This is a genomic window from Collinsella phocaeensis (assembly GCF_900119895.1).
Taxonomy (GTDB): domain Bacteria; phylum Actinomycetota; class Coriobacteriia; order Coriobacteriales; family Coriobacteriaceae; genus Collinsella; species Collinsella phocaeensis.
Window position 1 is genome coordinate 574,728 of record NZ_FQLR01000004.1, and the last position, 114,175, is coordinate 688,902.

A 114,175-nucleotide genomic window follows, 5' to 3' on the forward strand; every position below is an offset into this window, starting at 1 on the left:
GGAGCGCGCGAACCAGGCCGCGCCCGCCGCCGTGAGCGCGGCGAACGCGAGCGCGCAGACCGCAAGGCCCGCCAGTGTGAGCATGCCGTCCGCCGTGAGCGCCCCGCCGAGCGCCATGTCCGCCGCGAGTGGCTCGCCGCTCGGCAGCACGGGGATGAAGCTCGTGGGGATGACCATGCTCGCCGACGGCGGAAAGAGCTGCGGCAGCGGCACCAGCGACCAGGCGAACCCACCCACGAGTTGCGCGGCGAGCGGGCAGAAGATGCCCGCGAGCATGCCGAGCCGCGCCGTGAGGAAGAGCCCTGCGGGGATCATCCACGCCGCGGTCACCGTGTTGGCGAGTGCGCAGAGGAGCATTGTGAGCGTGCCCGCGGCCGTGAGGCCCTGCGAGGAGAACGCCGAGCCCGCGAGGTAGATGCCGAAGACCACGAGGTTCGAGAGCGTGCAGAGCGCGAGGCACCAGAGCGCCTTGGCCCACCAGGCGCGCCCGAGCGGGAGGCCCAGGCCTAGAAGCCCCCGCATCCGCGTGCGCGCGTCCGCTCGCGCGACGCAAGCCACCACGAGCGAGAGAGCCACGGGCAGGAAGAGCGCGTACCAGTAGTTCCACGCGCTGAAGATCTGCGCGCCCCGGTAGGGCATCGCGCCGAGCAGCGGCATCGGCAGCGCCATGAGCACGGCCAGGCGAACCGGTGCCGCGTGGCGCGACTTCAGGGCCTCAGCGCGCAGACCCGCGAGCAGGCCGCCTTTCTCGCCCGTCATGCCGTCACCTCCCCGCGCGCTCGTCGCCCCTCCCGGCAGACGCTCATGAAGAGTTCTTCGAGGTCCTGCCCGGGTCGAAGCGCATCCTCGTAGGCGAGGCGCCCCCTGTAGATGATGCCGATGGTGTCCGCCATCTGCTGCACCTCGGAGAGGATGTGGCTCGAGACGATCACCGTCGTGCCCGCCGCCGCGAAGCCGCGGATCTGGTCGCGCAGCTCCTCGATGCCGATGGGGTCGAGTCCGTTGGTGGGCTCGTCGAGCACGAGCAGGCGTGGCCGGGCGATCAGCGCCAGCGCGAGCCCCAGGCGCTGCCGTATGCCCATCGAGAAGCGCCCGGCGCGCTTATTCCCGGTGTCCGCGAGGCCCACGGCGGCGAGCACATCATCTACGCGGCTCTCGGGAAGGCCCAGCAGCGTGGTGCGCACGCGCAGGTTCTCGCGCGCGGTGAGGTTGGGGTAGAGCGGCGCCTCCTCGATGAGGCTGCCGATTGCGTAGAGGTCCTCGCGGCGCCAGGCGTGCCCGGCAAAGAGGATCTCCCCGGCCGTCGGTCGCAGCATCCCGCAGATCATCTTGAGCGTTGTCGACTTGCCGGCGCCGTTGGGGCCGAGCAGCCCGTACACCTCGCCCTCGCGGATATGAAGGCTTACGTCGGCCACGGCATCCTGCGCCTGGTCGCCGCGGCCGAAGCGCTTGGTGAGCCCGCGCGTCTCGAGCATGTAACCCATGGGTTTATCCTTTCTCTTCCGGGCGCGCGGGCCGAGTCGCCGTGCCCGCGCGCCTTACCTTTCGGGTTCACCATCCATGGTGGGGCGCGTTTCTAACGAAGCCGTAACGGCCGTTGGGCTCTTTTGGCGCCAGCCCTTCTCGACCCGTACGCCACTCATGGTATGTTTATCGCGATAATAAGGACGGAGGTGCCCGTGGCACGCAATAAGTACCCGGAGGAGACGGTCGAGAAGATTCTCGACGTTGCCGAGCGGCTCCTCGTGGAGCGCGGCTACGAGCACACCACGATGATCTGAGACAAGCCCGTCTGGCAGCTGTCCGATAGGCTTGGTCGCAACAAGCTGAACAAGTTCGTCAGCGACTGGAACTTTGCCTGGGTTGAGCTGCAGAACACCAGCGACAGGGACGCCTGCCAAGATTGGAAAGGCCATTACGAGGGGTAAGCTATATGAGCGAAAACGAGCCAGACGCGATATCTTTTAGACAGGACTTCCCGGCGCTCGACATTCCCAGCGAAGAGCTGATTGGCTACAAAAGGACAATGTCGGAGTTCAATAAAACCGCCAAAACCGAAGCAAAACCTGATTCGTGTTACATATGCGGAAAGCCCATGACGAGTTTCTGCAATTCTCACACCATCCCCCAGTATTGCCTTAAGGAAATCGATGTTGATGGCAAACTATTGACCACAGCCGCATTGATAGGCGGAAACCTCATCGACTCCGAAGTCGGAATTGCTGGAGCAGCAACTTTTAAACGAGTTTGCAGACAATGTGACTCGGAATACTTCAAGCTCTACGAGACACCGGAAACACTTCTTTCCGAGCCTACATCTCAGGTTTTGGGTCAAATTGCAGCAAAGAATCTTCTTCGCGAAATTTCAAAAGGCAGGCTTGAGCTAGGCTTGCATACCGCCTTGGGTGAGCGATCGAACCCTGAGTTCGACACAATGATGGCAGTTAGAGCTGTTGATATGAAAGAAGACGAGAAGGCTTTTAAAACGGCCGTTAGGGTCGGCGGAAGCGAGAAGCCATCCAAGGCATATCATTTGGTCTACTACAAGCTTCTTCCATACGTTGTCCCATTTGCCTTCCAACAAATGATTAGTCCAATGGCAGACTTCAATGGCGGGCTTATCAACAACTCATACAATCCCAGCACCAACTACAAGATGGAGCCTATCCATATATGCATCTTGCCATCCAAGGGTGCCACTGCAGTACTAATGTTCCGCAGCGAAAATGCCAACAGATACAGAAAATTTGAACAGCAATTCAGGAGCTTGAGCGAGCAGGCCAAGCTGCTGTCGATCGTCAAACTCGTGTTTGCCTATTCTGAAGACGTCTTGTTGTCGAAGAAGCTCCCGCAGTCTGTGCTTAAAAATGAAGAATTGACTTATCTTGCAAGGATGAACCATAACTACTTTGGTTTTGCTAATAGCCCAAATGATTACAAGAAGCACATCTATGAAACAGCCTTGGAAGACCATGCAATTAACAACCTGCCCGACCCTCCAAATCTTCTTCTCGAGGAGTACGCTCTGGGAAATCTATAGCTGGTTCCCAAATGGTTTCTAAATCCTGAAACCTCGGTGTTAGCAGGGACTGCAATTTGTCACAAGATGGCACCAGAAACCAACGGATATAGGGATTGACGATTGAGCGGGAGTAGGCTGACATGGATTTGACCTGCACTCTTGAGCGCCGCACTGTATCGCTGAGTTTCGTTTCGTACGTGAGTCACGGCAAAGCCACCAGCGACGGCGGTGAGTAAATACGATAATCTGGCCTCCGTTCCCGCGTTGGGACGGAGGCTTTTTCTTTGTCGTTTCACTCCTTTTACCTGCGATTATTTTCATTTGGGAGCTTGCGTGCTATCCAGGAGTGAAAAGACCCGACAGCGGTCTGATATTGAAAGCCCCACGCCCCCAGCGTGGGCCGAGCGTAGCTTTTGCAAACCCTCCCGATATTAAGTTGACAGCTGAATATAGCTGTTTACCTCGGGGTTATAATCGCCTCAACCATTAATTTCCTCTAGATAGGTTACCCATGATGTTCAATACCGCCGAATCGCTTCTTATTGTCGAGGCCGGAAACACCGGCAAGTTCTCCAAGCTTCTCTACAACATGATCGGAAAGAACGATGATACAGAGGCTGGTCCGACCGGCCCCGTCGACGGCAGCGTCGATGCCTCCATCTTCAACGAGGACCAGTTCGCTCAGACCGCCATCTCGTCGAGCCAAAAGGTCGTCTTCATCGGCTGGCCGGAAGGCGCCGGAGACTACATCGACGCGATTCGGCTTGACAACCCCGAAGCCATCGACGAGGAAGGCGTCTACATCGGCGTGAGCGGGAACCACGCCTGCATCACGGTGAATACCGAGCCGCCTTCCAAGGGGGACTATTGGAAGTTCCTCGAAAGAGCGAGGGAGCACGGCATGGAGTTCGATGACCTTCTCGCAGCCCTGCGTCCCGAAGAGGAGGCGGCGGAACCCGAAGAAAGCAATGATTCCAATCCCTTGCTTGGTTTTGCCAAGATGCTAGGCAAGACCATCGGGAGGGCTGCCGCCGATGGCGCGAACGGCATCAACCAGGCCGTCGTCCTCCATCAGAAGGCGGGCGAGATCCGCGACCAGCGCTACCAGTACGCTGTGAAACGCTTCTACTACGAGAAGCTCAAGGGCTTCGTCGAGGCGTAGGGATGAACGATTTCGACAAGGGGTTCGAGTTCTCCGCGCGCCATGTCGCTGCCGTGCCCGCTGGGATGGATGCCACGAGCTGGGTGAACAGCGTGGAGGCCGCCATCGAGGAGCTGTACTCCGCGATGAACTCCTACGACCACTACAAAAACAGTAAGGCGGCGCAGGACTCCCTCAAGGGATTCCTAGCGGAGGAATGGGCCTTTGGGACGGCGAACGTCGACGCTGCCGTTAAGAGGGTCGACGCCAAGGGTATCAGGCTCGACTCGCACGACCTCGGGTCTGCGGATGTGGCCTGGGGCGCTGATCAGTACCAGCTCAAGTTCCTGATCGACCCAAAGAACATCGCGCGCAAGCTCGCGACGACGCTTCGCGATTCGTACAACGGCAGGTCGAAAAAATATGCGGATCTCTCTTTTGACGAGTGGGCCGTTGAGAAGGGCTTCGCGGGCAAGACCCCAGACGACTTGCTCTACGGCGACATGGGAGGCCTGATTCCGTCGGACAAGCTTGAAGCAGCCAAGCAGTACACGCTGATGCGCATCGAGCGCGCGAAAGGCCGCGGCTTGGACGAAGAGGTGCGGCGCTGGACGAAGGTGCGCGACAATCTGACGGACCGAATCAAGACCCCTGAGGGCGTTGAGGGCAGGCTCGCCACGAACGAGGAGATGCGCCGAAAGGCGGCCGACGTTTCGAACAAGAAGAAGCTCGACCCTGCGGACGACGGCATGACCACGTCCCAACTAATTGCTGCAAGCGACATGGTGAAGCAATCGCTCAAGGCCGGTGGCACAGCCGCCGCCCTGAGCGCCGCCCTGAGTGTTGCCCCCGAGATCTACCGCGCCATCGATTACCTGATCGCAGAAGGAGAAATCGACGACGAGCACTTGAAGTCCATCGGGACGGCGGCATGCGCCGGCGCCGCCAACGGGTTCGTGTCCGGATCAGCGACCGCGGCAATCACGGCCGCCGCAGCAAAGGGCACCTTCGGCGAGACGGTAAAGGCCGCCGCAATGGGATCGAGGGGCGCAAACGTCATCGCGTCACTCGTCGTGCTAACCATGGAGACGTGCCGAAACTCCTATCTCGTGGCGTCGGGGCAGATCGAGGCCGTCGAGATGGCGAAGAACATGGGCCAATCCGTGTTCTCAACCGTCATGATGCTTGGCGGGGCAGCTGTCGCGACCGCCTTGACAGGCGGGGCAGCTCTCCCTGTGCTCATCGGGTCCTTCGTCGGCGGAGCGGCGGGAAGCATGGCGTTCAAGCCCGTCTCGTCTTGCGTCATGAAGGTGTGCGTCGATTCTGGTGTCACGTTCTTTGGCCTCGTCGAGCAAGACTACGAGGTTCCCAAGCGCCTGCTTTCGATGCTCGGCATCAAAGGGGCGAGCATTAAAACGGCAAAGATAAAGACAGCCGCCGTTTCGGCGGCGCCCCGGCTCTCTGTGCCATCCGTGAAAACGGTGTGCCTGCACACCGCAGACGTCGTCTTCTTTGAGCGAGGACTCGTCGGAGTCAACAAGGTCGCCTATTCGTAAGACGAACCGGATGTGCAGCCTTTTATAACCCAGCGATCTCTGAAGAAGCGCTTCCATTGAGCAACTGGGGCTGTCGTACGGGCATTCGGAATGGGGCTAATAGCGTATTGCCGCTCATGCTCCAAAGGCAATCTGCTGCTGCGCGTGAAACGGACCTACTGCTTTGCAAATCAATTGAGTCGTTCCAAAATCGTGAACCGAGGGGTTGATTCGTCTAAGTCGCGTACGAATCAACCCTTCGGCGTGGTGCGACACGCAACGGCAGCGCTCGTATTCAATTAGTCAAAGAGCGGGAACGTCGCGTTGGATTCGATTACGGGCTAAAGCCTGATATGGATGATGCCGATGCTGCTGGCGATCAGAACAAGAGCTATCAAGGCCACAACGGCTGCCAAAACTACGTGCAACGGCTTCATTTATGTCTCCTGCCGAATATGATAGAAACGATTAAAACAGCTGCTGATAAAATACCACCAGCAGCTAAACTACCCAACAGCATGAACGAGGCTTGTTTTGGAACAGGACAAACACGAAGAGGGCGTTCGACACGGATTCGCCTCCGAGCACGACGAGCGCCAAGGGCGATCTCTAGAAGAGGCGGCCCAGAAGAAAAAAGGGCGAGGCAAGAGTGTCTTCGGCTTTTTAATATGAGTTGAACATTGTCAAGTGGCAAAAAGGCCCTGCCCTCCGCGGAGCTACCGCGGAGGGCAGGGTCCATCTATCTTCACCCGGTGGCCGCGCCGCTTGAGGGCGTGTCTGCTCGACGCACGTTCGGCACTCTAATATCCGCGGGTCGGAACCGCATCTCGTTGCTACGGCTGGGGGCCTCCGCTCGGTCGCAGTCTCGTGGCGGGCGTGGCGGTCTCCCGCCGCCCAGAAAAAGGACTGGAACGGCCTCCCAACGGCCTCGAGCGCGGCGAGCCCCCGGGGTCGGACTCCTATGGGGCCGCGGGCGCTACCGGGCCATGAGCGCTATCGCCCAGACCCAGCAGGCCATCTCGCGGGCCGTCGCGCAGTTCGCCACGCACGGCCTCTTCCCCGCCTGGGACATGGCGTCCCGCCTGTCCTGCAGGCGGCGGTTGCACTTCGCGGCGTGCCTCGACACGGCCGGCGCGACCCCGTGGCCCGGCCTCGGCTTCTTGGGGTGCCTCGTCGACATCGGGACGTGCCAGGACGCCTCGACCAGCGCGCGCCGGACGTGGCCGTTACCGGCGCGGGTGATCCCGCCGCGCGACTCCGTCTCGCCGCTCGAGCGCTCCGAGGGGGCCAGGCCGCACCACGAGGCGAACGACGGCGCGGTCGGGAACCTCGAGAAGTCGCCGGCCTCGGCGGCGAGCAGGAAGGCACTCGCGACGTCGATGCCCTTCACCAGGCAGAGCGCGTCGACGACAGGCGCCCACTCGGGGCGCGCGGCGGCCTCCTCCACCTTGCGCTCGAGCTCCCTCTTGGCCTCGGCGCAGCGCTCCACGGCGTCCATGTAGTGCTCGTAGGCGGCCGCGTCGTCGGCCTCGCCGAACTCGATCGACCTCGCCCACCTCCAGTACGCCTCGGTCCAGTTCGACCTGCGGCGCCCGGCCGGCGTCGTCTCGTCGAACACCAGGCCGTGCCTGAGCAGGAACTTGGACATGCGCTGCCTGGCGCGCTGCAGGTCGTCGCGGGCGTCCTCGAGCGCGCGGGAGAGGTCCCGGGCGGCCTCGGTGCGGTCATCGGGCACCCACACCTCGACGACGTTGCGGCAGGCGAGGAGCCTGGCCAGCCACTCGGCGTCGCGCCGGTCGTTCTTGCGGCCCCGGTCGGCCGCGGGCCGGTGCATCTTGGAGACGGCGCCCACGGCGCAGTCGACGCCGAGGGCGCGCAGGGCGCGGCACAGGTGGAAGCCGGTCGGGCCGCTCTCGTACACCGCCTTGGGCGACTCGAACCCCAGGACCCACTCGGCGACCGACGCCGGGTCGTAGCCGAACCTGGCCCGGACCACCTCGCCGGTCATGGGGTCGAAGGCGCATGCGGAGATGCTCCTCGCGTGGACGTCGAGACCGATGGCTGTGACATAATTGGACATGGCGGGCCCCTCTCCGTCGCATGTGGCGCGCGGCCACGGTTGGCGTTACGACCATTGTCGCCCGACCCACGATAGAGCTACAAGGGGAGGGGCTCCCAATGTTCAACTCATATCGTCTCGGAAAGCTCTCACTCAAAGCCAAGCTCGCCGTGTTTGTCGTAGCCGCAGTGATCGCTTTCGGCTTCTTCGGCTTCGCCCTTCCTTGGATGGCAGACAACCACGAGACGCAGTATCTCGCGACATCGGACCTCAAATCGGCTGTCGACATCGACAGCCTCTCCACGATCGACTACACCTACCACGGCATCGCCGAGAAGCACGGTAAGTTTCTCTGGCAGGATCGCGTGGACTATCGCGTTAAATACGAGGCTCACATCCGCGCATCCTACACGCTGAGCGACATTCAGTTTGAGATCGACGAGGATGATAAAGTCGTCACTGCCTATCTCCCCAAGGCGCAGATTGGCGACCCCCAACTCGACAACAGCAAGTTCGGCTACCTTCCCGAGGGCGCAACAGCGGACATGAAGGACGTCATCGCGCTTTGCCGCGAAGACGCCACAAACGATGTCGACAAGAAAGAGATAAAGGAGCAGGCGGAAGCGAGCCTGGAGGACACCGTCAAAGCGCTGACCCTGCCGCTTATCGGCGATGAATACCAGCTCGAATTCAAGCCAATCGCCGAGTACAACGAGGAGGCCGATTCCAATGCGTAAACCATGGCTTGCCTGCCTCGCCCTTGCAGCAGCGCTGTCGCTCTCCGCGCTTTCCAGGGACGCGTCCCGAAAATTGGTGTAGCCGGCATCCCGGCCGGCGCCCGAAAGGGCGCGGCCGTTCCCTAGAATCGTAGTCACCACAACAGACGGTTCTGGAGAAAGGAACGACCGCTATGGACACTGTACACGAGGAGGCGCTCGCCGCCGCCGGCGTCCGCGCCGACGGCACGATCGACATCAACGCCGCGCTGAGGTCCCTGCTGGAGGGGCTGCTGAACGCGGTCATGGACGAGCAGGCGTCCGAGCTCGGGGTGCCGCGCAACGGCTACCGCGAGCGCTCGCTCGACACCTGCGTCGGGCGGGTGACGCTCAGGATCCCCAAGCTCAGGGAGGGGACGTACTTCCCCGAGGACGTGGTCGCGCGCTGGTCGCGGACGGACACGGCCCTCGCCTCGGCCGTGTGCGACATGTGGGCGGCGGGCATCTCGACCAGGAAGGTCGAGGCCGTCGCCTCCGACCTGGGCCTCGAGTCGATGGGCCGGTCCCGCGTGTCGCGGCTGTGCGAGGGGCTCGACGGCGAGGTGGCGGAGCTGCGGGGCGCGGACCTCTCCTCCGAGGAGTGGCCGTACCTGTGGCTCGACGCCACCTACGTGCCGTGCCGCGAGGCCGGCGCGCCGAGGTCGGTGGCGCTCGTCACCGCGGTGGCCTGCTCGGGCTCGGCGCGCAGGCGCGTCGTGGGCATAGAGTGCATCGACACCGAGTCCTACCTCTCCTGGCGCGGCTTCCTGCTGTCGCTCAGCTCCCGCGGGCTCTCGGGCGTGCGCCTCGTCGTCTCGGACGCCCACGAGGGCCTCGTCCGGGCCGTCCGCGAGGCCCTGCCCGGCGCCGCCTGGCAGCGCTGCATCGCGCCCCTCGAGCGCAACGTGCTGGAGCGCTGCCGCAGGAAGGGCGACGGCTCGGCCGCCGTCGCGGCCCTCAAGGCCGCCTTCGCCGAGGCGGACCCGGCGCTCGTGAGGGCGGGCTACCGCCGCGCCGTCGACCTGCTCGCCGCCGTGGACGAGCGCGGCGCCGAGCTCCTCGAGGAGGCCGCGCCCGCGGCCCTCGCCTACCTCGCGTTCCCCCGGGAGCACCGGCACTGGGTGAGGACGAACAACGTCCAGGAGCGCATGAACTGCGAGATCAAGCGGCGCACGAGGGTGGTCCAGGTGTTCCCGTCGGCGGAGTCCCTCGTGCGCCTGGTCGGGGCGGTGTGCTGCGACCAGAACGACGCCTGGGCGTGCGAGCGCAACTTCATCGACAGGAGGAGCCTGGAGCCCGGCTACGAGCGCGAACCCCTGCCCGAGGAACCCGGCGGCGAGGAGAGGGTGCTCAGGCTGGTGGAGGAGGCGTTCGACAGGAAGAGGAGGGCGGCGTAGCATACGGGGCGGGGCTGCGACCCCGGGGGAACGGCCCTACACCACTTTTCGTGACGCGATACTTTCCAGTTGCGCCAAAAGCAGCGAAACGCCCGATTTCTCGGGTTATACCGAGATTGCGGAGCTTGCCACTGTCGAGTGCACGTTCCACAACGTCGCCGAAGTCTACAACGACGGTACGAACATGCTGTTCGGGATAAACGTGGGATACAAGAAGGCTTGGTTCGAGTGCGACGGAACGGTCCAGCTGGGCGTCGATGTCTCCAAAGTTCGAATCGACGGGCCGGATACGAACAACGTCGTCACCATTACGGTTCCCAACGCGCAGGTTATCGGCCAGCCCCAGGCTGACGAGAGCACCTTCTCCGATATCCACAGCGACACCGGGCTGCTGACCCCCATTACGACGGTTGACCAGTCCATCGCGCTTGAAGAAGCGCAAAAAGAGATGAAGGAAAGCGCTGAGGCCAATTCGACGCTGATGAACGGCGCCCGCGAAAGGGCGAAAACACTTCTAAGCCAATACGTCACAAAGATCGGCGACCTGCAAGGAGTAAAGTACGAGGTCCAGTTCAGGGATGCCGAATAGGTTGGCTTTATAACTGAGTCGATCTTGAGAGGGGCTGCGAAAGCGGCCCCTCCTTTTTCAGTTGCCAACTGATTTGCGGGGAGCTTGAGATAAAACGGCGAGCAAGACTCTCTAGCCCGGTTCTTTCGCTCGGTTTCTAAAGCGCTTTGGGGCCGTGCATGAGGTCGAAATAGAAGCCACCTGTAACGATTCTTTCAGTCATCGTATCGCGTCACGAAAAGTGGTGTAGGGCCGTTCCCCCGGGGTCGCAGCCCCGCCCCGTATGCTACGCCGCCCTCCTCTTCCTGTCGAACGCCTCCTCCACCAGCCTGAGCACCCTCTCCTCGCCGCCGGGTTCCTCGGGCAGGGGTTCGCGCTCGTAGCCGGGCTCCAGGCTCCTCCTGTCGATGAAGTTGCGCTCGCACGCCCAGGCGTCGTTCTGGTCGCAGCACACCGCCCCGACCAGGCGCACGAGGGACTCCGCCGACGGGAACACCTGGACCACCCTCGTGCGCCGCTTGATCTCGCAGTTCATGCGCTCCTGGACGTTGTTCGTCCTCACCCAGTGCCGGTGCTCCCGGGGGAACGCGAGGTAGGCGAGGGCCGCGGGCGCGGCCTCCTCGAGGAGCTCGGCGCCGCGCTCGTCCACGGCGGCGAGCAGGTCGACGGCGCGGCGGTAGCCCGCCCTCACGAGCGCCGGGTCCGCCTCGGCGAAGGCGGCCTTGAGGGCCGCGACGGCGGCCGAGCCGTCGCCCTTCCTGCGGCAGCGCTCCAGCACGTTGCGCTCGAGGTGCGCGATGCAGCGCTGCCAGGCGGCGCCGGGCAGGGACTCGCGGACGGCCCGGACGAGGCCCTCGTGGGCGTCCGAGACGACGAGGCGCACGCCCGAGAGCCCGCGGGACCTGAGCGACAGCAGGAAGCCGCGCCAGGAGAGGTAGGACTCGGTGTCGATGCACTCTATGCCCACGACGCGCCTGCGCGCCGAGCCCGAGCAGGCCACCGCGGTGACGAGCGCCACCGACCTCGGCGCGCCGGCCTCGCGGCACGGCACGTAGGTGGCGTCGAGCCACAGGTACGGCCACTCCTCGGAGGAGAGGTCCGCGCCCCGCAGCTCCGCCACCTCGCCGTCGAGCCCCTCGCACAGCCGCGACACGCGGGACCGGCCCATCGACTCGAGGCCCAGGTCGGAGGCGACGGCCTCGACCTTCCTGGTCGAGATGCCCGCCGCCCACATGTCGCACACGGCCGAGGCGAGGGCCGTGTCCGTCCGCGACCAGCGCGCGACCACGTCCTCGGGGAAGTACGTCCCCTCCCTGAGCTTGGGGATCCTGAGCGTCACCCGCCCGACGCAGGTGTCGAGCGAGCGCTCGCGGTAGCCGTTGCGCGGCACCCCGAGCTCGGACGCCTGCTCGTCCATGACCGCGTTCAGCAGCCCCTCCAGCAGGGACCTCAGCGCGGCGTTGATGTCGATCGTGCCGTCGGCGCGGACGCCGGCGGCGGCGAGCGCCTCCTCGTGTACAGTGTCCATAGCGGTCGTTCCTTTCTCCAGAACCGTCTGTTGTGGTGACTACGATTCTAGGGAACGGCCGCGCCCTTTCGGGCGCCGGCCGGGATGCCGGCTACACCAATTTTCGGGACGCGTCCAGTCATCGCTCTCGTGTATCCCATCTGACCTGCGGAAATGCAAGACGATAAAGCCGCTGGCTACGATTCACTTTGCTAAACAGGTAGCCAAGAAGAGAATCGGCCGTTTTTGCATCCATTTCGGTCGGTTTTGAGCCACAAAACAAGCCCGTTTTTGTCCCCAGGACAAAAACGAAACTGCGGGCTCCCGTTTCAAAATAGTTCGCGGTTTTGTCCCAGGGTTTGTCCCAAACGCCTACGCGAGGACACGCGGAGGGATTCGGCGGCAAGGTGGATAAAACCGACAACCAAACTAGACCTGACTGGATTGTCGCCACGGCAAACGAGCGTGAAAGAGTGGGAATAGGAAATTCTTTAGTTATGGGGGTATAAATTTGATTCCCTTTAGGATAAACTCCCCCCATGACTATATGAATTGACCTGCTGACTCCAATGTAGATTGGAGGGTAACGGCCAGGGGTGACGGCCCAGCGAGTGTTATTTTGCGAGCTATGCGCATTGAAAGCGACCTTTCGTGGTATAAACTACTTGCCGGAAGCCGCGGCTTTCAGAGTACGGCTTACGTGTACGTTTAACCTCCGTGGGCGACGGGGTGCCGCAAGGCGTAGAATATCGCCCACCTGTAGGGGCCTGCAGCGATGCGGGCCCCGCTTCGTATGAAGGGGGCGTAACCGATGAAGATCGTATCCATCTCCCAGGACTTCTTCGACCTCGTCGATGGCGACCGCGAGCTCATGCTTAAGCACAATCGCCCCTGCATCGTGGTGGTGAGGCTGCGTTTCCGCGGAAAGCGCAGGGACTTCGCCGTGCCGCTGCGTTCCAACATTGCCCCCAACGTGCCCAAAGACCAATACTTTGCACTGCCACCCCGCCCCACGACGCGCCCCGGCTGCCGCCACGGCATCCACTACATCAAGATGTTCCCCATAACCAAGGCCTACCAGCGCCGCTTCAGGACCGAGGGCTCGGCCTACTACGAGACGCTCCAGCGCATCATTGACGGCAACACCAAGCGCATTGTCTCCGAGTGCCAGGCATACCTCGACCGCTACGAACGCGAGGGAAGGCCTCGCTTTGCCGTCGACATCGACCGCATCGTGGGGCTGCTGGAGGGCGAGAAGTAGGGCACCTCGGCTCAGTCTCGAGCCATGCGGAGTCGCTCCGCATTTTTGAACGCCGCGTGTGCGTCCCAAATACTTGAGAAACAAGCTGTGAAGTGCGGTGGCGCGCCCGTGCCCGTGCATAGCCGTCACCATCAGCGTCTACGCGGCGTCGGCTTCAAGTGGAACTGGCGCCGCTGCTGTATATGGTTTGCCTTGCGCAAATAGCGATCAATGCCCGCGGGTTTGGGACTGCGGTGGTGATCCTGGACCAAATCCATCCTACGCTGCTAGCAGACCCAAGTCCCTGCGGTACTGCATGGGGCTCCTGTAATCCAGGTCGCCCTTTATCCTGACATCCCTGTACCATCTGAGGTAGGCGTCGAGCATCCCCATGAACTCCTCGAGTGTAACCCCGGTCCAGTCGCAGCCGTGGAAGAACTCTATCTTCAGCCTCCCGAAGAAGCCCTCGCACCTCGCGTCGTCGGGGCTGCATCCCTTCCTCGACATCGACCTGACCAGGCCGTTCTCATCGCATATCCTTATCCATCCCGGCCAGCGGCAATGGCAGCCGCGGTCCGAGTGGATCTTGGGGTGATCGCCCTCATTGAGCCACTTGCACGCGCCGAGCAGCGACGAGTTCGCCATCTCGGCGTCGGGCGAGGTCGATACCGGCCAGCTCAGCGGCATGCCGTCGAAGCAGTCCACGATGGGCGAGAGGTACGCCTTGCCGGCGGGGATGCGGAACTCGGTCACGTCGGTTATCCAGAGCTCGTTCGGCTTGTTCGAGCGGAAGTGATGCTTGCCCCGGTCATCGCGCAAGAGGTTGGTCGGCGCCTCCGAGATCTCGCCCTCGTAGGGGCTGTACCGGCGCTTCTTCCTGGCGGCCCTCGCGACCAGGTTCTCCTCCTCCATGATGCCGCGGACCGTCCACTCGCCGATCGCCGCGCCGTCCCCCGCATCGGCGTTGACCTGGGCGCACGCGCGCCTGTAGCCGTAGGTGCCGCCGCTGGCCTCGAACGCCTCGATCACGGCCTTGCGGGCGGCCGCGTGCCCCTCGGTCTCGCCCTTGGCCTGGGCGCTCCTCGCGTACTCGTAGCTGCTCTTGGCCATGCCCACCACGGGCAGGACCTCGCAGAGCTTGTATTCAGCCCTCAGCGCCTCCACCATCGCCGCCTTCTCCGCGTTGGTCAGCAGCCCCGGTTCGGCGCCCTGGTCTTTTTTTACTATCTCGAGGGTCGCCTGGCGCACGTCGAGCTCGAGCTGCACCTTCCTGAGCTGCATCTTCGCCTCTCGCAGCATGTCCTGCAGCACCTCGATGTCGTCGGGCAGGTCATCGTATTCCCTGCTCACGGGAACGCCTTTCTCTTCGGTGTCCCCGACATCATCGCCCATCATCTCCCTTCGCCAGACGTAGGGCGCCGTCCTCGACACGCCGTGCTTCTCCGCGACCTCCGCAGCGGTTCCGCTGCGGGACCCGGGCTCGGCCACCGCCTGCATCTTCTCCGCGAGCGGGACAGGACCCGCTTTCGGGCTCGGCCCCCTGTATTTCCTCTGCCCGGGGGCGAGCTCGTCGATCCAGCCGCGCAGCGTGTCGCTGCCCTTCGGGTAGCCGAGCGCGCGCATCGTCCTGCTCAGGCTCTTGCCGTGGCCGAGGTAATGCTCGACCGCCTCTCGCTTCTGGTCATCAGAGAACCTGGGCTCTCGGATCATCTTGCCCACGGGGACTTCTCCGGTCTCCCTGTATTCCCTCCGCCAGTTGTTCAGCGTGTGCCTGTTGGGGTAGTCCAGCTCGGCTATCGTGTCGGCGTAGCTGTGGTCGAATCTGATGAAGGTCTCGATTGCAATCCTTCGTTGTTCGGTGCTGAACATGCGGCTTCCTTCCTGTCCCGTTTTGGTCCAAGATTCCCGCCGCAGTCCCATTCCACCAACGCAATCGCGCCGATCGCGCCAACGCATCCCCGCCGTTTCCGCCGACGTCAGGCGCCGTTTCCGGCGTCCCGGTCCGGCGCGAGGCCCTTCTTGCGGTAGGACCTCCCGGTGATCTTCAGCACCGTGCAGTGGTGGCACAGGCGGTCGGCGATGGCACTCGCCACCACCGGGTCCCCGAACACCTTCGCCCACGCGCCTATCCCGACGTTCGCGGTCGCTATGGTCGACCTCCTCCCGTAGCGCCTCGACACCAGCTGGAACAGCAGGTCCGCCCCCTCTTTGTCGACGCCCGGGTACCCGACCTCGTCCACGATCATCATACGGCAAGTGAACAGCGGTCCTCTGTCCGGCTCTCCGCTCGATTCGTGCTTGCGGCCAACGAGCCAATCCAGCATGTCAGCCCAAGTGCGCTATGCTGCGGGCATCGATTCCGGCATGGTCGCAACCAGCTGGTAGGGTGCAGCCTCCATCAAAGTAACGCCGACGAGGTTTGACCGTTCATTCTGCTCCTTGATAGAATCGGGCAAAAACCCAGGCAGGAGGAAGAAATGATTGGGCAGGTTTATCACGTCGGGTTGACTGTCAGCGACTTGGATCGTTCGGTAGCTTTTTACCGCGACATCTTGGGGCTTCGCTACGAGGGCGAGCTGTTGATGGAAGGCGGAGAGACCGAGGCGATGTTCCAACGGGGAAATTGCAGGGCTCGTGTCGCGTACCTGAACGGGTCGGACCAGCTGAATATGCCGCCCGTGGAGCTGATCCAGTTCGTCGGCGACGAGGTTGCCCACAAAGCAGCCGACCTCTTCACCACTTCCATCTCGGAGCTTTGCTTTTACGCCGACGACGTCGACGCGGTGTATCAAAAGCTGATGGAGCAGGGCGTGGAGTGCCTCTCTTCGCCACAGGAGTTCGATTTTCGCCACGATGGCTTTGGCCGCAGCCGTGCTTTCTATTTCCGCGATCCTGATGGGATCATCCTAGAGATCATGCAGCCACTGGACGATTAATAGGCGAACTGCCTCCCATTTCTTGGTGCCTGGGAAATGGGAGGTTTTCTCATGCTCATCGATCTCAGGGTGAAGCACGATGTCGGGGCGTGGGGACATCCCGTCGTTCTATTCGATTTCGGCATGGGCTGCTGGGTTGTCTCGTGCGCCAACAGCCTCCGAATTCTCATCGCTCGCACGAGGCATGAGCCCTATACCCGGGAGGGCGTTCTCGTGCTGGACCTCGCGAGGTGGCTGCTCGGCGAGCAGGTGTTCTGAGCGTCATGCGGGGATATCGCGCGATAGGGCACGCGGGTCCGTTCACGCCCGCATGGGAAACGCCGTCGCCGTATGGGCGGCCAGTCGCATCCGATAGGCCTTTTGTTAAACAGGCCTATCGGATGCGCACGAAGCGATCGCGCCAACAACGAAGCTCCAACCTGCTCGTCAACTCATGGGCAAGCAACCTGAGACTACTCATTTCTCCTACTGGCAATGAAGGCCCGCGACCTGCAGTTTTGCAAACTGCTTGAAAGCCACCCGCGCTGATTCACTTACGGTTGCAGCTGGCGGCTAGCAGGCAAAAGGGTGCTTGAGTTTCAAAACGGGTGTTCTCGGCGCTATCGAGTCTCCAAAGGCGGCCCGCCGCACCCTTTGAGACAAAAACAAAAACTCAAAGCCTTGAGTTTGAAAAAAGTTTTTGAAGTTGTCCCGATTTTCGACCCCGAAGCCGACGAAACACGACACGGCGTTACCTGACGGCACTCGATTCGAGACGGCACCGAAAACTGGATGCAACTGAAATGACGGGACGTCAGAACCGATGCCATCGAGTGGGAGTGAGGGTTAAGAAGCCAACTTTTGCAAAATCGAAAAAATAAGTGTCTTAACTGACGATTATGGGGGCATAAGCTAGCGGATTGGGAAGATATGCCCTCATACCGGGACATATCCACGTCACGAGCAAACCGTCCTGCGCAGGTCGTTGACACCGGGCTCGGCGCTTGCAAAAATTGAATCTGATAACGCCCGCACGGTATGTATTTCACCTTCCGCGGGCGTCTTGCCCTTCTGCCTCCATTTGCCCGCATGCCTGCGGCTTGGCGTTGGGTGCCATCGAAATGCACCCAGTTAGGAGCTCATATGTCCTCGCAAGCACCGGGTGTCGAGTTTAGCCGCGTGATCAGCTTTCTCAAGCGCCGTTACCCCGGCTTCGCGGAGACGGCGTATCAGGAGTTCATCGCTCACGTCGAGCCTGATTTTGATGAGCTGTCATATGAGCATGCCGAGCGTCTCCATGAGCTGGCGTTGGAGTGGGCCATTTTCGACAAGCCCTTGGAGGGCGGGCTCTCGGGCATCGAGCTGTACTGCGAGGAGAATCCCGATCGGCGCGGAAACGGCTACTTGAGCCAGCTTCGCGAGGCTGTGAATAATCAATTCAGCAGTATGTTTCCCGTCGAGCATGTCGATATTGCCGCGCATCGTCTCGAGTTGCTGGATGTTTACACGGGCGAGATGTTTTGGGTGCGTGACTACTCGCTTTCTGAAGGGCTTTTCCGCGAGGGCGAGCAGGGGCCATGCGGGGTCATCGTGGCACGCCTTACAAAGTCGGGCGGCGCATGGTTCTTTCCGGGTAACGTGGTCGCCTTCTATCCGGTTGTTATGGCGGACCATATGAAAGAGGTTCTTAGGGAAGAAGGCGGCGAGCGCCCCTCGTTCTTGGAGCTGGTGCGCCAGACGTACGGGCCCCGTGGGGGCGTGGTGAGTGGATCGCTCGAGGCGCAGTTCCCCGACGTGGACTTCGAAGATCCAGAGCAGCTTGCCGATTTCCGCGTCCAGCTGGCGGATCGGTACCGCGAGCTCGCGGACCGTTTCGCCCTCAAGGCGACATGGGAGAGCGTCGTGTTCGACATTGCCCATGAGGATGGGAAGATCATGCCCACCGAGCTGATGAAGCGCTCCCTCGGGGATTTGGAAGAGACGCGCGTGAGTACGGTGGAAGACCTCGACGAGATCCTGGGCGTCTGGATGGCCGCATGGAACGTCATGCCGCATGACGCGCTGGGCGGTCGCGCACCGGCGGAGTCATGACGCCCCTGCGACCATGCGGAGTTCGGTGGGTGCCTTGCGCTTGTCGGGAGTGCGGGTGGGGCCATAATGCAGCGCACCTTTGGCAAGCCCTCCATCTGAGATGCCTGGCCACCAGGTTTTCGTGCGGATGGGGCAGTACGAGTGGACGAGCAAGAGTGCATCCTCAGCTTGAGGCAGATGGCGTAGGCGAAGCCGTCGTGCCAAAGAATCTGAGAGAGCAGCTCGCAAGGGGAACCGTCGCTGCTCATGATGCGTTCGAAGACTAGGTCTTGCCCGCAGGAGAGATGGCAGGTCTTGCCGTCAATCCTGTCTGACATGGAAAGGGAGAACCCCGTGAAGGCCGCCCCTTTGCATCAAGGACCGTCCATCGGCAATCGCCTTTAGCGATACAGCTCCTCGATGCTGAATAGCCTCAGCTGCTTGCTCGGATCGACATCTCCGTCAAAGCCGGAACGCGAAAAGAACCCGTAGGCGTAGCAGTCGAGCCCCGTTGAACGGACCTGCTCGATCTCCTCGTCGATCATCTCCTGCGTGACGGGCGTACCTCGGAACTTCGCCTCATAGAACACGTAGCCATGCGGGTCGTGCGTCACCACGTCGAATTCGCCATTCGTCTTGTTGGCGGGGTCGTCGTACCAATAGCGGCCAATATCGTCGAACAGTTCGGGCAGTTCTCCCGATCGATTCTTTCGGATGAGGAACTGCCTGCACACCTCCGCGAAGGCATGGGGAACGTAGTTCGTCTCAAAATCCTGCGAGATGTACCGGTCGTAAAAGACCTGTGGGTCGAGGAAGGTGCGCTGCGAGGCGTATCGAAAGACATAGCGGTAGTAGAACAGCGACAGCCCGTCGATGATCTGGTAGCTCGATTTCTTCTTGTTGAGCGGATCGTTGATGGGGGCTTGTTTTTGCACGAGTTCCATGCGGATGAGCCGGTCGAGGACATCGACCATGGTGGGCCCGCTGGATACGTGCGACTGGGAGAGGATATCCCGATACTTAGAGTATCCGTCGGCAAGCGCCCCGAAGACCTCGTTGGCGTTCACGATCTTCGAGATCTCCGAGTTGAGATACATCGAGACCTCGTTTTCCAGACGTGCGCCCGGCTCCGATATGAGCTCGATGATGTTCTCCCGTACGGAGAGGTCCGGATCGATGAGGCGCGTGTAGTACGGAATGCCACCGAACACGCTGTATAGACGCACTTTGTCTTCGGCGGAAAAATCGGGGTAGAAACGCGCCGCGTCGTAATAGTTCATCGGCTTGAGGTCGATGGTGAGATCGATGCGCCCGTACAGGGGATTCTCGCGCTCAAGTAGCGATTTCATGACCTCGACGAACGATCCGCAGAGAATGAGCGTGAGGTGGGATGAATCGCGATGGCGATCCAACAACGACCGCAGGATGCTGTCGAGCCCTTTGACCGTTTTGCGCAGGTACGGGTATTCATCGAGGACAAGCGTAAGGGGTTCCTGGACGGACAGAGTAAAGAGGTGGTTGAGAAGCGCCTCGAGATTGCCGAAGCCCAAGGGTGGGAGGTCGAAGACCTCGGATACGAGGGCGGAGAGGCTCTCGAGGTTGTTCTGCTCGGAGGTCTCCTTGCATTCGTAATAAATGCTGCGGCAGTTGGTTGTCGACAGCGACTGCTTGATGAGCTCGCTTTTGCCCACGCGTCGGCGCCCGTACACGAGTATGGCGCTCTGGCCGTCCGATTTGATTTCACGCTCAATGCGGGCGAGCTCACGCTCGCGACCAAAGAAATCCATACTCGGTCCTTTCCGACTCGGTTTCAACCGAGTAAAAGTTTAATGATATAGGGCGGCTATTTCAATAATCGGCCAGTCTGGGGGCTCCGCCCTCTCGTTTTCGCTGCCCCATGCCCTGCTGTGTCGCCGCTCCTGCGCGATGATGCGGTTCGCTCGCTCGCCCTCGTCGTCCTATCAGGGGTTATGGGGCCTCGTGTAAGTGAGTTGGGTTTCGCGTAGCAGCAGATTGCGTAGCTGCGCAAGTTCGCCTCGAGTGGGCTCGATGCGTCTGTTGGGAGGTTTGTCGGTCGTGATTCCCCAATCGCCTCTGCCGAGAAGCTCGGCGCCTAATCGAGCGCACCTGTCTCAAAGACCGTCTCCTCATATGTGACGGCATTCGAGGAGGCATTCCTGTTCTACCGCGCCGCACGCTACGACCTGCATGGCAAGGCGCTTCTCAAGACGAACCCCAAAGAGTACATCGTCGACACCGGTTTCAGGACTTGGATGGCAGGATACAGAGTCACGGATATTGGTCGCCTGTTCGAGAATGCCGTATATTTCCAGCTACTCTACGAAGGATGGAGTGTGCATGTGGGCAAGCTCTACGGCAAGGAGGTCGACTTCGTCGCAACGAAAGATGGGCGCGCGCTCTACGTGCAGGCGACAGACGAGATGTTCGCCAGTGAGATCAGGGAACGCGAGATTGCTCCTCTGAAGGCGATACGGGACAATCATGAGAAGATCGTGGTCGTGAGGCAGGGTTCCTATGATACTGACATTGACGGCATTCGCATTGTGAGTGCGAGGGACTTTTTCCTTTAGAGGGAGGAAAGCGGCTAAAACGGTATGGCCGCAGCTCCCGCGGAGGGATGCGCGGGAGCTGCGGCTGGAGGTGCCGCTCCTAGTCAAACAAACTCGGCATGTCGTCTTCCTTCATGAGCGCGCCGGCGCAGGGCAGGCTCTGCGCGGTGAACTTCTCCGTCGAGACGCCCGCGCCCAGCACCTCCTCGGTTGTGCTCACGGATGTGACGATGCGGCCCTTCTTGGCGGTGAACGCCTGGACGCCCTGCGTGCTGGTGGTCGTCTTGGTCTTGAGCAGCGACGTGTTGAAGTTCATCAGGCGGTAGTCGTTGGAGACCAGCGCGATGTCGCGCTCCTCCTTGAGTACCTGCGCGTAGAGCAGCTTGGAGCCGCCGTAGATCGCGTTCTTGAGGCGCTTGCGGTTGGTCTTGGTGACGTATCCCGCCAGCGCGACGCGCACGGCGCGGCCATTCTCGAAGATGAACAGCGCGTCGGCCTTGTAGTCCTCCGGGTCGAGGACCCAGATCACGCTCTCGTCGGGCTCCATCTCCAGATCGGTGGGCAGGTAGGAGCCCAGCTGCGCGGATTTGGTGTCCTCGAACGCGGCGACCTTGCACTTGTACACCTGGCTCTTGTTGGTGAACACCAAAAGCTCGTGCGTGTTGGCGGACGGGAACTCGATGAACGGCTCGTCGCCGTCCTTGTATTTGAGCGCGGCTCCCTTGCGCAGCACACGGTCCGTCATCTTCTTGAGGTAGCCCTCGCGGGAGAGCATGATGGTGACCGGGTACTCCTCGACCTCGGGCTCCAGGCTCACCTCGATCACGTCGGACGGCTCGATGCGGCCCGTGCGGCGCGGCATGACGTACTTCTTGTTGACCGCCGCCAGCTCGTCGCGGATGACCTTCTTGATGTTCTCCTCGCTCGAGAGGATCTCCTCGAGCTCGGAGATCTCGCCCTCGAGTTTGGCGATGTCCTTGGTGCGGTTGAGGATGTACTCCTCGTTGATGTTGCGCAGCTTGAGCTCGGCGACGAACTCGGCCTGGGTCTCATCGATGTCGAACCCGCGCATCAGGTTGGGAACCACCTCGGCCTCGAGCTTGGTGCCGCGGATGATGGCGATGGCCTTGTCGATATCGAGCAGGATCGCCTCGAGGCCGTGCAGCAGGTGCAGGCGCTCGGACTTTTTGCCCAAATCGAAGTTCACGCGGCGGCGCGTCGACTGGACGCGCCATGCGACCCACTCGTGAAGGATCTGGCGCACGCCCATCACGCGGGGGTACCCGTCGACCAGCACGTTGAAGTTGCACGAGAACGAGTCCTGCAGCGTGGTGGTGCGATAGAGCTTTGCCATGAGCTTCTCGGGGTCCACGCCGCGCTTGAGGTCGATGGCGATGCGCAGGCCGGAGAGGTCGGTCTCGTCGCGGATGTCGGCGATCTCGCGCACCTTGCCCTCCTTGGAGAGCTTGACGATGCGGTCGATGATCACGTCGGTCTTGGTGGTGTAGGGGATCTCGTAGACCTCGATGATGCGCTCTTCGGGGACCCACCGCCAGCGCGAGCGGATCTGGAAGCTGCCCAGGCCCGTCTCGATGATGCGCTCCATCTCCTCGCGGCGGTAGATGATCTCGCCGCCGGTGGAGAAATCGGGCATGGGCATGTATTCGAGCAGGTCGCAGTCGGGGTCCTCGAGATAGTGCATGGTGGCGGTGCAGACCTCGTTGAGGTTGAAGCCGCAGATGTCGGAGGCCATAGCGACGCCGATGCCCTTGTTGGCCGACACCAGGATGTTGGGGAAGGTAGTGGGCAGCAGGCGCGGCTCCTTCATGGCGCCGTCGTAGCTGTCGACGAAGTCGACCGGATCCTTGTCGATGTCCTTGAAGATCTCGGCGCAGATGGGGGAGAGCTTGGCCTCGGTGTAACGCGAGGCGGCGTAGGTCAGGTCGCCCGAGTAGTACTTGCCGAAGTTGCCCTTGGACTCGACGAAGGGCGCGAGCAGCGCCTCGTTGCCCGTGGCGAGGCGGACCATCGTCTCGTAGATGGCGGCGTCGCCGTGCGGGTTGAGCTTCATGGTCTGGCCCACGATGTTGGCGCTCTTCTGGCGCTCGCCCTTGAGCAGGCCCATCTTGTACATGGTGTAGAGCAGCTTGCGGTGCGAGGGCTTGAAGCCGTCGATCTCGGGGAACGCGCGCGAGACGTTGGTGCTCATGGCATACGGCATGTAGTTGGTTTCGAGCGTCTCCGTGATGGGCTGCGCCGTGACCTCCGAATGCAGGCCGATGACGTTATCGGCGTTGACCTGCTTCTTCTTGTTTGGGGTGCTGGTTTTCTTCTTAGCCACGTTGTTCCTCTTGGTGCTTCTCTTGGGGCCGTCGTGCCGTGATGCGGGCGTGTCCGCCCGATGGTGGTTGGTGGACCTTACTGCAGGTCAAGCTGGTCGAGATACTCCTTGCCGTGTTCGGCGATATGGCGCTTGCGGCCGGCCTCGTCGTTGCCCAGCAGCAGGTTGAACATGGTCTCCATCTTGGCCACGTCCTCGGGCTCCACCTTGATCAGGCGGCGCGTCTCGGGGTTCATGGTGGTGAGCCACATCATGTCGGGGTCGTTCTCACCAAGACCCTTGGAGCGGTTGATGGAGCACTTCTGGTCGCCGATCTCGGCTAGGATGTCGTTCTTTTCGAGCTCGGTGTAGGCGAAGTAGGTCTTCTCCTTGCAGTTGATCTCGTAGAGCGGCGACTCGGCGATGTAGACGTAGCCCTCGTCGATGAGCGTGGGCACCAGGCGGTAGAGCATCGTCAAGATGAGCGTACGGATGTGGTAGCCGTCGACATCGGCGTCCGTACAGATGATGACCTTGCTCCAGTTGAGGTTGTCCAGGTCGAAGGCGCCCAGGTTCTTGATGCGCTTGTCCTTGATCTCCACGCCGCAGCCCAGCACGCGCATGAGGTCCATGATGACGTCGGACTTGAAGATGCGCGGGTAGTCCTCCTTCAGGCAGTTGAGGATCTTGCCGCGGACGGGCATGACGCCCTGGAACTCGGCATCGCGCGAGGTGCGGATGGCGCCCGCCGCCGAGTCGCCCTCTACGATGTAGACCTCGCGGCGAGTCTTGTCCTTGGAGCGGCAGTCGATGAACTTCTGCACGCGGTTGGCCATGTCGGTCTTCTGCTGCAGGTTGGTCTTGATGCTCTGGCGCGTCTTCTCGGCGTTCTCGCGCGAGCGCTTGTTGATGAGCACCTGCTCCATGATCTTGTTGGCGGCGTCCTTGTTCTCGATCAGGTAGGTCGAGAGGCGCTCCTTGAAGAACGCCGTCATGGCCTGCTGGATGAAGCGGTTGTTGATGGCCTTCTTGGTCTGGTTCTCGTAGGACGTCTGGGTGGAGAAGCAGTTGGTCACCAGTACCAGGCAGTCCTGGACGTCCTGCCACTTGATGGAGCTCTCGTTTTTGTTGTACTTGCCCTGTTGCTTGATGTAGGCGTCGATCGCGCTGGTCAGCGCGCTGCGGGCGGCCTTCTCGGGCGAGCCGCCGTTCTCTAGCCACGAGGAGTTGTGGTAGTACTCCTGCATCTGGAAGGTGCGCGAGAAGCACAGGCAGGCCGTGATCTTGACGTTGTAGTCGGGCAGGTCCTCGCGGTCGCGGCCGCGGCGGTCCGCCTCGATGAAGAAGGGCTCGGTGAGGTAGTCGGCGCCCACCTTCTCGAGCACGTAGTCCTCGATGCCCTTGGGGTAGCAGAAGTCCTCTTCGGTGAACTCGCCGTCGTCGCCCTCGATGCGCAGGCGGAAGGTCACGTTGGCGTTGACCACGGCCTGGCGGCGCATGGTCTCGCGGTACCACTCGTGCGGGATGCTGATCGAGGTGAAGACCTCGAGGTCCGGGCGCCACTTGATGGTGGTGCCGGTGCGGTGCTCATCGGTGGGCTCGATCTCGAGCGCCTTCTTCTTGGCGCCCACGACCTTGCCCTTCTTGAAGTGGAGGGAGTATTTGTTGCCGTCGCGCCAGACCGTGACGTCCATGTACTCGGACGCGTACTGGGTCGCGCACGAGCCCAGGCCGTTGGTGCCCAGCGAGAAGTCGTAGTCGCCGCCCTCGTTGTTGTTGTACTTGCCGCCGGCGTAGAGCTCGCAGAAGACGAGTTCCCAGTTGAAGCGCTTCTCGGAGGGGTTCCAATCGAGCGGGCAGCCGCGGCCGTTGTCCTCGACCTGGATGGAGCCGTCGCGGAAGGCGGTGAGGGTGATCAGGTTGCCGTAGCCCTGGCGCGCCTCGTCGACGGCGTTGGACAGGATCTCGAAGGCGGCGTGCGCGCAGCCGTCGAGCCCGTCCGAGCCGAAGATGACGGCGGGGCGCAGGCGTACGCGCTCCTCGTCCTTGAGCTGACGGATGCTGTCGTTGCCATAGTTTGCGGTGTTCTTTGCCATGCTCGCTCTCTCGGTGTGTCCTCTTGGGCGTCTAGGAAGCCATGTGAATGAATACCGTAGCATAGCCCGGGCCGCGTGCGGTGCTGTCCAAGCGAAATACATCGAACAAATGTTCGTCTCATATGTGCACCCGTTTGAGTTGTCTTTGCCATGAACCTCTTTCATGTGCATGTTGCGCGCATGGTCCCGGCGCTATTCCTTTAGGTGCGAAGCCTGCTGTATTTTGTTTTATACAGGTATACAATGTCATACAAAGTACGACAAAAGAGCAAAGGGGAAGTCATGGCCGTCTCTGTTGCATCTGAATCAATCTCTGCCAAGCTTCGCAAAGACGAGAAGAGCCGCTTTACTGCCATCTGCGACGAAATTGGCACGTCGCCGAGCAATGCAATCCGCATGTTCGTATCTGCCTTTAATCGTCGGGGCGGCTTCCCGTTCGACCCTTCGAATCCCTATGGGTTCAACTCCGAGACCCTTGCCGCAATGGATGACGCTGCAACGGGCCGCAACCTCTCTGGTCCCTATCGGACGGTCAAGGAGGCGATGGCTGCGCTCGACGAGGAGTAGGCCATGCTGGAGTTGAGGTTTACGTCGAAGTTCAAGAAGGACTATAAGCGCCTCAAGAGGCAGGGCAAAGATCTTGCAAAGCTTGAGATCGCTCTCGAGATGCTCGTGCGCGGAGAAGCCTTATCGGAGTCGATGCGCGATCATTCTCTAGGCGGGACGTATCGAGGTCATCGAGAGTGTCATATTGAGCCGGACTGGCTCCTTATCTATCGCATCGATGAGGGAGGCTTGGTCCTCGTTGCTACGCGCTCGGGGAGCCATAGCGATCTGTTGGGGCTGTAGGCCTACGTATTTCGCCGAGGACGAGAGGGCCATTCGTCGACGGCGGCCACGAGGACCCTGCTGCGATATGGTCCCCTCCCATCGACGTATGGCGCGTTGACGAGGATCGAGAGCCGATAGGAAGTGGTATCCATGACCGATGCGCGACATGTGAGAGCGAGCAAGATGCTCGCGTGCGCACTGCGGCATAAGCCGGGGGAGTTTGGCATAGAGCTCGATGCACACGGTTGGGCGCAGGTCGGCCCCCTCGTGCGCGGTATGAAGGGCAAGGTGGAGTTTTCCCGCGATATCTTGGAGCATATCGTGGCGACCGATCCGAAGGGTCGCTACGAATTCGATGCCCGCCGCACGCGCGTTCGGGCGCGGCAGGGGCACTCCGTCCCGGTGGATGTGGAGCTTGAACGGCGAGAGCCGCCCGCTGTCCTGTATCACGGCACGGCCATGAAGTATCTCGACAAGATCATGCGGGAAGGGCTCGGGCCCATGAGGCGGCTGTACGTCCACCTGTCGCCGGACCGGCAGACCGCGCTCAAGGTTGGCTCGCGGCACGGCGAGCCTGTCGTGCTTAAGGTGGACGCTGCGGCGATGGCGGCCGAGGGCAGGGAGTTCTATCTGTCGCGCAACGGCGTGTGGCTCGCGGGCCCGGTGGAGCCGCGGTTCCTCGAGGTGGCGACTTGGGCGGAGGATGATGCGAGATGATCTACGTTACGGGCGACCTGCATGGATTCGTCGGCCTATCGCGGCTCAAGGATTGGAATGAGGGGCGCGCCGGCGACTACCTCATCGTGGCGGGCGACTTCGGCTATCCGTGGGACTTTTCGGAGGAGGAGAGCGCCGAGATCGCCTGGTTGGAGTCCAGGCCGTATAGGGTGCTCTTCGTGGACGGGAACCACGAGCGCTTCGACCATTGGACCGCGCGCCCAGCAGAGCCCTGGGGCGGCGGCATGGTCCAGCGGCTGTCCGACGGCTCGCCCATCATGCGCCTCATGCGCTCCGAGGTCTACGAGATCGATGGCGCGCACATCTTCACGCTGGGCGGCGCCGCGAGCATCGACCGGGCGTACCGCACGCCGTATGTCGACTGGTGGCCGCACGAGGTCCCGATCGAGCAGGACCTCGACCAAGCCCGCGCCAACTTGGATACCGTGGGCTGGAAGGTCGACTACGTGATCACGCATACGTGTCCCAAGCGCCTGATGGCGCGCACCCTCCATCCCGCGCTGCCCATACCGGGCCTTCCGGATGAGCAGCTGACGAGGTTTTTGGACGAGGTGGACGCGCGCCTGGACTTCAAGCACTGGTATTACGGGCACTTCCACGGGGACAGGGACATCGACGAGCGGCATACGCTGCTGTTCGAGCGCATCGTCCCGATCGGCGCGGGCGTGGACGGCTGAAGCGCGCCCACCTCAATTCAGGGACTGTCCCCAAATTGAGGTGGGAAATACTCTTCGAGGATCGCATCGAGCCGTGCACGAATCGCCTCGAACGTTTGGTCTAGGTCGAGCGCCCGCACGCCGATGCGGTTGCCGCTCATGAGATGGATGCCGCTTGGCTGTACCTCCTCGTCGGTTCCCGCAAAGTTGCTAGGGACAGGGCTCTGCCGGGTTGACGTCGCCTTGTCTTGAAGACCTCAATACCGCCGGTATGCGGTCGCTACATGCGCCGTCTATAGGCCGTCGCCCTTGCCGCGCCGATCTTCTCGATCACGCCTTCCTGCTGCAGCTTCGAGAGGATGCGCTCGAGCGTGCGCTGGCTCATCCCCGGGTTGGCGTCCAGGATCTCCCGTTTCGTGACCGATCCGATCAGTCGGTCGAAGAACGCGCGGACAGCGTCTTCGTTGCTCGCGGGGACGCCTGCAAGCGAGAACCTGTTGGCGAGTTCCCGGTAGCAGGCGTCAATGATGCCGAGCATGTAGGTGACGAAGGGGGCGTAGTCGCCCTTTCCCTCCCGCCAGCCTTGGGAGCTCGCGGCAAGGGCTTCGTAGTAGGTCTCTTTTGTGCGCTCGATCTCCTTCTCGATCGAGACGTACTTTCCCACGTCGTAGCCGGCTCGATGCATGAGCAGCAGCGTGAGCAACCTGCTCATGCGTCCGTTGCCGTCGTTGAATGGGTGGATACTCACAAAGTCGAATGCGAACACAAGGGACACCAGCAGGGGATCGTACGTCCCGGCATCCATCTGATTGCGGTATTCCTCGCAGATGGTTTCGACGGCGTCGGGCGTCATGGCGGTTGGCGTGGGAGCAAAGCGCGCGACGAGCTCGCCTTGCGCGGTGTGCTCCGCGATCACGTTGTCTGAATCCTTCCACGTGTCCGCGTGGGAATCGCTCGAATAGCGGTACAGGTCGCGATGGAGTTGCAGGATCACGCCGGGTGTGATCGGGATGTCATCATGGCTCTCGTGGATGAGGTTCAGAACAAAGCGATAGCCGGCGATCTCGCACTCGTCACGGTTTCTTGGTTCGGCCTTTTCGAGCATGAGTTCGTGCAGGCGCTTGTCGGAGGTCGAGATGTTCTCGATCCTGTTCGATGCGCTCGTGCTCTGGATCTTGGCCACTTCCACCAAAGCGGCGAAGTGGTTGGGGTGGGCGCTGGCGAGCAGGGATGTTTTGCCCTTGTGTTCGCGGATGTTCCCAAGAGCGGAGACGACTTCTGGGGTCATGAGGCTGCTGAGCACTCGGTTGTAGTCGAATTGGGTCAAAGTATCCTCGCCATCTACGTAGTATCTTCGACAAGTATAGTATGAATGGCGAAGATATTCGAGTGTTGGCGAGGATACTTGAGCGTTGGCGATGCTGCTTAGAGGGACCGCGCACCCAAGGCTCATCCCATGGGAAGACTCTCTACGCCGGCCACCAGATGCGGGTGAGCGGGAGAATGCTTCGGGCCTCGTCGTCGGCCTTGTCGTAGACCTCCACGTAGTGGCGGACAAAGGAGTCGAGGTCGAGCAGGCGCACGGGGACATTGGCGCGGTCGGCCTCGTAGCGGCCCTCCTTGGTGAAGCCTCCGGCGGACCCGCAGAGCCCGCGATCGCCTGCGCGAAGCCCGCCGATGAACGAGCGCACTGCAGGCGCGCCCATGGCTCCCTCGCGGTGCTTGACCTCCGCCACGATGCGCGGAGACTCGAGCCCCAGCGCGTCGGGGGAGGCGATCACGTCGCGTCCACCATCGGGGCCCCTGGGTGTCACGCGTGCGCAATAGCCCATCGCCTTGAGCATGCCCGCCACCAGGCGCTTCATGTCTTCCCAGCTGAGTTGACTCACACGGTCCTTGATGAGCTCGATGCCGTTGTCGTATGTGGCGGTGAGTGCCTCGTCGTCACTGGAGGAGTCGTCCCTGGAATCTTGGCCCGGCTCGTTCGGGTTGCAAGCGAGCCCGGCGCTCGCCGCCGGGCGCTTGTGGGCGGCTGCCGATTCCAGGTCGGCCATGACCTCGATAGAGATGGCGAAAACGGTCTGAATGCCGCCGAGCGAGCTCTTGGAAGACTGCGAGAGGGTGATTAGTTCCAGAATGTCACCTCCAAGTCGAACGCCAGGGTCGTCTCGGTTACGACTGTATGTCGCTTGTATTCTGATTTGGGACATCGAGCGTGTGGCTGGGATCGGGTTTATGGCGTTTGGGGATAAAGCAGCGGATCGTCTGCTTCAGGACCGGACCCTTGCGCCCGAGAAGCTAGAACGGGATATACCAATCGTTCCGCTCAAGGATGGTTCTTATCCGGCTCGACAAGCGTTTCCTGAGAGATTCGCGGCCAGCTTCGTTGTTTTCATATGCGAGCACGCGGTGATGCCTGACGTCAAATGGGACATCATCAATGGACTGGGAAACCGGGATGACTTCCTTTCCCAGGGCATGTGCTACGCCGGTCTCGTACATTACGTTGGGGTTCTTGTCCGAGAAATCGACGATTACAATGCACGCTGCTCGAATCAGATTCATAATGTCGTTGATGAGGATAGATTCCTCCCAGACGTCATCTGCGGCCTTCAGCGTTAGGTGATTTTCTCGGCAAGCCTGAGCCATGGTGTTTCTGACGTCAACGAATTGTGGGGTGAAGGGGATCATCACCGCAGCCATTGAGATGTCGATATTTGAAGTGGCAGATGCTGCGTTTAGGGGCTCTTTGTTCGCGGTGTTCGTGGTTGCGGGGTGGGATTCGATTTCTGCGCTCTTGTCGGCAAGCATCTTCTCAACCAGTGCCAGTGCGGCAGGGTCTTTGTTGTAGAGCTGCCCAATGACGGAAGCGACGCATGACGGATAGTCTTCGTCTCCAAAATAAAGGCTCCTCAGGAGCCTGTCGTGGCCAGTGATAATCGTGCCGCAATCACCTAGCTACATGGCAAGGAGCTGCCAATCACCGTTGTCGAAGGTGGCTGTGACCTTTCTTACGACTCGATCGATAAGTTCAACGTGCTTCATGTCAATCATTAGTACTTCCCCCAAGATCGTTTCATCGGGTCCATTCAATTTACCGACAGTCCGCGAATAATCAGTCTTCCCTCAAGCAGCAGCTTGTGCATAAGGTTCTTGCCATGATCCGAGTTGTCCATGGTTGCTCCATAGGCAACCAGCAGATTGTTGATAGAGTTTGTGAGCATCGAGCGGCGCTCGTTATTGATTATCTCCGGGTTATCGGAGCTGTCCAACGGGAAATAGAAGACTAACACTGTCTCGCTTTCGTAAAGATCCACGCCGTCGAATATTGATTGGAAGTAGGAATAGTCTGCCTTGCCGAGTGAGTGACCATAGAACTTAATCACATCGGTTGCATCTTGAAGGTTTGAACTGTTTGCGGTGTTTATCAGGCCGCCGGTCCTTGATCCGCCGCGCAGCATGAGGCGGTATGTCTTGGTGAACGGGACTGCGACGGGGTTGTCCATACAGTCCTTGCCATCTATGCCGAATATGATGTTTTCCCCAAGCTTTCCGTGGATGTTGACGAATACGCCGTTCTTGCCCATGTCGAAATGGTCGTCGGCAACGCTTGTGTAGTTGAAGCTCAGAACTGAAGTCGACACGCAGAAGCCCTCGTCACTTTGCTTGCCGTCCTCGTCAATCGTCCGACAGAGGTTCTTGCATTTCTCTACATACCCGTCGTTGCCGTCAACCTCCTTGGATAGATAAGTACCGAAAGCCTGCTCGAGTTTCCCTAAGTCTCGTTTAAGCAGATCGACGAACATTTCTGGAGCGTGCCCCTCGCCGGTTGGTTCGGGGCTGATCGTCAGGATGTAGCGAGCGATGTTGCAAAAAAGATGAGTTTTGTCGTCTTCCTCGCCTGCAAGGCGATTTCCGCCTTTGCACCACACAACGTAAGGCATCCCGTCCGTAAACAAATCCGTCCGTTTTGTTGTTTCAAGCGCGCCCCAAAACAACGACGTTTTAGGGTTTTGGTCAGAGAACGAGAGAACCCAACTCTCTATTTCACCTTCGACGTCGCACCATGCATCGTCTATATTCGCCTCAAGAATAAAGTCCCAAAGAGTCAGATCAGAATTATCCAAGGTATTTTTCCAGGCTGCCCTGCTATAGCTTCCGATGTTGGCAATCATCTCGAATCGGGGCTTGAAGAAGTCGCCGAATCTCGAGTGAAGCCCGCACTGAAGGTCGAAGCCGTTTCCCAGGATGACGAGCTGCTGCCAGCTGGACTTGAAGTAGGAAGGGTTATCGAGGCTCCTGAGAGTATGATCGGGTATCGTGTAATTTGGAGTCACATTCTGAAGTGCTTCAGCCAGATTGTAATCTGGCAGCCTCAGCGCGGAGGCGTCAAAAGACTTTGCCACCTCGCTTGCTAGCGAAGACGAGAGTGAGTTGGACAAGGGCTTGAAGTTTATGCCCGCAAGAGCATCTCGGAAGGGGGTCGCTGCTGAGATGTCTATGTCTGCCAGTTTTGCCGCCTGACCGATTGCTGAACTGCCTATTTGGGGAATTCGGGAGATAGTCGCCTCCATTGCGTCTGATGACTGCCTTAGCTCTTCGTCTGCCTGATTCAAACTGCCTCCTAGCACCCAAGTACCCCGCTGCTGAATTCCGCCAGCGTGAGCGAGTTCGCCATGTCGAGCTTCTGGTTCTCGAACACCATCACGTAGCGGTACTCGCGCCCGGCCATGTCCGCCCAGCGGGTGCCGAGCCTGAGCTTAGCCTCGGAGTCCTCGCCGATGAGGTGGCCGCCCTTGGTCTCGATGGCCAGCACCACGCCGTCGGTCGTCTGCGCGAGGAAGTCCGGGTAGTGGTTTATGAACCCGTTGATGCAGAACTCTCCCTCGCGGCGCTCAGCCACGCGGTGCCACCACCTGATGCGGCCGCTGTTGGAGAGCAGGTCGGCCATCTTGAGCTCAATGCCGTCCAGGCCGCCCTCCTCGGCCTCGTAAAGCGTCTGGGCGTAGCTCGTGTTTGGCCTCGCCAGCCTGAACGAGTCGGGCAGCTCGTAGGAGGGCTCGCAGACGATCGACCCGTTCGTGAGCATCATCTCGAACCGCGACTCGCAGTGCTCCGACGCGAGCTCCCTCACGGCGTCCTGGACGCACGTGGCGACGGATGCCACGCTGTCGAAGCACACCTCCACGGTGGCCTGGTCCATGTCGTCGACGATGCGGCGGATGTACGCCCGCATCTGCTCCTCGCCGAAGGTGCGGCGGAACTGGGAGGTCGTGGCGGAGAGCACGAGCGCCACAAGGCTGTCGCGCTTCCCCTCGTCCGAGAGCGTCGAGAACAGCATGCGCATGTTGTTGCGCACGTCCTCGTCGAGGCGGCGGATCTTGTAGGCGTCGGAGTCCTCCACGAGGTCCACGGCACGGGCGTCGGAGAACGCGGTGACGTCGATGTGCACCCGGTCGATGCCGAGCTTGGAGAGCTTGAAGTCGCCGAGCAGGTTCTCGCGTTCGAGCGGGACGTACTCCTCGTCGAGTGTGAACAACCCGCCGTCCACGCGCGCGAGGAACCTCGGGATCCTCAGCGCGCGGGCGGCGCCCGCGACGGACTCGCGCATCCCGTGGACCCCGGCGTCGCCGCCGAGGCTGCAGTAGACGCCGCCGACTGTGCCGATATTGCAGTCGAGGCCCTCGTAGCTCTCCTCGAGCTCGCCGCCGCGCGCCATGATCTCGTCCACCCCGCCCGCCGGGACCTCGTCTTCGCTTCCAACGGGTGCGTCAGCACCGGACAGGTCCAGCGCCCCGATGGCCTCGCCGCCATCCTCGTCGGGCTGGGCGTCCCCGCCGGGCTCGAACGCCGGCTCCTCGGGGGAGGGGCCGGTGCCGGCGGAGCCCCGCTCCTCGACAACGTCGCGCCGAGAGAAGCCCGAGCCGTTGAGGCCGTCGACGACCTGCTGCACGGTGCCGTCGAAGTCGGCGGAGGACGTGAGGACGTAGGCGATGTTCAGGCTGCGTGAGCTCGCGCGACAGGCGCGGGGCTGGCGCAGCACGCGGCCCACGATCTGTTCCACGCTCACCTTGGAGCTCTTGTTCGCCACCGTCGCGAGCACGTAGGCGAAGGGGCAGTCCCACCCCTCCGCAAGCGCCTCCACCGTGATGATGAAGCGTATGGGGCAGTCGCGGGACATGAGGTCGGCGCCGCCGATCTCGTCGACGTCGCCGGTGCGCACGGCCACCTGCTCGGGCGGTATGCCCGCCTCGACGAGGCGGTCGCGCAGCAGCTCGTAGGTCTCCGCGCCGGCGGAGTCGCGCCGTTCAGCCTGGAAGAGGGCGATCGGGCGGATGTAGCGGCCGGTCCTGCGCTCGTCGGACTCGGCGATCGCCTCCAGCCTGCGCTGGAGCATGACGGCGTCCTGGATCACGGTGCGCTTGTCGGGGCGGCGGTACACCACTACGGGAAGCTTCACCATCTCCTCGCGCTTGAGCTGTCGCGCGGTCGCCTGGGCGATCACGTTGGTGCGGCGCGCGTCGGGCGTCGCGGTGAGCTCGAGGACGAAGCGAGGGTTGAGGTTGCGTAGCATCTCCACCGACAGACCGCTGCCCGCGTGGTGGCTCTCGTCCACCACCACGATCGGGTTGGAGCCCGCGAGCGCCGTGATGAGCGCGGTGTCGTCGGCGCCGTCGACGTCGAAGGCGGTGCCTCCCGCGCGCTGGAGCTCGGTGAGGCCTGCGAGCGCGGAGTTCTCCGCGTAGGCGCGCCTGCCCTCCTTGTTCTTGAACGAGTCGTAGGACAGCACGAACACCGTGAGGCCGTCGCCGACCGTGTTAGCGTTGAAGCCGCGCCCTGCGAGGCCGTCCTCCTTCGAGAGCACCTCGACGCGCCCAGCGAAGTCGCGGTCGAGCGTCTGGCGCAGGAAGTGGTCGGGGTCCCGCAGGTTCCTGATCGTCTGGTTGAGGATCTCCCTGCGCGGCACGAGCCACACCACGACCTCGTCGTGGGCGGGCAGGGCGTCCGCGATGATGTCGATCGCCGAGGCGCCGATGAGCGTCTTGCCGCCGCCGGTGGGGACCTTGGCGCACACGCGCGGCACGCCCGAGAGGTCGTCGTGGTAGGCCGGCATGCCGTCCTTGCCGGGTGTGAGGCCGGCGGCGCCGAGGAACACGCCGTAGGCGGTCGCCGCGTCGCCGAGCATCGCGTAGGTGCGCGCGTAGCGGCCGATTTCCTTCAATACGTCGCGCTGGTAAGCCTTGAGCTCCATGGCTACATCCTCGCAATCTGGGATGGGATCTGCTTGAACGCGACGCCCGCCGCCTCGAGCTGGTTGGGCGAGAGCGCGCACCGGTTCGCGTAGACCACGGTGGGCGACCCCTTGACGGGGAATCCCCTGAGCAGGTCGTAGTCGAGCACCGTCTCCTCGCCGGGGACGTACACGAGGTAGTAGGCTGCCTGAGCGTGCTCGCCGAGCAGCCACGGGCACTCCCCGGTGCGGTCGACGTACTCGGCGCGCGTCTCGGTGTGCCAGACGTAGCGGCGCACGGCATCGGCGGGCGCGTCCGCGTTGAGGGAGATCATCGGGGAGGCGGACCTGCTTGCGATCGGAGGCTCCTCCACGTCGAACAGAGCGGGGCCGAGCTCGTAGTAGGAGAAGCCCGAATCGATGCCGGCCACGGCGTTCTTGCCCTCGCCGTAGCCGGAGATGACGCGGCGCACGCGCTCGGCGGTGACCGTGTCGGCGTAGTCGCTGAGCTCGATGAGGACGTACCGGCGGTTTCCGCCGTCTCCCTGGTTCAAGCGCATCGCGGCGTGGGCCGTCGTGCCCGATCCGGCGAAGGAGTCGAGGACGAGGGCGTCATCGCCCGCCGCGACCTGCAGGACGCGTTCAATAAAGCGCGTTGGTTTAGGCGTGTCGAACGGGGCCTTTCCGCCGAAAATCGCCTTGAGCTCCTTCTTCGCTTCGTCAGTGTGTCCGACCTCGGCGTGCGGCCAGAAGTTGGTGGGTAGGCGACCCCCGACGCTATCGAGGTAAGTCTTGCGTCGAATGCCACCTTTTCCATTACGGGTGAAGTAGAGTCTCGGCCACGGTCCAGTGTCCTGAACGTGTTGGGCGATGCGCCTGGATTCGTCAATCGGCTGGGCAAGCATGATCGCCTTCACGTCCGCGCGCACCTCGCCGCCCTGCAGCCCGCAGACCTCTGCCCTGCGCCCGGCGTCATCGATGTCGACGAGCTCGTAGGGACACCAGCCGTTCATGTATTCGAGCATCTGGTCCTGCTGATAGCGCCAACAGGAGCCGTTGTAAGGGTAGAGCAGCTCACCGGTGAATGGGTGCTGTATCGCGTAGACCATGCCCTGGTGCGTTGCGGCGCCGGGTGCGAATGCATCGCTGCTCGTCCAAGGCGTGATGTCGTTATCCGGGTTCTTGTACTTCGAATCCATCTCCGCGGTGCGAGGCAGCTTCCTTGGCTGCCATCCGGCCTGTTTCCCGTATGCGAGGAGATGCTCGACCTCAGCCGGGATTCCCTTGGAGTCGTTTCTCGTCGAGTAGGTCCGCTGCCAGGATATGTCAGCGGCAAAGCAGGGGGCTCCGAAGATCTCGTCGCACATTATTTTGAGATTGGCATACTCGTTATCGTCGATGCTGATGAAGATCGCGCCGGTCGGCGCGAGCAGCTTGCGCAGGAGCTGGAGGCGCGGGTACATCATGCACAGCCATTTGTCGTGGCGGGAGAAGTCCTCGCCCTCCTTGCCCACGACCTGGCCGAGCCATTTCCTGATGCGCGGGTCGTTCACGTTGTCGTTGTAGACCCAGCCCTCGTTGCCGGTGTTGTACGGCGGATCGATGTAGATGCAGTCGACTTTCCCCTCGTACTCCGGCATCAGGGCTTTCAACGCCTCGAGGTTGTCGCCGTGGATGATCATGTTTCCGCAGTCGGAGCCGCGGCTGTCCAGCACGCCCTTCTCGGGTACCCGTTCGAGCACGCGGAAGGGGACGTCCCGGTGGTGGTTGGCGACCTTTTCCTTGCCCATCCAGTTCAATGTCGGCATATGCAGCACGTCCGTTCAAATCCGATTAGAGCCAGGATCAAGCATACCTGCGCTATCGGCGCGAGGAGTGCATCTGGGCCTTGCGGCGTTGCAGCAATTCTATCAAACGGAGCATCAAACAAAGGATGCTGGGCTCTTGGAAGATTAATGAGGGACGTTAGCTCGCCGTCGTGTGTGCCCTGATTTCTCATTCGCTTTTGCCGTTATCCCGCAGTACGGCGCCGTCACGGGGCAATCACGGTTCCATTCGCCCGTGAGGACCGCTTCTGGTTTGGGCGCTACGAGACCATGGTGTCACCTGGACGAATTCGCCCTCTGTCCTTATACTTGTACGTAGTAATTCCGTACACAAGCTACTCCGCAAGAGGAGGACGACATGGCAACGCCTGCTTTGGAAAAGCCTTGCAGGATGGACCTGAGGCTCACGGGCTCCCAACGGGCCAGTTATGAGGAGGCGGCGGCTCTCAAGGGTCAGACGCTCACGCAGTGGTCGACCTCCAAGCTCGATGAGGCGGCGGCGGCAGATATAGAGGCCGCACGTCTTACGCGGCTCACGGGGCCAGCGTTCGAGGAGTTCTGCTCGATGCTCGACGCTCCGCTACCGGAGTCGACTCGCGAGCTTCTTGCCCGTGAGGAGATCTGGGTATGACGGCTAGCTTCTCCCGGCCCGTCCAGCTCGCGGCGGGGGAGGGTATAGAGGGCTTCCATTGCAGCGTCGAAATCGTTGACTCGTGGGCCACGCGCCATGCCGCAACCGCCCGCGCTCGGGGCACGGCCGTGGTTTACGTGTCGCGCTGCGCCGGGCGCGTGGTGGGCTTCTATACGCTGAGCACGCATTCTGTTATGCGGTCCGCCGTCGGTGGAGGATGGCTCGCCCGCAACGCCCCCTCCCAGGTCCCCGCCGTGCTTCTGGGGATGCTGGGCGTGGACGACGACTTCAAGGGCATGGGTCTTGGCGCCGCCCTTCTACGCGATGCAATCATCAACGCCTCCAAGGTGGCGGCGATTGCCAGCGCACGGGCGCTTGTGGTTGATCCCGCGGACGATTCGGCCGCGGCGTTCTATACCCGTTTCGGCTTCAGGCACATAGGCGAGTCGGGGCGCATGGCTATCAGGCTGTAGGTTGCACGCCGAATTGTGCAATAGCTATTGCACTCTAGACCGCGGTAGCCTTGCCCAAAGCTGGCAGACGGGTCTTTCGTCCTGAAAAATGTTGAACTCAACACTTTTACGTCGGCGAATCCTTAGAGCAAGTGCAACGACTGGCGGTGGTAGACCTCCCAGGGGCACTTCCACTTGAGACGCTTGCGTGGTCTCCGGTTGAGTGAATCGTATACCTCCCGCACCTCGCTGTCGCTGACATCGTCGAGGCTCTCGCCCTTCGGGAACCAGTCCCTGAGAAGGCCATTGGTGTTCTCGTTGGTGCCCCGCTCCCATGGATGGTGGGGATGGCAGAAGTAGACCGGCGCTCCCAGCGCCTCCTGGAGGCCCTCTGCATCCGAGAACTCCTTGCCCCTGTCGAGAGTGACGGTATGGACGGCCTCTCCCTCGAGCGCCCTCTCCGTGGCCTCGTTGACCTCGGCATGGGCCTTCCTGGCGGCCTTGCCGCCGACAAGGTATCCGCTCATCCTGTCGACCTGGGTGACGAGGCATGCACCGCCCTGCCTGCCGGCGACCGTATCGCCTTCCCAGTCGCCTGTCCGGCTCCTGGACGATGCCTCTTCCGGCCTCTCGGAGATGTCATGGGTTATGCGCACCTTGCCCCTGCGCTCCTGGCTTCCCTTCCTGTGCCTGCGCTTTCCATGGTGCCTGAGCAGCCTTGCGGCCTTCCTGTGCCCCGGAAGCCCGCAGTCCAGGGATCCCGACTCCACGGCACGGTAGATGGCGGAATCGCTCACGGCGAGGTCGGGCCGCTCCTCCGAGATGCGGCCCGATATCTCCTCCGGGGACCAGTGCTCGTCCCGCATGAGCCTCACGACCAGCGAGCGCCTCTCGGGCTCGTCCATGGGCCTGGGGCGCCTGCAGCGCAGCCTCCTCCTGCCCGCCTTCCTCTGTGCCGTAGACGCGCGGTAGCGGCGCCCTGCAGGGCCCTGCCAGCCGTTCCGCCTGATCTCGCGGGATATGGTCGACTTGTCCCTGTGGAGCTCCCTCGCTATCTGGCTGACCCCCTCATGGCCCTTCCAGCGGACCATGATGTCCTCGCGCTCCGCGATGCTAAGATGGCTGTAGCCGTCCATGGTGCCTCCAATGATGCATGTCTCCGCAAGCATCATCATGGGTCGTGCCTGGGCGGCTACCTCGTAATATCCTGTTGCACTCGGAGTGAGGATTCGCCTCTTAAAAATGTGAAGTCCAACATTTTAAAGGACGAAACCTGCAGGCGGACGTTGCCGGCGGCATGTCACGAGGCTCCCGAATCGCGTATCATTGCGGGCGAACAAGCGATAAGGAGAACCCCATGAAAGCCCTGGTACACGACGGCAACGGACATATCGCGCTCGAGGATCGCCCGGAGCCGCAGCTGCAATCTCCAACCGACGCCATCGTCCGCGTCACACGCTCGACCATCTGCACGAGCGACCTGCACATCATCCACGGTGCCGTGCCGCGCGCCACGCCCGACACGGTGCTCGGCCACGAGTTCGTGGGCGTCGTCGAGCAGGTGGGGGAGGGCGTGCGCGTCCTCCATCCCGGCGATCGCGTGGCCGTGAGCTGCGAGACCTTCTGCGGCGAGTGCTTCTACTGCGAGCGCGGCTGGGTGAACAACTGCATCGAGGGCGGTTGGGAGCTCGGCTGCTGCGCGGACGGCTGCCAGGCGGAGCTCGTCCGCGTTCCCCAGGCGGACCGCACCTGCGCGCCCATCCCCGCGGACGTGACCGACGAGGACGCCCTCTTTCTGGGTGACATAGTGGCCACGGGCCACTGGGGCGCCCAGATCGCCCAGATCGAGCCCGGCTCCACGGTCGCCGTGATCGGCGCCGGACCGGTCGGCCTCACCACCATGATGTGCGCCCGTCTGCACAACCCCGCCCGCATCATCGCGATCGACATCGACCCGCAACGCCTCTCCCTCGCCCGCGAGCGCGGCTTGGCAGACGCTGCGATCAACGCCCGCGATATGGACCTTGCCGCCGTCGAGGCCGCCGTGCGCGAGCTCTCTCACAATCGCGGTGCCGACAGCGTGATCGAGGCCGCCGGCGGCTCCAACACCTTCGAGATGGCCTGGCGCATCGCCCGGCCGCACGGCGTGGTGGTGCTCTCCGCCATGTACGAGGGCCCGCAGACGCTGCCACTGCACCAGATGTACGGCAAGAACCTCGTCTTCAAAACCGGCGGCGTGGACGCCTGCAACATGGGCGAGACCATGCGCCTGGTGCAGGAGGGGCGCATCGATACGAGCTGCCTCATCTCGGGCCGCTATCCGCTCAACGACATCGTGGAGGCCTACCGCGCGTTCGAGGCCCACGAGGACGGCTGCCTCAAGCTCGTCATCACGCCCTGGGAGGACCGCTAGTGGAAGTGGGTCTGCGGAAAGGCGCCCGCTGCGCGGACGGGCACGGATCGACAGCGGCGATGACGCCGCCCTCCCTCCGCGCTACGCGTTCGCGCACTCCAGGCCGAAGCGGTCGATGAGCGCCTGCGCAACTCCCTGGCGAGTGGTGCTGTAGCCCGCCGCGTAGTTGGCGAGCTCGATGGCGCGCACCAGGTTGTCGCCAGACATGAGGCGCGCCGCAAGCGCGCTGATGAAAGCGTCGCTCGCACCGGTCGTGTCGACGGCATCGAAGTCGGCGGCGGGGAAGTGGCGGCGGAGCTCTGGGCTGTGCAGGTAGCATCCGCCCGCACCGAGCGTGACGATCACGGTGCCACCGCATCGCTCGGCGAGCTGGGCCGCTCGCTCTTCGATCGTGCCTGGCCCGGGGACTATGGTGTTTAGCTCGGGCAGGTTGGGAACGAGGATGTCCACTCTCTGCAGGATCTCGTCAGGCAGCACGTCGCATGCCGCCGGCTTGAGGATCGTCTTCGCGCCGTGGTGCCGGGCAGTGCGGAGCGCTGCGAGCACGGCGTCGAGGGGGATTTCAGTTTGGACGAGGCAGTACTGGGCGCCTTCGAACAGCTGCTCGCGTGCGGCGAGGTCGTCTGCACTGAGAAAGGCGTTCGCGCCGGACAGGACGGTGATCATGGACTGGCCCTCGGGATCTACGAAGATGTATGCCTTGCCGGTCTCCACATCCGCCTTGCGGTACACGCCGGTGGTGTCGACCTCCCAGTGCTCGAGCGTTCGATACACGACATCGGAAGAGGCGTCCGCGCCGACATCTCCGACGAGGGCGACGCGGTGGCCGAGCTTTGCGAGCCCAGCTGCCTGGTTCGTGCCTTTGCCGCCGGGGTAGACGAGGGAGCGGTCGGTGGTGACCGTCTTGCCCTCGTCGGGGAGCGTCGGGACGGAGAGGCGCGTGTCGATGTTGATGCTCCCGACGACGACGGCGTGCTTCGACCGGCTGGTCGGCGGATTGCCGAGGGAGTTCGTGTTGTTCAGCTTCAGTCCATCGAAATGGTCACCGGCTGCGGGCTTCCCGGTCATCTTTCCGATGAGGCGCTCGCATGCGAGGCGCCCGAAATCGGAATTTTTGATCGTGTAGGTCGAGATGGCGTCGCCGGGGTCGTCGATCCAGGAGGTGCCAGAGTCGTTGCGCAGGGAGACGATGGAGACGTCATCGGGCGTATGGTAGTGCAGCGTCGCCAGGCGCTCGTGAAGCTTCTTGGCCATTTGGTAATGCGAGCAGACAATGCCCGTGAGCTCGCCGCTGCCGATCTTGCCAAGAAGGTCGGCGCTGACCTCTGTGTGGATGAGCGATTCGGTGAACGCCATGCCGTGTTCGAAGAGGCAGCGCTTGAACCCCTGGATGAAATCGGGCGTGCGTCGTCCTTCGGTTACAAGGCAGCCGATGCGGCAGTGATCGCGCCCGATGAGTTCGGCGGTGATCTCGTACGTCGCCTTTTCGTAGGGGATCAACAGGGAGAGGTCGCCCCCGTTTGCCCCGATGGTCACGACCTTCGCGCCCGATGCGTCGAGGATACCCCGGTATGAGAGGCTTTCCCCATTGACCGGTTCCCAGATCACGCCGGCGGCACCCGTGCTCTTGAGGGCTTCGAGGTTCTTGCGCTCTTGTTCGAGATCGAGGTTGCTGTTGAGGACGAGGGGGGCATAGCCGGCTCGCTGGGCGACGTTGAGGATGCCGTCGAGGGTGGAGTCTAGGGAGATGGGCGAGCGAAATACGACGCCGATGAGCCAGTCTTTGGTGGCGCGCGATCGTGAATAAGGCGAGTAGTGGTACTCGCGGACGATCTTGAGCACGCGCTCCCGTGTGGCGTCGCTGATGCTGCTGTCTTTATGGTTTATGACTTTCGAAACCGTGGAGGGGGATACCCCGGCGAGTTTGGCGATATCGCTGATATCCATCTGGTCTCCTCGTGCGGTGCTGGCGTGTTAGGTGCGTCCTATAGTACCCAACCATATCCGGAATCCGCTTACGGGCAAAGACTGACCGTTTGCCGACGGTTTGCGGCAACTGTTTAGCCAGTGTTAATATTCGCTTAGGAAAACGAATTAGGAAAATACTTTCCTAACGAAACGCATACGACTTGCATACGGTAGGGCAACCTTGAGAGGAGAACATCGTGTCGGAAAAGGCCTCCTTTGCGCAGAAGCTCAAAGATCAGTTTTCGACTAAGTCCCTCGTGCTCATTCCCATCGCGGTGGGCATCAACCTCATCGGTGGAACGCTGTGCTCCATGCTCAAGCTCCCCTTGTTTCTGGACACTATCGGCACCCTTGTCGTCGCCTGCCTGTCCGGCCCCTGGGTCGCTGCGCTCACCGGCCTCCTGACCAACGTCTTCTTGGCCATCGTCGCCAACCCGGTCAACTTCCCGTACGCCATCGTGAGCGTGCTCGTCGGCCTCACCGCCGGCTACATGGCTCGCGCGGGCTTCTTCAACAAGAAGTCCGGCATCGTTGCCGTCTGGCTCGCCGTCACGCTGGTCAACGCGGTTTCTGCCTCCCTTATCACTTCCTTCGTCTTTGGCGGCGCGACCGGTATCAACGGCACGTCAGTCGTCACCGCGGCGTTCGTTGTCGCCCTGCAGGACGTGCTGCTTTCGGTGTTCTCCTCTGCGATTCTCGAGAACCTGCTCGACAAGGGCATCTCGGTTCTCATCGCTTACACCATCTGGCGCAAGATCCCGCGCCGCCTCGTGAGCCAGTACGCGATGGCCGGCATCGCCGATGGCGAGGCCCCCGTGGGCCCTGGCCGCGATGAGCTCGACGACAAACTCGAGGACGATGATCTCGATTTCGACGACGAGGATGAGGATCTCGACCTCGGTTTCGACGACGAGGACCTTTAGCGCGTCCCGTGCCACCCCCTTTGGCGGAGGGGCGAGAGCCCCTCCGCTTGTATCAGGCAGACCGCATCGTAGATGCATCGACAAGAGGAGAAGGGAGAGCAGGATGTCACAGCGTCCCGTCGCCGATGATACCGCCCGCGACGCCTGGCTCGTCGCCCTCAATCCGACCGCCAAGGTAGCCAGCGTGCTCGTGCTCGGCCTGGCATCCATCGTGTTTCCTAGCCCGATCCTCGGCGCGCTCATCGTCGTCGCCCTGTTCGCCCTCGCTGCCGCCATGGGATACTTCAGGCCGTTCGCAAAGTTGATGATCGGCTTCGGCATCCCGGTGACCTTGATGCTCTTGCTTATCCAGGGCTGCTACAGCCCGCAGAACGTGACCGTGATCGCCGATCTTGGCTTTGCCCGACTCGGGCTCGAGGGCACATTGTACGCCCTCTCCACGGTCGTTACGCTCCTGACCTTCCTCGGCGGCTTCTACCTCATGAACCGCACGACCTACACCGGCGAGCTCGTCGCCGACCTTACCGAGCGCGGCCTGCCGCCCAAGGCCGGCTACCTCGTGCTCGCGAGTTTGAACGTGGTTCCCCAGATGAAGCGCCGCATGGCGACCATCCAGGAGGCCCAGGTCGCCCGCGGCCTGGACATGGGCGGCGACATCATCTCCCGCGTCCGCGCCACCGTGCCGCTGCTCGGCCCCGTGGTCATGTCCTCGCTCGCCGACGCCGAGGAGCGCTCGATGATGCTGGAGACCCATGGTTTCCATCTCAACGAGCGCGCCCACACCAGCTACGTCGTCGTCCGCCATGCGACGGCCGACAAGCCGCTGGTCATCGCGAGCGCCGTCGTCCTGGTACTTTCCGTCGCCGCCCGCATCGCGAGCGTTGCCGGCGTGCTGCCACTGTAAGGGGGTTTGCTCGTGGATTCCATCATCAAGGTCGATGACTTCTCCTTCCGCTACCGCGATGCCAAGCGCTGCGCGGTGCGCCATCTGGACTTCGAGGTGCCCGAGGGCGGCTTCCTGTGCGTCGTCGGCCCCAACGGCTCGGGCAAGTCGACGCTGTGCAACGCGTTGGTGGGCCTGGTCCCGCACCACTTCAACGGCAAGGGTCGCGGCAGCGTCCGCGTCCTCGGGCAGAAGGTGGCCGACCAGACGATCGCCCAGATCTCGTGCAACGTCGGCTTCGTGTTCCAAAACCCGTTCAACCAGCTCTCCTACACCGCCGGCACCGTGGCGGAGGAGCTTGCCTACGGCCTGGGCAACCACGGTGTCCCGCGTGACGAGATGGTCCGCCGCATCGAGCAGATCGCGGGCCCGCTCCACCTTGAGGGCCTGCTCGACCGCAACCCGCTGGAGCTCTCCGGCGGCCAGATCCAGCGCGTCGCGCTGGGCTCCACGCTGATCATGAACCCCCGCGTCCTGGTGCTGGACGAGTGCACCACGCAGCTCGACCCGCTGGGCAGCGAGGAGATCTTCGACATCGTCAAGAAGCTCAACGAGGACGGCATGACCGTCGTCATGGTCGATCACGACATGGAGCGCGTCGCCCGCTGCGCCGACCATGTGCTTGCGCTCAGCCGCGGCAACCAGGTCGCGTTCGGCACCCCCGAGGAGGTCTTCGGCGACCCCGCTCTGGAGGAGCACGGCGTCGATATCCCGGATTACGTGCGCATCTCGCGCACCCTAGAGGATGAAGGTCTTGCGAGCGGCCCGGTGACCCTCACCGAGGGCGCCTGCGCGGAGCGCGTTGGAAAGGCGTTGGGACGATGAAGATAGAGATCAAGGACCTGGTCCACGAGTACCTGCCGGGCATGCGCGCCCTGGACGGCGTGAACCTCACGCTGGACGGCACGGCCCCCGTCGCCATCATCGGCCAGAACGGCGCCGGCAAGACAACCCTCGTCAAGCACTTCGACGGCATCCTGCGCCCCACGTCCGGCCAGGTGCTGCTCGACGGCCACGACATCAACGAGCGCAGCTGCGCCCAGTGGTCCGCGCACGTGGGTTACGTGTTCCAGAACCCCGACAACCAGCTGTTCTTGGAGAGTGTGCGCCATGAGCTCGAGTTCGGTCCCCGTCAGCTCGGCGTGAGCGAGGCGGCGATCGCCAAGCGCGTCGAGCGCGTGGCGAAGCTCGTCGGCCTCTCCCGCAAGCTCGACGTGAACCCCGCTGACCTGACGCCCGCGGAGAAGAAGTTCTGCGCCATCGGCTCGGTCCTCACCATGAAGCCCGAGGTCGTCATCTTCGACGAGCCGACCTGCGGCCAGGACCTCGCCGGCAACGCCCGCCTCGAGCGCATCATCCGCGCGCTGCGCAAGTCCGGGCGCCTGTGCATCACCATCTCGCACGACGTCAAGTTCGTGTGCAAGTGCTTCGAGCGCGTCGTGGTCATGTGCCACGGCAGGGTGCTCGTCGAGGGCTCGGTCGAGGAGGTCTTCTCCCAGCCCGAGCTGCTCAAGCAGTCCTACGTCATTCCCGCCCCCGTGACGCGCGTCGCGTCCGCGGCCGGCATGAATAAAGTCGTGTTCGATGTTGACTCCCTCATCGAGGGCGTCAAAGCAGAAAGGAGCTCATAGATGAGCGACGTCATTGTTCAGATCTACGGTATCCGCACCGTCGAGGACGCCAGGATGGTCGTCGGCCACGGCGCCAAGCACATCGGTGTCTCCTATGGTCACATCAACCACACGCCTGGCCAGCTGAGCTGCGAGCAGGCAAAGGAGATCTTCGAGGGCGTGCAGCCCGAGGCCGTCCGCATCGGCCTGACCTGCTCGACCGACATCGATGAGATCTCCGAGGACCTCCGCGCCGCCATGCCCGACGTCCTTCATCTCTCCGGCGACATCGATGGCATCTCCCCCGAGCAGGTCGCCGAGCTCAAACGCCGCTTCCCCGGCCTCGAGATCATGCAGGCCATCCCCGTTCTCGCCGGCGTTCCCCTCGATGAGCAGCCCGTTATGGACTACGTTCGCGCCTACGAGCCCGTATCTGATTTCTTCCTGATCGACACCAAGGCCCCCACCGCCGGTGACATCGGTGCCACCGGGCTCACCCATGACCGCGCCATCGACGCCGCGATCGTCGCTGCGACCGACGTCCGCTGCATCATCGCCGGCGGTCTTGACGAGCACAACGTCACCGAGGCGATCCATGAGACCAAGCCCTACGGTGTCGACTCCTACACCCATACCAACTACGACGACGAGCGCGCCAACACCCTGCACTGCAAGGATGAGGCCAAGGTCATCGCGTTCTGCGAGGCGGCCAGGAATGCCTAGAGTCGTCGTCGCGGGTGACGCCAACGTTGACATTGTGGTCCAGTTCCCCCGCCTCGGCGCGGGCGAGAACGGCGCCACCATCTGGCCCAACCCCGAGGTCGTCGGCGGCGGAACGTCTTCCAACACCGCCGCGGCCGCGGCCCGGCTCGGACTCGACGTCCTCTTCGTCGGAACGGTCGGAGACGACCCCTACGGCGCCTTCGCCTCCCGCGACCTCGCCGAGCGCGGCGTCGACGTCTCCGGGCTCGTGTGCGACCGCGAGCTCAACACCGTCGGCGTGTTCGCCTTCGTCGACGAGGCGGGCGAGCGCTACCTGTGGGGCTGGCCCCGCGAGAAGCAGTCCTTCAAGGTGATCGACGAGGACCGCGTCGACTTCGAGGCCCTGCGCTCCGCCGACTGGTTCCACTCCTCGGGCATGTCGCTGGTGTACGACACCTCCGCCCGCTCCACGATCACGCGCATGTACCGCGAGGCGCGCGAGGCCGGGGTCCCGACCTCGCTCGACTTGAACCTCCGCGTCGACGACGGCGTGCTCGACCCCGAGTTCGCGCGCGCCCTCGAGGCCGTCATGCCCTACGTGGACTACCTGCTCGGTTCCGGTCCGGAGGAGTTCGCCTACCTCGGCGAGGGCACCTGGCGCGAGAACGCCCGCGCGCTCGCCGTCGACGGTCGCGTCGTGGTCGTGCGCGACGGTGCCAACGGCTCGGTCGCCATCAGCGGCACCGACGTCTTCGAGGCCCCGGCCTTCAAGGTTGAGGTCGAGGACACCATCGGCGCCGGCGACGTGTACAACGCCGGCTTCATCGCCACGCTGCTGGAGGGCGGGTCCCTCCAGGAAGCCCTCGAGAAGGGCAACGCCGTCTCTGGTTACACCGTCGCGCGCCAGGGCGCGCGCAACACTCCGACGCCCGATGAGCTCGCGGAGTTCATCGATTCGTTCAACTAAGCAAGAAAGGCTACATCATGGAGAAGAAGAAGGTCATTCTCGACTGCGACCCCGGACACGACGACGCGTTCGGTATCATGCTCGCCGTCCAGCACCTGGACGTCCTGGGCATCACCACCCTCGGCGGTAACTGCACGCTCGAGAACGTCACCCGCAACGCCATCAAGACCCTCGAGGTCCTCGGCAAGGCCGACGAGATCGGCGTCTATCCCGGACATAGCTGCCCGCTTGCCGTGCCGCTGGTGACCGCCCCGCAGTTCCATGGCGAGACCGGCCTCGACGGCCCGGTGCTTCCCGAGCCCACCCATGCTCCGCGCGACCAGCACGCTGTCGACTTCATCGTCGACACCGTGATGAGCAACGACGACGTGACCATCATCGCCACCGGCCCGCTGACCAACATCGCCGCCGCGCTCAACCGCGAGCCGCGCATCGCCGAGCGCGTGAGCGAGATCTGCATCATGGGCGGTTCCGTGACCTTCGGCAACTGGACGCCCGCCGCCGAGTTCAACATCTACGTCGACCCCGAGGCCGCCTACCGCGTCTTCAATTGCGGCGCGCACGTCAAGATGACCGGCATCAACTTGACCCGTCAGTGCTGTATCGGCATTCCCCACATGGAGAAGTTCCGCGAGATCGGCACCAAGGCCGCTAACTTCGCCGCCGACCTCACCGACTTCTTCATCCAGCAGGACATCGCCCTGGGCGAGCCCCCGATCGCGTGCATGCACGACGCCTGCGCCGTCGCTTGGATCATCGACCCGTCCCTGATCGTGGCCGCCCCCATGCACATCGACGTTGAGCTCAACGGCACGCTGACCCGCGGCATGACCGTCTGCGACTACCGTCACCTGCGCGGCGTCGATCCCAAGGTCGACATCGAGCGCGACCCGCAGATGACCCTGCGCGGCGAGGGCACCAACGCCGAGGGCGCGCTCGAGCTCGACTTCGACCGCTTCATGGACCTGCTGTACACCACACTCGGGAACTACGCCTAATGGTCCTCGCGCAGGGGCGTCCGGGAGGGGCGATGGTGCTGTGGGACTTCGACGGCACCCTCGCCAGCACCAGCGGAGACGTCTGGGGATCCCTTGCCTATGCCGCTGCCAAGCGGGATAGGAGGTTCCCCTTCGGATTCGAGGACGATGACGAGAACCTCGCCCTCCCCATGTCCGAGATCTTCGCGAGCCTCCTGCCCGCGCCCGACTCCGCGGACCTCGCGGGATTCGAACGCGACGTTCGCGTTCACTACCGGTCGATCAGCGCCCATCCGCGCACGGAGCTCTATCCGGGCATCAAATCGCTGCTCGTCGAGCTCCGCGCGCGCGGCGTCGCGAACCGCATCGTGACCAACAAGCCCCAGGGCGCCCTTGAGCGCCTGCTGTCGATCAAGGGCTGGGCGCCGCTCTTCGACGGATGGGTCTGCGCCGACTCCGGCCCGGACGGGACGGAGCTCACCAAGGAGCAGATGATTCGCATCGCCATCGAGCGCCAGGGCGCCGATCCGGCGCGCTGCGCGATGGTCGGCGACTCGTGGGGCGACGTCGCCGGGGCCCGCGCCGCGGGCATCGCGAGCATCGGCGTCACCTACGGGGACGGGAGCGTCGAGCGCCTGCTCGCCGAGAACCCGGACCGTGTCGCCGAGGAATCGACCGGACTGAGAGAACTACTGTTGGGAGATTGATTCATGCTCAACGATTTTGATATCCAGATCGCCACGCGATTCGTCTTCGGCCATGCCGCCGAGGAACGCTGCGGCAGCGAGGCCCGCGCCCTCGGCGCCTCCAAGGTGCTCCTCCATTACGACGGGGGCGACTACCTCGAGGCGAGCGGGCTGCTCGAGCGCCTGCGCGAGAGCCTGCGCTCCGCCGGCGTCGAGTTCGTCGAGCTCGGCGGCGTGCAGCCCAACCCCCGACTCGAGCTCGTCTACGAGGGCATCGCGCTGTGCCGCGAGTACGGCCTCGAGGCGGTCGTCGCCGTGGGCGGCGGCTCCGCCATCGATTCCGCCAAGGCAATCGGCCTCGGCGCCGCCTACGACGGCGACGTGTGGGACCTGTTCCTGGGCAAGGCCGAGCCCGTGGCGACCCTGCCGGTCGTCGCCGTCCTCACCTGCCCCGCCTCCGGTAGCGAGTCGAGCCAGGTCGTGGTCGTCAACAACGAGGCGGAGCACGCCAAGCTCCTGGTGAGCCATCCGGTGGTCCGTCCCGCCGTCGCCATCATGGATCCCGAGCTGTCCTGCACGCTTCCGGCGCGCCAGACCGCCTGCGGCCTTGTGGACATGTTCTGCCATGTGTGCGAGCGCTATTTCACCGACGACGCCGACTTCGGCATCCTCGATCGCATGAGCGAGGGCGTCTTGCGCACCATCGTCGAGGTCGGCCCGAAGCTCATGGAGAACCTGGGCAATTACGTCCTGCGCTCCGAGATCATGTGGGCGGCAACGGTCGCCCAGAACAACTCGCTGGGTATGGGCCGCAACCAAGACTGGTCGACGCATGCGCTGTCCAACGAGCTGAGCGCTCTGTACGACATCGCCCATGGCGAGACCATCTCTGCCGTCATGGCGTCCTGGATGCGCTATGTTCGCTCGAGCAACCCCGAGCGCTTCGCCCGATTCGCCCGCAAGGTGTTCGACGTCCGCGACGAGGCGCTGGATATCGATGCGACGGGCTCTGCCGGCATCGACGCGTGTGAGCGGTTCTTCGCCGGTCTCGGCATGCCTGTCAGCCTCGAGGAGGTCGGCGTCGGCGAGGAGGGCATCGAACCCATGCTCGACAAGATCGAGTTCTTCGGCGACGACCGCGCCATCGGTTCGGTCCGCCGCCTGACGCGCGAGGACTGCGCGGAGATCTTCCGCATGTCCCTCGTTCGCGACCAGGGGGTCGATGCGTAGATGATCGTCAACATCGGCTCGCTTAACATCGACTACGTCTACGATGTCGAGTCTTTCGTCCGCAAGGGCCAGACCATATCCTCCACGCGCCGCAGCGTCTTCGCGGGCGGCAAGGGCCTGAACCAATCCATCGCGCTCGGCCGAGCCGGCGCGGACGTCGCGCACGCCGGCCTGGTCGGCGACGAGGGCGCTTTCCTGCGCGACCTCATGCTCGAGTCCGGTGTCGACGTCAGCCGCGTGGGGACCGCCGAGGGCCATTCGAACGGACACGCGATCATCCAGCGCGATAGCGAGGGCGATAACTGCATCATCCTGCACGGCGGCTCCAACCGCCTCATCGGCGCGGGCCTCATCGATACGACGCTGCTCGCCTTCAAGCCGGAGGACTGGGTGCTGCTGCAGAACGAGACCAGCTGCGTCTCCAATGCCATCGAGGGCGCCCATGCCCGCGGCATGAAGGTCGTCCTCAACCCGTCCCCGGTCAACGACGCGCTGCTCGCATGCCCGCTCGAGCTCGTCGACTGCTTCATCCTGAACGAGGGCGAGGCCGCGGCGATCGCCGGCATTGACGGCGCCGCCGACGAGCTGCTCGCCGCGATGCTCGACCGCTTCCCGGATGCCGAGATCGTTCTCACGGTGGGTGCCGACGGCGCGTACTACGCCCGCAAGGGCGGCGAGCCGATCTTCCAGCCCGCCTTCGCGGTCGATGCGGTGGACACCACCGCCGCCGGCGATACGTTCACCGGCTACTACCTCGCCGAGCGCGCGGCGGGATCCGATCCGAGCCGCGCCCTGCTCGTCGCCTCGGCGGCGTCGTCGATCGCCGTCTCCCGTCCCGGCGCGGCGCCCTCGATCCCGCTTCGCCGCGAGGTCGAGGCGAAGCTCGCGGGGCTGGGCCTGGCCTAGCTTCGCGGTCGCGGTCGCGGGCGCGCCCCGAAGGATCGCTTACCTAGGTTTCATGTGCGGCCGAAAGCCGCCTGAATACATACTGCCCTGTCATCAAATATGAAAGGAGAGATTGCATGGCAGAAGAGAAGCAGAACGGCATTCCCGTTCCCGAGGAGGGGACTCCGGAATGGCTCGAGCTGAACAAGATGGCGAAGGTCGCCGTCCCCATTGTTCTGGCCATCTTCACGCTGGGCGTCCTGATGCAGCAGGCGTTCGGCATGATCTACGTCAACATCGGCGATGAGCTCGGCCAGGCCAACCTCGCGCCCCTCATCACCTCGATCCCGGGCATCGCACTCGGCATCGTCTGCGTCATCTACGGCTCGCTCGGTGACTTCCTGTTGCTTCGCAAGATGATCGTCATCGGCACCGCCGTCTTCGTCGCGGGCTCCGTGCTCGGCCTCTTCGGCCGCCTGAGCATCTGGATCGTCATCCTCGCCCGCCTCATCCAGTCCGTCGGCTGGCAGGTCTCCGGCTCCATCTTCCTGGTTCTGGTGTCCAAGTACATAGCCAAGAAGGACCGCGTGATCTGGTACGGCGTCTTCGTTGCGGTCTTCCGCTTCGCCGCCGCCCTCGGCGTCTTCCTCGCCGGCTACATGACCCTCATCGACTGGCGCATCCTGTTCGGCGTCGGCATCGTCGCCGCTCCGCTGATCCCCATCCTTGCCAAGAACCTGCCCGACAACCACGCCGCCGGTGCGACCATCGACGTCATGGGCTTCACTCTCATCGGCCTGTTCGCGGCTTCCGTGACCATGTACTTCACGGATATGACCACCTTCTGGTTCATCGCCTGCATCGTGACCCTGATTGCCTTCATCGTCTACATCAACAAGGCCGAGAACCCCTTCATCACGCCTAAGATGCTGACCAACCCGGCCTTCGCCATGACCATGATCGTCATCTTCGTCGGCTACTTCTTCAGCTACACCCTGAACGCCGGCATCAACAACATCGGCATGAACGTCTTCGGCCTCGACTCCTCCCAGGTTTCCAACCTGCTCGTCTGGTCGATCATCCTCGCCGGCGTCATGGGCTTCGTCGCCGGCCCGATCATCCGCAAGATCGGCCGCAAGGCTTCCGTCATCCTTGCGCTCGCCTGCATGGGCGGCGGCCTGATCGCGGTCGCCTTCGCCATCCCGCACGGTGAGGTTCTGGCGCTCGCCGCGGCCCCCTGCATCTACTACTTCGGCACCTCGTTCTTCTATCAGCCCATCGTCGACACCGCGACCCTGACGGTCACCGCCGAGGAGTCCGGTCGCGCGCTCGGCTTTAACGACCTGATCCAGGCCATCACCGGCTCCGTGGGCGTTGCCCTCTTCGGCCAGCTCATGGCCAACGGTGCCATGGGCGATGCCAGCATCGCCGGCACCGCTTCCGGTCTCGCCTCCAGCTACGCCAACGTCTTCCTCATCGGCGGCGTCATCATCCTGGGCGCCATGGTTATCTTCATGCTCTCCATGAAGATGATCTACAGCCGCTCCCGTGCTGCTGAGGATGAGGCGTAATAGCCAAAGCGGTCCTCATGGGGTTTGCCAATAAGACCTCTCTCTCCGCCCCGGTCGCGTTCTCGCGGCCGGGGTTTTTGATTGTTCAGTCGTGCGGGCCCCTCGATGGGGTAGAGTGCCGACTCGAAACATGTAGGTTGCGGTCGCGAGTCTGCCGCGACGATTAAGGAGCCGCTAGATGATCTACTCGCTCGCCCCCATGGAGGGCATCACGGGATACGTGTTCCGCCGTGTCCACGCCGAGTGCTTCGGCGCGCTCGACCGATACTACACGCCGTTCCTCCCGCCTCCCCGCGTGGGCTCGACCTTCGGCGGCAAGAACTTCAAGGAGATCGACCCGGCGAACAACGAGGGGCTGAACGTCGTCCCGCAGCTGCTCACCAAGAACGCCGACGAGTTCGTGTGGGCGGCGCAGCTGCTCGCCGAGATGGGCTACACGGAGGTCAACCTCAACCTGGGGTGCCCCTCGGGGACCGTCGTCGCCAAGGGCAGGGGCTCCGGCCTGCTGCGCGACCCGGACGCGCTCGAGGCGTTCCTGCGCGACATCTGCGAGCGCTCGCCGCTGCCCGTCTCGGTCAAAACGCGCCTCGGCCTTGAGGACGACGGCGAGTACGCGCGCATCCTCGCCGTCTACTGCCGTCTTCCCTTGGCCGAGCTCATCGTGCACCCGCGCGTGCAGAAGGACCGCTATCAGGGGTCGCCGCGCTGGGAGCCTTACGGCGCCACGCTGGCGGCGGCGCCGTTTCCCGTCGCGTACAACGGCGACGTCTTCGATACCGCCGACCGCGATGGGTTGCTGGCGGCCTTCCCTGCGACGCGCCATGTGATGCTGGGTCGCGGCCTGCTCGCCAACCCCGCCCTCGCGCGCATGATGGCCGGCGGGCCGCCGGCGACCCGTGAGGAGCTCGAGCGGTTCCACGACGCCCTGTTCCATGCGTACGAGGAGGTCGTCGGCGGCAACGCCGTGTTCCGCATGAAAGAGTGGTGGTTCTACGCCAAGTGCGCGTTCGCCGATCCCTTGGCGGTGCATCGCGCCGTTCGGAAGGTCCGCCGCGCCGGCGAGTACGAGGATGCCGTCCGCACGATCTTCTCGGGGATGGAGCTCGCGGAGGAGGCACGGTTCCACGGCTAGGCCGTCGGCCTCCGTCCGGCGCGCCGCCCGACGCGGACACCTCGACTCGGCGCTCGAATCGGTACCCGCCCCCAACCTGAGGTCCGGGCGGAGCTCGCGCAGGCGGTGCGGGCACTACAATGGGAAGCTGCCCGCACCGCCGCCCGAACGATCGGAGTCTCCATGCCCCAAGCCGTCATCGGTCTTGTCGCCCACGTCGACGCAGGGAAGACCACGCTCGCCGAGGCGCTGCTCTACCGTGCCGGCGCCATCCGCCGCCAGGGGCGCGTGGATAAGGGGGATGCGCATCTCGATACCGATGCGATGGAGCGCGAGCGCGGCATCACCATCTTCTCCAAGCAGACCTATCTGGACTGGGCGGGCGCCCACCTCATGCTGCTGGACACGCCTGGGCACGTCGACTTCTCCGCCGAGGCCGAGCGGACCCTGCAGGCGCTGGATTACGCGGTGCTCATCGTCGGGGCGAACGACGGCATCGAGGGTCACACCGAGACGCTCTGGGGCCTGCTCGACCGCTACCGCGTGCCGACCTTCCTCTTCGTGAACAAGCTCGACCTCGCCGGGGGCGAGCTCGCGCCCCTGATGGCGGAGCTGCGCGGACGGCTGTCGGCGGCAATCGTGGACGGCGGCGCGCTCGCCGACCTGGCGGGTCACACGGCGGCGTCGCCGGAGGGCGACGGCGCGACCGCGCATGGCGTTACCTGCTCGAGCGAGCTGCTGGAGGACGTCGCCGCCGCCGACGAGGCCGCGCTCGACGAGTACCTCGCGTGCGGCACGGTCGGTGCGGGCACGGTCCGCCGCCTCGTCGCCGAGCGCAAGCTGTTTCCCTGCTTCGCCGGGTCCGCCCTGCGCGGCGAGGGGATCGAGGGGCTGCTCGACGGCATCACCGCGCTCATCGAGGAGAAGGCGTGGCCGGAGGCGTTCGCGGCGCGCGTCTACCGCGTGAGCCGCGGCGCCCATGGCGAGCGCCTCGCATGGCTCAAGGTCACGGGCGGCACCCTGCGCGCCAAGGAGCAGCTGTCCGGCTTCGACGGGGGAGTCCCCTGGACCGAGAAGGTGGACCAGGTGCGCATCTACGACGCCGATTCGTTCCAGATCGTCCGCGAGGTCCCCGCCGGCCGCGTGTGCGCGGTGTCCGGCCTCACGCACGTGCGCCCGGGCAGCGCGCTCGGGGCGGAGGGGCGCGGTGCGGACCCCGCGCTCGTGCCGGTCCTCTCCTTTCGCGTGGAGGCCCCGGGCACCGACGCGACCGTTCTCGTCCGCGCCCTGCGCGAGCTCGCCGACGAGGACCCCCTGCTCGGCGTGGCGTGGCACGAGCAGCTGCAGGAGGTGCACGTGCAGCTCATGGGGGAGGTCCAGCGCGAGGTGGTGGCCCGCCGCCTGGCGGACCGCTTCGGCATCGCCGCCGAGTTCGGCGCGGGCGGCATCCTCTACCGCGAGACGGTGACCGCGCCCGCGCGGGGCGTCGGGCATTTCGAGCCGCTGCGGCACTACGCCGAGGTCCAGCTGCTGATCGAGCCGGCCGAGCGCGGGGCGGGCATCATGGCCGGCACGCGCGCCCTGGAGGACGATCTCGACCGCAACTGGCAGCGGCTCATCCTCACGCACGTGCTGGAGCGCGAGCACCCGGGCGTGCTCGCGGGCGCCCCGCTCACGGACGTGCGCATCACCCTGCTCGGCGGGCGCGCCCACCTCAAGCACACCGAGGGCGGGGATTTCCGCCAGGCGACCTACCGCGCCATCCGGCAAGCGCTCATGACGGCCCGCGCCGCCGGCTCCTGCGAGCTGCTCGAGCCGTGGTACCGCTTCCGCCTGGCCGTCCCTGCTGGCAAGGTCGGTCGTGCCCTGGCGGACCTGCAGCGCATGGGCGCGACGTTCGACCCGCCCGAGGTGCGCGGCGAGCGGGCGAGGATCGCCGGCGAGGCTCCGGCTTCCGAGATCGGGTCCTACGCGCTCGAGGTGAGTGCATATTCCGGCGGGCAGGGGAGCCTGGCTCTCGAGTACGCGGGGTACCGTCCGTGCCACGATGCCGAGCGGGTCATCTCCGAGGCGGCGTATGACCCGCTGGCGGACCTGTCCAACACGCCGGACTCCGTCTTCTGCAGCCACGGCGCCGGCTATGCCGTGCGGTGGGACGAGGTGCCCACGCAGGCGCATGTCCAGGTCGACCTGGACCGCTTGCGGCCGTGGCGCGCCGCGGACGAGGGCTTCTTCTCGGGATAGCGGCCTCGGGCCGTCCCGGGGCTTCGCTCCGTCGTCCGTCTCGCAGCCGGCCGATGGGGATCGGCGCCGCGGGCGGCTTCCGGGCGGTTAGACGAATTAATCCATGACCCCCTGCTGAATTGGACAATATGGCAAATATATAGGTCTGACCGACGGAGATCGCCCCATGAGGGCGTCCGAAGCGCGCTCGAGGTGCGCGCGAGCGGGCTAAAAAGTACGCGTTCTCATGGCTGTGCGCATCTTCTGATAAGCTACGGGAATGGAAGGACCGTGTGCCCGCGCAAACGACTTATATAATTGCCATATTTGTCCAAGAAAGCAGGGGGTTAAGCAAAAAAGCGATGTAGCTCATCGCGAAAACGGGGCGTTCCGATGAGGGGCGGCGGGCTGCCCGTTCGCGGCTGCGGGCACGGCGCGCCGATCGGGCCGGAGGTCTCAATTCGGTGCCTGTCCCCGATTTGAGGAGAGGGGCCGCGGCGCGTGGTACACTGCGCAGCATGAGACCGATCGCACGCATACATACGGACCTGCCGCAGAAGTTCGGCATCCCGCGCAACAGCTTTCTCGCGCCCCACCTGCAAGGGTGCATCGTCTTCGAGCCCGAGTTCGCGCTGCCGCAGGCGGTGGCGGGGCTCGAGGAGTTCAGCCATCTGTGGCTGATCTGGGCATTCGAGAACGGGACGCCCGGCGGCACCGCGGCAGACATAGCCTCGGACAGCGCCGCTGCCGACAAGAGCGGAACGGCCCGCGCATGGTCGCCCACGGTGCGCCCGCCGCGCCTCGGCGGCGCCGAGCGCCGCGGCGTGTTCGCGACGCGGAGCCCCTTCCGCCCGAACCCTTTGGGCCTCACGTGCGTGAAGCTCGACCGCATCGAGCTGACCGACGCCGGCCCGCAGATCCACGTGCTCGCCGCGGACCTGCGCGACGGCACGCCCATCTACGACATCAAGCCCTACATCCCCTTCGCGGACTGCCATCCCGACGCCACGGGCGGCTGGATCGAGCGCGCCCCGTGGCACGAGCTCGAGGTCGAGTTCCCCGACGGCCTGCGTGCGCACGTCCCCGAGGCGAAGCTTCCCGGGCTCATCGAGGTCCTGCAGCAGGATCCGCGCCGCGCCGGCAGCAAGCATGAGCCCGAGCGCGTGTACCACCTCGCCTACGCCGCCCTGGACGTGGCGTTCACCGTGGACGGCGACGCCCTGCGCGTCGTGGGCGTGGACCCGGCGGATGCGAAGTACGAGGCCTCCGCTCCCTTCTTGAGGCGGATCGTCTCGCCCGGCGTTATGGGGAAGCTACCCTAGGCCGCTCGGGGTTCACGGCCCTCGCGCAGGACGATGGCGCTGGAGAACCCGTTCATCGATAGGGATTCGTCGGTGTAGCTGATGGTGTAGTCGGCCTCGGTGGGGTCGGTGTGGCGGTACGGCACGGGAACCTTGAACGAGGCGCCGTCGAAGACGGAGGTCACCTCCAGGAACTCGCGGTCCTGCGTGTCGGGCACGGACCGGGCGGAGATCGCGTCCCCGTCGTGCAGGACGGTGCCGTCCGGGGCGTGCACGGTATACAGGTCCTCATCGAAGGAGACCGTCTCGGCCGCGGTGTCGAAGGTGGGGCATGGGCCGTGATGGCCTTTGGACATGCTTGGATCTCATCCAGGATAATGAGCGTTTTGCCTGGGACAATCTCCATGTTGAGTTGGAGCGATAACGAGGCGAAGGCCCAGCAGTTCTCGGTCTCGTGCTGGTTGAGCATGCCGCCGATGCGGTTGGTCTCGCGCAGGTCGAACGACGAGGGCAGCTCGGCGGCGCGCAGGGCGCTGTGCACGGCGAGCGAGTCGGCGAGGTAGGAGAGGTCGAGCGGGGAGGGGGCGAGCTCGCCGTCGTAGGTGCCGTCCAGGTAGGCGGCGTAGTCCTCGCTGAGGTCGGAGACGCTGACGACGGGCGCGGCGGCGCCGGTCGCGGCGTTGGCGGGCGCCGCGGCGAAGCCGGCGAGCGTGGCGGCGAGCAGGGACAGCGCGCCGGCGACGGCGGGCGCTGCGGGCCTGCGCCGACGGGCGGCGGCGCCTCTGAGGTCGCTGTCGAGACGGTTACCGCGGGCGGCGCGGCGCGGGCGGTAACCGTCTCGACGCGGTGTGAACGGTCGCGCGGCTCGGGCGGATGTGCTCGCCGTCAGGCAGGGGGCCGGTCCGGCTCCTTGCGGCCGATGTGGGCGCGAGCGCAACCACGCACCATGATACCGTGCCGGCTTCAGGGTCCGTGCTGCCGTCGGCTTCGGGGGAACGAAACGCGAGGCAGGGGGAACGAGGCCACCGCCGTACCGTCGATGTGGCGCGTGGGCCACGGGGTGGGAAAAACGCGCCCGCTGCGGCGTGCGCGGCACGCATCTGTACGTATCGGACCTGCGCTGAGGCGCCATCTGGCGCGCTTCTTCACGGCTGCCGCGCGGTAGCGGCGACACGGGGCGCTACCATCGGCGCTTCCCCTGCTGGCTCGCGAGGTAGAACGGGAGGAAGACGATCGCGGCGGCGACGAATGACGCCATCTTGAGCACGTCTTTCGCGACGGTCCCGCAGAGGAGCAACAGGCGCGCCGGGCGCCCGCCGTGTCCGCGCGGGGCCGTAGGATGTCGCTCCGAGGACGGAGGACATCGGAGGTGGCCATGACTGTGCGCAAACGCGCCTCGCTCGCCGGACGCTGCGGCATTCCGCTGGAGCGCGACCGCGTCTACGTGGGCGTCGATACCGCTCTCGACGGCGGCGCCCTCGAGCCGGCGGCCGCCCGGCCCGTGCGCATCCGCTGGCCCGACGGCCGCTCACGGGAGATCCAGAGCATCTACGACCGGCGGGAGTTCGGGCGCGCGGCCTTCGGCAACCTGTGCGTTCGCTGGGCGGTCTGCGTCGCCCGCCGACGGCGCGAGCTGTTTTGGGAGCATGGGGATTTCTTCGTGGCGAAGCGCAGCGGCCTGGCGGAGCGGCGGGCGACCTGACGGCATCTGGTGCCCGGACGTTGTCTCCGGGCTCGTCGCAACCCCTGGAGCATGTCGAACCTCCAGGCCTCGTCTCGGCGCTTCGCCTCATCGGCATGCCGCCGCGTCCACGCAGATGTCGACATCGTTCTCGCCGTGGCGACCGAGAGCTGTCGGCCGGCCGGCCAGGCGCGCGCCGCGATGGCGAAGTATCGCCACGCGCCCGGCGCGGGCGATGCGGTATCGTTGACGCCATGCGCACGGTGCGGGCCGTGCGTGCGAGGAAAGGTGCGCTATGGGGTCGCGGGCCACGCGATGCCCTGCGGCTGCGCCGGCCGTTCGGATGGGCAGCGGTTGCGGAAGGGGGAGCGCCCTGTGAGCGCCCTTGAGCACTACATGTACGTGTTGGAATGCGGCGACGGCAGCCTGTACACGGGCTACGCCGTCGACGTGGAGGCGCGTCTCTTCGCCCATCGGGCGGGGCGCGGCGCGAAGTACACCCGGTCCCATGCGCCGGTGCGGCTGGCGGCGCAGGCGAGGTTCTTTTCCAAAGCCCGCGCCATGAGTGCGGAGGCGCTGTTCAAGCGCTTGCCGCGCGACCGGAAGGACGCCCTGCTCGCGCAGGCCATGGGCGAGCCCTTCGAGGAGGTGCTCCGCCGCGAGCTGCCCGGATTCGGGAGCGACACCGCGGAGGAGTTCGTCTGCCGGTCCCTGGCGGGCGGCATCGACGCCGGGTACCGCGATTTCATGGCGCGCCTCATGCCCACCGTCGACCCGGTGCGCGTGGTCGGCGTGCGCACGCCCGTCCTGCGCGCAATTGCTCGCGAGCTCGCGCGGCGACCCGATGCCCCCTCGTACCTGCGCGCGCTGCCGCATCGCCTGTTCGAGGAGATGCAGGTCCACGCGTTCGCCATCGGCCTCGAACGCGACTACGACGCCGCCCTTGCACTCTACGATCGCTTCCTGCCGCATGTGGACAACTGGGCCACGTGCGATCAGCTTCCCGTCAAGGTGCTGGCGAAAGATCCGGGTCGCACGTTGCAGAGGGTCGGGGAGTGGCTCGCCTCCGGGGACTGCTATACCGTGCGGTTCGGCATCGGTGTGCTCATGCGCCTCTATCTGGACGAGCGATTCGAACGGCGGTTTCTGGACGAGGCCGCGGCGGCGCGCCTGCCGGGTGCGCCCGAGCGCCCGGACCCGGAATCGCCCGCGTACTACGTGGATATGATGCGCGCCTGGTATTTCGCTGAGGCGCTCGCTCGGCAGGAGGCCGCGGCGCTGCCCTATCTGCTTGCGCGCGGGGAGGGTGCTCTGCTGGACGAGTGGACCCGGCGCAAAGCGATCCAGAAGGCGATCGAGAGCCGCCGTATAGCGCCTGAGCTGAAAGCGCGGTTGCGCCAGGCCCGTTGACCTCGATTCGGGGCCGCGATTTGGGGCGGGCGCCAAGCTGAGGTCGGAAGGGGACCCGCAGCGCATCATCCCCCATTGAGAGCCGGGCGCCGATCTGAGGTTCGGCGCTCCGCGGCCTTGTGCCCGCATGCGCGATTGTGGAGTTTCAAATTGCTACTAAAATAGGTCTATTATGCGAGGGGAACGAGCAAATCCGCCGAAAGGAGCCGACGACATGAAGAAGTATGCGAACAGCGCGCTAGTCTACGCGATCCTCGCCATGGTGGGCGGGGTGTTCTACCGCGAGTTCACCAAGTTCAACGGATTTACGGGGACGACATCGCTGGGGTTCGTGCACGCGCACTACTTCGCGCTCGGAATGATCGGCTTCCTGCTGCTTCTGCTGCTCGAGAAGGACCTTTCCTTCACCGACCGCTCCGTGGGCCGTGCCGTGGCCGCCTACCATGTGGGTCTCAACGTGACCGCGGGGATGCTCGTCGTTCGCGGCGTCACCCAGGTTCTCGACATCGCCCTTACCCGCGGCGCAAGTGCAGCCATCTCGGGCATCGCGGGCCTCGGGCACATCGTGCTCGGCGTAAGCATCGTGCTGATCCTTCTGGGCGTGAAGCGCGCGGTCGCCGCTGCGGAGTAGCGCACGGCAGCCGTTCGGCATTCGCCGTGGAGTCTCGTGCCCGGAGGCGTGCCTTGCGCACCCGGTCGAGCCGAGTCCGGCTTCGACTATATGCTATGACCCCCTATTGTTTTGGACAAAAGTGCCAGAAAATGACGGTGATAGGGGGTTATACATATCATGAATAGGACGAAATCAAGCTTCGACGCCTGCGATTCGCTTCAAATCGGCATCAAAACTGAATAACGGACACACTGTTCGCTTGTTTTGTCCGAACTCCGTCGTCACTATCTGGCACTTTTGTCCAATAATACAGGGGGTTATCGATTAAATACAGATAACCGACCCCTCTGTCACGTTATCGAACTCAATTGTATGCAAAAAACGGGGCCCCGCATGCAGCGGGGCCCCGTGAAGCGAAGCGATGCCGTCGCTGTCTGCGCCCTTAGGCGAAGAACAGCTCGGAGAGGGTCATCGGGTCGACGTACTCGCCGTCCTTGTAGACGCGCATGTTGCCGGAGGCGATCTCGTCGATCAGGATGACGTTGCCGTCGGCGTCGTAGCCGAACTCGAACTTGATGTCGTAGAGCATGAGGCCCTTCTCGGCCAGGTCGTCGGCGACGATCTTGGTGATCTGCTTGGTCATCTCCTTGAGGGAGTCGTACTGCTCGGCGGTCATGACGCCCAGGTCGACGAGGCCGTCCTTGGTGACCAACGGGTCGCCCAGCTCGTCGTTCTTGAAGGTGGTCTCGACGTAGGACGGCAGGTCGTCGCCCTCGTTGCAGTACTGCTTGTAGCGGCGGTAGAAGGAGCCCACGGCCTTGTTGCGGCAGATGACCTCGAGGCCCTCGCCGAAGACCTTGGCGGGCAGGACTTCCATGGTGGTGTCGTCGAGGTTGGCGGACACGTAGTGGGTCTTGATGCCGGCGGCGTTGATCTTCTCGAAGAAGTAGATGGACATGCGCAGGTTGACGTCGCCCACGCCCTCGATGGTGAGGCCGACGGAGTTCTCGCCCGGATCGAAGACGCCGTCCTTGCCGGTGCAGTCGTCCTTGAACTTGAGCAGGTAGTTACCGTTCTCGAGCGCGAAAACGTCCTTGGTCTTGCCGGAATACACGAGTTCCTGGGTCATTGCGGTAGTCCTTTCGTACGCAGCCCGCTATCGCTGACGGTGAGAGTGTACCCCAACGCATGGCCGCTTCGCGACCCGCGCTTCCGACAAGATGGATTTGTGGCACGATTTCTATACCGGGGGAACGGGGCGAGGAGGCTCGCTTCGCTTCCGAGGTGCACGGAGGCCCGTGCAGAAGGGAGCCGAGATGCCGATTCGCGAGGTGACGTCGGACAAGAAACGCTATCTCGACCTGCTCCTGCTGGCGGACGAGCGGGAGGACATGATCGACCGCTATCTGGAGCGCGGGGCCATGTTCCTGCTCGAGTTTGACAGCGAGGCGGTGGGCGAGTGCGTCGTCACGGACGAGGGGGACCGCCTGCTCGAGTTCAGGAACCTCGCGGTCGCCCCCGCATGGCAGGGCCGGGGGCTCGGCCGCGCGCTGGTCGCCCACGTCGAGCGCCGCTTCGCAGCCACCCACGACGTCCTGCAGGTCGGGACCGGCGATGTGCCCTCCACGGTCGGGTTCTACGAGCGCTGCGGCTTCGTGCGCTCGCATCGGGTGAGGGATTTCTTCACCCGCCATTACGACCACCCGATCGTCGAGGACGGCGTCCTGCTCACGGACATGGTGTACCTAAGGAAGTCGGTCGTGCCGCGATCGCGAGCCGAGCTCCTGGATGCGGACCGTGCTCGCGACATTGCGACCTGCGGCCGCCCGCTCTGCCCGTCCCGGCGCCGCGGGGACCGTGCCGCCGCGCAGCTCGAGGCCGCGGGCGCGCACGAGCCTACCCCCACGCCGTACTTCGTGCTCGAGCGCCTCATGCCGCGCCTGGGACTGGAGGCGAGCTCGCGCTTGCTGGACGTCGGGTGCGGGGCGGGCCGCGTGCTGGCGTATTGCGTCGAGGCGCGGCTCGCCTGCCGGGTGACCGGGGTGGAGCTGGACGACGACCTGGCGCGCACCGCCGCCGCGTGGTCGCGCGGGCTCCGCGGCGTCGAGGTCGTCGCCGGCAGCGCCCTGGATATGCCGTTGGGGGACTTCACCCATTTCTACCTGTTCAACCCGTTCGACAACGCGGTGCTCGTCGCGTTCCTCGAGGCGCTCGAGCGCCAGGCGACGCACGCGGTGACGTTGGCGCACATGTCCGACAACGGCGAGAGCTACACGTATTGGGGGAGGCCGGGCTGGACGCTGCTCGAAGAGGGGGCGTTTCGGGAATACCCCGACGAATCCGGGTCGGAGACCGCGCGCTTTCAGGTGTTCGGATGCGACCAGCATTATTCGATCTGGCGGTTCGACCCCCTTGCAGCCCGGGCTGGGCGATAGGGCGCACCTCCGATCGAGGCCGGGGGCGGTGCCCGTGCGGCGGGCCGGCCGCGGTGGGGCCGTTCGCCGCTTCGCGCCGCGGCGCGCGGCGGCGAGTCGCTTCTGCCGCTCGGCGCCGCAAGGGGTCGGGCCTCTTGGGGCCACGGGCCTCAGCGGCCCTCTGCGCGCTTCGCCTTTGCACTTTCGGTGCTTCGCGCGTCGCTTCGCGGCGTGAGGGAAGCGGGCGCGTGATATGTATAGTGTGCGTTATGCACGCAAATTCTCACAACCTCTCATTCCTGTGTGACACCGGATCGGCCGCGCGCCTGTCCGGCCATGCGCCGTCCCCGCCCGCTGCAAGAAAGGAACGACACCTCGGCATGAAGCGCGACAAGCTCAAACCCATTTTGTTCAGCATCATCAAGCGTTCCGGCCCCGGGGAGCTGTGCGCTCAGTTCGCGCGCGACATCGTGGCGGGCATCGTGGTCACCGTCGTGGCGCTGCCGCTCTCCATCGCGCTGGCCATCGCTTCGGGCGTCGGCCCCGAGCAGGGGCTCTACACCGCCATCGTCGCCGGCTTCGTCATCGCGCTGTTCGGCGGCATCCCCGCCACGGGCGCCATCGCGCGCACCGCCGCCAACGTCAAGAGCGGCGGCCGCACGCCGGTCGCCGGGATGGTGCACGCCGTGGTCCTGCTGCTCGTGCTCGTCTTCCTCATGCCGTACGCCGCGCTCATCCCCATGCCCACGATCGCGGCGATTCTGCTGCAGGTCGCCTACAACATGTCGGGCTGGCGCAACGTGCTGCACGTCTGCCGCACCGCGTCGCGCGGCGCCGTCGCCGTCATGCTCGTCACCCTCGGCCTCACCGTGGCGTTCGACCTGGTCACCGCCATCGGGGTCGGCATGCTCATCACGATGGTGCTCCTCATGAAGATGCTCTCCGAGGAAACCGAGGTCCGCGGCTGGCGCTACTTCGGCGACATGGATTCCGAGGTCACGCACATGCGCGAGCTGCCGCGCAGCGTCCGCGTGTACGAGATCAACGGCCCGATGTTCTTCGGCATGACCGACCGGCTGATGGACATCTCGGTGAAGGGCTTCACCCGTTGCCTCATCATCCGGATGCGCGGCGTGCCGTCGCTGGACTCCTCCGCCATGAAGGCGCCCGAGGACCTGTGCGCGGACTGCGCCGAGCACGGGGTGCAGCTCATCATCTCCCATGCGAACGAGCAGCCGCTGCGCACGATGGAGCGTGCCGGCTTCGTGGACCGCGTGGGGCGCGAGCATTTCCGCGCGAACATCGACGACGCGATCGCGCACATGCGCGAGCTTCTGGGGGAGTAGGGCTGCCGTCCGCGCTCCGGCGGAGGCGGGTCGTCCTGATGAAATGCTATCAATAATGTGTCTTATTTGAGACGGGAGATATTCCCGAGCGCTCTCGCGCGGCTGCCGAATGCTTGCCGCTATACTAGAGCCATCGTTTATCGCCTGTGAAAGGAGCCTGCCATGGCTGAGAAGACCTACAAGTTCGTGTGCGTCGTTTGCGGCTACGAGGTCGAGGTCGACACCCCCGAGCTGCCCGAGGATTACGTCTGCCCGCTGTGCGGCGTCGGTCCGGACCAGTTCGAGCTCGTCGAGGAGTAGGCTTCTCGCCTGCATGCGCGCAAGACATACGCTGAGCCGCGGGGCGCTTCCGTTCGGGGGCGCCCCGTTTGCGTTCCCGGCGGAAGCGCGCGACGTGCCCGCACCCGGCGTGCCAAAAGGGACGTACCCTAACGGCACGGCTAAACGTTCGGCGTGCCGTTAGGGTACGTCCCTCTTGGCGAGGGCCTGTCCCTTTTGGCTCGCGCCGGCGGCATGGTTTCCATGTGGCGGCGCGCAACCTGCACATCGCTTCCGGGCTGATTGGATAGAGTGTTCAGCAACTGTGTCTGCGCGGCCGCATGCGGAGCGCACGTCCAAGAGGAAGAACCATATGGGATTCGTTTCTAAACTGCTCTCGTTCGGCGCCGATAAGGAGCTGAAGCGCTACCAGAAGACGGTCGTCAAGATCAACGACCTCGAACCGACCTACACCGCCATGTCGGATGAGGAGCTGCGCCAGCAGACCGAGCTGTTCCGCGGCCGCCTCGAGGCCGGCGAGAGTCTGGACGACCTGCTGCCCGAGGCCTTCGCGGTCGTGCGCGAGACGTCGCGCCGCGTCACCGGGATGCGCCACTTCGACGTGCAGCTCATCGGCGGCATGGCCCTGCATGAGGGCCAGATCGCGGAGATGAAGACGGGCGAGGGCAAGACCCTCGTGTCCACGCTCGCCGGCTACCTCAACGCGCTCGCGGGCAAGGGCGTGCACATCGTCACCGTGAACGACTACCTCGCCAAGCGCGACTCCGAGTGGATGGGCCGCATCTACCGGTTTCTGGGGATGAGCGTGGGCCTGCTCCAGAACGGCATGCCGCTCGACCAGAAGCGCCCCGCCTACGCCGCCGACGTCACCTACGGCACGAACTCCGAGTTCGGCTTCGACTACCTGCGCGACAACATGGTCGTCCGCCCGCAGCAGCGCGTCCAGCGCGGCCACGCCTTCGCCATCGTCGACGAGGTCGACTCCATCCTCATCGACGAGGCGCGCACGCCCCTCATCATCTCTGGCGCCGGCACCAAGTCCGCCGGCATCTACAAGGACTTCGCCCGCGCGGTCCGCGGCCTCGAGCGCGGCGAGGAGGTCGTCTACGACATGCTCTCCGGCAACGAGGGCGCCGAGCCGACGGGCGACTTCGTGATGGACGAGGCCAAGCACACCATCGCCGCGACCGAGCGCGGCCTCAAGAAGATCGAGGATCGCCTGGGCATCAAGGACATCTACGCCGACCTCTCCGGCCAGCTCGTCAACCACCTGCAGCAGGCGCTCAAGGCGCAGTACATGTTCCATCGCGACAAGCAGTACGTGGTCACCGGCGGCGAGGTCAAGATCGTCGACGAGTTCACGGGCCGCATCATGGAGGGACGCCGCTACTCCGAGGGCCTGCACCAGGCCATCGAGGCCAAGGAAGGCGTGCTCGTCCGAGAGGAGAACCAGACCCTCGCGACCATCACCCTGCAGAACTACTTCCGCCTGTACGACAAGCTCTCCGGCATGACCGGTACCGCCCTCACCGAGGACGCCGAGTTCCGCGAGATCTACAAGCTGCCCGTCCAGGTCATCCCGCCCAACCGTCCCGTCGCCCGCAAGGACAACGACGACCTCGTCTACCGCACCGTCGAGGCGAAGTTCAACGCCGTCGCCGACGACGTCGCCGAGCGCCATGCGAACGGCCAGCCGGTGCTGGTGGGCACCGTCTCCATCGAGAGCTCCGAGAAGCTGTCGCGCCTGCTCGCCAAGCGCGGCATCGACCACGAGGTCCTGAACGCCAAGTTCCACGAGCGCGAGGCGCACATCGTCGCGCAGGCGGGCCGCCTGGGCGCGGTGACCATCGCCACCAACATGGCCGGCCGCGGCACGGACATCCTGCTCGGCGGCAACGCCGACGAGCTCGCCCGCGAGGAGCTGCTGACCCTCGACTTCGGCATCGAGCCCGAGCTCGTGGAGCGCATCCTGCAGGAGGGCGAGCCCGAGCGCCTCACCGTCGAGTCGCTGGCCGAGCGCCACATCGAGGTGGAGCCCGAGGTGCTCGCGGCGATCGTGCGCGAGTACGGCCGCCTGCGCGAGGAGGCGCGCGCGGAGTGCGCCGAGCAGCGCGAGCAGGTGCGCGCCGCCGGCGGACTTGCCGTCATCGGCACCGAGCGCCACGAGTCCCGCCGTATCGACAACCAGCTCCGCGGCCGCGCCGGCCGCCAGGGCGATCCGGGCGCCACGCAGTTCTACCTCTCGCTCGAGGACGACCTCATGCGCCTGTTCGGCGGCGAGCGCATGGAGAAGGTCTCCAACATGATGATCTCCGCCGACATGCCCGACGACATGCCCATCCAGCACAAGATTGTCTCCAAGGCGGTGGAGAGCGCCCAGCGCAAGGTCGAGAACATCAACTTCTCCATGCGCAAGAGCGTCCTGGAGTACGACGACGTCATGAACAAGCAACGCCAGGTGATCTACGCCGAGCGCAACAAGATCCTCGACGGCAAGGACCTCGCCGAGCATACGAGCGAGGTCATCGCCGAGACGGTCGAGCGCTGCGTGGCCGAGTTCTGCCCCAAGGATGCCCGCGAGGGCGAGCGCGACCTCGAGGGCCTGCACAAGTGGCTCGTCGAGCTCACCGGCCGCCCGGACGCCCCCGCGATCGACGGCGACACCTCCGACGAGATCGGCGAGCGCGTCCTTGCGTTCGTCCAGTCCTGCTACGACGCCAAGGCCGAGCGCCTGGGCGAGGACATCATGCGCGACCTCAACTGCCAGGTCATGCTTCGCGTCATCGATACGCGCTGGATGAATTACCTGCAGGAGATGGACTACCTCAAGCAGGGCATCGGTCTGCGCGGCTTCGGCCAGCGCGACCCGCTCGTCGAGTACAAGACCGAGGCCTTCGCCGCGTTCCGCACGCTCGTCTCGACCATGTACGAGGACTACCTGCGCACCGTCCTGCGCGTGGAGGTCAAGCACGCGCCCGCGCCGGCGCCCGAGCAGGACGCCGCGCTCGCCGGGGCGACCTACTCCGGCCCGTCCGAGGCCGACGGCTCCTCCACGCTGCGCCTGCAGGCGGCGAGCCAGGCCGCCAACGCGGCGGGCGCCGCGCCCCAGGGCACCGTGGGCAACGCCGGCGCCGGCGTGCGCACCTACCGCAAGTCCGAGAGCGGCGACCCGTACGCCAACGTCGGCCGCAACGACCCCTGCCCGTGCGGCAGCGGCAAGAAGTTCAAGAACTGCCACGGCAGGAACCGCTAATGGCCGAGCTTCTGACGACGACCCCCGAAGAGCTCGACGCGCTTGCCGAGCGCCTCGAGCAGGTCGAGGCCTATCTCCATCTGGACGAGAAGCGCGAGCGCGCGGCGGACCTTGAGCGCAGGAGCGCTGAGCCCGGCTTCTGGGACGACGGCGACGCGGCGCGCGAGCTGCTCGCCGAGCTCTCGCGCTGCCGCGGCGACGTCCAGACCTTCGAGGACGCCCGTGCGGAGCTCTCCGACGCCCGCGCCGCGCTCGAGCTCTCCGACGAGCTCGGCGGCGACGAGGAGCTCGTCGAGGAGGCGGCCCAGGCGGCCGCGCGCGTGGCCCGCGCCATCGACGAGATGGAGCTCTCCAGCTGGTTCACGGGCGAGTTCGACCACGGCGACGCCATCGTCACAATCAAGCCGGGGCAGGGTGGCCTGGAGGCCCAGGACTGGACCTTCATGCTGTTCAAGATGTACATGAAGTACTGCGCCCGCCGCGGGTGGAAGGTCACCGTCAACGACTGTCCCGCCGCGGAGGGCATCGGCATCGACCGCGCCACGTTCACCGTCGAGGGCGCCGACGCGTTCGGCATGCTCCGCGCCGAGGCCGGCGTGCACCGCCTGGTGCGCATCTCTCCCACGGATGCGAAGAAGCGCCGCCAGACCACGTTCGCCGGCGTCGAGGTCATCCCTGTGCTGCCCGACGACATCGACATCGAGGTCTCCTCCGACGACATCCGCGTGGACGTCTACCATGCGAGCGGTCCGGGCGGCCAGGGCGTGAACACGACGGATTCCGCGGTGCGCGTGACGCACCTTCCCACGGGCATCGTCGTCACCTGCCAAAACGAGCGCTCCCAGATCCAGAACAAGGCCGCGTGCATGCAGATCCTGAAGGCGCGCCTCTACGAGCTCGAGCTCCAGAAGCGCGCGGAGACGCTCGACGAGATCCGCGGCCCCAAGACCGAGATCGGGTTCGGCAACCAGATTCGAAGCTACGTGCTGTATCCGTACCAGATGGTGAAGGACCTGCGCTGCGGTCACGAGACGAGCAACGTCGACGCCGTCCTGGAGGACGGAGACCTCGATCCGTTCATCGTCGCCTACCATCGCTGGGCCACCGGCAACGCCGACGCCGAGCTGGCCGAGTAGCCGGGCCACCTGCCGCAGCGCCTGTCGGTCCCGCGGGGACGCCTGTGCGAAAAGGGACAGGCCCTTGCCAAGAGGGACGTACCCTAATGGCACGCTCGGCTGGGCGGGCGGGCCCGGCCGACTGTGAGATAATGTCGGCCTGTGCGCACATTCGCTACGAGACGGGGGAAAGGAAGTCGGGCGTGTCCAAGAGAATCGAGATCAGGAAGATCATCCAGTCGCAGCTGGTGCGCGACATCCCGATGGTCATGTTCGGGTGCGCCGTCGCGGCGTTCGCCGTCGATATGTTCATGGTGCCCCACGGCCTCGCCGCCGGCGGCCTCACGGGCCTCGCGACCATCTTCCAGGAGCTTGCCGCCCGTTCCGGGTTCAGCCTGCCGGTCGGCCTGCAGACCATCGTCATGAACGCCATCCTGCTGCTGTTCGTCATCAGGACCGGAGGGGCCCTCTACGCCGTCCAGACCATCATGGGCTTCGTGCTCTTCGGCTTCTTCACCGACCTGTTCGCCCCGTTCGTGGTGCCCCTGGCGGGCCACGACCTCATGCTGCCCGCGCTCTGGGGCGGCATCATCTCGGGCCTCGGCTACGGCCTGGTGTTCCGCTGCGGCGTGAACACCGGCGGCTCCGACACCATTGCCCAGATCATCTCACGCAAGACCTCGCTGCCCGTGGGGTCGACGGTCATGGCGATCGACGTCGCGGTCTGCGCCGCCTCCGCCCCCGTCTTCTCGTTCGAGAACGCCCTGTACGCGGCGCTGTCGATGGTCGTTATGGGCTACGTGGTCGACATGGTGGTCGACGGCGCCGACCGCCAGCGCGCCGCCTTCGTGATCAGCGAGGAGCACGCGGCGATCGCGGACGACGTGATGTACGAGATGGGGCGCGGCGTCACGGAGCTCTCCGCGCGCGGCGTCTGGAGCGGCAAGGACCGCCCGATGCTCCTCATCATCCTCGGCAAGCGCGAGGTCTCGATCCTGAAGACGATCGTGGCCGAGCACGATCCCGAGGCGATCATGTTCTTCACCGACGTGACGGAGGCGATCGGCGAGGGCTTCAAGGAGCTGGGGGCCTAGCGCCCGATGGCTCCCGGCAGCGGGTATCATAGGGCGAACGCCAACGACCGCCGGGAGCGACACATGGATATCAGCAAAGACGACAGGCTCGAGGCCGAGGGGGCCGAGACGCCGTGTTCCGAGAGCGCGGGGCCGATCGAGGACCGCCGCATCGACGACGCCGGCTGCGGCGCTACGGCGCGCGGGTGCGCCGGCATGCCTTCCGCTTCGGCAAAAGACGCCGAGGACGCGCGCGAGGCGCCTTCTGAGAGCGATGCCGGCGCGGACGGGGAGGCCGCCGCTTCGCCCTCGGCCGCCCCGCTTCGGGAGGATGGTCCCGCCGACGGCCTGTCTGCGGATGAGGAGGCGACGGTGCGGATCGACCATGCCGCGACCGCGACCCCGGCGTACGCCGATGCATGCGCGCAGACCTCCGAGGCGCTTCAGGACCTTCTCGAGCACAACCTTGCGATGACCTCGCTCACATCCGTCCTGCCGCGCCAGGACGCGCCGCTGTACCGCGCCGGCCGAGACGGCTCCACGCAGGCCATGCCGCGCGTGCCCGAAGCGGATCTGCCCAGATCCGCCGACGACGACCCCGCGCCGCGGCGCCCGCGCGTGTCCCGGCGCGCCGCGCTCGTCCTCGCCGTCGTCGCGCTCGCCGCCTGCGCCGTGGGCGCGTTCTTCGCCTTCGGCGGCCCCGCGCTGCTCTCGCGGGTGACCGAGGTCGATGTCGAGCGCGTTCTTGCGGCCGACTCCTCCTTCATGGATGGGTTCGCATCGAATGACTACGTGGCCCCTTCCGCATACGAGCTGTCCGACGTGCGCATCACCCAGACCCAGACGGACGCGGACGGTGCGGTGGTGGTCGATGCGACGGCGACCCTCGCGAACGAGAGCTTCTCGAGCGATTGCCTGGTGATCCTCAAGTTCGCGCGCGCCCAGGACGCCGACCGCATCCCCGATCTCGCAGGCGCTCAGCGCATCGAGGGCGAGACGTGGGTCGGTGCCGTCGTCCAGAGCTCAGCCGCCACGCGCGCCATCGCGCCCGTCACGTCCGACCCCGATTTTCCACAGGGCCTCGACGTGACGTTCGACGCTGAGGCCCAGACGTGCTCCTTCGAGGACACGACGACCGACGAGTTGTGGTTCGGCGTGCGCGCGACGACCGTTCCCTACACGTATTCGTTCGACGGGGAGTCCTGGTCGCGGGTCGCGGGCGACGCGTCGTCCTCGTTCGCGCTGAACGCCGACGCCCTGGCCGGGGCCTACGCCCCGAGCGGATCGGGCGCGGGGGCCTTCTCGACCTTCACGGTGCGCGGCGTGGACGCCGGCGCCGCAACGTTCACCATCGAGTACAAGGCGACAAGCGGCGGCCTCGCCCCGCAGACCGTGACGGGCGTCATCGAGTGCTCCTTCACGATCGAGCCGGACGGCGACAGCTCGCTGCGCCAGCCCGACGGCTATGTCTACGCGTTCACGGGCGAGGGCGCGAGCTCGGGCGGCGCCGGCTCGTCCAAGATCGAGGGCGCGATCGGCCTGGACGGCACCCTCGTCGTTGACGCGACGGTGGACTACACGCGCTCCGCCTTCCTGTTCGGCTCCGCCTCCGACGAGCAGCTCGCGATCTCCGGCACCCTGGCGCACGAATAGGGGAGCGGGCTCGCTTCGACGCGGGCCGTCGGTGCCGCCTGCCGCGGACGGGTTGGCCCTTGGGTCTTGGCGCATGTGGGGGAGCGGGCCTTGCGCGGCGCCATGCCCGCACCTCACCCCGCTGCGGGCGGCTCGTCTCCCACGGCACAGCGCGCATGCATGGCGAGAAGCGGCCCTCGCCTTCCCAACGCAGATTGAGGGGAGGGTGGCGCCCGTGATCTCGACGGGAAGCGGCCGCAAGGCTCCCCAGTTGCGCGTTGGGGAGCGGAGCGCCCATTATCTAGATATGAGACGGCCTTAAGCTTCCCCATCTGAAGCACGGGGAAAGCAACGCCCTGAATCAAGGCGGCAAACGGCCCTAAACTTCTTCAGTTTCGAGTTGGGGCACATGCCGCCAGTTTTCTCGATGGGAAGCGGCCAAAGCTTCCCCGACGTCGCACGGGGGCACGTGGCGCCCACGGTCTCGACGGGAGACGGCGGCGGATGCGTCCGCTAGAACACGCTGCTTTCGCCCCCCCCGAAGCCCGGCCGCCGTTCACCTCGCGCCCGGGGTCCGGTCGCCCGTGCCTTCGTGCGCCTTGCGGCCTTGGCCGCCCGTCATCCGACATCGAGTCGTGTACATTTTACAGACCGGCCGACGTGCGTGCTAAAGCGTTTATTCGACAGCGTGAGCTGGGCCGTTCGCCCGCGAGCGGGGGTCGTTCGGCGCTCCTTCGCCGAATATGCGCCCACGGCGGCTGCTATAGTGGAGCGGTACCGTCACATTCCTTAAGGAAGGACCGTTCATGACACGAGATCAGCTCAGGAGCGCGTGCGCACGCCCTGACGGCGAGATCGCCCTCATCGCCAACAGCATGCGCCGCAACATCATCACCATGCTCGAGGCTTCCGGCACCGGCCATCCGGGCGGCTCGCTGTCCGCCGCGGACATCATGGCCACCCTCTACTTCTCCGGCGTGATGGGCTACGACCCGTCCGACCCGGAGTGCGCCGAGCGCGACCGCTTCGTGCTCTCCAAGGGCCATATCGCCCCGGCGCTCTACGCCGTGCTCGCCGAGGTCGGGTACCTGCCCGTCGAGGAGCTCGTCACCCTGCGCAAGCTCGGCAGCCGTCTCCAGGGCCATCCGGACTGCAACCTCTGCCCCGGCGTCGAGGTCTGCACCGGCTCCCTCGGCCAGGGTCTCTCCATCGCCGCGGGCCTCGCGCTCGGCGCGAAGCTCGACGCCGCCGACGGCGCCGCATGCGGCCGCGTGTTCGCCCTTACCGGCGACGGTGAGCTGCAGGAGGGCCAGAACTGGGAGGCGATCATGTTCGCCGCCCACCGCAAGCTCGACAATCTCGTCGTCATCGTGGACAACAACAACCTCCAGATCGACGGCTTCGTGACCGACGTGTGCGACGTCTCGCCCGTCGCCGCCAAGTTCGAGGCCTTCGGCTGGCATGCCATCGCGTGCGACGGCCACGACGTCGCGTCCGTCCGCGCCGCGCTCGAGGCCGCCGTGGCCTTCGAGGGCGCCCCGGTGGCGATCGTCGCCAAGACGGTCAAGGGCAAGGGCGTCTCCTTCATGGAGAACCTCGCCAGCTGGCACGGCAACGCTCCGTCCGCCGAGCAGGCGGCCGCCGCGTGTGCAGAGATCGATGCGGCCCGCGAGGAGCTTCTCGCCGCCGTGAAGGAGGCGTAAGAGCTATGGCAAAGGCAACGCGTGCCGCATTCGGCGAGACCCTCGTCGAGCTGGTCGACGAGGGCATGGACATCATGGCGGTCGACGCCGACCTCGCCGGCTCCACCACCACCGCCAAGCTCGGCAAGGCCTATCCCGACCGCCTGGTCGACGTGGGCATCGCCGAGCAGAACATGATCGGCGTGGCATCGGGCCTCGCCCTCACCGGCCGCACCGTGTTCACCGGCTCCTTCGCCGTCTTCGGCGCGGGCCGCTGCTGGGAGCAGATCCGCAACACCGTGTGCACCTCGCACCTCGATGTCAAGGTCTGCCCGACGCACGCCGGCATCACCGTGGGCCCCGACGGCGAGACCCATCAGGCGCTCGAGGACATCGCCCTGATGCGCACGCTCCCCGGCATGCGCGTGCTCGTCCCGGCCGACTTCGCCTCCGCCAAGGCGGCGATCCGCCTCGCGGCCAAGACCCCGGGCCCGTTCTACGTCCGCATGGGCCGCGAACCGCTGCCCGAGGTGTACGAGGAGGGCCTCGAGGTCGAGGAGGGCTTCGCGCGCGTGCTGCGCGAGGGAGCCGACGTCTCCATCATGGCGTGCGGCGTCGAGGTCGCCCATGCGCTCACGGCCGCCGAGAAGCTCGCCGAGGCGGGCATCTCCGCCGAGGTCGTCGATGTCATGAGCGTGAAGCCCCTGGGCGAGGACGTCATCGTGGCGTCTGCCGCCAAGACCGGCTGCGTGGTGACCGTCGAGGAGCACAGCGTGTACGGCGGCATGGGTTCGGCCGTGGCCGAGCTGCTGTCCGAGAAGCACCCGGTCCGCGTGAGCCGCCTCGGCATGACCGGCTTCGGCGAGTCCGGCAGCGCCGCCGAGCTGCTCGCCAAGTTCGGCCTCGACGCCGACGGCATCGCCGCCCGCGTCCACGAGGTCCTCGGCCGCTAACGCTACCAAGAGCACGCTTCGGCGCGCGCCCGCATCGCGGATGCGCGACGGGCCCGCGCCTTCAGGTCGATTTCGCCTCCCGTCCCCCGTGCCCGATAGGGCGCAGGGGATGGGAGGTTCTCTATGCGGCCGCCGGGGCGGGCCCCGCGGGCACGTGGCCGCATGAAATGTGGATTTCCGCAGCATCCAAGCTTCTTCTGGCATCTTGCGCGACATGCGCGTATCATACCGAAACGTATTGCCCGGCTCCTGTCGGTACATCGTCATGTCGATTCGCCATTATCGGCATGGTCGCGACAGGAGGCACGAGGACAGCGCACCGCGCGGCCAGGCATTCGGCCCATGTGCGGTAGCGCCCCCGCCCCGTGCTTAAAACCCCAAGAAGGAGTGAACATGGCTGAGGAGAAGTACGTGCCCCGTCTCAAGACCAAGTACAACGAGACGGTCAAGCAGCAGCTTCAGGACAAGTTCCAGTACGAGAACGTCATGATGATCCCGAAGATGGAGAAGATCGTCGTGAACATGGGTGTCGGCGAGGCCGCCACCGATTCCAAGGCCATCGAGGGCGCCGTGCGCGACCTCCGCGTCATCACCGGCCAGCAGCCCATGGTGACCCGTGCCCGCAAGTCCATCGCCACCTTCCACCTGCGTGCCGGCATGCCGATCGGCGCCAAGGTCACCCTGCGCGGCGACCGCATGTGGGAGTTCTTCGATCGCCTGACCTCCGTCGCGATCCCCCGTATCCGCGACTTCCGCGGCATCTCCGCCAAGAGCTTCGACGGCCGCGGCAACTTCTCCATGGGCGTCACCGAGCAGCTCATCTTCCCCGAGGTCGACTTCGACTCCGTTGACCGCACCCGCGGCATGGACATCACCATCGTCACCACCGCCAAGACCGACGAAGAGGCCAAGGCCCTTCTCGACGCCTTCGGCTTCCCGTTCAAGAAATAGGTATCACAGCTCCGGTTACGCGGGCGGCGCCCAAAGGGGGTTCCGCCCGCGCGGAGCGAACATAGAAAGCTATGTGAGGAGGAATAAGTGGCTAAGACATCGATGATCGTCAAGTGCAATCGCAAGCAGAAGTTCTCGACCCGCGAGTACACGCGCTGCCAGCGCTGCGGCCGTCCGCACTCTGTGTACCGCAAGTTCGGCCTGTGCCGTGTCTGCTTCCGCGAGCTCGCACTCAAGGGCGAACTTCCCGGCATCAAGAAGGCCAGCTGGTAAGTCACTGCCAGCGCGTGCGGGACGCGTGCGAGCGCGCCGCCACGCACGGAAGTGGTGCCAAGTTAGGCTCGGCCGCTACGGGCGGACGAGAACCCACGGGCACCGGTTCATCAAGAACGAAGGAGAATCTGCATGAACGTCACCGACCCGATCGCAGACATGCTTACGCGTATTCGTAACGCGAACTCTGCGAACAAGGCCACGGTCTCCATGCCGAGCAGCAAGAAGCTCGTGGAGATCGCTCGCGTCATCTACGAGGAGGGCTACATCGAGGGCTACGAGGTGGAGGACACCGCGCCCCAGAAGACCCTTCACATCACCCTTAAGTACGGTCCCAAGAAGGCCAAGGTCATCAACGGCATCAAGCGTTATTCCAAGCCCGGCCTGCGCAAGTATGCCGGCGTTGCCGACCTTCCCCGCGTCCGCGGCGGCCTCGGTACCGCGATCGTCTCCACCAGCCAGGGCGTTATGGCCGACCGCGATGCTCGCAAGAAGGGCATCGGCGGCGAGGTCGTCGCTCTCGTCTGGTAGTACGTTCGGCGCGTAGAAGGAAAGGATACACCCGTGTCTCGTATCGGTAATAAGCCTGTCCAGATTCCCGCCGGAGTCGAAGTGGCAGTCAACGGCACCCATGTTGCCGTCAAGGGCCCCAAGGGCAACCTTGAGCACACGTTCTATGAGAAGCTCACCATCTCCGTGGCCGACGGCGTTCTGACCGTCTCCCGCCCGGACGACGACCGTGAGACCCGCGCCCAGCACGGCCTCTGCCGTGCGCTCATCGCCAACATGGTCGAGGGCGTCTCCGAGGGCTACACCAAGGCTCTCGAGCTGGCCGGCGTCGGCTACCGCGTCGCCCTCAAGGGCACCGCGCTCGACCTCTCCCTCGGCTACTCCCACCCCGTGGTGTACGAGGCCCCCGAGGGCATCACCTTCGAGGTGCCCGACAACACCCACATCAACGTCAAGGGCATCGACAAGCAGCAGGTCGGCCAGGTCGCCGCTGAGATTCGCGCCAAGCGTCCGCCCGAGCCTTACAAGGGCAAGGGTATCCACTACGTCGGCGAGCACATCCGTCGCAAGCTCGGTAAGGCCGCCAAGTAGTCGAGGTCTCTCGCGTCATCTCAAGTCCATCACCCCGTTAGGTGGTGGCACAAACTTCTAAGGAGTTTCGCATGAATAAGCAGAAGGCGAAGAGGGAAGGCCTCAAGCGTCGTCAGCGTCGCGTCCGCGGCAAGATCTTCGGCACCGCCGAGCGCCCGCGTCTCCGCGTCGTCCGTTCCAACGCCAACATCTACGCCATGATCGTCGACGACACCAAGGGCATCACCCTGGTTTCCGCCTCGACGCTCGAGAAGGAGTTCGAGGGCACCGCTACGTCCAACAAGGACGCTGCCCAGAAGGTCGGCGAGCTCGTAGGCAAGCGCGCCATCGAGGCCGGCATCGAGGCCGTCTCCTTCGACCGTGGCGGCCACATCTATCATGGCCGCGTCAAGGCCCTCGCCGACGGCGCCCGTGCCGCCGGTCTGAAGTTCTAGGAGGTATGTAGCACATGGCTCGTAACCAAAAGCAGCAGCGCGAGGCCTCCGAGTTCGAGGAGCGCGTCGTCTTCATCAACCGTGTCGCCAAGACCGTCAAGGGCGGTCGCCGCATGTCCCTCGTGGCTCTCGTCGTCGTCGGCGACGGCAAGGGCAACGTCGGTCTCGGCATGGGCAAGTCCGCCGAGGTGCCCCTGGCCATCTCCAAGGCCACCATCGACGCCAAGAAGAACATGTTCCACGTGCCGGTGACCGAAGAGGGCACCATCCCGCACGAGGTCATCGGTCACTTCGGTGCCGGTCGCATCATCATCAAGCCCGCTGTCGAGGGTACCGGCGTCATCGCCGGCGGTGCCGTCCGTCCGCTCTTCGAGCTCGCCGGCATCAAGAACGTCCTGTCCAAGTCCCTGGGTACCGACAACGGCCTCAACATCATCAAGGCCGCTGCCGAGGGCCTCAAGGAGCTTTCCAGCCCTGAGGACGTCGCGGCTCGCCGTGGCCTCACCGTTTCCCAGATGTTTGTCGGGAAGGAGCAGTAGGCATGGCTAAGACCATCAAGATTCAGCAGGTCCGCAGCATCAACGGCTGCAAGGAGGACCAGAAGAGGACCGTCCGCGCCCTCGGTCTGCATCGCATCCGTGAGGTTCGCGAGATCGCCGACAACGAGAGCGTCCGCGGCATGATCTTCAAGGTCAAGCACCTTGTCGAGATTGTAGAGGAGTAGCAATGCAGCTTCACGATCTTACCCCCGCTCAGGGTTCCACCCATAGCCGTAAGCGCGTCGGCCGCGGCAACTCCGGCAAGGGCGGCACCTACGCCGGTCGCGGCCTGAACGGCCAGGGCTCCCGCTCCGGCGGCACCAAGGGTGCCGGCTTCGAGGGCGGCCAGACCCCGCTCGCGATGCGCCTGCCCAAGCTCCCCGGCTTCCGCAACCCCCGTCGCATCGAGTACACCGCCGTCAACGTCGCCACCCTCGAGGCCAAGTTCGAGGACGGCGCCGTCGTCAACGGTGAGAGCCTCAAGGCCGCTCGCATCATCAAGAGCGAGTTCACGCCCGTCAAGGTTCTCGGTGACGGCGAGCTCACCAAGAAGCTCACGGTCCAGGTCGACAAGGTCTCCGCTTCCGCGCAGGCCAAGATCGAGGCCGCCGGCGGAAAGGTCGAGCTTCCGTGCTAACTGGTCTTAAAAACGCATTCCGTATCAAGGAGCTGCGCGGCAAGATCATGTTTACCATCGCCATGCTCGTGCTGTACCGCATCGGTGCGCACGTACCTGTGCCCGGCATTCCCTTCCAGGGGATGCTGGGCCTTTTCGAGTCGACCTCCAACGAGGTCGCCTCGGGGGCCATGGCGCTGCTGAACCTCTTCTCCGGCGGTGCTCTTTCGTACGTCTCGGTGTTCTCGCTCGGCATCATGCCCTACATCACGAGCTCGATCATCCTGCAGATGCTCCAGGCCGTCGTGCCCAGCCTGCATGAGCTCGCGCGCGAGGGCGAGGTCGGCCAGCAGAAGATCACCCAGTACTCGCGTTATCTCACGCTCGCTCTTGCCATCCTCAACGGCATCGGCTACCTGTTCCTGTTCAAGAGCTTCGGCATCGACTTCAACGGCGCCGGCGCGCCCGAGATCATCTTCGACATCATGATCGTCGGCACGCTCGTCGCGGGCGCGATGCTCATCATGTGGATCGGTGAGCTCATCACGCAGCGCGGCATCGGCAACGGCATGAGCCTGATCATCTTCGCCAACATCATGGCGGGCCTTCCCCAGGCGATCTTCTCCTCCGTTGCGGGCGGCAACACCGGCGACGCGATCCTCACGGCGGTCATCTTCGTCATCATCCTGGCGATCATCCCGCTGATCGTGTTCATCGAGCGCGGCCAGCGCCGCATCCCGGTGTCCTACGCCAAGCGCGTCGTGGGTCGCCGCATCATGGGCGGCCAGTCCACCTACCTGCCGATCAAGGTCAACACCGCCGGCGTGATCCCCATCATCTTCGCCAGCGCGCTGCTGTACTTCCCGGCGCAGATCGCGGTCTTCTTCCCCGGCGTCGGCTGGGTCCAGGCTGTCGCCGGCGCCCTTTCGAGCGGTTGGCTCAACTGGATCCTCAACGTGGTCCTCATCGTGTTCTTCGCGTACTTCTACACCTCCATGGTGTTCAATCCGGACGACACGGCCGAGAACCTCAAGAAGCAGGGTGGCTTCATCCCCGGCGTTCGACCCGGCCGCAACACGGCCCTCTACATCAAGAACGCCCTCAACAAGATCACCCTTCCCTCCGCCGTGTTCCTGGCGCTGATCGCCATCGTGCCCTCCATCGTGTTCTCCTTCACGGGCAATACGCTGGTCCAGGCCTTCGGCGGCACCTCCGTCCTGATCATGGTGGGCGTCGTGCTGGACACCATCTCCAAGGTGGAGAGCCAGCTCAAGATGTACGACTACGACGGTTTCTTCAAGTAGGCAACTCTGTAAGGAGTCACGTATGAACCTCGTTCTTTTGGGAGCCCCGGGTGCCGGCAAGGGCACGCAGGCCCAGCGCCTCGTCGCCGAGTTCGGCGTCGCCCACATCTCCACGGGCGATCTGCTCCGCGCCGCCGTCGCCGCTCAGTCCGAGTTCGGCGTCGCGGCCAAGAAGTACATGGACGCCGGCGAGCTCGTCCCCGACCAGCTCGTCATCGACCTCGTCAAGGAGCGCCTCGCCGCCGATGACGCCCAGAAGGGCTTCATCCTCGACGGGTTCCCCCGCAACACCATGCAGGCCGTGACGCTCGACTCCGAGCTGTCCGCCATGGGCCGCGAGCTGGATTGCGCGCTTCTGGTCGACGTGCCGGCCGAGGTCATCATCGGCCGCCTGTCCTCCCGCCGCACCTGCCGCTCCTGCGGCTACACCGGCACCGCCTCCGACGAGACGTGCCCGAGCTGCGCAGGCGAGATGTACCAGCGCGACGACGACAAGCCCGAGACCATCAAGAACCGTCTCGACGTGTACGAGAAGAACACCGCTCCGCTCGTCGAGTACTATCGCGGCCAGGGCATCCTGAAGATCGTCGACGGCGACCGTGCCGCCGACGAGGTCTACGCTGAGACGAAGGAAGTCCTCGGTCTATGATCAAGATCAAGTCTGCACAAGAGATCGAGCAGATGAAGAAGGCTGGAGCGCTGTCCAAGATGGCGCTCCGCCGCGTTGGCGCCATGGTTCGCCCCGGCGTCTCCACCTTCGAGCTCGACCAGCTCGCCGAGCAGATCATCCGCATGCACGGCGGCATCCCTGCCTTCAAGGGCTACGGCGGCTTCCCCGGATCGATCTGCGCGTCGCTGAACGAGCAGGTCGTCCACGGCATCCCCAACCCCGACGTGATCCTGCGCGACGGAGACATCATCTCCATCGACACGGGCGCCATCGTCGACGGATGGGTGGGGGATAACGCCTGGACGTTCTTCTGCGGCACCCCCTCGCCTGAGGCCAAGGCCTTGTGCGAGGTCACGCTCGACTGCCTCAAGGCGGGCATCGAGCAGGCGGTGCCCGGCAACCGCCTCGGTGACATCGGCCATGCGGTGCAGAGCCTCGCCGAGTCCCACGGGTACGGCGTCCTGCGCGACTACGTCGGTCATGGCATCGGCCGCGCCATGCACGAGGACCCCAACGTGCCGAACTACGGCAAGAAGGGGAGGGGCGTCCGCCTCGAGGCGGGTATGGTTATCGCCATCGAGCCGATGATCACGCTGGGAACCAACCACGTCACGGTCGGTTCCGACGGCTGGGTCGTTTCGACGAACGACCACCTGCCCGCCGCCCACTACGAGAACACGGTCGCCATCACCGAGGACGGCCCCGTGATTCTCACCGTCGACGAGCGCGGCGCCTGGTGCCCGCTTTCCGGCGGTTCTCTCTAGATTAACGTGGAGGTCACGTGGGAGTATCCGACGTGACCTCCCCGTTATAGATAGCTTAGGATGTTGGTAAGCCTCTGGACTTTTCCAAGTGGGAGTTTGTTTTTGGTTTCTCGTGCAATTTCTAGCAGCTCCTGAGTCGGTAATTCAACGATTTTAGATAAGCTTTCTAGCGGTATTGCCTCGCTTCTCAAACACATGCGCAGCTTAGCTTGAATATCGGGCTCTATATCTACAATGGATTCACTAGAAAGCATGTTTCTCATATTCATCAATTGAAGCAGAATGATGCTCTGCTCAAATTCTGTTAGCTGGATGATGTAATCTTCTCGTCCAGGTACATTGCAATGAAGTGACCAATATCCGCCTTTATGCATTTCTCTCCAAGCTATCGGTTTAAAACTGTTGGTGAACATATCCATCTGTTAGAAAAACATGGTAATCTCAGCGTCATCAACGACAATTGCATACGTGCGACCATCGTCTGCGGCTGCCAAGCCAGTAAGCTTGACAGTGTAAGAATTACCTTTTGAAACGTTGAAGGAAACGTTTCCGTCTAGACGACCGACTTTTCTACCACTTAAGACTTTAGTCTGGGTGTGATTGGTCTTATTGTTTATACACAACAGTGAGCCATTGAAGTTGTATGCGTAGGAAAATGTTGGCTGAACAGCCCAATAAATGTTTCCCCTTCCTGTATGAGTGATAATAGAAATATCGCCGTCGCCATAGAATGTCGAGTATGGGGAAATTCCACCCCTATCGCCCAAGATCTTTAGGTTCATCTCGGATACATTGGTTGGCATGGCCAGCGTTAATGCTGTCAGTCGATTGGGAGGCAAGTGCGAGCGAGGGAGTGAGTAGCATAATTAAAGAAGTGAAAATGACAAGTGAAGAACCGATCGCTTTTTTCATTCTGTCTCCTTTGACGCGAATGTACCGAGAGCTCCTTTCTTTACATCAAAATCTGACACCTACACTTTAAAGTCGTAAAGTTCGTACTTCATATCAAGTATTATTTTGCAAATTGTAGGAAATAGGAAAAATAGATTGGTGAGTCCTACATATCTATTCAAATACCCTATCCATGTCAGGCGTTACTAAAATGTGGAGCATGTAAGAAGTCGTGCCCCACACAAGAGATCTTTGCTATCATTCGCTGTTGCTGTCGTTTTTGAGAGAAAGATGATGCCGTGAAGAAGGAAGACGCAATCGAACTCGAGGGCACGGTTACCGAGCCTTTGCCCAACGCCATGTTCCGCGTTGAGCTCGAGAACGGTCATTCGGTCCTCTGCTCCATCTCGGGCAAGATCCGCATGAACTACATCCGCATTCTTCCGGGCGATAAGGTCGTGGTGGAGCTCTCCCCGTACGATCTCACGCGCGGTCGCATCACCTATCGCTACAAGTAGCGACACATCCATACCGCACTGCACACGATCGTAGGAATGCTCAGCCTGCGGTCGCGTCTGCATGTGTATGGCCAGCCTTCAGTATTAACGCCTGCGGCTGGGCGAGTAGATAACATTCCGCTGTATTGTAGTTTGAGCACTACCGAGAGGAAGAACGATGAAGGTACGTCCTTCGGTCAAGAAGATGTGCGATAAGTGCAAGATCATCCGCCGCCACGGCAAGGTCCTCGTCATCTGCGAGAACCCGCGCCACAAGCAGCGCCAGGGCTAAGAGAGGAGATCCAAGTGGCCCGTATTAACGGTGTCGACCTTCCGCGCGAGAAGCGCGTCGAGATCGGTCTGACCTACATCTACGGCATCGGCCGCACTACCGCTACCAAGATCTGCAACGAGTGCAACATCAACGTTGACACCCGTGTCCGTGACCTCACGGACGACGAGATCGATGCGATTCGTAAGTATATCGACGAGCAGCAGCTCATGGTCGAGGGCGACCTCCGCCGTGAGCGTAACCAGAACGTCAAGCGCCTCATGGACATCGGCTGCAACCGCGGCCTCCGTCACCGCAAGGGCCTCCCGGTCCGCGGCCAGCGCACCCACACCAACGCTCGCACCCGCAAGGGTCCGAAGCGTCAGATCGGTGCTAAGAAGAAGAAGTAGGGAGTTTGACGCATAATGGCAACTGCTAAGAACAAGCGCGGCGCCGCTACCCGCATCAAGCGTTCCGACCGCAAGAACATCTCCGTGGGCCAGGCTCACATCCGTTCCACGTTCAACAACACCATCGTTTCGATCACCGACGCCCAGGGCAACGTCATCGCCTGGAAGTCTGCCGGCACCGTGGGTTTCAAGGGCTCCCGTAAGTCCACCCCGTTCGCCGCTCAGATGGCCGCCGAGGCCTGCGCCAAGATCGCCATGGAGCACGGCATGCACAAGGTCGCCGTCTTCGTGAAGGGCCCGGGCTCCGGTCGCGAGACCGCCATCCGCTCCCTCCAGGCCGCCGGCCTCGAGGTCTCGAGCATCCAGGACAAGACCCCCATCCCGCACAACGGCTGCCGCCCCAAGAAGCGTCGCCGCGTGTAACTCTGAAAGGATCGATAAACTATGGCAATCGATAGGACTCCGGTTCTCAAGCGCTGCCGTCAGCTCGGGATCGATCCCGCTGAGCTCGGTTACAGCAGCAAGAAGGAATCTATCCGTCAGCCCAAGCGCCGTCGCAAGGAATCCGAGTACGGCATGCAGCTGCGTGAGAAGCAGAAGGTCAAGTTCATCTACGGCGTTCTGGAGAAGCAGTTCCACAGCTACTTCGTCCGCGCCCGCAAGATGAACGGCGTCACCGGCGAGAACCTCATGGTTCTCCTCGAGAGCCGTCTCGACAACGTGGTCTTCCGCCTCGGCTTCGCCCGCACCCGCAAGGAGGCGCGTCAGTCCGTGCGCCACGGCCACTTCACCGTGAACGGCAAGCGCGTCGACATCCCGTCCTACCTCGTCAAGCCCGGCGACGTCGTCGCCGTGGGCGAGAAGTTCCGCGATCTTCTCCCCATCAAGGAGGCCCTCATCTCCTCCGAGCGCTTCGAGGTCCCCGGCTGGCTCGAGGTTGATATCGAGAAGCTGTCCGGCAACGTGCTCTCCCTGCCGAGCCGTGAGCAGATCAGCGGTGATATCAACGAGCAGCTCATCGTCGAGCTCTACTCTAAGTAGTCCATCCGGGCTGCTGAAGCTGGAGGTAATACATGTCAGAATTCATTAGGCCCCAGGTTCAGGTCGAAGAGATCAACGAGACGTCCGCCCGCGTGTCCGTCGAGCCGCTCGAGCGCGGCTACGGCGACACGCTGGGCAACTCGCTCCGTCGCGTCCTGCTCTCCTCCCTGGAGGGCGCCGCTGTCGAGGCTATCCAGATCGACGGTGCGCAGCACGAGTTCATGACCATCCCCAACATGGTTGAGGATGTCACGGACATCGTCCTGAACGTCAAGGGTCTGGTGTTCACGTCGCTCGGCACCACCGACGAGGGTACCGCCACCATCTCGGTGGACGGCCCCTGCGAGGTCACCGGTGCCGACTTCTTCATCCCGTCGGAGTTCGAGCTCGTGAACCCCGAGCAGCACATCGCCACGCTCAACGAGGGCGGTCATCTCACGATGAGCATGCGCATCGGGTACGGTCGCGGTTACGTCTCCTATGAGGCCAACAAGCGCGACAACGACCCGATCGGTGTCATCCACGTCGACTCGCTGTACTCGCCCGTGCGTCGCTGCGCCAAGCTCGTCGAGGCGTGTCGCGTCGGTCAGCACACCGACTACGATCGCCTCGTCCTCGAGATCGAGACCAACGGCGCCGTGTCTCCGCGCGATGCCGTCGTGCAGGCCGCCAATATCATCAATCAGCATATGGCGGCCTTCATGAACCTCGCCGACGCTCCGGAGGAAGAGGAGGAGATCTCGATCTTCGCCCCTGAGACCACCAGCGACAATGCTGAGCTCGACAAGCAGATCGAGGACCTCGATCTCTCCGTGCGTTCCTACAACTGCCTGAAGCGCGCGAGCATCCACTCCGTGCGTCAGCTCGTGGAGTTCTCGGAGAACGACCTGCTCAATATTCGCAACTTCGGTGTGAAGTCCATTGAGGAAGTCAAGGACAAGCTTGAGTCCATGGGCCTGAGCCTCAAGGCTTAAGGGACCGTGTAATAGAGGAGATACGCTACTATGCGCCACAACAGGAAGAAGGGCCTGAAGCTCGGTACCGACGCTTCGCACACCAAGGCCATGAAGAAGAGCCTCGCCAAGGCTCTGTTCGAGAACGACCGCATCAAGACGACGCTTCCGCGTGCGAAGGCGCTCCGCTCCTATGCTGAGCCCATCGTCACTTGGGCCAAGAAGGGCGACATCCACTCCCGTCGCCTGGCCATCGCCAAGCTCGGCGATAAGGATCTGGTCGCTGAGGTCTTCGAGAAGGCCGCTCAGGGCATGTGGGCCGACCGCAACGGCGGTTACACCCGCATCATGAAGCTCGGCACCCGCAAGGGCGACAACGCCGAGATGTGCATCATCGAGCTCGTCACCGAGCCCTGCACCCCGAAGGCCAAGAAGGCTGCTCCCGCCAAGGCTGCCGCCAAGAAGGTCGAGAAGGTCGAGGAGGCTCCTGTCGAGGAGACCGTCGAGGCCGAGGCTGAGACCGAGGAGGCCGCTGAGTAGCATTCGCTACGATGCGCTTTCGCTGTTTCATCAAGGGACGTGCCCTGCGGCACGTCCCTTTTTTGGTTGAATAGGTTTCTGAATCCACGGGGATTGCCGTGACCGCCCGTGCGTCAAGGGCGATCAGCCCGGCGGTTCGCGCGCGAGTCGCGCGTGGGGACGAGGCGCCCCGCCTGTGGCGAACGTTTGAGATATGCCCGAGGAGGGGAGGCTGAATGCTCGAGGTCCAGCAGGTCCATATGCGGTATCCAGGCGCCGATACGCCGGTGCTGCGCGGGGTCGACCTTTCGATAGCGCCTAGCGAGACGGTGGTGCTCGCAGGCGCGAACGGCTCGGGCAAGTCGACCCTTGCGAGCCTCATGTGCGGCATGCGGGTGCTTCCGGCTGCGGGGGGTGCTCAAGGGGCGCGCGCGTCCCTCGGCGCCTCTTCTTCTGCGTCCGGTCGCATTCTGGTGGACGGGAGCGACCCGGCTTCGGGAGATGCCGACCGGCGCGAGGTCCGGCGCCTCGTGGGCTTTGTCCGCCAGAATCCGTATGACCAACTTGTCTCGACCGTCGTGGACGATGAGGTCGCATTCGGCCCGCGCAATCTGGGACTCGATGACGCCCAGGTCTCAGCGCGCGTCGACGAGGCCCTGGCGGCTCTCGAAATCACCCATCTTCGCGGGAGGGCCACGTCCGCCCTCTCCGGCGGCGAGCAGCAGCGCGTCGCGCTCGCGGGGGTCCTCGCGATGCACCCGCGCTATCTTGTGCTCGATGAAGTCACGTCCATGCTCGACGCGGCGGCGCGCCCCGCCCTGAGGTCCCTCGTCGCGCGCCTCGCGGCGGAGCGCTCCGTGGGCATCGTGCTCATCAGCCACGATCCGCTCGAGGCCCTGGCTGCCGACCGCGTGGCGGTGCTGGAGCGCGGGCGCATCGTGTGGGATGGAACCCCAAGCGGGCTGCTGGTCGATGAGTCGACCCTGTGGGACCGGACGTTTGTCGCACACCCTGCCATCGAAGCCCTGAGGGACGTTTTACGGGCTGTTCCAGATATGAATGGGCGCAAGGAGCCGCGAGCGGTCCTCGAGGCCTTCACGGAGCGCGTGGCGTCTGGTGCCGTCGATGTGAAGACCGCCCGCGGGGTGCTCGCGTGCCTGGAGCCGCATGCGGACCGGGCGCCGACATGCGCACCCGCCGGCGCGCCCGCGGACGACGCCGCGTTGTCGCTCGAGGACGTCTCGTTTGCGTACGAACCGTCGCATCCCGTGCTCTCGCATGTCGATGGCTCCTTCCGTCCCGGAGAGGTCGTGCTGCTCGCGGGCAGGTCGGGGTCGGGTAAATCGACGCTCGCCTGCGTGGCCGCCGGTTTGTACGAACCCGACGCCGGCGCGGTGCGATGCGCCGGCTCGGCCGTGCGTCCCGGGGATGTCGCGCTCGCGTTCCAGCGTCCGGAGGACCAGCTGTTCCTGGATACGGTGGCCGATGAGGTCGCCTTCGCGCCCCGCAACGCCGGCTGTTCCGAGGACGAGGTCGCTCGTCGCGTTGACCGCGCCTGCGCGCTCGCCGGCGTCGATCGGGGGCTGCTCGACCGGTATCCGTTCGATCTCTCGGGCGGGCAGGCGCGTCGCGTCGCGATCGCGTCGGTGCTTTCGCTCGAGCCGCGCGCCCTTGTGCTCGACGAGCCCACCGCCGGTCTCGACGCCCGGGGCCGCGCCGATGCGCACGCCCTGGTGCGCGCGCTCGCCGAAGAGGGCCGGCCAGTCATCGTCATCAGCCACGACATCGAGGAGTGGATCGATGCCGTCGACCGCGTCGCGCTCTTCGCGGACGGATGCGTCGTGAGGGAGGCGCCCGCCCGCGAGATCTCGGGGGACGCCGGGGCCTTCGCGTCGTGCGGGCTGGAGCCGCCCTGCGCACCTGCCCTTGCGGCATCGCTGCGCCGCGCGCTCGGGGGCGATGCGCGATGAGGTCTCCATCCGTGTTCGGGTCGTTCGTCGCGGCCGATACCGCGGCCGCGCGCGTCGATGCGCGGGTCAAGCTCGTGCTGCTGCTCGCTGCGACGGTGGGCGCGTTCCTGGCCGGAAGCATGCTTCAGCTCGCATGCTGGTACGTTGCGCTGGCGGTCGCCATGCGCGCCGCGCGCATCGATGTCCGGGCCGTCGCCCGACTCATGCGGCCCGTCGCGCTCATCTTGGCGTTTACCCTCGTCGCGAACGCGCTCGCCCTCGACGGGCACGGCGATATCTCGATTGTCGGTCCGATCGGCATCGATACCGCCGGAGCGCTTCGCGGGGCGATGGCGGTGCTGCGCATCGGCATGCTCGTGGGCGCAGCCCTGGTCGTGTCGGCATCGACGACGCCGCCGGAGCTCTCGGCGGCGGTCGTGCGCCTCATGCGCCCCCTGGTGCGCCTCGGCGTGCCCGTGGCCGATATCGGGCTCGTGCTGTCCCTCGCGCTCCGCTTCATCCCCATCGTGAGCGAGGAGCTTTCCCGCATCCAGCTCGCGCAGCGGGGGAGGGGCGTCCGCTTCGATGAAGGCGGCGTCGTCGACCGCGTGCGCGCATGGGCGAGCGTTCTCACGCCGCTCGTCGTCTCGCTGTTCCGCCGGGCCGACCGGCTCGGCGAGTCGATGGCGGCGCGCTGCTACGCCGACGGCGCGATGGCGAGCTGGCCGGCGCGCGCGCTGCCGCGCCGCGACGTCGCGGTCCTCGTGCTCGGCCTGGGGGTCTGCGTCGCCCTCACCTGCGTCGGCGCGTTGTTGTAAGCTACCGAGTGCTGGCGCCCGTCCAGCCCGGCCCCCGGAGGGCCGGAGACCCGCATCGAGATGTTCCGCGCCCGAAAGGGGAGCCGCCATGGCCGATACCGTGTTCTGTGAGCCCGACCCGCTTGACGGGACCCTCGTCTTCAAGATCGCCTACGACGGCGCGGCGTTCTCCGGGTTCGCCGAGCAGCCGGGCCAGCGCACGGTGGCCGGCGAGGTGCGCCGCGCGCTCGAGACGTTCCTGCGCCGCGAGATCGACCTCACCTGCGCCGGTCGCACGGACGCGGGCGTGCACGCGGTGGCTCAGTACGTGAGCCTTCCGGTGACGGCAGGCGAGCTCGAGGTCACGGGACGGCGCTGGATGCGCGCCCTGGCCGCCTTGCTGCCGCGCGACATCGCCGCCAAGGGCGTGTTCCATGCCGCGCCCGGATTCTCCGCGCGCTTCGATGCGCGTTCCCGCACCTACACCTACCGCATCGCGACGGGCGACGCCCCGCCGCTGCTCACGCGCCACGTCACCTGGTGGCACCGCTTCGACTTGGACGTCGACGCCATGGAGGACGCCGCGCGCCGCATGCTCGGCGAGCGGGATTTCAAGAGCTTCTGCAAGACCTCTTCGGCGGAGGGGAGGCCCACGTGCCGCAACGTGATGGAGGTCTCCTTCGCGCGCGAGCGAAACCTCGGCGAAGAGAGCATCGCCTTCACGATCCGCGGCAACGCCTTTCTGCATTCCATGGTGCGCACCATCGTGGGGACGCTCGTCGAGGTGGGGTCGCATCGGCGCGACCCGGCGTGGGTGGACGACGTGCTCGCGGCCTGCGACCGTGCGGCGGCGGGTCCCACGGCGCCTGCGTGCGGGCTGTGCTTCATGGATGTCGAGTACGACGAGGGCGCGCTTACGCCGCTGCTGTAGGGCGCGGGGTGGGCCGAGCGCGCCGTTGTCCGCTTGCCGCACCGGGCGCTTCCTTATCCGATATCGCGATGGGGAAAGCAGGGCCCGTAATCCCGTCGAAAAGCGGCTTTAAGCTTCTCTAATTTTACGATGGGGCACCAGGGGCCCATCATTCCGCCGAGAGACGTCTCCGGTCTTTCCCAATGGGAGGTTGAGGCAGGCAGCGTCTCCGTGTCCGAGCATCCGCCCGTCCCGGCGTCCCGAACGGAGGGACGGCTGCGGACGCCCCGCCGGTCAAACGCGGTCCATCCCCACCTTCGCGCGGGCCTCGGGCCCATATTTGAAGTCCATTTGGATATCGTCTGTACTCCTCGCGCATGAGCGCGGGAAGGGGCGCTGCGGATACCTGAGGGGTGATAAGATGCAATCGATTTTGTGGCCGATCGGGGAGAGGATTCGGAATGGCGCATCGAGGGGCACGGCTTCCGCGCACGTCCGTCGTTCTGGCGGCCGGTGACGATGAGCTGCATCTTGAGCGTGCCGTCGAGAGCGTCCTGTCCCAGAAGGCCGATTTCGAACTCGTGATCGCCGACTGCGGCACGACCGGAAGGGTCGCTGCGCTGATCGACAGGTTCCATGAACGGGATATCCGCGTCGAGACGGTCCGCCTCGAGGACTCCTCGGTTCCGCGTGCGCTTACCGCCGCCCTTGCCGTCACCCGCGGCAGCCACGTCCTCATCATGGGGCAAAACGATTGGCTCGCCCCGGGCATGCTGTCCGAGCTCTCCGCTTTCGCCGGGGACAACGATCTCGATCTTGCGGTTCCCGCGCGCTCCAAGGACCTGTGCCTTCGCAAGGGGGAGCCTCCGCGCTGCCGTGCGCTGTCCCTTCCCACGGAGTGCTGGGGACCCGAGGCGCCTGAGTGCGAGGGGCAGGGGCTCGATGAGGCGCGCGAGGCCGTCGCCGCGCTGTACGGCCTTGGATTGCTCGAAGGCGCATTCGGCCTGCTCGTGAGAAGGTCGCTCGCGCTTCCTGCGGCGCAATCCTTCAAGAGTCTTGTGAGTCCTGTCGAGTACATGGTGCGATGCCTGCGCGACGTGCGCCGCGTCGGCGTGCTGGATAGCGCTCCCTACCACAGCTTCTGCGGCTATCCGCCTGCCGCGATGCCCTGCGAGCCCGGGCGCTTCGCCTGCTTGGAGCGCGAGCACGCGAGCGTCCTGTCGCTTTGCCGCGCATGGGGCGTGGCGTCCGATTCCACCGCCTTGCAGGCGGTTCACTACCGCCATGTGATCGGCTGCATCGGCTGCATCGATAACATGAGCATCGGAGCGGGCAGGCTGACGTCTGCCGAGCGCATCTCCCGGATCGATGCGATGCTCGCCGCCCCCGCGGTCGCCGAGTCGCTCGATGCCGTTTCGGGTGCCGCGCGGGATTTTGGCCTTATGTATCGCCCTATGCTCGGCGGCAACGCGGTGGCTTGCGCGATGTTCTGCCGTCTGCGCGAGCTGGGGCGCGCGAGCCACGTTTCCATGGCGCCCGTGCTCTAGAGTTCGCGCCTGCGGCATTGCAGCGGGTGCATGCTGGGTTTCGCCGCTGCCCGGACCATCGCGTCCCTCATGCCCCCTTGCGTCTCCGACTTTGATGCCTTATGGCTCGCGCATCGTCCCCTATGTGCCCGCGCGTGTCCGATCCGAGCAATCTTGCGTTGCCGACGCTCCGCCTTCTCGGGACTGGTCAAAAAACGCGTCGAGTCGGTACTTGAGGGGGACTAAAAGCTTATACATTTTGGTTTTGCGGCGGCATCTGGGGTCCGTAGATGCAGTTTCAAGCGGATCGGATGCTTGCAACGCATCGACATCGCATTGCGCCTATCGCGTCACGAAAAGTGGTGTAGGGCCGTTCCCCCGGGGTCGCAGCCCCGCCCCGTATGCTACGCCGCCCTCCTCTTCCTGTCGAACGCCTCCTCCACCAGCCTGAGCACCCTCTCCTCGCCGCCGGGTTCCTCGGGCAGGGGTTCGCGCTCGTAGCCGGGCTCCAGGCTCCTCCTGTCGATGAAGTTGCGCCGCACGCCCAGGCGTCGTTCTGGTCGCAGCACACCGCCCCGACCAGGCGCACGAGGGACTCCGCCGACGGGAACACCTGGACCACCCTCGTGCGCCGCTTGATCTCGCAGTTCATGCGCTCCTGGACGTTGTTCGTCCTCACCCAGTGCCGGTGCTCCCGGGGGAACGCGAGGTAGGCGAGGGCCGCGGGCGCGGCCTCCTCGAGGAGCTCGGCGCCGCGCTCGTCCACGGCGGCGAGCAGGTCGACGGCGCGGCGGTAGCCCGCCCTCACGAGCGCCGGGTCCGCCTCGGCGAAGGCGGCCTTGAGGGCCGCGACGGCGGCCGAGCCGTCGCCCTTCCTGCGGCAGCGCTCCAGCACGTTGCGCTCGAGGTGCGCGATGCAGCGCTGCCAGGCGGCGCCGGGCAGGGACTCGCGGACGGCCCGGACGAGGCCCTCGTGGGCGTCCGAGACGACGAGGCGCACGCCCGAGAGCCCGCGGGACCTGAGCGACAGCAGGAAGCCGCGCCAGGAGAGGTAGGACTCGGTGTCGATGCACTCTATGCCCACGACGCGCCTGCGCGCCGAGCCCGAGCAGGCCACCGCGGTGACGAGCGCCACCGACCTCGGCGCGCCGGCCTCGCGGCACGGCACGTAGGTGGCGTCGAGCCACAGGTACGGCCACTCCTCGGAGGAGAGGTCCGCGCCCCGCAGCTCCGCCACCTCGCCGTCGAGCCCCTCGCACAGCCGCGACACGCGGGACCGGCCCATCGACTCGAGGCCCAGGTCGGAGGCGACGGCCTCGACCTTCCTGGTCGAGATGCCCGCCGCCCACATGTCGCACACGGCCGAGGCGAGGGCCGTGTCCGTCCGCGACCAGCGCGCGACCACGTCCTCGGGGAAGTACGTCCCCTCCCTGAGCTTGGGGATCCTGAGCGTCACCCGCCCGACGCAGGTGTCGAGCGAGCGCTCGCGGTAGCCGTTGCGCGGCACCCCGAGCTCGGACGCCTGCTCGTCCATGACCGCGTTCAGCAGCCCCTCCAGCAGGGACCTCAGCGCGGCGTTGATGTCGATCGTGCCGTCGGCGCGGACGCCGGCGGCGGCGAGCGCCTCCTCGTGTACAGTGTCCATAGCGGTCGTTCCTTTCTCCAGAACCGTCTGTTGTGGTGACTACGATTCTAGGGAACGGCCGCGCCCTTTCGGGCGCCGGCCGGGATGCCGGCTACACCAATTTTCGGGACGCGTCCATTGCGCCCCGATACCGATCGTCGTCCGACACCCGCAAGTGCCGACTCGACGCGTTTTTTGACCAGTTGGGGCAAGCATCATTAATATATTAACCCACCTTCTTCAATCATTAGTGAGAAGAGGTGCATAGAATGCCGTTTTCGTAAGCCCTATGTGCATATCGAATGGGGCCGAGAAATTTCCCATCGGCAGATTCATTCGTTGTTGCGTTGGCCGCCCTTTACGGGAGCGTGCTGGTCTGCCGGAATGCGCCGACGGCAATCGGCATGAGGCTTGTTGGCGCTGCGTATCGAGAAGCGGTCCTTCTATCCGGTCATGAGGTGCGCCCTTCGCGTTGCGTCCCGAAGGGGAGGCTCCCATGTCGATATTCGGGTTCGTCTTGCTGCTGCATCTTGCATAGATTGGATTGCCACGCGCATAGGAAGGCACTATGCCGAATTGACATTGCTGATCACCGTATGCGAAGTTCTAATGAATTGATAGCAAACTATGCACTTCGTGTCTGAGAATATCGAGAATTTAGCTCATTTGAGTCATGCATGTTAAATTGTGGGTATTGAGCGGTCGCTCATCACAATGCATGAGTAGAGTGTAGTCCATGGCAAATTGCGGGCTGCGTGCATGGAGGCAGGCGAGGCGAATGGCAAAGAAGCGCAACGGAAGACAGGATGCGATCCGCGAGATCGTGCGCAACCGCGACGTACGGACGCAACGGATGCTCGTAGATGCGCTCAAGGCCGCGGGGTACGACTGCACTCAGGCCACCGTCTCGCGCGACATCGCCGACATGGGTCTGCGCAAGCTTCCCGAGGGCGTGTACGTGCTGGCTGAGGACCAGCATCTGCAGCGTATGGTCTCCGAGCTCGTGTGCGATGTGAACCGCGCCGACAACCTGGTGCTCGTCAAAGCCCAGCCGGGCACCGCATCCGGTATCGCCGCGGCGATCGATGCGGCGGAGCTTCCCGATGTGCTTGGGTCGCTCGCCGGCAACGACACGATTCTCGTCATCACGCAGACGGCTGCCGACGGCGAGCGTCTCGAGCAGATGATCGACAAGCTGCGGAGCCCTCGCCGATAGGGTCTGCGGCTGCGTTCGGTGCCTTGTCGGGGCCGGGTTAAACCCCCGCGCTCCCGCGTTTTGCGCGCTGCGTCGTCGCGGCGCGCGCCCTCGTAGCTTTGATAAAGCAGCCGGTTGAGAGCCCCCATCCCTTGGACGCGGAAACGTTGCGTCCGAGAGATGGGGGGCTTTTTGTGCGTGTCGGCTGCTTATCGTTGGCGATCGCCTGCCCGCCCCTGACGTGCGTGCCAAGGGGTGCGTTTACTAGGGCACGGTCGGCGGCCCGGGCGCTTGGCTGCCTTATTCGGCGGGCGGGGAAGGCCGAGACCCGTTTCCCGCCGCGGAACGGGCGCCATGGTGCCCCACTTGGTAAATGGAGCAGGTCGAGGTCCGTTCCCCGCTTCAGAACGGGTCTGGCGTACCCCATTCGGGGCATTGGAGAAGGTTCCGTCCATTTCCGCGTCCGGTGTGCCAACGGGGTGCGTCTTCAATGGCACGGCCGGCTATCCGAGCCCGCGGCTTGCCATGTGAAAAAAGCGGCCGCGACCTGCCCGAAGGCTCGGTCGCGGCCGCTGCGGATACCGCCATGAGGGATGTTTGCCTATGCGGAGGGCGTGGGCGATGGGTTGGGAGCAGGTGTCTCCGGCTCCGGCTCGGGCTCGGGCTCGGGCTCCGGCTCGGGCTCCGGGGTGGGCGTGCTCGGCTGCGTGGGCGTGTTCGCGCCGCCGGTGCCGCCGCTCGTGGTGCCGTTGCCGCCCGTCGTCGTGCCTCCCGTCGTCGTGCCTCCCGTCGTGCCGTTCTCGGTCGCGGGGTCGGTCGCCGCCTCGGTCTCGGGCGACTCGGGGCTCTCGGTCTTCTCCACGGACGCGGACCCGCCGGCGAGCTTCCATTCGGAATTCTTCTTGTAGGTGGGGGCGGTTCCGGTCGCGAACTCCTCGCGCGCGACGCCCTCGAGCGCGCTGTTCATAAAGGTGCGGAAGATGGGCAGCACGGTGTCTGCGGTGTGCAGGTAGGGGATCGCGTCGTTGGTGAGCGAGCGCCCGACCCAGATCGCCACCGAGAGCTGCGGGGTGTAACCGCAGAACCACAGGTCGGTCGTGTCGTTCGCGGTACCGCCCGTGCCCGTCTTGCCGGCGATCGGCTGGTTGATCGACGGCCTGCCGGACGCGCCGGTGCCGCCGCCGGTCATGACCTGCTCGAGGCAGTCGGTCACCGCTGCGGCCTCGCCTGCGGTAAGAACCTCGGTGGGATCGTCCTCGTGCTGGTAAAGAATCTCTCCTTCACGGTTGAGGATCTCGCTGATGGCCACCGCGTTGCGGTGCTTGCCGCCCGCGGCGTAGGTGGCGAAGGCCTCGGCCATCTCGACGGTGGAGCAACCGTAGCCGCCGCCAGTGAGGGTGAGGGAGGCCGCGTAGGGGTCCATGCCCGCGGCATCGGTGTCGATGCCCAGCTTCTTGGACATGTCGATGATCTTGTCGTTGCCGATGGCGAGCGCGACCTGCACGTAGCCCGTGTTGGAGGACTTCGCGGTCGCCTGGGCGAGGGTGAGCGTTCCGTAGTCGTAGTTGCCGTAGTTGCGCAGCTGGCCGTCAGCGGGGTAGTACGGGTCGATCGTCATCGGGGAGGAGCAGTTGATGGGCAGCGTGGGGCTCATCCCGGCATCGATGGCCGCGGCGAGCGTGATGGCCTTGAAGGCCGAGCCCGTGGAGCGGCGCGACGTCGCGTGGTTGATGTGGCTGTCGTCCGCGTCGTAGTTGCGGCCGCCGACCATCGCCTTGATGTAGCCGGTCTTGGGGTCGATGACCGTCATGCCCACGTTGAGCTCGCCGTCCGAATCGACCGCGTCCATGCGGGAGATGGCGGCGTCCTCGGCGAGGGCCTGCAGGTTGGGGTCGATGGTGGTCTTGACGGTGAGGCCGCCCTTGAACAGGACGTCGGTGGAGAACTCCTCCTGGAGCAGCGTTTTCACGTAATCGACGAAGTAGGGGTGCGCGTAGGTGCCGTTGACCGTCTGCTCGGTGAGGTTGAGCGTGATGGGCTCCGCCACCGCGGCGTCGTGCTCCTTCTGCGTGATGGTGCCCTGGCGCAGCATGTTGCCCAGGACCTTGTTGCGACGGCTTAGCGCGAGGTCGGGGTTGGTGGTGGGGTCGTAGTACCCGGGGGCGTTGGGAAGGCCGATCAGCAGGGCCGCCTCGGCCAGCGTGAGGTCGGAGGCGTTCTTGCTGAAGTAGGTGACGGACGCGGCCTGGATGCCGTAGGCGCCGTGGCCGTAGTAGATCGTGTTGAGGTACATGGTGAGGATCTCGTCCTTGGAGAAGATCTTCTCCATCTGCAGGGCGATCCACGCCTCGCGGACCTTGCGCTCGATGGTGTTGTCGAACTGCTCCTCGGAGAGGATGGTGTTGCGGACGAGCTGCTGAGTGATGGTCGAGGCTCCCTCGGAGCGGCCGGCGAGCTGGTTGAGCACGGCGCGGCCGATGCCGATGATGTCGACGCCCGGATGCGCGTAGAAGCGCTCGTCCTCGACGTCGACGGTGCCCTTGATGACGTAGGGGGAGATCTGGTCGAACTCGACGCTGTCGCGGTTCTGGACGTAGAGGCTGGCGATCTCGTTGCCGTTCATGTCCACGATGCTCGTGGGCTCGCTCGTCATGTAGTTGTCGATATCGGTGTAGTCGGGCAGGTCGGACAGCCAGCGGTTGACGTTGACCATCATGCCGACGCCGAACGCGATGCCGCAGATGAGCAGAAAGCCGAAGACGGAGCCGAGGATGACGGGGACGGCATGCGTCTTGGAGCGACGGCGGGCCTGGCGCTCGCGTGGACTCATAGGGTGACCTCCAACCGATCGTGAGCCGATCCGGTGCCGTGCGGGCCCTCTCGGCGTGCATTCTGTACACAGGTGGTTCTACATTAGCGCAATGGTCTTGAGCTGGAGCTCTCGGCGATCGAGCGCCGCTAAATTCCAGACTGATTGCATACCTGCCCCGTGCCAAAAGGGACGTACCCTAACGGCACGCCGAACGTTTAGCCGCGCCGCTAGGGTGCGTCCCTCTTGGCACGGCTTCCGGGGCGGCCTTGCGCATCGTCGCGGGCCGTATACCATGGATGGTTCGATGGAAAGCATGCCGCGCCGCACGAGAGGAGAACCCACATGAGCCACGCCCTTCCGGAGCTTCTCGCGCCCGCGGGATCGCTGGACGCGCTGCTCGCGGCCGTCGCGGCGGGCGCCGACGCGGTGTATTGTGGCGTGGGCGCCTTCAACGCGCGCGCCGCGGCCGACGACATCTCCTGGGCGGACTTCGGCCCCGCCTGCGCCGTGGCCCATGCCCGCGGCGTCCGGGTCTACGTGACTCTCAACGTGTACCTGAGGGAGGGCGAGCTGGACCGCGCCGTCGCCTGCGCACGCCGCGCGGCGGCCCTCGGCGCGGACGCCTGCATCGTCGCGGACGCCGGGCTCGCCCGGGCGCTCGCGGTCGCGCTGCCGGGCGTCGAGCTCCACCTCTCCACGCAGGCGGGCGTGACGGGTCCCGCCGGCGTCCGCCTTGTCCGGCGCGAGCTGGGCGTCGAGCGCCTGTGCTGCGCGCGCGAGCTGTCGCTCGACGAGCTGGGCGAGCTCGCGCGAGCGGGGGGCGAGCCGCTCGGTGGCGCCGCGCCCATCGGCATCGAGGCGTTTTGCCACGGGGCCATCTGCATCTGCTATTCGGGCGCCTGCGCCGCATCGGCGCTGCGCCGCGGGAGATCCGCCAACCGCGGCGACTGCACGCAGCCGTGCCGCCTGTCCTACGCGCTCGTGGACGAGGCGGGCGCGGACCGCGCGGAGGTGGTCGGTGACCGCCTGCTCTGCCCGCGCGACTACCTGTCCGTGCGGCACGTCCCCGAGCTCGTGGCAGCCGGCGTGTCGGCCCTGAAGATCGAGGGGCGGATGAAGAACCCCGACTACGTGCACAACGTCGTCCGGGTGTACCGCGCCGTGCTCGACGCCGTCGCCGCGGGGGCCGAGCTCACCTCGGCCGACCTCGACCGGGCGGCCTCGGCGCTCGGCCGCTCGTTCAACCGCGGCTTCACCGACGCGTACCTGCGGGGCCGCTCGGACGCGTCCCTCATGAGCTTCGAGCGCGCCATCAACCAGGGCGTCCGCGTGGGCGAGCTGGTCGAGCGCCGCCGCGAGGAGGTCGTGGTCCGCTTCGACGCGGCGGTGAGCGCCGGGGATACGCTGGAAATCCGTTCCACGCCCGGCCCGGATGCCCCGGCTGACGTGCCCAAGCGCTGGCCGCTCGTGCCCTGCCCGCGCGATGCCGCCCCCGGCGAGCTGCTCGTGGTCCACTGCAAGCGTCGCGTGGAGGTGGGCAGCCCGGTGCACCTCACGGCGAGCGCCGGCGTGCGCGCCGAGGCCGCGGCCGCCGTCGCGCGCCTGCGGGCGGAGTTCGACGCCCTCGCGCGCGGATTCGAGCCGGCGGCGGGGCCTGGCGAAGGAGGGGTGCTTGGATCCTGCGGCGAGCCCGTTGCTGCGGCCGTTCCGTCCGGCGGCCGCGCGGAGCCCGAGCCGGTCGGAATCCCCGCCGGGCCCGGATCGCGCCCTCGCCGGATGTCCGTCACCCTCGCCGTGGCGACGCCCGACGCGGCGCGCCGGGCGCTGGCGGACGCGCGCGTCGACGCCGTCGCGGTGGCGGCGTGGCGCGTGCTCGAGGATGAGGGCGCGTGGTCCGAGCTTATCGGGCGGCTTGTGGTCATCCTCGACGAGGCGGTGCGGGTCGCGGACGAGGGTCGCATGTCCGCGCTCGCCGCCTCCGCCCGCCGCGCGGTGTGCCGCAACTACGGTGCGGTCGAGCTCGCCCGCACCGCCGCGGCGCCCTTCGACGCCGCCGCTCCGCTTACGGCCGCCCACGCTGCGGCCGTCGCCGCGCTGGGCGAGATGGGGGCCGGGGTCGTCTGGCTGCCCGACGAGCTGACCGTCCCCGAAGCCGCCCGCGCGGTCGCCGCGAGCCCGCGCGGGGCGCGCTGCGGCCTGCTCGTCTACGGCGTCCCGCAGCTCATGATCTGCGAGCACTGCCTGCTGACGGCCGAGGGGCCGTGCGCGGGCGCCTGCGCCGCCTGCACCCGTCGCGCGCACGCGCGCTTCCTGCGCGAGGCCGGCGGGGCGCAGCTGCCCGTCCGCATCGACGCCCTCGGCCGCACGCGGATATTCGACGCGCGCCCGATCGACCGCGTCGGCGACCTTAGCGCGCTCGCCGCGGCGGGCCTCACCGACGTGCTGGTCGATGCGTCGCTGCTCGATGAGGTCGAGACCGATGCCGTCCTCGACCGCGTGGCGGAGGTGCGCGCATGAGGGCGGGCGGGCCCAAGGCCGAACCGGCGCCCGGGCGCTCCATGAAGCGGGGCTCCGCATGCCCGGTGTCGCCTGCATCCGCAACGGAGGCACCCACCGCGCCGGCGACCGGGGCCGACGGCCATCCGGCCGCGTCGAAGGCGGCCGCAGCTCCCACCTTGGATCGGGATCTCGACGACGGCCGCGTCGCGCCCTGGGACCGTTCTGCGCCCAGCTCCCTTCCCGCCCGTCTGCGCGCCGCCGCCACCGCCGCCCTCGTGCGCATGCCCGAGTGCGTGCCCTATGCGCTCATGGCGGCGCTGCTGCTCGCGTTGCTCGCGGCGTGTCTCGTGCCCATGGTTCAGATCGCCGCCTTCGACCACAGCTACGCCGACGACTGGCACTACGGCGTCGATGCGCACCTCGCGCTCGAGGCGGGCGGCGGCCTTCCGGCGGCGCTCGCCGCCGCCGTGCAGGAGGCGCGCGACACGTTCTTCTCGTGGCAGGGGACCTATTCGGCCATCCTGCTCATGGCGCTGCAGCCGGGTGTGTTTTCCGAGGCGCTGTACGGGGCGGGGGCCGTCGCCATCATCGCGGTGCTCGCGGCCTCGACGTTCTACGCGTGCGGCGTGGCGGTCCGCGAGGTGCTCGGCGCCGATCGTCCGACATGGGTCGCCGCGTCCTGCCTCGTGCTCCTGCTCCAGACCCAGCTGATCCCGAGCCCCGTGGAAGGGTTCTACTGGTACAACTCCGCCATCTACTACACGTTCTACCACGCGCTGACACTCGTGATGCTCGGCATGGCGGCGCGCATCGCGCGCGGGTGCACGCGGCGCGGCGAGCTCACGCGCGCCGGCATGCTGCTGCGGGCGGTGCTCCTGTGCGCGCTCGCCCTGTTCGTCGCGGGAGGCAACTTCGTCACCGGCGTGGTGGCGTGCCTGCTCATGGCCGGCGCCGTCGTCGCCACGGCGTGTCTCGGCCGTCCGCGCCGCGCGCTGGCGCTCGCCCCGGCGCTGCTGGCCCTGCTCGCCGGGTTCGCGCTGTCCATGGCGGCCCCGGGCAACGCGGAGCGCCAGGCGACGCAGTACCCGGACGACGCCCTGGGCGTGCTGCCCACGCTGCTGCGCAGCGGGTGCGCTGCGGCCGAGTACGCGGTGCTGTGGACGGGCGGCCTGCTCATCCTCGCGCTCGCCGTCGCGCTCCCATTCATGGTGCGCGCCGCGCGCCGCAGCCCCCGCGCGTTCGCGCGCCCCTGGGCCCCGGCGCTCCTCGCGTTCGCGCTGTTCGCCGCCAGCTTCACGCCGGCGTTCTACTCCATGGGAAACGTCGGGCCGGGCCGCGTGCAGAATATCCGGTACGACCTGTTCGTGCTGCTCGTGTTCGTCTGCGCGCAATGGCTCGTGGGCTGGTGCGTGCGCCGCCTCGAGCGCTCCGGTGCGCTCGAGGTGCTGCCGGCGGAGGACCCCTGGTGGGACGAGGGCGCATGGCGCACGGGCCCCGATGGGGCCGAGGCGGCGGGGGAGGCGGCTTGCGCCGCGGGCGCGGCGTGCGACGGCGCCCCCTTGCCCTCCGCCGCGCCCGCGGCGGACCTTGCGGACGAGGCGGGCGCGGCGTGCGAGGTGCGCGAGCGCGCCGCGGTGCCCGTCCCCGCGGCGTCCCCGAGCGCCGCCGCCTACCTGGGCGCGTGCGCCATCGTGCTCGCGCTCGTCACGGTCGCGTTCGCCGTCGACGCGCGCCACGCGAGCGACCTCACGGCGCTTTCCGCGGCGGAGTCGCTGTCCGACGGCACGGCGGCTGAGTACGACCGGCAGGTGACAGACCGCCTCGCGTACCTCGCCGCCGTGCGGGATCGCGGCGAGACCGAGGTAGAGGTGCCGTACTACAGCGCGAGGCCGCGCGTCCTCTACATGGGCGAGATCCGCGACAACATGGGCAACTACATCAACTACCGCCTGGCGCAGTGGTTCGGCTTGGACTCCGTGGTGGGATATTCGTCCCCGATGCAGTAGAGGGGCGGGTTGGAACCGGCCGGCGACCGCCCTGCACGGTCCCGGTGCCCGGCGATCGCAAAAGCATGGCATGAGGGACGGGATAGATCCGAATTAGGCACCTAACTGTCCCTGAAGCCATGCTTTTCGAAAAGAGCCGGTGCGTTGCCGCACGGGGCCGCACGGGGTGCCGGGTGCCGGCCATCGCACTCGCTCCCTTCGCATGCTTTGATAGAGGGCTTATCGGAACGCGGACAGTTGGCGCATCCACCCGCGACTATTCTGCAGCTCGGTCCGCCGCCGCCTCACGGGGCAAATTGTTGCGCAACATTCAAATAATTCTCACAGGGAGTGGCAAACCTGCAGCACCGGACCGCTGTGCGCCCGGGTGCGCTGTGTTAGCATTTAGCGGAGAATGGCGTTACGCATCAAGTCTGCGTTACACTGGGTGCCTGTGGATGGTCGCGAGTTGAAATAGGGGGTGCGGCACATGGCATATGGCTTGCAGGGCTCTGCGCAGATCGCATGCGCCGTAGACGCCGCAACCGCGATAACCAACGGGGGGGGGCGCTCCTCAGCTAAGCTAGCTGGAGCCCGCGTTACCCCGAGGTGCGACGCGCCCGCCGCCGGGCAGACTGCCGCCCTCGCTTCCCGTATTCAAACCGATAACCCCATAGCCGCGCTCTCCGTGCCCCGCGGGCGCGAGGAGGCCTGTGCGCGCCGCATTCGCGCCGCTGCCGGCTCGTCCGCGTCGGAGGTCTTCGTGCTCGCCCGCGAGTGCGCGCGCAGCCATGCCGGTGCGTGGGAGCTCGTTCGCGAGCCCGCCTATCCCGGCAGCGTGTTTGCTGCCGTTCGCGACGCCGAGGCTTTCGTCGAGCGCGTCGACACCCCCGCGTTCGCCGCGCTCGGCATCCATCTCATCACAACCCAATCAGCGCTCGGCACGCCCGAGCCGCGTTTCCTGTCTCAACGGGAAGCCGACTTCGTGCGCCGCATCGGCGACGCGCGTCATGTGATCCGCATGTCGGTGGGCGATGTGGTGGAGGGGCGCCTCGTGGTGCACGAGGGCGCGCTCGTGGGATGCGAGGGGCTGGTCGCCCATGTGGACCGGCATCGTCGCAGCGCATGGCTGCAGGCGGCCGACCCGGTGCTGCGCGATGCGTCCGGCCGCGGCCTGCGCGTGGGGCTGGAGGTGGTCTCCAAGAGCTAGTCGGCTCGGTTCCCTGCGCAGAGTCCAGAGCAAACGGCTGGATTCCGCGCATGGAACCGGGTGCGCCCGGTGGGGCCCGCATGCGGTTGCATGTCTTGAGTTCGAACATATCTTGCATGGTCGGGGCGGTGCCTGGTGTGGGTCCCGAGCGTGCCTGAGGATGAATATGCCAGCTGCGGCCGAGCGTCGGCGGGGCGAAGCCCTGCTGCGATGCGCTCGGGAGCGAGCGGGGCGTGCGAAGACCGGCGCGGACGGCTGCCCGTGCGGGTTTCGTGCGTGTCATTCGCGCGGCGCAGCGGCGGAAAGGCAGGGTCGCCATGGTCGGGTGCGAGGATGCGCAGGCATTGCACGGCGAGTGCGCAAGGCTCGGTGAAGATTCGGATGGTAGCGAGGTTGCGGCAGACGTTCTGGCGCATGCCACGCCATGCGCGGGGCGGGCCGTCACGGTCTCGGAGCGCCGGTGCGCGCACGGGGCCGGCGGCTGGTACGTGATCCAGGTGCCCACCGGCAAGGAGGCAGCTCTGTGCTCCGCCATCGAGCGCGTGGCGGGGCCGGGCGAGCTGAGCGAGTGCTTCGTGCCGAGCTTCGAGACGCAGCGCAAGGTGCGCGGCGCATGGGAGACGGTGCGGGCGGTGCTGTTCCCGGGGTACGTGGTCGCCGTGACGCGGAGCGTGGGCGCGCTCAAGCATCGCCTGCGCGGCGTGTCGGAGTTCACGCGCCTGCTCACGATGGGGGAGTCCTTCGTGCCGCTGGACGATGCGGACCGCGCGTGGCTCGCCGCATTCACGACCGCGGGCGACCGCGCCATCCCCATGAGCATGGGCGTGGTGGAGGGAGACCGCATCGTGGTCACCCAGGGCCCGCTCATGGGACATGAGGGGTGGATCACCAGCGTGAACCGCCGCAAGAGCCTGGCATTCATCCAAGTAGAGATGTTCGGACGCAAGATCGAGACGAGAATCGGCCTAGGGATCGTGCGAAGGAAACCGTGTCCGAACAAGAACGACTAAAGAACGCGGGCGTATCCGAGGGGAACGCCGTCGACAATCTGGCTTTACAAACGATGGATGAGCTTGTTACTTCTGGGGATTTAGATTCCGACGAAGTGGAAAGCGTTATTGCGGGGATACGCGACACCGCCGGCCTCTCCTCGTCGCCCGCCGCGACGGAGATCGCCGCCGACGTGCTGGCGAAGCTCCTGCCCGACGAGGGCGTGGTGGTCCTGCCGGAGCTGTCCCGCGTGAACGGCGGCTGGGCCTACCGCGCGGTCAAGCGCGCCTTCGACGTGGTGTCCTGCTCCTGCGCGCTCGTCCTGCTGTCCCCGGTGATGGCCTACGTCGCCGCGCGCATCAAGCTGGAGAGCCCGGGCCCGGTGCTCTACGCGCAGGTGCGCGAGGGCGTCGGCGGGAGGCCCTTCAAGCTCTACAAGTTCCGCTCGATGTACACGGACGCGGAGGCCCGGGGCGCGCAGTGGGCCGCGGGCGACGACCCCCGCATCACGCCCTTCGGGCGCGTTCTGCGCAAGTCCAGGCTCGACGAGGTGCCGCAGTTCTGGAACGTCGTGCGCGGGGACATGAGCCTGGTGGGCCCGCGCCCCGAGCGCCCGGTGTTCTGCCGCGAGTTCGAGAAGCGGATCGAGGGGTGGAGCCGCAGGACCGCGGTGCGCCCCGGCATCACGGGCCTCGCCCAGGTCGAGGGCGGCTACGAGCTGCTCCCCAAGGAGAAGGCCGCCATCGACATCCGCTACATCGAGACCCGCTCGCTCTGGCTCGACCTGAAGATCATGCTCCGCACGCTCGGTGTGCTCAAGACGGGGGAGGGCGCGCGATGAGGATCTTGGTTTCCTGCCAGCACTACTGGCCGGAGCCGTTCAACACCTCGGACGTATGCGAGGAGCTGGTACGTCGCGGCCATTCGGTCACGGTGATCACCGGGATGCCCAACACGGGCATGGAGGGAAACGACATCCTCCCGGAGTATCGGGGGAGGGGTCAACTTGAAGAGGAGCGTAACGGTGTCCGGATAATCCGGGTTCCGCTGCGCCCCCGCAAATCGGGTGCGCTGAACAGGGTCCGCAACTATCTCTCGTTCTGGCATAACGGCAACAAGGCCGCGCGTCGCTTGAACGACGTGTTCGACGTGGTGCTGGGATATCAGTTCTCCCCGGTCATGCAAGTCGATCCCGGCATAACTTATGCGAAGAGGCACGGCATCAAAAATCTGCTGTACTGCTTCGATTTATGGCCCGCTAGCCTACTGGCCGGTGGGTTTGAAGAAGAATCGCTTCCGTTCAGGTGGATGCGCTCAGTGTCTAGGCGTATTTACTCCGATGCCGATCGAATCGCCGTCACGTCCCCCCTGTTTGATGAGTACTTCAGGAACGAGCTCGGTCTGCATATTCTCGACAGCGCCTATCTGCCCCAGTACGCGGAATCTACGTTCCTCGGTGCAGCAGAGCCCATTTCTGAGGGTTTTGAGCCCGGCAAGGTGCACTTAACTTTTGCCGGCAACGTCGGTCGCGCTCAGTCGGTTGAGACGATTATCGAGGCCGCCGCACGTATGCCTGAGGGTTCCAACATCATATTTCATGTCGTTGGTTCAGGATCGACGCTCGATTCCTGTAAGGAAAAAGCAAGAGAATTAAAGCTCAAAAACGTTGTTTTCCATGGCAGGAGACCTCTCGAAGAGATGCCCGCCTATTATGCCGCATCGGACGCGATGCTGGTCACGTTCGCCGATAGCCCGATGGCAACCTATACGCTTCCGCGAAAGGTGACGACGTATCTAGCGGCAGGCAAGCCCGTACTTGCTGCCCTTTCTGGCGAGACGAAACGAGTGCTGGATGAATCTGGTTGCGGTATCGCGTGCGGCATCGAGGATGCAGAGGGTCTCGCTCGCATTTGCTACGAGTTCGAGCGGACAGAGCGAAAGGCCGAGATGGGGGCTGCTGCTCGAGCGTACTACATAGACAACTTCACCAAGGAACGTTTCTTCAGCAAGCTCGAAGACCTTTTGCGTGAACTGACCGAGAAGGGTGAATAAATGACAGATTTTGCGGGCAAGACCCTCATGATCACGGGCGGCACGGGCAGCTTCGGCAACACCGTGCTCAAGCACTTCGTCGACACGGACTTCGAGGAGATCCGCATCTTCTCCCGCGACGAGAAGAAACAGGACGACATGCGCCACCGGCTGCAGGAGCGGAGCCCCGAGCTCGCCTCCAAGGTGCGCTTCTTCATCGGCGACGTGCGCGACGCCCAGTCCGTGCGCGACGCGATGCGCGGCGTGGACTACATCTTCCACGCCGCTGCCCTGAAGCAGGTCCCCTCCTGCGAGTTCTTCCCCATGGAGGCGGTGCGCACCAACGTCATCGGCACCGACAACGTGCTGCACGCCGCCATCGCCGAGGGCGTGGAGAAGGTCGTGTGCCTGTCCACCGACAAGGCGGCCTACCCCATCAACGCCATGGGCAAGTCGAAGGCCATGATGGAGTCGATCATCTACGCCAACGCCCGCAACGGCGCCGGCCGCACCACCATCTGCTGCACCCGCTACGGCAACGTGATGTGCTCGCGCGGCAGCGTCATCCCGCTGTTCATCGACCGGATCCGCAAGGGCGAGCCGCTCACCGTGACCGACCCCAGCATGACCCGCTTCCTCATGAACCTCGACGAGGCGGTCGACCTGGTGCAGTTCGCCTTCGAGCACGCCAACCCCGGCGACCTGTTCGTCCAGAAGGCGCCTGCCTCCACGATCGGCGACCTGGCCGAGGCGGTCCAGGAGGTCTTCGGACATGTGGGTACCAAGGTGATCGGCACCCGCCACGGCGAGAAGCTCTACGAGACCCTCATGACCTGCGAGGAGCGCCTGCGCGCCGAGGACATGGGGGGCTACTACCGCGTCGCCTGCGACTCCCGCGACCTCAACTACGACAGCTTCTTCGTCGACGGCGACGTCAAGACGCAGGCCGACGAGGCCTACACCTCCCACAACACCGAGCGGCTGGACGTCGCCGGCACGGTCGAGAAGATCAAGACCGCCGAGTACGTGCAGCTGGCCCTCGAGGGCCGCGAGCACGAGGCGGTGCAGTGATGCGCGTCCTGGTCACCGGCGCCAAGGGGTTCGTCGGCCGCAACCTCTGCTGGGCGCTGAAGAACATCCGGGACGGCAAGGACCGTCGCGAGCGGTTCCAGGCCCTCCTGCCCCTCGAGGTCATGGAGTGCGACATTGAGACCACGGCGGAGGAGCTGGACGCGATGTGCGCCCGTGCTGACTTCGTGTTCAACCTCGCGGGCGTGAACCGCCCCGAGGATCCGGCGGAGTTCATGGCGGGAAACTACGGGTTCGCGAGCGACCTGCTGGCGGCGCTCGAGCGCCGCGGCAACGCCTGCCCGGTCATGCTCGCGAGCTCCGCGCAGGCGAGCCTCGCGGGGCGCTACGCCGGCTCGGCATACGGCGAGTCCAAGCTGGCGGGGGAGGGCCTCTTCCGTGGGTACTCCGCGCGAACCGGCGCGCCCGTGCTCATCTACCGCTTCCCCAACCTCTACGGCAAGTGGTGCCGCCCCAACTACAACTCGGCCGTGGCGACGTTCTGCGACGCGATCGCCAACGGCTGCGAGTACTCCGTGAGTGACCCCTCGGTGGAGCTCGAACTGCTCTACATCGATGACCTCGTCGCCGAGATGCTCTCCGCCCTGCTGGGGGAGGAGCGCCGCTGCGGGTACGACGGCCTTGTCGAGGTCGAGGGCGCGGACTTCTGCGCCTGCCGTCCCACCGACCGCGCCACGCTCGGCGAGATCGTCCGCTTGCTCGAGTCCTTCCGCCGCAGCCGCGAGACGCTCTCGGTGCCCGACCTCGCCGACGGCTCCCTCTCCAAGAAGCTCTGGAGCACGTTCGAGAGCTATTACGCCGAGGGTTCCCGTGCATATCCGCTGAAGGCCAACTGCGACGACCGCGGCTCGTTCACGGAGTTCCTGCGCACCCCGGAGCGCGGGCAGGTCTCCGTCAACGTGTCGAGGCCCGGCGTCACCAAGGGGAACCACTGGCATCACTCGAAGTGGGAGCGCTTCCTGGTGGTCTCGGGCGAGGCATCCATCAAGCTGAGGAGGGTGGGGGAGGACGCCGGGGGCGGCCGGTACCCCGTCGACGAGTACGTGGTGAGCGGCTCCGACATGCGCGTCGTGGAGATGATCCCAGGCTACACGCACTCAATCACCAACCTTTCGGACACTGATGACCTCGTCACGGTCATGTGGGCTAACGAGCCATTCGATCCGGAGGACCCCGACACGTACTACGAGGAGGTCTAACCGTATGACGAAGAAATATTCTCAGATTGCCTTTAGAGGTAATGGCCGGCTCAAGCTGCTGATCATCGTGGGCACCCGCCCGGAGGTCATCCGCCTGTCCGAGGTCATCAAGAAGTGCCGCAGGCACTTCGACTGCCTGCTTGCGCACACCGGGCAGAACTACGACTACACGCTCAACGGCATCTTCTTCCGCGACCTCGAGCTTGCGGACCCGGACGTCTACCTGGACGCCGTGGGCGACGGGCTGGGGGAGACTATGGGCAACATCATCGCCCGCTCCTACGATCTGATGCGGGAGGTTGAGCCCGAGGCCCTGCTCGTGCTCGGTGACACCAACTCCTGCCTGTCCGCCATCGCGGCCAAGCGCCTGCACGTCCCGATCTTCCACATGGAGGCCGGCAACCGCTGCAAGGACGAGTGCCTGCCCGAGGAGACCAACCGCCGCATCGTGGACGTGATCTCCGACGTGAACCTCGCCTACTCCGAGCACGCCCGCCGCTATCTCAGGGACACGGGCCTTCCCCCAGAGCGCACCTACGTCACGGGCTCGCCCATGGCCGAGGTGCTGCGCGCCAACCTGGCCAAGATCGAGGCGTCCGATATCCACGCGCGCCTCGGGCTCGAGCCGAGGGGGTACATGCTGCTCTCCGCGCACCGCGAGGAGAACATCGACACGCCCGAGAACTTCGAGAGCCTCTTCGGAGCCGTCAACAGGCTCGCCGACATCTACCGGATGCCCATCCTCTACAGCTGCCACCCGCGCAGCCGCAAGCGCTTGGAGGAGACCGGCTTCGAGCTGCACCCGCTGGTGCGCATGCACGAGCCCATGGGCTTCCATGACTACAACCGCCTGCAGATGGACGCCTTCTGCGTGGTGTCGGACTCGGGCACCCTGCCCGAGGAGAGCTCGTTTTTCGCCTCCGTCGGCAGGCCGTTCCCGGCGGTGTGCGTCCGCACCTCCACCGAGCGCCCCGAGGCGCTCGACAAGGCGTGCTTCACGCTCGCCGGCATCGACGAGCGCGGCCTGGTGAACGCCGTGCGCACAGCCGTGGCGCTGGACGCGGAGGGCTCGCTTCCCCAGGCACCCGTGCCCGACTACTCCGACGAGAACGTGTCCACCAAGGTCGTGAAGATCATCCAGTCCTACACGGGCATCGTGGACAAGATGGTGTGGAGGAAGCGCTAGCCATGGCGGTTTACGCACACATCAACTCCGTGCCGAACGGCTCGACCGGCGGCATAATGATGAGGCGTCATCGCGAGCTTCTGGAGGCGGGGCATGAGTCCCATGCGTTCTGGGGGCGCGGTAGGCGCGGGGGCGATGATCGGGAGCATAGGTTCGCGACCGATGCGGAAGTGAATTTCGATGTGTTGCAGACACGCCTCGACGGGAGGGCGGGCTTCCATTCAAAGGTTGCGACGGGGCGCCTTCTCTCGAAGCTGGATGAGGTACGCCCCGACGTCGTCTGCCTGCACAATCTTCATGGCTACTACCTGAATATCGAAATGTTATTCGAGTGGCTTGTTGGGCACGATTGTCATGTTGAATGGACTTTGCACGACTGCTGGGCGTTCACCGGTCATTGCGCGCACTTTACATATGCGGAGTGCGAGCAATGGCGGTCTCATTGCGCATATTCGGGGGGCTGCCCTCAACTCGATACCTACCCCAAGACGATATGCGGGCGGAGCTGTTTCAGGAACTTCACGGACAAGAGGCGGATCTTCACGAGCGTCCCGCTGGAGAGGATGACGCTGATCACTCCGTCCCACTGGCTGGAGGGCCTCGTGAGGCAGAGCTTCCTCGGAGGATACCCGGTGGAGGTGCGCCACAACACCGTGGATAAGTCGGTATTCAAGCCGACTCCTTCTGATTTCCGTGAGCGCTACGGCATCGGCGACCGCTTCATGATCCTGGGCGTCGCGAGCCCGTGGACGGATCGCAAGGGGCTCGGGGATTTCGTTCGGCTGGCCGGGGAGCTCGATTCGGATAAGTTTGCGATTGTGCTCGTCGGACTCTCCGAAAGGCAGGTAAGGGCGCTTCCCGAAGGCGTCATCGGTCTTACGCGGACGGATTCACCTCAAGAGCTTGCTGAGATCTATTCGACCGCGGATATTTTCTTTAACCCCACACGTGAGGATAACTATCCGACTGTGAACCTCGAGGCAGAAGCGTGTGGTACGCCAGTGCTTACTTATTTGACCGGAGGATGTTCTGAGACCATCGGCTTGGATGGAAGTTCGACAGCATGCGACTACGATAGCGCGCTGACGATAATTAGGGATATACGATGAGTCCATACCTTGTATTGCTGGTATTTCTGATAATGATGGGAATCGCTGGCTTTAATCCTAAAATAGAGAACCTATCGTACAAGTTGTCCTTTTTGATCTTGACCGTGATGCTAGTATTTCGATTTGGTCAGGGAACGGATTGGCTCTCGTACAATTACATCTATTCTATTGCTCCTGCTGAAATCGATTTTCATCACTTTTTTTATTCGGATTTGGTTCACAGCGAAGTCGGATGGAAGTTAATCTGCAATATCTTTAAGGTTTTCGACTTAGATTTTGTGCACCTATCAATCGCTTGCGCATTGGTAGAGATGTTTGCGCTCAATCGCTTCCTGACGGAGAACTCCACTAACCGTTCGCTCAGTTTGGTGATCGCGTATCCGACCGTATATCTCACGTATTTTTTTTCAAGTATGCGTCAGGGATTGGTCATTGCTATTTTTCTAGGAATGCTAATCGGTTGCTTGAGAAGGGGCAAGTTTCTCCGTTATTCGCTTCTCGTCTTGTTGCTCTCGACGATTCATTCGATGGCCCTGTTACTCCTGATCCTCCCGTTCGTTATCAGATACCCCGTAAAGCAGATGTTCTCGGTCCTGTCGGTTTCCGCGCTGATTGGAATATGCCTGGTTCCGGTTATGCCGTCATTGATGCGAATGGTTGGGTTGTCATATGTGGACAGCTCCATTTCAATTCCTGCCGTGTGTTACAGGCTGTTAAGCGCCGCGATAGTTTATTTTTCATATACAGCGAATGAGGGTGATGATTCGGAGTCCGACCCCGAGCTCGCACTATTGCTTAAACTGTATCTCGCCGGTCTTTCGGTATACGCTCTCGCCGTCGCAAGCGATATTATGGCAAGTAGACTGGCCTCCCCCTTGTTGTCAATCGAGATTGCCATTGTGCCGACATTGCTTCAGCGTGGTTCCAAGCACCTGCTGCCTCCGTTGGTTTGCCTGGTTATCGCGAGTTCGGCCTTTATGACTGTCAAGAATATAGACAGCTACATCAAGCAAGGGCATTACGCTTACGGCGTGACCGTTGCCAGCTATCCATATATCAACTATTTCAACAAAGAGGATATTTTTCAGTATACAGCCAATCCGTATCTGGCGTACCTAGATATCTAGGTACAGCAATGGTCGGGGATGGCGGTGGCGGAGAGTGGGCTTTATGGGCAGATGCGATATATCGAAAAATAGCACTGGACGCCGTTTTGCGATTGAAATGATTGGGGCGAATTTGACGCTCGGGTTCTGTCGGGCAAGGCAAGTTGAGCAATTCGGAGCTGTTCATTGATGAAGACGAAGCATAAGACCTTCTACAGCAATGTAGTCTGGCAATATGGCTTGCAGCTAATCAAGTATGTAATGCCGCTGCTCACCCTGCCGTACCTCACGCGCGTGCTCGAGCCGGAGGGTTATGCGGTGTACGCCTACGTCGTGTCGTTCATGACGTTTGCACAGACCTTCGTGGAGTTCGGGTTCAACCTATCGGGCACCAAACAGGTGGTCGAGGTGCGCGACGCGCGCGAGCTCGGGCGCGTCACGGGTTCCATCACGCAGGCGAGGCTTGCCCTCTGCGTGGTTGCCGGTGTCGCCTGCGCGATCGTAGGCGCGTTCATCCCGATCATGCGCGACAACGCGCTCTACGCGTGCCTGGCCTACATTGCGGTGTGCGGACGTGCGCTTGCGCCGGACTTCCTCTTCCAGGGCAAGGAGAGGATGGCGCCGATCACGGTGCGATATTTTGTTTCTAAGGGCACTTCCACGGCTCTCACGTTTGTGTTTGTTCATTCCGTTGCCGACATCCTATGGGTGCCGGTGCTCGATATAGCGGCGAGCGCTATTGCGCTCGCATGGTCGTTCTCCGCAGCTCGCAAGATGTTCGGGCTCAAGATCGAGTGGGTGGCGCCGCACGTGTACCTCAAGGAGCTCGCGCGCTCGGGTTACTACTGCCTGTCCAACATGAGCAGCACCGCGTTCAGCGGTTTCACCACGCTGCTTATAGGCGTCGCCATCAAAGATCCTGCCCAGATCTCCTACTGGTCGCTATCCATGACGGCGATAGGGGCGGTGCAGTCGCTCTACAGCCCCATCATCAACAGCTTGTACCCGCACATGGTGGCGCAGAGCGATTTCGGCTTCGCCAAGCGGCTGGCGTTCATATCGGTGCCGTTCGTGTTCGGCGGTACGGCGCTGTTCTTCGCGCTGTCCGAATTCATCATGCTCGTGCTGGGCGGCACGGAATACCTGCCGGGTGCTTACGTGTTGCGCCTCGTGACCCCGGTCCTGGTTTTCTCGTTCTACGGGATGTTCTTCGGATGGCCAGTGCTGGGCGCGGTGGGCAGGGTGAAGGAGCTCACGGCAACCACCCTCGTCTCATCGGTTGCGAGCATCGTGGTCCTGGTCGCGGTGACGGCCGCGGGCATGGCAAGCGTTGCGGTCTTCGCGGTAGTGCGCAGCCTCACCGAGGCGTTCATGTGCGCGCTCAGGCTCAACGAGTGTCGCAAGGCGTTTCGAATTAAAAAAGGAAGGCTGTAGCTAAATGGAAAAGAGAGAGTACCGGAGTCAAGATGAGACAGCAAACGAGCCAGTTCTCTCGCATGAAGAAATGCAACAGGAGGAGCTTCGCTTATTGCGCGCATTTGACGCCTTCTGCAAGAAACACGAATTGAAGTATTCACTTGCCGGAGGAACGCTCCTGGGCGCAGTACGCCACAAGGGGTTAATTCCCTGGGATGATGACATAGACCTCAATATGCCAAGGCCGGATTGGGATGCCCTCATCGGCTTGCGTGACGACCTGTTCGAATGCACTGGTCTTCGGGTTATTCCGTATTTCGGGTCTGATATCGACGCCACGCCATTGGTCAAGCTCGTCAACCCACAGATTAAGGTCCAGTCGGACTCCGAGCGGGAGTCTTCATATTTGTGGATGGACATTCTTCCCGTCGACGGCCTCCCAACTTCCCTGGCTGAGACAAAGCGAGTGTACCGACATGCAAAGTGTCTTAGGAGAATGCTCGCGGTCGCCGTCTCCACCGCCGAATCGGGACACAGTCCTCTCCGTCGTTTATTTAAGAGGCTCGTCGGCCCCATCTTGAGGGCGTTCGACGCCCAGCGTCTTCTCGGGGCGAGGTTGGATAGGTATTCGAGATCGATACCGTATGGCTCGACGCCCTACGTTGGAGGCGTTGCCTGGGGGATGTACGGTGCTGGGGAGCGTGTGCCGCTTAAGGGGTTCGAAAACTTGGTCTCTTTGGAATTTGAAGGTCAGCAATTTAGCTGTATGTCTTGTTGGGATGAATATCTCCACGGCCTATATGGCGATTATATGCAGCTTCCCCCTGCCGATAAAAGGGTCGCGCACGAGCTACGCGCATGGTATGTGAATTAGGATGTGAGGGCCACATGAACATTGCGGTTATTTTTGCCGGCGGCGTTGGTTCGCGAATGCGCTCAAGGGAGCTCCCCAAGCAGTTTCTTCGCATCCATGGTAAACCGGTGATTGTCAGGACCGTCGAGCATTTCCAATATCACCCCGAGGTCGATTCGATCGTCGTCGTTTGCATTGCGCAGTGGCTCGATTACTGCCGCTCGCTTCTCGAACGGCATGGCTTGAGCAAGGTTGCAGCTGTGGTTCCCGGTGGCAGCAACGGGCAGGAATCAATCTACCACGGCCTGCAAGCTGCAGAAGAGCTCGCTGGCGGCGATCGATCGATCGTGCTGATACACGACGGGGTCAGGCCTCTCATTAATGAAAAGGTGATTAGCGACAATATCCGCTCCGTGAGGGAGAGCGGTTCGGCGATCACATGCGTGAGGGCCAAGGAGACGCTTCTCGTCGAAGGCTCGGCAGATGAGGTGTCTGATATCCCCGACCGCTCCTTGCTGAGGATTGCCAGGGCTCCCCAGAGTTTCTGGCTGAACGATATCATCGCGGCGCACAGGGATGCGATTTCGGCCGGCAGGCACGACTACATCGACTCGGCCAGCATGATGTTCGAGCGAGGGTACAGCCTGACGCCCGTCGACGGTCCCGACGAGAACATCAAGGTCACGACGCCGGATGACTTTTTCTCCGTGCAGGCGATTCTGAACGCGCGTGAAAACGAGCAGATATATGGATTGTAGGTGGTAGTATGCATTCCTCTATTTTGGCCGAAGAGTTTTCGAAGCTGAGCCTCAAGCTTTTTAGTCCGTTCGCAGGCGGCACGGTTGCCGTTAGCGGCGCCACCGGCCTCATCGGGTCTCTCGTCTGCAAGGCGTTGCTGCATGCGAACATGAGCTACGATCTCGATCTTCATGTC

Annotated in this window: 103 protein-coding genes and 3 pseudogenes (2 of these 106 only partly in view); 83 read left to right on the forward strand and 23 right to left on the reverse strand. The window is 64.5% G+C overall.

Translation table 11 applies throughout. The annotated features are described in order from the left end of the window. Together BQ7355_RS04550 and BQ7355_RS04555 are read right to left on the reverse strand one after the other, a co-directional pair. Window positions 1-759, reverse strand: partial view of an ABC-2 family transporter permease gene (locus BQ7355_RS04550; RefSeq protein ID WP_072415127.1) — the 5' portion only. The gene continues 12 nt to the left of window position 1, outside the view; only the first 759 of its 771 coding nucleotides appear in the window; the start codon lies at window positions 757-759; its stop codon lies beyond the left edge, outside the window. Next, a complete protein-coding gene (locus tag BQ7355_RS04555) occupies window positions 756-1,484 on the reverse strand; it encodes a lantibiotic protection ABC transporter ATP-binding protein (protein ID WP_072415128.1) in 729 nt (242 codons plus the stop codon). Before BQ7355_RS04555 ends, BQ7355_RS04550 begins: the two co-directional genes overlap by 4 nt. Window positions 1,485-1,679: 195 nt before the next feature. Here BQ7355_RS04555 and BQ7355_RS09355 point away from each other — a divergent pair, with 195 nt between their 5' ends. The 4 genes from BQ7355_RS09355 to BQ7355_RS04570 all read left to right on the forward strand — a co-directional run bounded on the left by BQ7355_RS09355 (window position 1,680) and on the right by BQ7355_RS04570 (window position 5,719). Continuing rightward, window positions 1,680-1,781 (forward strand): TetR/AcrR family transcriptional regulator, encoded by a 102-nt coding sequence (locus tag BQ7355_RS09355; RefSeq protein WP_218565035.1) that lies wholly within the window; start codon window positions 1,680-1,682, stop codon window positions 1,779-1,781. 152 nt (window positions 1,782-1,933) lie between these two features. Next, window positions 1,934-3,040: a hypothetical protein gene (locus BQ7355_RS09070; RefSeq protein WP_143761729.1), complete on the forward strand. Its 1,107-nt coding sequence runs from the start codon at window positions 1,934-1,936 to the stop codon at window positions 3,038-3,040. Between the two features lie 493 nt (window positions 3,041-3,533). Then, window positions 3,534-4,184: a hypothetical protein gene (locus BQ7355_RS04565; RefSeq protein ID WP_072415130.1), complete on the forward strand. Its 651-nt coding sequence runs from the start codon at window positions 3,534-3,536 to the stop codon at window positions 4,182-4,184. 92 nt (window positions 4,185-4,276) lie between these two features. Further along, the gene (locus BQ7355_RS04570; RefSeq protein ID WP_143761731.1) at window positions 4,277-5,719 is read left to right on the forward strand and encodes a hypothetical protein; all 1,443 of its coding nucleotides are present in this window, start codon (window positions 4,277-4,279) and stop codon (window positions 5,717-5,719) included. A gap of 955 nt (window positions 5,720-6,674) precedes the next feature. Here BQ7355_RS04570 and BQ7355_RS04575 read toward each other — a convergent pair. Next, a complete protein-coding gene (locus BQ7355_RS04575) occupies window positions 6,675-7,778 on the reverse strand; it encodes an IS110 family RNA-guided transposase (protein ID WP_072415132.1) in 1,104 nt (367 codons plus the stop codon). A gap of 98 nt (window positions 7,779-7,876) precedes the next feature. On the opposite strand from BQ7355_RS04575, the gene BQ7355_RS04580 reads away from it, so the two are divergent. The 3 genes from BQ7355_RS04580 (at window position 7,877) to BQ7355_RS04590 (ending at window position 10,498) form a co-directional block, all read left to right on the forward strand. Then, window positions 7,877-8,494: a DUF4230 domain-containing protein gene (locus tag BQ7355_RS04580; RefSeq protein WP_240307318.1), complete on the forward strand. Its 618-nt coding sequence runs from the start codon at window positions 7,877-7,879 to the stop codon at window positions 8,492-8,494. Window positions 8,495-8,667: 173 nt separating this feature from the next. Beyond that, entirely contained in the window at window positions 8,668-9,909 is a 1,242-nt protein-coding gene (locus BQ7355_RS04585) for an IS256 family transposase (protein ID WP_072415133.1), read from the forward strand. Window positions 9,910-10,024: 115 nt separating this feature from the next. Continuing rightward, a complete protein-coding gene (locus BQ7355_RS04590; protein WP_240307375.1) occupies window positions 10,025-10,498 on the forward strand; it encodes a DUF4230 domain-containing protein in 474 nt (157 codons plus the stop codon). Window positions 10,499-10,763: 265 nt separating this feature from the next. Here the strand turns inward: BQ7355_RS04590 and BQ7355_RS04595 are convergent, their stop codons facing one another. Next, on the reverse strand, window positions 10,764-12,005 hold the full coding sequence (locus BQ7355_RS04595; RefSeq protein ID WP_072414685.1) for an IS256 family transposase: 1,242 nt from the start codon (window positions 12,003-12,005) through the stop codon (window positions 10,764-10,766). A 790-nt stretch (window positions 12,006-12,795) separates the two neighbouring features. Here BQ7355_RS04595 and BQ7355_RS04600 point away from each other — a divergent pair. Beyond that, window positions 12,796-13,245 carry a hypothetical protein gene (locus BQ7355_RS04600; RefSeq protein ID WP_055287002.1) on the forward strand — a complete coding sequence of 150 codons (450 nt, stop codon included), beginning with the start codon at window positions 12,796-12,798 and terminating at the stop codon, window positions 13,243-13,245. Between the two features lie 258 nt (window positions 13,246-13,503). Here BQ7355_RS04600 and BQ7355_RS04605 read toward each other — a convergent pair whose 3' ends face one another. Continuing rightward, window positions 13,504-15,093 (reverse strand): IS3 family transposase, encoded by a 1,590-nt coding sequence (locus BQ7355_RS04605; RefSeq protein ID WP_072415135.1) that lies wholly within the window; start codon window positions 15,091-15,093, stop codon window positions 13,504-13,506. Between the two features lie 107 nt (window positions 15,094-15,200). Beyond that, entirely contained in the window at window positions 15,201-15,548 is a 348-nt protein-coding gene (locus tag BQ7355_RS04610; RefSeq protein WP_072415136.1) for an ATP-binding protein, read from the reverse strand. 153 nt (window positions 15,549-15,701) lie between these two features. Here BQ7355_RS04610 and BQ7355_RS04615 point away from each other — a divergent pair, with 153 nt between their 5' ends. The 3 genes from BQ7355_RS04615 to BQ7355_RS04625 all read left to right on the forward strand — a co-directional run bounded on the left by BQ7355_RS04615 (window position 15,702) and on the right by BQ7355_RS04625 (window position 18,230). Beyond that, a complete protein-coding gene (locus tag BQ7355_RS04615; protein WP_072415137.1) occupies window positions 15,702-16,160 on the forward strand; it encodes a VOC family protein in 459 nt (152 codons plus the stop codon). Window positions 16,161-16,211: 51 nt separating this feature from the next. Further along, window positions 16,212-16,418, forward strand: a complete 207-nt coding sequence (locus tag BQ7355_RS04620; RefSeq protein WP_240307319.1) for a hypothetical protein — start codon at window positions 16,212-16,214, stop codon at window positions 16,416-16,418. An 864-nt stretch (window positions 16,419-17,282) separates the two neighbouring features. After that, window positions 17,283-18,230: a hypothetical protein gene (locus BQ7355_RS04625; RefSeq protein WP_072415139.1), complete on the forward strand. Its 948-nt coding sequence runs from the start codon at window positions 17,283-17,285 to the stop codon at window positions 18,228-18,230. 380 nt (window positions 18,231-18,610) lie between these two features. Here the strand turns inward: BQ7355_RS04625 and BQ7355_RS04630 are convergent, their stop codons facing one another. After that, window positions 18,611-19,996, reverse strand: coding sequence for an ATP-binding protein (locus BQ7355_RS04630; protein WP_072415140.1), 1,386 nt, complete (start codon window positions 19,994-19,996; stop codon window positions 18,611-18,613). 357 nt (window positions 19,997-20,353) lie between these two features. Between BQ7355_RS04630 and BQ7355_RS04635 the strand changes: the two are divergent. After that, a pseudogene (locus BQ7355_RS04635) lies at window positions 20,354-20,800 on the forward strand (DUF4143 domain-containing protein); the annotation flags it as partial. Window positions 20,801-20,879: 79 nt separating this feature from the next. On the opposite strand, the gene BQ7355_RS04640 reads toward BQ7355_RS04635, so the two are convergent. Further along, on the reverse strand, window positions 20,880-23,120 hold the full coding sequence (locus tag BQ7355_RS04640) for a DNA gyrase subunit A (protein ID WP_072415142.1): 2,241 nt from the start codon (window positions 23,118-23,120) through the stop codon (window positions 20,880-20,882). A gap of 77 nt (window positions 23,121-23,197) precedes the next feature. Then, window positions 23,198-25,195 carry a DNA gyrase/topoisomerase IV subunit B gene (locus BQ7355_RS04645; RefSeq protein ID WP_072415143.1) on the reverse strand — a complete coding sequence of 666 codons (1,998 nt, stop codon included), beginning with the start codon at window positions 25,193-25,195 and terminating at the stop codon, window positions 23,198-23,200. Window positions 25,196-25,477: 282 nt separating this feature from the next. On the opposite strand from BQ7355_RS04645, the gene BQ7355_RS04650 reads away from it, so the two are divergent. The 4 genes from BQ7355_RS04650 to BQ7355_RS04665 all read left to right on the forward strand — a co-directional run bounded on the left by BQ7355_RS04650 (window position 25,478) and on the right by BQ7355_RS04665 (window position 27,441). Then, window positions 25,478-25,762, forward strand: a complete 285-nt coding sequence (locus BQ7355_RS04650) for a type II toxin-antitoxin system RelB/DinJ family antitoxin (protein ID WP_072415144.1) — start codon at window positions 25,478-25,480, stop codon at window positions 25,760-25,762. 3 nt (window positions 25,763-25,765) lie between these two features. After that, complete coding sequence (locus BQ7355_RS04655; RefSeq protein WP_072415145.1) at window positions 25,766-26,044, forward strand: type II toxin-antitoxin system YafQ family toxin; 279 nt, start codon at window positions 25,766-25,768, stop codon at window positions 26,042-26,044. A gap of 132 nt (window positions 26,045-26,176) precedes the next feature. Then, window positions 26,177-26,743, forward strand: a complete 567-nt coding sequence (locus BQ7355_RS04660) for an RNA 2'-phosphotransferase (protein ID WP_072415146.1) — start codon at window positions 26,177-26,179, stop codon at window positions 26,741-26,743. Further along, complete coding sequence (locus tag BQ7355_RS04665) at window positions 26,740-27,441, forward strand: metallophosphoesterase family protein (protein WP_072415147.1); 702 nt, start codon at window positions 26,740-26,742, stop codon at window positions 27,439-27,441. Before BQ7355_RS04660 ends, BQ7355_RS04665 begins: the two co-directional genes overlap by 4 nt. A 259-nt stretch (window positions 27,442-27,700) precedes the next feature. On the opposite strand, the gene BQ7355_RS04670 is transcribed toward BQ7355_RS04665, so the two are convergent. From BQ7355_RS04670 to BQ7355_RS04695, 6 genes and pseudogenes are all read right to left on the reverse strand, one after another. After that, the gene (locus BQ7355_RS04670) at window positions 27,701-28,747 is read right to left on the reverse strand and encodes a Fic family protein (protein WP_205407565.1); all 1,047 of its coding nucleotides are present in this window, start codon (window positions 28,745-28,747) and stop codon (window positions 27,701-27,703) included. 142 nt (window positions 28,748-28,889) lie between these two features. Beyond that, window positions 28,890-29,474 carry a restriction endonuclease gene (locus BQ7355_RS04675; protein ID WP_205407566.1) on the reverse strand — a complete coding sequence of 195 codons (585 nt, stop codon included), beginning with the start codon at window positions 29,472-29,474 and terminating at the stop codon, window positions 28,890-28,892. A 244-nt stretch (window positions 29,475-29,718) separates the two neighbouring features. Beyond that, window positions 29,719-30,363 (reverse strand): annotated as a pseudogene (locus tag BQ7355_RS04680) (hypothetical protein); the annotation flags it as partial. A gap of 146 nt (window positions 30,364-30,509) precedes the next feature. Then, window positions 30,510-32,036 carry an AbiH family protein gene (locus BQ7355_RS04685; RefSeq protein ID WP_072415149.1) on the reverse strand — a complete coding sequence of 509 codons (1,527 nt, stop codon included), beginning with the start codon at window positions 32,034-32,036 and terminating at the stop codon, window positions 30,510-30,512. Window positions 32,037-32,044: 8 nt separating this feature from the next. Next, window positions 32,045-34,672, reverse strand: coding sequence for a DEAD/DEAH box helicase (locus tag BQ7355_RS04690; RefSeq protein WP_072415150.1), 2,628 nt, complete (start codon window positions 34,670-34,672; stop codon window positions 32,045-32,047). Window positions 34,673-34,674: 2 nt separating this feature from the next. Continuing rightward, on the reverse strand, window positions 34,675-36,459 hold the full coding sequence (locus BQ7355_RS04695; protein WP_072415151.1) for a site-specific DNA-methyltransferase: 1,785 nt from the start codon (window positions 36,457-36,459) through the stop codon (window positions 34,675-34,677). A 376-nt stretch (window positions 36,460-36,835) separates the two neighbouring features. On the opposite strand from BQ7355_RS04695, the gene BQ7355_RS04700 reads away from it, so the two are divergent. After that, window positions 36,836-37,108, forward strand: coding sequence for a type II toxin -antitoxin system TacA 1-like antitoxin (locus BQ7355_RS04700; protein WP_072415152.1), 273 nt, complete (start codon window positions 36,836-36,838; stop codon window positions 37,106-37,108). Then, window positions 37,105-37,581 (forward strand): GNAT family N-acetyltransferase, encoded by a 477-nt coding sequence (locus BQ7355_RS04705; protein ID WP_072415153.1) that lies wholly within the window; start codon window positions 37,105-37,107, stop codon window positions 37,579-37,581. The genes BQ7355_RS04700 and BQ7355_RS04705 overlap by 4 nt, the downstream gene beginning before the upstream one ends. 122 nt (window positions 37,582-37,703) lie before the next feature. On the opposite strand, the gene BQ7355_RS04710 is transcribed toward BQ7355_RS04705, so the two are convergent. Beyond that, on the reverse strand, window positions 37,704-38,696 hold the full coding sequence (locus BQ7355_RS04710) for an IS30 family transposase (RefSeq protein ID WP_072415900.1): 993 nt from the start codon (window positions 38,694-38,696) through the stop codon (window positions 37,704-37,706). Window positions 38,697-38,917: 221 nt separating this feature from the next. Here BQ7355_RS04710 and BQ7355_RS04715 point away from each other — a divergent pair, with 221 nt between their 5' ends. Then, window positions 38,918-39,973: an alcohol dehydrogenase gene (locus tag BQ7355_RS04715; protein ID WP_072415154.1), complete on the forward strand. Its 1,056-nt coding sequence runs from the start codon at window positions 38,918-38,920 to the stop codon at window positions 39,971-39,973. Between the two features lie 81 nt (window positions 39,974-40,054). Here the strand turns inward: BQ7355_RS04715 and BQ7355_RS04720 are convergent, their stop codons facing one another. After that, the gene (locus BQ7355_RS04720) at window positions 40,055-41,920 is read right to left on the reverse strand and encodes a PfkB family carbohydrate kinase (RefSeq protein WP_072415155.1); all 1,866 of its coding nucleotides are present in this window, start codon (window positions 41,918-41,920) and stop codon (window positions 40,055-40,057) included. 218 nt (window positions 41,921-42,138) lie between these two features. On the opposite strand from BQ7355_RS04720, the gene BQ7355_RS04725 reads away from it, so the two are divergent. The 14 genes from BQ7355_RS04725 (at window position 42,139) to BQ7355_RS04790 (ending at window position 57,091) form a co-directional block, all read left to right on the forward strand. Continuing rightward, the gene (locus BQ7355_RS04725; RefSeq protein ID WP_072415156.1) at window positions 42,139-42,864 is read left to right on the forward strand and encodes an ECF transporter S component; all 726 of its coding nucleotides are present in this window, start codon (window positions 42,139-42,141) and stop codon (window positions 42,862-42,864) included. A gap of 103 nt (window positions 42,865-42,967) precedes the next feature. Continuing rightward, complete coding sequence (locus BQ7355_RS04730; protein ID WP_072415157.1) at window positions 42,968-43,768, forward strand: energy-coupling factor transporter transmembrane component T; 801 nt, start codon at window positions 42,968-42,970, stop codon at window positions 43,766-43,768. Window positions 43,769-43,780: 12 nt separating this feature from the next. Next, window positions 43,781-44,632: an energy-coupling factor ABC transporter ATP-binding protein gene (locus BQ7355_RS04735; RefSeq protein ID WP_072415158.1), complete on the forward strand. Its 852-nt coding sequence runs from the start codon at window positions 43,781-43,783 to the stop codon at window positions 44,630-44,632. Continuing rightward, complete coding sequence (locus tag BQ7355_RS04740) at window positions 44,629-45,438, forward strand: energy-coupling factor ABC transporter ATP-binding protein (protein WP_072415159.1); 810 nt, start codon at window positions 44,629-44,631, stop codon at window positions 45,436-45,438. The genes BQ7355_RS04735 and BQ7355_RS04740 overlap by 4 nt, the downstream gene beginning before the upstream one ends. Further along, window positions 45,439-46,140 (forward strand): phosphoribosylanthranilate isomerase, encoded by a 702-nt coding sequence (locus tag BQ7355_RS04745; protein ID WP_072415160.1) that lies wholly within the window; start codon window positions 45,439-45,441, stop codon window positions 46,138-46,140. It abuts the gene before it with no gap. After that, window positions 46,133-47,086 (forward strand): carbohydrate kinase family protein, encoded by a 954-nt coding sequence (locus BQ7355_RS04750; protein ID WP_072415161.1) that lies wholly within the window; start codon window positions 46,133-46,135, stop codon window positions 47,084-47,086. The genes BQ7355_RS04745 and BQ7355_RS04750 overlap by 8 nt, the downstream gene beginning before the upstream one ends. 17 nt (window positions 47,087-47,103) lie before the next feature. Beyond that, window positions 47,104-48,084 (forward strand): nucleoside hydrolase, encoded by a 981-nt coding sequence (locus tag BQ7355_RS04755; protein WP_072415162.1) that lies wholly within the window; start codon window positions 47,104-47,106, stop codon window positions 48,082-48,084. A 32-nt stretch (window positions 48,085-48,116) separates the two neighbouring features. Next, on the forward strand, window positions 48,117-48,770 hold the full coding sequence (locus tag BQ7355_RS04760) for an HAD family hydrolase (RefSeq protein ID WP_072415163.1): 654 nt from the start codon (window positions 48,117-48,119) through the stop codon (window positions 48,768-48,770). Between the two features lie 3 nt (window positions 48,771-48,773). Further along, window positions 48,774-49,979, forward strand: coding sequence for an iron-containing alcohol dehydrogenase (locus BQ7355_RS04765; protein WP_072415164.1), 1,206 nt, complete (start codon window positions 48,774-48,776; stop codon window positions 49,977-49,979). Continuing rightward, window positions 49,980-50,885, forward strand: a complete 906-nt coding sequence (locus BQ7355_RS04770; protein ID WP_072415165.1) for a ribokinase — start codon at window positions 49,980-49,982, stop codon at window positions 50,883-50,885. 116 nt (window positions 50,886-51,001) lie between these two features. Continuing rightward, window positions 51,002-52,435, forward strand: a complete 1,434-nt coding sequence (locus BQ7355_RS04775; RefSeq protein ID WP_072415166.1) for an MFS transporter — start codon at window positions 51,002-51,004, stop codon at window positions 52,433-52,435. A 178-nt stretch (window positions 52,436-52,613) separates the two neighbouring features. Then, complete coding sequence (locus tag BQ7355_RS04780; RefSeq protein ID WP_072415167.1) at window positions 52,614-53,567, forward strand: tRNA dihydrouridine synthase; 954 nt, start codon at window positions 52,614-52,616, stop codon at window positions 53,565-53,567. 162 nt (window positions 53,568-53,729) lie between these two features. Further along, window positions 53,730-55,790, forward strand: coding sequence for an elongation factor G (locus BQ7355_RS04785; RefSeq protein WP_072415168.1), 2,061 nt, complete (start codon window positions 53,730-53,732; stop codon window positions 55,788-55,790). Window positions 55,791-56,287: 497 nt separating this feature from the next. Next, window positions 56,288-57,091: a tRNA (N6-threonylcarbamoyladenosine(37)-N6)-methyltransferase TrmO gene (locus tag BQ7355_RS04790; protein WP_083581566.1), complete on the forward strand. Its 804-nt coding sequence runs from the start codon at window positions 56,288-56,290 to the stop codon at window positions 57,089-57,091. Here BQ7355_RS04790 and BQ7355_RS04795 read toward each other — a convergent pair. Next, entirely contained in the window at window positions 57,088-57,426 is a 339-nt protein-coding gene (locus BQ7355_RS04795; protein WP_159430441.1) for a hypothetical protein, read from the reverse strand. The two genes, BQ7355_RS04790 and BQ7355_RS04795, sit on opposite strands and share 4 nt — an antisense overlap. Before the next feature lie 1,019 nt (window positions 57,427-58,445). Between BQ7355_RS04795 and BQ7355_RS04805 the strand changes: the two genes are divergently transcribed. From BQ7355_RS04805 to BQ7355_RS04815, 3 genes are all read left to right on the forward strand, one after another. Further along, window positions 58,446-58,772 (forward strand): hypothetical protein, encoded by a 327-nt coding sequence (locus BQ7355_RS04805; RefSeq protein WP_072415171.1) that lies wholly within the window; start codon window positions 58,446-58,448, stop codon window positions 58,770-58,772. A 354-nt stretch (window positions 58,773-59,126) separates the two neighbouring features. Beyond that, window positions 59,127-60,161: a DNA alkylation repair protein gene (locus tag BQ7355_RS04810; protein WP_240307320.1), complete on the forward strand. Its 1,035-nt coding sequence runs from the start codon at window positions 59,127-59,129 to the stop codon at window positions 60,159-60,161. 214 nt (window positions 60,162-60,375) lie between these two features. Beyond that, on the forward strand, window positions 60,376-60,792 hold the full coding sequence (locus BQ7355_RS04815; RefSeq protein WP_072415172.1) for a DUF2871 domain-containing protein: 417 nt from the start codon (window positions 60,376-60,378) through the stop codon (window positions 60,790-60,792). 424 nt (window positions 60,793-61,216) lie between these two features. On the opposite strand, the gene BQ7355_RS04820 is transcribed toward BQ7355_RS04815, so the two are convergent. Continuing rightward, window positions 61,217-61,903 (reverse strand): phosphoribosylaminoimidazolesuccinocarboxamide synthase, encoded by a 687-nt coding sequence (locus BQ7355_RS04820; protein WP_072415173.1) that lies wholly within the window; start codon window positions 61,901-61,903, stop codon window positions 61,217-61,219. A 169-nt stretch (window positions 61,904-62,072) separates the two neighbouring features. Between BQ7355_RS04820 and BQ7355_RS09360 the strand changes: the two genes are divergently transcribed. The 20 genes from BQ7355_RS09360 to map all read left to right on the forward strand — a co-directional run bounded on the left by BQ7355_RS09360 (window position 62,073) and on the right by map (window position 81,173). Further along, window positions 62,073-63,209 carry a GNAT family N-acetyltransferase gene (locus tag BQ7355_RS09360; protein ID WP_240307321.1) on the forward strand — a complete coding sequence of 379 codons (1,137 nt, stop codon included), beginning with the start codon at window positions 62,073-62,075 and terminating at the stop codon, window positions 63,207-63,209. A 359-nt stretch (window positions 63,210-63,568) separates the two neighbouring features. Next, window positions 63,569-64,534: a SulP family inorganic anion transporter gene (locus tag BQ7355_RS04835; protein ID WP_072415174.1), complete on the forward strand. Its 966-nt coding sequence runs from the start codon at window positions 63,569-63,571 to the stop codon at window positions 64,532-64,534. 162 nt (window positions 64,535-64,696) lie between these two features. After that, a complete protein-coding gene (locus BQ7355_RS04840) occupies window positions 64,697-64,834 on the forward strand; it encodes a rubredoxin-like domain-containing protein (RefSeq protein ID WP_072415175.1) in 138 nt (45 codons plus the stop codon). A 331-nt stretch (window positions 64,835-65,165) separates the two neighbouring features. Then, window positions 65,166-68,066, forward strand: coding sequence for a preprotein translocase subunit SecA (secA, locus tag BQ7355_RS04845; protein ID WP_072415176.1), 2,901 nt, complete (start codon window positions 65,166-65,168; stop codon window positions 68,064-68,066). Continuing rightward, window positions 68,066-69,202, forward strand: coding sequence for a peptide chain release factor 2 (gene prfB, locus BQ7355_RS04850; RefSeq protein WP_072415177.1), 1,137 nt, complete (start codon window positions 68,066-68,068; stop codon window positions 69,200-69,202). The genes secA and prfB overlap by 1 nt, the downstream gene beginning before the upstream one ends. Before the next feature lie 182 nt (window positions 69,203-69,384). Then, a complete protein-coding gene (locus BQ7355_RS04855; protein ID WP_205407567.1) occupies window positions 69,385-70,275 on the forward strand; it encodes a YitT family protein in 891 nt (296 codons plus the stop codon). Window positions 70,276-70,338: 63 nt separating this feature from the next. Continuing rightward, a complete protein-coding gene (locus BQ7355_RS04860; RefSeq protein WP_143761737.1) occupies window positions 70,339-71,907 on the forward strand; it encodes a hypothetical protein in 1,569 nt (522 codons plus the stop codon). Window positions 71,908-72,692: 785 nt separating this feature from the next. Then, complete coding sequence (locus BQ7355_RS04865) at window positions 72,693-73,589, forward strand: transketolase (protein ID WP_072415180.1); 897 nt, start codon at window positions 72,693-72,695, stop codon at window positions 73,587-73,589. A gap of 5 nt (window positions 73,590-73,594) precedes the next feature. Beyond that, window positions 73,595-74,521 carry a transketolase family protein gene (locus tag BQ7355_RS04870; RefSeq protein WP_072415181.1) on the forward strand — a complete coding sequence of 309 codons (927 nt, stop codon included), beginning with the start codon at window positions 73,595-73,597 and terminating at the stop codon, window positions 74,519-74,521. Window positions 74,522-74,914: 393 nt separating this feature from the next. Further along, window positions 74,915-75,472 (forward strand): 50S ribosomal protein L5, encoded by a 558-nt coding sequence (rplE, locus tag BQ7355_RS04875; protein ID WP_072415182.1) that lies wholly within the window; start codon window positions 74,915-74,917, stop codon window positions 75,470-75,472. A gap of 87 nt (window positions 75,473-75,559) precedes the next feature. After that, window positions 75,560-75,745 (forward strand): type Z 30S ribosomal protein S14, encoded by a 186-nt coding sequence (locus BQ7355_RS04880; RefSeq protein WP_039910329.1) that lies wholly within the window; start codon window positions 75,560-75,562, stop codon window positions 75,743-75,745. Between the two features lie 132 nt (window positions 75,746-75,877). After that, window positions 75,878-76,276, forward strand: coding sequence for a 30S ribosomal protein S8 (rpsH, locus tag BQ7355_RS04885; protein ID WP_072415183.1), 399 nt, complete (start codon window positions 75,878-75,880; stop codon window positions 76,274-76,276). A gap of 33 nt (window positions 76,277-76,309) precedes the next feature. After that, on the forward strand, window positions 76,310-76,846 hold the full coding sequence (gene rplF / locus BQ7355_RS04890; RefSeq protein WP_072415184.1) for a 50S ribosomal protein L6: 537 nt from the start codon (window positions 76,310-76,312) through the stop codon (window positions 76,844-76,846). A 71-nt stretch (window positions 76,847-76,917) separates the two neighbouring features. Beyond that, the gene (rplR, locus tag BQ7355_RS04895) at window positions 76,918-77,280 is read left to right on the forward strand and encodes a 50S ribosomal protein L18 (RefSeq protein WP_072415185.1); all 363 of its coding nucleotides are present in this window, start codon (window positions 76,918-76,920) and stop codon (window positions 77,278-77,280) included. Window positions 77,281-77,294: 14 nt separating this feature from the next. Beyond that, window positions 77,295-77,819, forward strand: a complete 525-nt coding sequence (gene rpsE / locus BQ7355_RS04900) for a 30S ribosomal protein S5 (protein ID WP_072415186.1) — start codon at window positions 77,295-77,297, stop codon at window positions 77,817-77,819. 2 nt (window positions 77,820-77,821) lie between these two features. Continuing rightward, window positions 77,822-78,004 (forward strand): 50S ribosomal protein L30, encoded by a 183-nt coding sequence (rpmD, locus tag BQ7355_RS04905; RefSeq protein WP_072415187.1) that lies wholly within the window; start codon window positions 77,822-77,824, stop codon window positions 78,002-78,004. A gap of 2 nt (window positions 78,005-78,006) precedes the next feature. Further along, window positions 78,007-78,456 carry a 50S ribosomal protein L15 gene (gene rplO, locus BQ7355_RS04910; protein WP_072415188.1) on the forward strand — a complete coding sequence of 150 codons (450 nt, stop codon included), beginning with the start codon at window positions 78,007-78,009 and terminating at the stop codon, window positions 78,454-78,456. Next, the gene (gene secY, locus BQ7355_RS04915; RefSeq protein WP_072415189.1) at window positions 78,450-79,739 is read left to right on the forward strand and encodes a preprotein translocase subunit SecY; all 1,290 of its coding nucleotides are present in this window, start codon (window positions 78,450-78,452) and stop codon (window positions 79,737-79,739) included. Before rplO ends, secY begins: the two co-directional genes overlap by 7 nt. Window positions 79,740-79,761: 22 nt before the next feature. Further along, window positions 79,762-80,388 carry an adenylate kinase gene (locus BQ7355_RS04920; RefSeq protein WP_072415190.1) on the forward strand — a complete coding sequence of 209 codons (627 nt, stop codon included), beginning with the start codon at window positions 79,762-79,764 and terminating at the stop codon, window positions 80,386-80,388. Next, complete coding sequence (map, locus tag BQ7355_RS04925; RefSeq protein ID WP_072415191.1) at window positions 80,385-81,173, forward strand: type I methionyl aminopeptidase; 789 nt, start codon at window positions 80,385-80,387, stop codon at window positions 81,171-81,173. Before BQ7355_RS04920 ends, map begins: the two co-directional genes overlap by 4 nt. Window positions 81,174-81,217: 44 nt before the next feature. Here map and BQ7355_RS09085 read toward each other — a convergent pair whose 3' ends face one another. Together BQ7355_RS09085 and BQ7355_RS09170 are read right to left on the reverse strand one after the other, a co-directional pair. After that, window positions 81,218-81,586: a hypothetical protein gene (locus BQ7355_RS09085; protein ID WP_143761740.1), complete on the reverse strand. Its 369-nt coding sequence runs from the start codon at window positions 81,584-81,586 to the stop codon at window positions 81,218-81,220. 343 nt (window positions 81,587-81,929) lie between these two features. Next, a complete protein-coding gene (locus BQ7355_RS09170) occupies window positions 81,930-82,085 on the reverse strand; it encodes a hypothetical protein (protein ID WP_159430442.1) in 156 nt (51 codons plus the stop codon). A gap of 278 nt (window positions 82,086-82,363) precedes the next feature. On the opposite strand from BQ7355_RS09170, the gene infA reads away from it, so the two are divergent. From infA to BQ7355_RS04975, 11 genes are all read left to right on the forward strand, one after another. Next, window positions 82,364-82,582, forward strand: coding sequence for a translation initiation factor IF-1 (infA, locus tag BQ7355_RS04930; protein ID WP_009141477.1), 219 nt, complete (start codon window positions 82,364-82,366; stop codon window positions 82,580-82,582). 157 nt (window positions 82,583-82,739) lie between these two features. After that, a complete protein-coding gene (rpmJ, locus tag BQ7355_RS04935) occupies window positions 82,740-82,853 on the forward strand; it encodes a 50S ribosomal protein L36 (protein WP_006363204.1) in 114 nt (37 codons plus the stop codon). A 14-nt stretch (window positions 82,854-82,867) separates the two neighbouring features. Further along, on the forward strand, window positions 82,868-83,242 hold the full coding sequence (gene rpsM, locus BQ7355_RS04940) for a 30S ribosomal protein S13 (RefSeq protein WP_072415192.1): 375 nt from the start codon (window positions 82,868-82,870) through the stop codon (window positions 83,240-83,242). Between the two features lie 15 nt (window positions 83,243-83,257). Then, the gene (rpsK, locus tag BQ7355_RS04945) at window positions 83,258-83,665 is read left to right on the forward strand and encodes a 30S ribosomal protein S11 (RefSeq protein WP_072415193.1); all 408 of its coding nucleotides are present in this window, start codon (window positions 83,258-83,260) and stop codon (window positions 83,663-83,665) included. Window positions 83,666-83,686: 21 nt separating this feature from the next. Further along, window positions 83,687-84,283 carry a 30S ribosomal protein S4 gene (gene rpsD, locus BQ7355_RS04950; protein WP_072415194.1) on the forward strand — a complete coding sequence of 199 codons (597 nt, stop codon included), beginning with the start codon at window positions 83,687-83,689 and terminating at the stop codon, window positions 84,281-84,283. A 32-nt stretch (window positions 84,284-84,315) separates the two neighbouring features. Next, a complete protein-coding gene (locus BQ7355_RS04955; protein ID WP_072415195.1) occupies window positions 84,316-85,257 on the forward strand; it encodes a DNA-directed RNA polymerase subunit alpha in 942 nt (313 codons plus the stop codon). A gap of 30 nt (window positions 85,258-85,287) precedes the next feature. Further along, entirely contained in the window at window positions 85,288-85,776 is a 489-nt protein-coding gene (rplQ, locus tag BQ7355_RS04960; RefSeq protein WP_072415196.1) for a 50S ribosomal protein L17, read from the forward strand. Window positions 85,777-85,991: 215 nt separating this feature from the next. Beyond that, complete coding sequence (locus BQ7355_RS04965; protein WP_143761742.1) at window positions 85,992-87,725, forward strand: ABC transporter ATP-binding protein; 1,734 nt, start codon at window positions 85,992-85,994, stop codon at window positions 87,723-87,725. Beyond that, complete coding sequence (locus BQ7355_RS09090; RefSeq protein ID WP_159430443.1) at window positions 87,722-88,522, forward strand: energy-coupling factor transporter transmembrane component T family protein; 801 nt, start codon at window positions 87,722-87,724, stop codon at window positions 88,520-88,522. The genes BQ7355_RS04965 and BQ7355_RS09090 overlap by 4 nt, the downstream gene beginning before the upstream one ends. Before the next feature lie 88 nt (window positions 88,523-88,610). Continuing rightward, entirely contained in the window at window positions 88,611-89,432 is an 822-nt protein-coding gene (gene truA / locus BQ7355_RS04970) for a tRNA pseudouridine(38-40) synthase TruA (RefSeq protein WP_072415197.1), read from the forward strand. Between the two features lie 440 nt (window positions 89,433-89,872). Continuing rightward, window positions 89,873-90,958 (forward strand): glycosyltransferase family 2 protein, encoded by a 1,086-nt coding sequence (locus BQ7355_RS04975; protein ID WP_072415198.1) that lies wholly within the window; start codon window positions 89,873-89,875, stop codon window positions 90,956-90,958. Between the two features lie 383 nt (window positions 90,959-91,341). Here BQ7355_RS04975 and BQ7355_RS04980 read toward each other — a convergent pair. Then, a pseudogene (locus BQ7355_RS04980) lies at window positions 91,342-92,582 on the reverse strand (IS256 family transposase). A 757-nt stretch (window positions 92,583-93,339) separates the two neighbouring features. Between BQ7355_RS04980 and BQ7355_RS04985 the strand changes: the two are divergent. Then, complete coding sequence (locus BQ7355_RS04985) at window positions 93,340-93,777, forward strand: arginine repressor (RefSeq protein WP_072415200.1); 438 nt, start codon at window positions 93,340-93,342, stop codon at window positions 93,775-93,777. A 580-nt stretch (window positions 93,778-94,357) separates the two neighbouring features. On the opposite strand, the gene BQ7355_RS04990 is transcribed toward BQ7355_RS04985, so the two are convergent. Next, entirely contained in the window at window positions 94,358-96,586 is a 2,229-nt protein-coding gene (locus BQ7355_RS04990; protein ID WP_072415201.1) for a transglycosylase domain-containing protein, read from the reverse strand. Window positions 96,587-96,910: 324 nt separating this feature from the next. Here BQ7355_RS04990 and BQ7355_RS04995 point away from each other — a divergent pair, with 324 nt between their 5' ends. The 15 genes from BQ7355_RS04995 to BQ7355_RS05065 all read left to right on the forward strand — a co-directional run. After that, the gene (locus tag BQ7355_RS04995; RefSeq protein ID WP_072415202.1) at window positions 96,911-99,085 is read left to right on the forward strand and encodes a peptidase U32 family protein; all 2,175 of its coding nucleotides are present in this window, start codon (window positions 96,911-96,913) and stop codon (window positions 99,083-99,085) included. Next, the gene (locus BQ7355_RS05000; RefSeq protein WP_072415203.1) at window positions 99,082-101,073 is read left to right on the forward strand and encodes a hypothetical protein; all 1,992 of its coding nucleotides are present in this window, start codon (window positions 99,082-99,084) and stop codon (window positions 101,071-101,073) included. The genes BQ7355_RS04995 and BQ7355_RS05000 overlap by 4 nt, the downstream gene beginning before the upstream one ends. Window positions 101,074-101,815: 742 nt before the next feature. Beyond that, window positions 101,816-102,262, forward strand: coding sequence for a hypothetical protein (locus BQ7355_RS09250; RefSeq protein ID WP_205407568.1), 447 nt, complete (start codon window positions 101,816-101,818; stop codon window positions 102,260-102,262). Window positions 102,263-102,579: 317 nt separating this feature from the next. After that, window positions 102,580-103,272 carry an antiterminator LoaP gene (loaP, locus tag BQ7355_RS05010; RefSeq protein ID WP_083581570.1) on the forward strand — a complete coding sequence of 231 codons (693 nt, stop codon included), beginning with the start codon at window positions 102,580-102,582 and terminating at the stop codon, window positions 103,270-103,272. Continuing rightward, entirely contained in the window at window positions 103,251-104,093 is an 843-nt protein-coding gene (locus BQ7355_RS05015) for a sugar transferase (protein ID WP_143761749.1), read from the forward strand. The genes loaP and BQ7355_RS05015 overlap by 22 nt, the downstream gene beginning before the upstream one ends. Continuing rightward, the gene (locus BQ7355_RS05020; RefSeq protein ID WP_072415206.1) at window positions 104,090-105,304 is read left to right on the forward strand and encodes a glycosyltransferase family 4 protein; all 1,215 of its coding nucleotides are present in this window, start codon (window positions 104,090-104,092) and stop codon (window positions 105,302-105,304) included. The genes BQ7355_RS05015 and BQ7355_RS05020 overlap by 4 nt, the downstream gene beginning before the upstream one ends. Next, complete coding sequence (locus tag BQ7355_RS05025) at window positions 105,305-106,354, forward strand: polysaccharide biosynthesis protein (RefSeq protein ID WP_072415207.1); 1,050 nt, start codon at window positions 105,305-105,307, stop codon at window positions 106,352-106,354. Beyond that, window positions 106,354-107,571: a polysaccharide biosynthesis C-terminal domain-containing protein gene (locus BQ7355_RS05030; protein WP_072415208.1), complete on the forward strand. Its 1,218-nt coding sequence runs from the start codon at window positions 106,354-106,356 to the stop codon at window positions 107,569-107,571. Before BQ7355_RS05025 ends, BQ7355_RS05030 begins: the two co-directional genes overlap by 1 nt. A 4-nt stretch (window positions 107,572-107,575) precedes the next feature. After that, entirely contained in the window at window positions 107,576-108,757 is a 1,182-nt protein-coding gene (locus BQ7355_RS05035; protein ID WP_072415209.1) for a UDP-N-acetyl glucosamine 2-epimerase, read from the forward strand. A 2-nt stretch (window positions 108,758-108,759) separates the two neighbouring features. Then, a complete protein-coding gene (locus BQ7355_RS05040; protein WP_072415210.1) occupies window positions 108,760-109,866 on the forward strand; it encodes a glycosyltransferase in 1,107 nt (368 codons plus the stop codon). After that, the gene (locus BQ7355_RS05045; RefSeq protein WP_072415211.1) at window positions 109,863-110,993 is read left to right on the forward strand and encodes an EpsG family protein; all 1,131 of its coding nucleotides are present in this window, start codon (window positions 109,863-109,865) and stop codon (window positions 110,991-110,993) included. The genes BQ7355_RS05040 and BQ7355_RS05045 overlap by 4 nt, the downstream gene beginning before the upstream one ends. Before the next feature lie 168 nt (window positions 110,994-111,161). After that, a complete protein-coding gene (locus tag BQ7355_RS05050; protein ID WP_072415212.1) occupies window positions 111,162-112,406 on the forward strand; it encodes an oligosaccharide flippase family protein in 1,245 nt (414 codons plus the stop codon). Window positions 112,407-112,410: 4 nt separating this feature from the next. Beyond that, window positions 112,411-113,262: a LicD family protein gene (locus BQ7355_RS05055; protein WP_072415213.1), complete on the forward strand. Its 852-nt coding sequence runs from the start codon at window positions 112,411-112,413 to the stop codon at window positions 113,260-113,262. Window positions 113,263-113,276: 14 nt separating this feature from the next. Continuing rightward, window positions 113,277-113,999, forward strand: a complete 723-nt coding sequence (locus BQ7355_RS05060; RefSeq protein WP_072415214.1) for an IspD/TarI family cytidylyltransferase — start codon at window positions 113,277-113,279, stop codon at window positions 113,997-113,999. 8 nt (window positions 114,000-114,007) lie between these two features. Further along, window positions 114,008-114,175, forward strand: the start of a protein-coding gene (locus BQ7355_RS05065) for an NAD-dependent epimerase/dehydratase family protein (RefSeq protein ID WP_072415215.1). The gene runs 885 nt beyond the window's last position; 168 of the gene's 1,053 nt are visible here — the first part of the coding sequence; its start codon is at window positions 114,008-114,010; its stop codon lies off the right edge, out of view.

Bases quoted from the DNA above. Each gene is read 5' to 3' on its own strand.
- BQ7355_RS04555 (WP_072415128.1), bottom strand. From the start codon at position 1,484: ATGGGTTACATGCTCGAGACGCGCGGGCTCACCAAGCGCTTCGGCCGC.
- BQ7355_RS09070 (WP_143761729.1), top strand. From the start codon at position 1,934: ATGAGCGAAAACGAGCCAGACGCGATATCTTTTAGACAGGACTTCCCG.
- BQ7355_RS04565 (WP_072415130.1), top strand. From the start codon at position 3,534: ATGATGTTCAATACCGCCGAATCGCTTCTTATTGTCGAGGCCGGAAAC.
- BQ7355_RS04575 (WP_072415132.1), bottom strand. From the start codon at position 7,778: ATGTCCAATTATGTCACAGCCATCGGTCTCGACGTCCACGCGAGGAGC.
- BQ7355_RS04580 (WP_240307318.1), top strand. From the start codon at position 7,877: ATGTTCAACTCATATCGTCTCGGAAAGCTCTCACTCAAAGCCAAGCTC.
- BQ7355_RS04585 (WP_072415133.1), top strand. From the start codon at position 8,668: ATGGACACTGTACACGAGGAGGCGCTCGCCGCCGCCGGCGTCCGCGCC.
- BQ7355_RS04595 (WP_072414685.1), bottom strand. From the start codon at position 12,005: ATGGACACTGTACACGAGGAGGCGCTCGCCGCCGCCGGCGTCCGCGCC.
- BQ7355_RS04600 (WP_055287002.1), top strand. From the start codon at position 12,796: ATGAAGATCGTATCCATCTCCCAGGACTTCTTCGACCTCGTCGATGGC.
- BQ7355_RS04605 (WP_072415135.1), bottom strand. From the start codon at position 15,093: ATGTTCAGCACCGAACAACGAAGGATTGCAATCGAGACCTTCATCAGA.
- BQ7355_RS04610 (WP_072415136.1), bottom strand. From the start codon at position 15,548: ATGCTGGATTGGCTCGTTGGCCGCAAGCACGAATCGAGCGGAGAGCCG.
- BQ7355_RS04615 (WP_072415137.1), top strand. From the start codon at position 15,702: ATGATTGGGCAGGTTTATCACGTCGGGTTGACTGTCAGCGACTTGGAT.
- BQ7355_RS04620 (WP_240307319.1), top strand. From the start codon at position 16,212: ATGCTCATCGATCTCAGGGTGAAGCACGATGTCGGGGCGTGGGGACAT.
- BQ7355_RS04625 (WP_072415139.1), top strand. From the start codon at position 17,283: ATGTCCTCGCAAGCACCGGGTGTCGAGTTTAGCCGCGTGATCAGCTTT.
- BQ7355_RS04630 (WP_072415140.1), bottom strand. From the start codon at position 19,996: ATGGATTTCTTTGGTCGCGAGCGTGAGCTCGCCCGCATTGAGCGTGAA.
- BQ7355_RS04645 (WP_072415143.1), bottom strand. From the start codon at position 25,195: ATGGCAAAGAACACCGCAAACTATGGCAACGACAGCATCCGTCAGCTC.
- BQ7355_RS04650 (WP_072415144.1), top strand. From the start codon at position 25,478: ATGGCCGTCTCTGTTGCATCTGAATCAATCTCTGCCAAGCTTCGCAAA.
- BQ7355_RS04655 (WP_072415145.1), top strand. From the start codon at position 25,766: ATGCTGGAGTTGAGGTTTACGTCGAAGTTCAAGAAGGACTATAAGCGC.
- BQ7355_RS04660 (WP_072415146.1), top strand. From the start codon at position 26,177: ATGACCGATGCGCGACATGTGAGAGCGAGCAAGATGCTCGCGTGCGCA.
- BQ7355_RS04665 (WP_072415147.1), top strand. From the start codon at position 26,740: ATGATCTACGTTACGGGCGACCTGCATGGATTCGTCGGCCTATCGCGG.
- BQ7355_RS04675 (WP_205407566.1), bottom strand. From the start codon at position 29,474: ATGGCCGACCTGGAATCGGCAGCCGCCCACAAGCGCCCGGCGGCGAGC.
- BQ7355_RS04690 (WP_072415150.1), bottom strand. From the start codon at position 34,672: ATGGAGCTCAAGGCTTACCAGCGCGACGTATTGAAGGAAATCGGCCGC.
- BQ7355_RS04695 (WP_072415151.1), bottom strand. From the start codon at position 36,459: ATGCCGACATTGAACTGGATGGGCAAGGAAAAGGTCGCCAACCACCAC.
- BQ7355_RS04700 (WP_072415152.1), top strand. From the start codon at position 36,836: ATGGCAACGCCTGCTTTGGAAAAGCCTTGCAGGATGGACCTGAGGCTC.
- BQ7355_RS04705 (WP_072415153.1), top strand. From the start codon at position 37,105: ATGACGGCTAGCTTCTCCCGGCCCGTCCAGCTCGCGGCGGGGGAGGGT.
- BQ7355_RS04710 (WP_072415900.1), bottom strand. From the start codon at position 38,696: ATGGACGGCTACAGCCATCTTAGCATCGCGGAGCGCGAGGACATCATG.
- BQ7355_RS04715 (WP_072415154.1), top strand. From the start codon at position 38,918: ATGAAAGCCCTGGTACACGACGGCAACGGACATATCGCGCTCGAGGAT.
- BQ7355_RS04720 (WP_072415155.1), bottom strand. From the start codon at position 41,920: ATGGATATCAGCGATATCGCCAAACTCGCCGGGGTATCCCCCTCCACG.
- BQ7355_RS04730 (WP_072415157.1), top strand. From the start codon at position 42,968: ATGTCACAGCGTCCCGTCGCCGATGATACCGCCCGCGACGCCTGGCTC.
- BQ7355_RS04740 (WP_072415159.1), top strand. From the start codon at position 44,629: ATGAAGATAGAGATCAAGGACCTGGTCCACGAGTACCTGCCGGGCATG.
- BQ7355_RS04745 (WP_072415160.1), top strand. From the start codon at position 45,439: ATGAGCGACGTCATTGTTCAGATCTACGGTATCCGCACCGTCGAGGAC.
- BQ7355_RS04750 (WP_072415161.1), top strand. From the start codon at position 46,133: ATGCCTAGAGTCGTCGTCGCGGGTGACGCCAACGTTGACATTGTGGTC.
- BQ7355_RS04755 (WP_072415162.1), top strand. From the start codon at position 47,104: ATGGAGAAGAAGAAGGTCATTCTCGACTGCGACCCCGGACACGACGAC.
- BQ7355_RS04760 (WP_072415163.1), top strand. From the start codon at position 48,117: ATGGTGCTGTGGGACTTCGACGGCACCCTCGCCAGCACCAGCGGAGAC.
- BQ7355_RS04765 (WP_072415164.1), top strand. From the start codon at position 48,774: ATGCTCAACGATTTTGATATCCAGATCGCCACGCGATTCGTCTTCGGC.
- BQ7355_RS04770 (WP_072415165.1), top strand. From the start codon at position 49,980: ATGATCGTCAACATCGGCTCGCTTAACATCGACTACGTCTACGATGTC.
- BQ7355_RS04775 (WP_072415166.1), top strand. From the start codon at position 51,002: ATGGCAGAAGAGAAGCAGAACGGCATTCCCGTTCCCGAGGAGGGGACT.
- BQ7355_RS04780 (WP_072415167.1), top strand. From the start codon at position 52,614: ATGATCTACTCGCTCGCCCCCATGGAGGGCATCACGGGATACGTGTTC.
- BQ7355_RS04785 (WP_072415168.1), top strand. From the start codon at position 53,730: ATGCCCCAAGCCGTCATCGGTCTTGTCGCCCACGTCGACGCAGGGAAG.
- BQ7355_RS04790 (WP_083581566.1), top strand. From the start codon at position 56,288: ATGAGACCGATCGCACGCATACATACGGACCTGCCGCAGAAGTTCGGC.
- BQ7355_RS04795 (WP_159430441.1), bottom strand. From the start codon at position 57,426: ATGTCCAAAGGCCATCACGGCCCATGCCCCACCTTCGACACCGCGGCC.
- BQ7355_RS04805 (WP_072415171.1), top strand. From the start codon at position 58,446: ATGACTGTGCGCAAACGCGCCTCGCTCGCCGGACGCTGCGGCATTCCG.
- BQ7355_RS04815 (WP_072415172.1), top strand. From the start codon at position 60,376: ATGAAGAAGTATGCGAACAGCGCGCTAGTCTACGCGATCCTCGCCATG.
- BQ7355_RS04820 (WP_072415173.1), bottom strand. From the start codon at position 61,903: ATGACCCAGGAACTCGTGTATTCCGGCAAGACCAAGGACGTTTTCGCG.
- BQ7355_RS04835 (WP_072415174.1), top strand. From the start codon at position 63,569: ATGAAGCGCGACAAGCTCAAACCCATTTTGTTCAGCATCATCAAGCGT.
- BQ7355_RS04840 (WP_072415175.1), top strand. From the start codon at position 64,697: ATGGCTGAGAAGACCTACAAGTTCGTGTGCGTCGTTTGCGGCTACGAG.
- secA (WP_072415176.1), top strand. From the start codon at position 65,166: ATGGGATTCGTTTCTAAACTGCTCTCGTTCGGCGCCGATAAGGAGCTG.
- prfB (WP_072415177.1), top strand. From the start codon at position 68,066: ATGGCCGAGCTTCTGACGACGACCCCCGAAGAGCTCGACGCGCTTGCC.
- BQ7355_RS04860 (WP_143761737.1), top strand. From the start codon at position 70,339: ATGGATATCAGCAAAGACGACAGGCTCGAGGCCGAGGGGGCCGAGACG.
- BQ7355_RS04865 (WP_072415180.1), top strand. From the start codon at position 72,693: ATGACACGAGATCAGCTCAGGAGCGCGTGCGCACGCCCTGACGGCGAG.
- BQ7355_RS04870 (WP_072415181.1), top strand. From the start codon at position 73,595: ATGGCAAAGGCAACGCGTGCCGCATTCGGCGAGACCCTCGTCGAGCTG.
- rplE (WP_072415182.1), top strand. From the start codon at position 74,915: ATGGCTGAGGAGAAGTACGTGCCCCGTCTCAAGACCAAGTACAACGAG.
- rpsH (WP_072415183.1), top strand. From the start codon at position 75,878: ATGAACGTCACCGACCCGATCGCAGACATGCTTACGCGTATTCGTAAC.
- rplR (WP_072415185.1), top strand. From the start codon at position 76,918: ATGAATAAGCAGAAGGCGAAGAGGGAAGGCCTCAAGCGTCGTCAGCGT.
- rpsE (WP_072415186.1), top strand. From the start codon at position 77,295: ATGGCTCGTAACCAAAAGCAGCAGCGCGAGGCCTCCGAGTTCGAGGAG.
- rpmD (WP_072415187.1), top strand. From the start codon at position 77,822: ATGGCTAAGACCATCAAGATTCAGCAGGTCCGCAGCATCAACGGCTGC.
- rplO (WP_072415188.1), top strand. From the start codon at position 78,007: ATGCAGCTTCACGATCTTACCCCCGCTCAGGGTTCCACCCATAGCCGT.
- BQ7355_RS04920 (WP_072415190.1), top strand. From the start codon at position 79,762: ATGAACCTCGTTCTTTTGGGAGCCCCGGGTGCCGGCAAGGGCACGCAG.
- map (WP_072415191.1), top strand. From the start codon at position 80,385: ATGATCAAGATCAAGTCTGCACAAGAGATCGAGCAGATGAAGAAGGCT.
- BQ7355_RS09085 (WP_143761740.1), bottom strand. From the start codon at position 81,586: ATGTTCACCAACAGTTTTAAACCGATAGCTTGGAGAGAAATGCATAAA.
- BQ7355_RS09170 (WP_159430442.1), bottom strand. From the start codon at position 82,085: ATGAAAAAAGCGATCGGTTCTTCACTTGTCATTTTCACTTCTTTAATT.
- rpmJ (WP_006363204.1), top strand. From the start codon at position 82,740: ATGAAGGTACGTCCTTCGGTCAAGAAGATGTGCGATAAGTGCAAGATC.
- rpsK (WP_072415193.1), top strand. From the start codon at position 83,258: ATGGCAACTGCTAAGAACAAGCGCGGCGCCGCTACCCGCATCAAGCGT.
- rpsD (WP_072415194.1), top strand. From the start codon at position 83,687: ATGGCAATCGATAGGACTCCGGTTCTCAAGCGCTGCCGTCAGCTCGGG.
- BQ7355_RS04955 (WP_072415195.1), top strand. From the start codon at position 84,316: ATGTCAGAATTCATTAGGCCCCAGGTTCAGGTCGAAGAGATCAACGAG.
- rplQ (WP_072415196.1), top strand. From the start codon at position 85,288: ATGCGCCACAACAGGAAGAAGGGCCTGAAGCTCGGTACCGACGCTTCG.
- BQ7355_RS04965 (WP_143761742.1), top strand. From the start codon at position 85,992: ATGCTCGAGGTCCAGCAGGTCCATATGCGGTATCCAGGCGCCGATACG.
- BQ7355_RS09090 (WP_159430443.1), top strand. From the start codon at position 87,722: ATGAGGTCTCCATCCGTGTTCGGGTCGTTCGTCGCGGCCGATACCGCG.
- truA (WP_072415197.1), top strand. From the start codon at position 88,611: ATGGCCGATACCGTGTTCTGTGAGCCCGACCCGCTTGACGGGACCCTC.
- BQ7355_RS04975 (WP_072415198.1), top strand. From the start codon at position 89,873: ATGGCGCATCGAGGGGCACGGCTTCCGCGCACGTCCGTCGTTCTGGCG.
- BQ7355_RS04985 (WP_072415200.1), top strand. From the start codon at position 93,340: ATGGCAAAGAAGCGCAACGGAAGACAGGATGCGATCCGCGAGATCGTG.
- BQ7355_RS04990 (WP_072415201.1), bottom strand. From the start codon at position 96,586: ATGAGTCCACGCGAGCGCCAGGCCCGCCGTCGCTCCAAGACGCATGCC.
- BQ7355_RS04995 (WP_072415202.1), top strand. From the start codon at position 96,911: ATGAGCCACGCCCTTCCGGAGCTTCTCGCGCCCGCGGGATCGCTGGAC.
- BQ7355_RS05000 (WP_072415203.1), top strand. From the start codon at position 99,082: ATGAGGGCGGGCGGGCCCAAGGCCGAACCGGCGCCCGGGCGCTCCATG.
- loaP (WP_083581570.1), top strand. From the start codon at position 102,580: ATGGTCGGGTGCGAGGATGCGCAGGCATTGCACGGCGAGTGCGCAAGG.
- BQ7355_RS05020 (WP_072415206.1), top strand. From the start codon at position 104,090: ATGAGGATCTTGGTTTCCTGCCAGCACTACTGGCCGGAGCCGTTCAAC.
- BQ7355_RS05025 (WP_072415207.1), top strand. From the start codon at position 105,305: ATGACAGATTTTGCGGGCAAGACCCTCATGATCACGGGCGGCACGGGC.
- BQ7355_RS05030 (WP_072415208.1), top strand. From the start codon at position 106,354: ATGCGCGTCCTGGTCACCGGCGCCAAGGGGTTCGTCGGCCGCAACCTC.
- BQ7355_RS05035 (WP_072415209.1), top strand. From the start codon at position 107,576: ATGACGAAGAAATATTCTCAGATTGCCTTTAGAGGTAATGGCCGGCTC.
- BQ7355_RS05040 (WP_072415210.1), top strand. From the start codon at position 108,760: ATGGCGGTTTACGCACACATCAACTCCGTGCCGAACGGCTCGACCGGC.
- BQ7355_RS05045 (WP_072415211.1), top strand. From the start codon at position 109,863: ATGAGTCCATACCTTGTATTGCTGGTATTTCTGATAATGATGGGAATC.
- BQ7355_RS05050 (WP_072415212.1), top strand. From the start codon at position 111,162: ATGAAGACGAAGCATAAGACCTTCTACAGCAATGTAGTCTGGCAATAT.
- BQ7355_RS05055 (WP_072415213.1), top strand. From the start codon at position 112,411: ATGGAAAAGAGAGAGTACCGGAGTCAAGATGAGACAGCAAACGAGCCA.
- BQ7355_RS05060 (WP_072415214.1), top strand. From the start codon at position 113,277: ATGAACATTGCGGTTATTTTTGCCGGCGGCGTTGGTTCGCGAATGCGC.